Below are 114,764 nucleotides of genomic sequence, written 5' to 3' on the forward strand. Positions count from 1 at the left end.
GGCGCGACAACGGCGCGTCGCGACCTGCCGCACGCTGCGGCATACGCCATGAGGGAAGCGAAACCTCAGTCCGGGTTCGCGGCAACCGGAATGGCGTCGCCCCGCGCAACGTCGTCGCGCGCGGGAGGCTCCGCGGCTTCGAGCAATCGCAGCGGTTTGCCGTCGTAGCGGTAGTCCAGCGCATCCTGCAGCGTGCGCATCGTCGCGACCTGCGTGCACATCGTTTCCGCGCGGGCTTCGAGCGCGGCGATGCGCGCTTCCAGTTGCTGTTCGAGCTCGGCTTCCATCTTCTCGGCGCGGCGTTCGATGCGCTCCGCGCCGCCGGGGGTGAAGACCGCCCACAGCACGCTGCGGCCGATGCTCGAGGCCATGCTCTCGGCGGCGGCCTCGACGCGCGCCTCGAACTCTTCGCCGAACACGTCCTGGTCCCAGCGCCCGGTGCCGAGCGTGCGGTCGACGTGGGCCAGCGTGTCCTTGCGGAAATCGTCGAGCCTGCGGGCCTTGCGCTTGCTGCCGGTGATCGCCTCGACCGCGGCGGCCAGCGAGTCGAAGGTGACTCCGACGGTTTCGCGCGCGAGGTCGGCGACCTGCGGCATCAGCACGCGCGATTCGTCTTCCAGCTGCCGCAGGCGCTGCGCGTCCGCGGCGCTGACCGCCTGCACCTGACGGTCGATGCTCAGCTCGCCGTCGTGGAAGAAGATCTCCTTCGGCACGCCGGCCTCGCGGTACAGCCACACGCCGCCGCCGTCGACCAGCACGTTGTAGCCGGTCGCCAGGCCGCACCGGGTCGAGGACAGCTCCGGCTTCGGTGGATCGGCGCGGGCGAGCGCGGGCAGGGCGAGCAGGGCGACGAGGGCGACGATGGACAGCAGGCGCATGGCGATCAGGGAGCCGGGCGATGGTCCCCAGCATCGCCACGGAGGCTTCCGCACACATGTGTGGAAAGTCAGCATGACCATCGGGAATGCCGGGGAGGACCCAACCACGTCAGATACCGACATCCCGAGCGTTGGCGGGGGATCCGCGTTCTCCAGCCCGCCAGGGTGATCCTTCCCCCGGATCGAGCCCGGGGTCGGTCTGCCAGCCGGTGCGGAACGATCAGCCCGCGAGCGTCACCCACGCCGGGGCGTGGTCGCTCGGGCGTTCCCAAGTACGCGGTTCCCGGTCGATGCCGGCTGCGACCGCCTGCGTCCGCAACGCGTCGGAGACCAGGGTCAGGTCGATGCGCAGGCCGAGGTTGCGGCGGAACGCGGCCTGGCGGTAGTCCCACCAGCTGAAGACGCCGGCCTCGTGGTTGTGCAGGCGGAACGCGTCGTGCAGGCCCAGTGCCTGCAACCGGCGCAGCGCCTCGCGCTCGGCGACCGAGGTGAGGATGTGGCCGTCGTTCCAGACCAGCGGATCGTGCACGTCGCGGTCCTCGGGGGCGATGTTGAAATCGCCCATCACCACCAGCTTCGGGTGCCGTTGCAGCTCGTCCGCGAGCCAGCCGTGTACCGCGTCCAGCCAGCGCAGCTTGTAGGCGTACTTCTCGGTACCCACGTCCTGGCCGTTGACCACGTACAGGTTGACGATGCGCACGCCGTCGACGGTCGCGGCGATCACCCGCTTCTGGTCGTCCTCGAAACCCGGGATGCCGGCCTGCAGGTCCTCGATCGACCGCTCGCGCGCCAGGATCGCCACGCCGTTGTAGGTCTTCTGGCCGTGGAACACGCTGCGGTAGCCGAGCCCGGCCAGCGCCGTGTCCGGGAAGCGCGCGTCCTCGAGCTTGGTCTCCTGCAGGCCGACCACGTCGGGCGCGGTATCGCGCAACCATTGTTCCAGGTGCGGCAGACGCACGTTGAGCGAGTTGACGTTCCAGCTGGCAATCTTCATACAGCATTTAACCTATTGAATTTGCTTGCTTTTAATTTTTCGGTTCGCTGCGATACCCCCAGCGATACCCCCAAATTTCGACAGTAGCTGGCGGGCAAGAAGCGCCGGCCACACACGCGGCCAGCCAGTTGCAGAGCCCATTTCACCACACCGCCTTGTTCAGCCGCGGTTGCCCGAAAAAGGTCGAATGACGAGTCCGAGGTCAGCGGGTCTCGATGCGGGCCCTATTCCTACCCGGCGCAGCGCGGCGTATATTCGCCATTGGCTGCCGTCGCCTGCCGCACGCACCCTCCGGGGCAAGACGAAGACGGAACACACCGCAGACCCAACCCTGAAACCATTGTTTCCATGGGCGGCCCGCAATGCGTGCACCGGACTTAGCGCCCAGGAGAACAAACAATGGATATCCCGCAGTTGAAGCTGCTGGCAGGCCATATCCGTGGCCTGCTTCAGCAATCGTCATGCTTGGTGGGACACAGCCAAGCGCTGGATCTGATCGCCGCATTGCCGGGGCTGCGTAACTGGCCGGAAGTGATGGCCTTCCCGGAACGTGTGGCCGCCTGCGAACTCGACACGACGTCCGCCTCGCGACTCGCTTACCGGATCAACAAGAGATTCTCGGTGGAGGTCGAGCCGAAGCAATTGCTGGCCTCGCTCGCTCACGATGGGGTCACAGCTTCGCGCAGCGTGCTGCAAGTATGGCCGGGCGGCCCCTTGCCGGGCGTCTACGTGACGACATCGGAACAGGCGATCGATGCCTTGCTCGCACGCTACGAGGACGCTACCGACGGTGGCCTGGTCTACGCCGAGCAGGCTGCCAACGGATGGCAAGGCAGCATCGATCTTGGCGAGTACGGCTTATGGTCGTCGGGGATCGACCGGTTGCCGAGTGGAACCTTGTTGGTCGTCGGCCCTCTCAAGCTGGACCAGTCCACGTGGAAGGATTCCGCGGAGCGGCTGGAGATGGCATGCCTGCACGCGCTCAATTCGGAACACCGCGTGGCTGTTCTGGTGGATACGCCAACGCCGGATCGGCTCTGCGAAGACCTCGACTTGATGGTCCGGACGGTGCGGGAAGAAGAATCCGATACCCCCACGGCATTGCAGGGTGTCGTCACCGACGAGGGCGAGCTTCAGGATCGTCGGCCGTTTGCGAGAGGGTATCCCAAGCCTGTGCTGATCAAGGCGCAAGCGGATACAGGCGCGATTCCGAGAGCAGCACTGGAGCCGTTGCGTCGCGAACTTGCGTCGCGCACGCATGGCATGGTGCTATTCGGAGCGTCGAGAATCACCGACCACACCGCATACGAGCAGCTGTCTGCTGCGCTGGCGCTGACGGAACATGCCGGTCCCGCAGCTCGGATCATGCCGAGGCACCGGGGCACGCCAGCCAAGGACTGGATGGTGCCAGAGCCGATCAAACAGTTACCGTTCCTGCCGTCCATCGATAGCGCGTATGCGCAAGGTTATCGGCGCATGCTGGTCGATGCGCACTACACGGAAGGGGACGCCTGGCTGGACTATGACGACGTCCTGTTCATGGGGGCAACCTACGGCCATGACGTAAAGGAAGTGGCATTGCACCTGGTCGCCAGGAGCGGTCGAAGGGAGACCAAGGCTCTGCAGGACATCGTTGCTGTGCTCGGTCTATTGCATGTTCAAGGCAAGAAAGGCACGGCCGTCGCAACTGATTTGTTCCTACGGGGAGACGCGGTGGGTCCGATGGGGACAGAGTGGGACGAATTCGAGGAATTCCTGAAATCTCACCGGGTCGTTCGCTGGGAAGACGAGTTGTCCGGTCTGCTGGACGCCGGTACGGTTACCGCGGCCAGCGTGAAGAAGTCGAATCCGCGGAACAACTATTTGGCGGATTTCCTCGCGCTGCGCAGGGGAATGAAGAAGGCGTCTTAATCGTCCATGCCGGCCCTGCTGCGCTGCGGGGCCGGTTCCTTTCATTGCTGCCACTTCGTAGCACAAGTTTGAATCGGGGCTTGGTCAGATGGGAATGTCCTTTGTGGAGTACTGCATAGCAGCAGTCGGTTGCTACTCCGCCTTGCCACATGATGAGCGTGAACGCCTGCACGCATGGGAAGCGGAACACTTGGATGGATCTGGGGCCTACGGCACGATCGATTGGCCTGGTTGGGAAAAGTATCTCGGTAAGTTCGAGCTGCCACCGCCGAGGGTGAGGGACACATTCGGTTACGTCTACCTGATCCAGTCGACTACCGGCTATTGCAAGATCGGATCGTCTCGCTCCGTTCCTAACAGGGTGCGCCAGCTACAGTGCGCGAATCCAGAGCCCCTTACCCTCCTCCATCAATTCCCTTCCGCCGACGCGCAGCAGGACGAGTCCTCACTGCATGCCAGGTTCGCCCCGAGGTGTGTCCGCAATGAATGGTTCGCATTGACTGAAGCGGATATAGCGAGCATACGTGCCTTGGGCCAACCTGATGGCCAGCGGTAGATTCACGTAGATCAGCGGCGAGCGTTTGTACTAGTGCTGGATTGGGGGAATCATCAATGCGTTTGAAGACCGTCAAGCTTACGAACTTTCGAGGATATCGAGGGACGACTGTCATTCCGATCGACGAGGCGATAACCGGTATCGTCGGCCGCAATGACTACGGCAAGTCGACCATCCTCGAAGCATTGGCCATCTTCTTTGAGACCGATGGAGCCAAGGCAGACAAGAGCGACATGAATTGCTTCGGCCTCGCAGATGGTGGCGACAAGTTCGAGATCGCCTGCGAGTTCGAGGATCTGCCGGCATCCTTGGTGCTGGACGAAAACATCGAGACCACCTTGGCGCGGGAGCTTCTTCTCAATGCCAGCGGCGCCTTGGAGGTGGTCAAAACCTTTAAAGCGAGCACGGGCAAGGTCGAACAAACGGCCATTCGGTGCGAGCACCCCGTCGACCAGGAGCTTGGTACGCTCCTTAGTTTGAAGATTGCCGACCTCAAGCGACTTGGTGAGCAGAGGGGCGTCGGTAATGCTGTTGCGGACAAACGCGTGGCGTCCCTGTGGCGAGAGGCGATTCGTGATTCGGCTGCGCCGATTGCGTGTCAGGAAACCCTGCTCGATGTGGACAAGGGGCTATCGACCGAGGGCAAGTCAATCTGGACCAAGATCCAGGATCAGTTGCCGACTTTCGCCCTGTTCAAGTCGGATAGGGAAAGCAGCGACGGGGATGCGGAAGCGAAGAACCCTCTGCAGCAAGCCGTCAAGGAAGCGCAGGCGGCACTGCGGGAGCAGATCAGCGCGTTGGAGCAGCAGATCGAGGCCAGCGTGTTGGACGTGGCTGCCCGGACCTTGGACAAGTTGAAGGAGATGGCTCCCGAGCTTGCCAACGAGCTGACGCCCAGGTTCAAGGAGAAGCCCAAGTGGACCTTCAGTTTCACTCTGGATGGCGAGAACGGTATCCCTATCAACAAGAGAGGAAGCGGAGTACGCCGGCTGATTCTCCTGAACTTCTTCCGCGCCGAGGCGGAAAAGGCAGTGGTTGGAACGCAACGCAACGTGATCTACGCGATCGAGGAGCCGGAGACGTCGCAGCATCCCAACTACCAGATGATGCTCATGAAGGCCCTGTTGGCGCTGTCGAGCCAACCGAACCGCCAGATCGTCATTACCACGCATGTGCCTGCGCTGGCCGGCTTGATCCCCATCGAGGGCATTCGGTACGTCACCAGAGATGGAGCAGGCGTGCCTGTCGTCAAGATGCCGGAAACGGATGTGCTCAGGGAGGCTGCTGAGAGTCTCGGCGTGCTACCCGAGACCGGGATGGAACGGGCGAGGGGCGTGGTGCTTGTGGAAGGCAGGGCGGATGTCATGTTCCTGCGCCACACATCGCTTGTTTTGAGGGACGCCGGGCATTGCCGATCCAGCCTGGAAGATGTCGGGATCGTTCCGATCCCAATCGGCGGATGCGGCAGTGTGAAGCACTGGGTGACTCTCAATCTCGCCGACGATCTCGGTGTTCCTTGGTGCGTGTTCCTCGACTCTGACATCGGCGGCGACGCTGTCGCCGTGAGATCCATCCAAAGGCGGAGGCAGGAGGTCGAAGGACGTGGACGAGCCTTTTATGCCACCCGGAAACGGGAGATCGAGAACTACCTGTGCGCGGACATGATCCGGGACGAAACCGGAGCTGTGGTCGTGTTCACCGACACCTGCGATGCCAAGAGGATCATCGGCGCGGCGTTGGGAATCAAAGCCGATGATGTCATCGACAGGCTATGGCCAAGCATGACCGCGGAGAAGATGATTCAGCGATCGCGCTACCTGGATAACGGCGATGAAAGGTCTGAATTGAAAGAACTAATCGAAGGGATACTTGGTTTGGTCGCCTGAGCGAAAGCCAGGACCCGTGGTCCGAAGGCTGAAATGGTTGTTCAGATCTCCTTGAACTCGATAATGTCTCCATCCGTGAGCGTCGGCATCTGCGGCTCCACCGGTGAACGGAGCGATAGAGCGATCGCGAGCTGAACAAATCGGTCGAACGTCGTGGCTAAGTACTCCAACGCATCCGGTTCATGAGAGCGGTTCGGTTCTGTCGGTTCAATGGGGATGGTCGGTGTACGCGCGGCGGAACCTGAAGAGCGCTGTCGAACCAGCAGCTCCGGGTCACGCGGGAGCGGGTAATAAAGTTGCGGCACCGAACGCGCATAGAGAGTGCGCGTGTCCTGGTACGTGTGGTGAACGCCTTGGACGCTTCGAAGTGAAGCGGCGTGGGTGAACAGGTTGCGATAGCTCGTGAACACAGAAATCCAGCCTCCGGCATCGCCCGCGGCGCGAAGCTTGGCTGTGAGATCGGGATCAGGCGTGGAGTCGCGTTTGAGCTTGTCCAGCAATCCCTTGTAGGTTGCGATGCCGTCATGTCCAAAAATGTGCTCTGCGGCGAACTCGGCGAGCAAGTCGCGTAGCACGGCCAGTTGCCAGAAGAAACTGTGGATGGCCGGATACACTGCTTGCGAATGGCTGTCGGAGAAGCAGCGGGATGGAAGCTCCCAGGTTTCCGCGTCCTGCGCACCCAATTGGACGGCATAAGCTTTGCAAAGGTTTTGCAGGTGGGTCTGACATTCATCGACAGCGCAGGCGATGCGGTCTGCAAGATCGGCCAAGCGCGTCTGGCTTGCGACTTCAGCACCGTGGCTCACCATGTTCCAGCGGTCGTGAGCCTGCTTGGCTCCCCACCAGTACTCTGCGTCCTGCCATGCCATGAAAAGCGGAACACGTCGACCAGTCAATTCGTCCGTGAGCTGGTAGGCAGTGATGCCCAGGATTGGCAGGCCGCATGTAGATAGGCAGGAGAACAGCTTGTCCAACTGCAGCGATTGCAGCGAAGCGAACACCAGCTCGTTTAGTCCGTGAGTGTGGTCGAGCTGGCACTTGCTCGCGCTGTAGAGCGCGACTTGGCCGCCGCCAAACCATACCTGGTATGCCAGTGCCGGCGGAGATCGGTAGTTCATGTCAGGGAAACGGAAGGTGGCGGCGTCGACCATGGCGCGGAGGATGTCTGTGCGTTGCAAGAAGTATTCATCATGGCGCACTTCGCCGAGATCCTGTCAGGAGCTTGGCTGCCCATGAGGTCGAGCCACGTTCGTGCGTCGGCGATCCGATCACTGCAGCTCAATCTGGTTTAGGAGCGCTGCTGGGCGAAAAGCCGCAGTACAACCGGCATCAGCCGCGCCTCCAGCTCGGCGACCACCACGTCCAACGTCGGTGCCTCCTGTTCGACGTTGCGCGTGAACGCACGCCATTGGCTCTTGTGCGTGACGTCTTCTGCGAAGGTCGCGGTCAGCGCATCCGGCGTCGCGGCCGGCAGGGCAGTGCCCCGGCGCTCGAACGTGGCGCCAATCGCGCTGGCGAGCCGTTCGTGGTCGAGCTCCCGCGTCGTCAACAGCGCCCACACGTCGTAGTAATCCTTGACCCGCGAGTTGGCCAGGCCGAGCTTGACCATGGCCTCGAACTTCTCGGCGATCACCGTTTCGGGTGGATAGGCGAGCAGGTGCGGTGCCGGCATGTCCAGCAGCACGGGCAGGTCGATCTCCTGCAGGCCCGGCTCGGTCGCGTCGCCGAACCCGACGTCGATGACGATGGGGATGCGTGCGCCGGCCAGCGCCGCGGTCGTTCGCAGCCGCACGCCGCCGTAGTGCTGGTCGTCGCGGATCAGCTCCGCCTTCAGGGCATCGATGTCGTAGGCCAGGCCGTCGTCGACCGGGATCGCGGCAATCTCGCGGAACCGCGCCAGCAGGACATCCATCGACGGGTCGCCGAAGCCGAGGAAGTCGACGTCGCGGGTGGGTCGGTGCGGGCTGTCGAACCAGGTCGTGACCAGAAGCGCGCCCTTGAGCGCGTAGCGGTCGCGGTACGCCGACAGGCTCAAGCGATACAGCAGGCGTTCCAACGCGTAGCGGGTCAGCAGCTGGTCCAGCGGACGCTGCGTCTGGCGGGCGAGATTCAGCAATCGCGCGCGCACCGAGGCCGCGATGTTGGTCGGGGGCTTAGCCATCGGAAGTCAGCGTGGTCAGGTAGGGCTGCATGGCCTTCCAGACGCCCGCCTGCTGGGCGAACGTGGCGATGTCGGCGGGCGTGGCCTTGCGCTGGCGCAGCGTTTCCCGAAGCGCCTCGATCACCACGGCCTCGCCGACCGTGCGGCGATAGCGGAACAGATCGGCGATGGTCTTGGCGGCGCCGAAGATCGACACCGGGATGTCTTCGATGAGGTGGCGCTCGACGCCGACCGACAGCTGCTGGGCAGGGAAGCGGACGATCCGGACCGGGGGATAGGCGATGCGGGGGCGCCAGTCCTTCCTGTCCAGCGCCACCCACACCCGGGCGGGCAGCTGGTCGGTCAGGCCGTGGAAAGCCAGCGCCGAGGTCAGGCAGACGACGCCTTTCGGGATCAGCTTGGCCACTTCCGCCAGCGTGTGCTGCTGGTCGAGGGCCGCGTCGGCGAGCTGGTACAGGCCTCGCGCCAGCCGCACGATGGCGCCGTCCCGTTCGAGCCGGGAGACGGTCGTGGCCATGACCCCGGCTTCGTCGAACTCGCGCAGACGCATCATTCCGCGGCGTTGCAGCAGCGACAGGGCGTGCTCGCGTTGGGTACTGGTCGGGGGGATGGGCATTGTTACAAAACCTTGGCTGAAATCAATATCAGCCGAGGTTTTATAACACGTTTCAGCCCGGGGGACCGCTGCCGCTGGCTTCAGGGACAGGAAGCGTCAGCGGAATCCGAACTTCGGGCTGCCCCGGGGCGTGGTATCGGCCCCGCACAGCGCCATGACCCGCGCCAGGCATTGCCAGAATTCCTCGTAGTCGCGGTTTTGCATCCGATCGTCGGCCACCCAGAAGAACGGGACCGGGCGGTTCGCGTCGCCATGGGTATTGGCCACGACGATCTCGGGGGTGTGCAGCAACCGCATGCGGAGGAAATCGGAATAGAGCAGCTTCGTCGTCGCGTCCATGATCTCGGGCGACAGGTAGCTCGCGTAGATCTGCAGCGTCGTCGTGATCTCCGCCGACCCTTCCCTGGCGGCGCGCTCCAGCATGCTGAACCAGCGGATCTCCGCGAACGAGCCGTCGCCGTAGGGCGAGGCCGAGTTCAAGTCGAGCGCGGCAAGGATCCTGCGGCGTTCCGGATTGAGTAGGTCCAGGGGTGATTCCGGCGCATCGCATTGCCGGCGCCAGATCGAGTCGTTGATGATCGGATGGACTGCGTGCTGAACTCCTCTGAGCAGTTGGCCAGCGCCGATCGCGGCGATCTGTTCCCGGGTCTTCCTCTGCCTGGCTTGCTCACGCCTGTTGCGCGAAGTCACCAGCAGTGACGTGACCAGGGCCAGGAATCCGATCGCCAGCACGCTCCAGCCGAATGGCGTGATCTTCGAAAGCCCGGACCCATCTGGCGCCCATTTGGGCGAACCGATGACCGCGGCAACGGCGGCGAGGAAGGCCACGATGGGCGGCACGTAGTCGAGGAACCGATGGCGTTGCTTTTCTCGCATGGGTGTTTGGGTGTCGATGCCTGCCATCTTGGATGCGATTGCGCCGGGCGACCAGGTCAGGAAAACACGGCGAAGGCGGCTAGAGCTTCCGCCAGCCCGTCGTCAGTAGTTCGTTCAACGATGTTCCGGAGAACTCATGGACCTCGGCGCCCTGGAAATGCTGCTTGAGTGTCGCACCGGCATTCTCGCCAGAGAACACGAAGACGAGAAACAGCAGGACGGACCGGGCGCGATAGACCACGAGCCAGTCCGTGGCGCTGAGTGGCTTGCGCCAGACGTGCACGCCGGGATCGAACGACTTGGTGTCTCCGAGAATGCCGCCGAAATCAACCGCATCCGTGGCCCCGGAGAAGGGAGCGGCATAGATTCGCCATGCCGGTGGTACCGCATGAAGGTCGCGCTTGATCAACAGCGCTGCCGCGCTCTTGGCAAGCACCGAGAACGCGACGTGCAACGCGTCTCGCATCGGATTGGTCTTCTGCTTTCCATTGAAGAACTCCGGCTTGCTCCAGGCGTCGTAGTCCTCCTCCCGGACATCCATGAACTTGAAGAACTCGATGTCCCGCTGGGTGAAGTTGGGGAGCTTGGAGGCGTCCAGGGCCTTGATCGTGATGTGCGGATGATCCCGGTGCTGGAACTCGCCGTGGCCGTCTGCACCGACGAGGAACTCCAGAAGGTCGAGCGCCTTGGTGACATACGTCTCCGGGCCGAAACGGTTGTTGCAATCTGCATGCGTCGGCAGCTTGCCGCCGTAGTCGAACCCCTTCGCCTTCGGCTGGTCCCGGGTGATCAGCGAGACGGGAATGACATGGTCGCCGCTTGCCGGCTCGCTATCGATGGGCCGACCGCACAAGTAGCAGACTTCAGCCATTGCGCCTCCCGGGAAAGAACAGATCGCGGCCCGGCAGCTGGATCCTGTCGAGGACGTCCACCCACCAGGGCACGAGGTCGGCCAGCATGGTGTCGACAGCGCCCCGGCCTTCGATGCCCTCACCGTTCTGTACGACATGGGTGACGACGCCCAGCTTCGTGGTTCCATCGGGTTGCTCCATCACGAGATCCCCGACAAGGATCTTGAAGTCACTTTGCGGCTCGATCAGGTGAAAGTGCTTGTTGGCATTGCATATCTGGTGGCACATGTTGATCGACTTGTTGATGCCACGGATCGAACGCAGGAAATCCTTGTCGGTATCGGTGCGGAGTCCCGGGAAGACCTCCCGGGATCGCTCGATGAGCGCGCTGTCGTTCCGGATCGAGTGATAGAGCCAATCAACCAGGGCGATATTGGTCGAGGCAGCATTGACCGCGGCGTAGAGCTTCGCATCCTGCACGTGCAACACGTCGACGGGCCGAGTGCCCGATTGGATGTGGGCCGGGATCGCCTTGAGAAGCTCAACCTCCCAGCACAGCTTCCGCAGCACCTGCCAGATGTTGGTCAAGCCTAGCGTGCGGTCGCTGGCATCCCTGGGCGTCTTGCGCCCCGCACCCTTGGGCTGCGCCTTCGGTCCGCTGGATCCGCCCTGATTGGATTCTTGATCGTGTGTCATCACGGCTACTGGAAGTAAGGCGGCCCTTCGTCCGGCTCGGGCGCCACCAGCGGGATGGCGCCTGGCGGCAGCACGGGTGCCATCTCGCGGCCGAAGATCAGCGCCGCGGAGGGGCGAACCCCGGTTTGAACCACCTCGTCGGTATCAATCTCGTCCCGGTAGAGATCGAAGGTGCGGGGATGGAAACGGACACGGTAGAACGCCAATCTTGGCGTCACGTCGCAAAGGGTCTTGACGATGGCGGTCTCGATTGCGGCTGAGCAGCGTTGTCCGAAATAGATGCCCGTCAACTCCAGCGGCGCGCCGTGCGATCCGGGGCATTTGCCGAGGATTCGCCATTCACTTTCGTAGCGCCATGCTTCGGCTTTCGACAGGAAGGCCAGCTCGAGCACCTTCTGGCGTGCACCGCGCAGGTTTTTCACTTTCCAGTCGAACAACGCGCTCAGCGCGATGGCGCGGTCGGCGTCGTAGCGGACCTGCAGCAGATTGCGTGCGGCGTGGTCGTGGGTCGAATACTCCAGGCACAGACCCTCGTGGTTGTGTGCGTAGTGACTCCACATCAAAGGGCAGTTCCACTTCTCGGCCAGGGAGAAGACGCCTCGCTGTCCGATCTCGTGCAGGAGCAGCCGTTCGATTTCGGAGTCGATCAGCCTGGTGAAACGCGCGGCGGCCTTGTCCGATTCGTTCTCTTCCCGCGCCAGATAGTCGAACTCGGCGAGGACTTGCTCCGGATCCTGCTTCGGCTTGTGTTCCTTGAGCAAGGCTGCCAGAAGCAGCTTCTTGTCGGAAAGTGACAGGTCGTCCTCAATGCTCGGCTTGGAATCCAGCGGATCGTTGAACGAGTTGGGACTGGCAAAGTAGGTCGCCGAACCACAGAGCTCCTCCAGCAGGAAATTGCTGAAGGCCTTGTACTTGTAAAGAAAAGATGGAATGGCCATCGGATCCGTCTGGTCGGGAAGAGTGCGCCCTCCGTCTCGCCGATACTAGCCGGTCTCGCATACTCGAAGCTTCCGGCGCCCCGTTCCGAGCCATGGAATGCCGCCGGCAAGGCGGGCACAGCGATTATCCTCAACGAGAATCCCGCGACCGTGTATCGAGTGCGCCGAGCAGTGAAGTCATGTCGAGTAGACGGCTGGCGATCAGGTGCTTGACCCCGTCGACCCGCTCCCACTTGTCATCCGCGGCGAGCAGGCGGGAGCCGACCAGTTCCCGGCGCTGGCGTTCGGCCAGATCGCGCCAGACCACGACGCCGATGGGGATGCCTATGCGTCTTTGGGGGTGTCGTTAGGTGACTTCCCTGCCTCAGGAACTGATGTCGACGCATCGTTGAGAACCGAAGGAGTTTTGCTCGCAAAGAGCTGATCATCCCTTCGAGATTTCCGGGTTTGACACAGCAGTGCCTTGACGGGTCACTCCGCCCAGGTCTATGCCGAGTACAGGCAGTTCATCCGTGCCACCGGTTCGGATATCCCCATCGCCCGCCGGATTTTGAAGGTCAGGGATATCAGGCTATTGTTGGGGTTTTGCTAACCCTCTGCACCGTGGCGCGACGAGTCTTCGCGGGAGACGATCATGTTGAAGTTTACCGAAGAGGAGATCGAGGAAGTCCGGGAATACTTTGAATGGCAGGCGCCCGACCTTGAAGTGATCTTCATGCAGAAAGTTCACTCGGAAGCCGTTCTGAATACCCGTCACGACGTGTGGGACATCCACACCGACAAGGATCGCTGGTGGGTAATAACAGGCGGCACAAACCTCTATTCGCAGGAGCAGTTCCCGAACGTGGATCTCGCCCTGACCTTCCACATTGGCCTGATGCTCCGCATCCCGCGTTCGGAGAAACAACAGGAAGACGATCTACGCATCCTCCCGTTCGGCCCCGTCTTCGAGAAAATGGAAGAAGCCGGCACCGCCGTGACGAATGCGCATGATCTGGCGGCCTATCAGGCCGTAGGCGTCCGCTCTCGTGAGACGCTTCTCGAGTTGATCGGCGTCGCACAGGACGCGGCAATATGGACGGACAAACCGCCACAACGGGCGAACTTCCGCGCGTGGACAGAGATCATCTGCAACGATCTTCTGCCGGGCGACACCAACAAAGAGCGTCGCGGGGCGCTCAAGGGTGCGCTTGAGTCCGCATGGACATTTTCAAACTGGCTGACGCATTCAAAGTCGGCCACCTGGATTGATGCCGAGATGGCGCACTCGTTGATCCAACACGCTATCGGCATGGCGACGTCATTGATCGTTCGCGAATTGCGCGGGGTGCCTGGCGAATGCCCCGACTGCGGTTCACCGCGTCTCGAACCCGAACATGGCGAGAACACGGAGTCGGCGGGTGTACTCTGGGAACGACCGCGCTGCGCCGACTGCGGATGGGCCGGCAGGCCTGTTCCAATCCTTGACCTCGAGAATGGACAGCCAATCATCACACGCGAAGGCGAAGAAGCCGACGAGTGCAGCATAATGGCAGTCCCGCTACGGACGATCCTGAAACCGGGAAATCCCGCGATCGAGCCGCTGAAGAACACGAGAACCGGGGTTCCGGAGCACGTCGTCTATTTTGCCTACGGGTCCAACATGTCGACCGCCCGGCTACGCAAACGCATGCCGAGCTGCAAACCCCTCGGCATCGCTACCTTGCCGGGCCATGCGCTTCGTTTTCATAAGCGCAGCGTGGACAAATCCGGGAAGTGCAACGCATTGGCCACTGGTGACGACAATAGCGTGATGGGAGTCTTGTTCAGCTTCGATCCTGTCGAACGTGCAGCACTGGACAAGGCCGAAGGTGTGGGACGCGGCTACGAGCACGCGACGGTCACGGTCATTAACGACAAAGGGCGCAGGCGAAAGGTCCTTACTTATCTCGCCACCTCCGACCACATCGACGACAGCCTCAAACCCTATGGCTGGTACAAGGACTTTGTCCTTGCAGGCGGCAGGGAACACGGCCTGTCACCTGAGTATATTGACTACATCCAGTCGGTTGAGGCGATCGAAGATCCCGACAAGACAAGGGACGATAAGCAGAGGGCTACGCTCGGAAGTCTCGAGCGGTAAGACGACGATGTCGGCGCGAGTTCTCGGTCCAGACGGCAGATCCGATGCGCGTTGCTGGCCGAAAGCCGACTTCGCCAGTTGCGCCCGCAGGTGCCTTCGAGCAGGTGGGTGAGTACAGTCAGAACCGAGCGCGGCGAAGTGTTGGGTCCTATGGGTCCCGGCGTGCCGCCTTCGGGCTCGCGGGCGGCACCCCGTGCCTCCGAGGAGTCACGGCCATTCGGCTTTGATCCCTTGACGTCTGCGGTCCTGCGGACCTGCGCGCTCCGCTTGCGGGTCGGTGGGTTGAGGGGGGCGGTCTTGCGGTCCGGCCAGGGTGTCATGCCGGTCTTCGCCCTCAAGGGCGGCGCGTGCTGTGCACGCTTGCGGCCTGCGGCCGTCTGCGACCCTTGACCGCTGTGCTGCGGCATGCGGGCCGGGGCCGGGCAATCCCGCCCGGTACCGGAGCAGGCTCATGTCGTTTTCTTCCTTCGATTCTCCGCTGTTTGTTCGCGACAGTAAGCGTCGCTATCAGCTCGCGAATGCGGACCAGATCCTCGAGGCCGCGCGACGCATGGTCGACCAACGCATGCAACGTGGGACGTCGTTTCTGGATCCGTCGATTGCGCGAGGATTCTTCCGCGATAAGCTCGCAGGACTTGAACGAGAAGTGTTCGTCGCGGCGTTCCTCGACACGAGACATAGACTTGTTCACTACGCCGAACTGTTCCAAGGCACCATCGACGGCGCGGAGGTGCATCCGCGCGTCATCGTACGCGAGGCGCTCATGTGCAATTCGGCCGCCATTCTGGCATCACACAATCATCCCAGTGGCAATCCCGAACCCAGCGCGGCGGATCGTGCGGTCACCGCGCGACTCAAGCAGGCGTTGGCGTTGGTCGACATTCGATTGCTGGACCACATCATTGTCGGTGGGAACGCGACCCTGTCCCTGGCCGAGCGCGGCTGGGTTTGATGAGTTCGGCGACGACGGGAGGGCGGAAGCTCTCCCGTTTTCCTGCGCTTCGGCGGCACGGCACGCCCCGTCTTGCGCGGAAGCGTTCGCTGTCCGTACCGAGGCGTGACGTGCCGCTGACCCGTCCGTGGGAAAATCGGCAAATGGCATGGATAGGGGAAGAAAGACAAGTGATTCACCACTACACAAGCGTCGCCGCGCTCGCGGCCATCCTCCATTCCGGTCGTTTGCGCTTTACCAGACTCGACAGGTTCGACGACGTACTGGAGGCCCAGACAGTGGCCGGGATCGACTTCGGAGCGCAGTTGTTCGCCAGTTGCTGGGTCAAGCAGGACGCGGAAGACATCGCGCAATGGAGCATGTACGGCGATACCAAGCAGGGTGTCCGCATCTCTCTCCCAGACGATCCGTTTGCGTGGCAACTGCTGAATGCATTTCACCAAGTGCCCGGCACCAACGCAAAATGGCACTTCGACAACGCCGAAGCGCCATTCCCACTGGATGAAGTGTTCGGCGACGGCTACTTGCTTCTTCCCGTCATTGACCGCAGCCGTTTTCTCAAAGAAGTGTTGTACGTAGATGACGTCGTCCAGGCGTATCGACGGCATGTCCGCCACGACGGGGAAACGATCGTGATCGACGGCTATCCGACGGAGCTTGCGCGATACAAGTGGAACAGATGGGCGTTCCAGCGGGAGCATCGTTTCGTGCTGACCACTGTGCGCGGTCCACGCAGAACCGAAGACCCAGCTGAGTACGGAGAGTGCTACCACGAGCTGGTGCGCGATCCACTGTGGCACCGGCAGGGCGCATTGTCGCCATACATCGACTTGAAGTTCGCGCCCAGTGCGTTGCAAGACATGATTGTTACCATCGGCCCGCTGTGTTCGGATGCCGGTCGTGAGGAAGTTGGTCGGTTATGCGCCCGCTATGCCCCATGTGCGCGGATCAGGATGAGCGAACTCCAGGGCAAGATTCGCCCGAAGGCGTAGGCGCTTGCCGTCGAGCGGGGAACGCGCGGTAGGCTGCATTACCACGTCGCAAGCGCGCGCGAGAAGTTGGTGCGCCAGAACATGAAGTGCCGCTCAGGCCACGTTCTCGGTCGACGATTGCTGCTTATACCGCAGCCAGTTGTGTACCAGAGTCAGCACCATCGATCGAGCTTCGGACAGGGGCATGGGGGCGGCGGGCGGCTCCGTGGGTTCTGTGCCGTGTCGCGAAAGGTCGCCGATTGTCTTCGGGCTGTTGGCGGTATGCTTGAAACGGCCCATTGCTCGCTCGGTGGCCCAGGCGGCTTGAGAGATGCAAGCCGGCCCCTTCATATCGTCGACGATGACTTCGTAGACCTTATACAGCGTCGCCCACGACGCCGGTGGTGGTGCGAGCAACCGAAACACCTTTGCAACATTCGGGTCGGCCACTGCCAGCTTGAGCCATTGAGCCGCAGGATCAGCGGCATGATGATGCGTTGCCTTACCATCTGGCTGCGTCACGGAGGTGTCGAGCACATCGCGAAATCTCACGGTCTCGTGCATGGTGATCAAAGCGTCCCAGCCGCCTTCGGCGTCACGCTTGGCGACGGAAGCGACGCTGATCGTCTGCCTGCTCCCTAGCAGTAGGCAGACGATGCCGTTGAACGCCTTAAGCAGATCAGTGGCGACATCCCTCACTTCCTGATGCATCGAGAGGGATTCAAATGCCGAGTACCGCAGCATGTATCCGCGTTCAGTACTGTTAATCGATGGATCGGTTACCGCCATGGCCAAGACGAGTTGATCCAAGTCGAACGCCTCGCCGGCCAACTGCACCTCCCATTCCATCTACTGCTGGGTTCCTTCGCGGTTGGGCGTGAACCACCCCTTCGGCAGTCCCGTCTCGGTCGCCGTCATCAGTTCCGCCGCGCTGCACTCCAGCGCCACCGCGATCTTCAACACCAGCCCCAGGTTTGGCAAGTGCTCGCCACGCTCAATCTTGCCCATGTGCGAACGTTCGACGCCGACGCGCGCGGCGAGTGCTTCCTGCGCGATGCCCTGCGCGGTGCGCGCAGCGCGCACCGAAGCGCCGAACGCTTTCGCCGGCACCTCGTCATAGGTGGTGGTACCGGGCGGACGACCGCGCTGGACGGAACGCTTCTGCATGCACGGAAGCGTCGACTAGCGGGCTGTCGTTAACCACGTTATATTTAACTCATGCGCATTGCGCCCGGACAACCACTGCTTTTCACGCCGGGCAAATTCTCGGAAGATGCCTGCGCGCGGCCGGAGGCCGGCGCACGGGGATCTTGCCGTATAGATGTCATTACGGAATGTTGGAATGCCGTAGAGCCGCAGAACCGGATGTACGGCTTTGCGTGAGCGATTGGGGACGGGTGAACCCGCGAACGACGACGTGAATTCAATACCCAGCCAGTTGCGCGCCCGATTACTCGATAACGGCACGCGCACAGCCAATGGAGAGGACCACGACCCGTACCCGGTGGTGCGGCTGTTCGTCGCCGACGGACCGGCGTCGTGGCTGCTGACCGAGCTCGATCCCGATGATCCGGATCTGGCCTACGGCCTGTGCGATCTCGGCCTGGGCGCACCGGTGCTGGACTATGTGCGCCTGTCGGACCTTGCCACCGTCGCCAGTGATCACATCCGCTGCGATGCCGACTTCGCGGCGCGCCAGACGCTCAGCGCCTATCTACGCGAGGCGCGCGAGGCCTGCGCTATCCGGCCGTAACCACGACACGACGTACTGCCGCAGTTACGTCAATACGCTTTTCAGCAAGTAATGCATTTCGCAGACGTGCCGAAATCGGCACGTCTGCGACTTGAACTTTCCGCCCGATTCGCGTTCGATTCATCGTGCACGCTGCGCGTGCCACGATACTTGCCGAGTTTAACCGCGGGAATCGAGCCATGACGGACAACGCCGACTGGCAGCCCTCGGCTGCTTACCTATACGTGCTGCATCTCAAGGGACCAAGCTTGGCGTGGGAATTCCTGCGTCGCAATCCCCATTACCGCGCCGACTGGTCGCGTGCCGTACACGGCACGGGCGAGGTCGCGCACTGGGGGTTGTCCTTTCCCGGAAGACCCGACCCTTGATGCACGCGACGCGCAACCGGTCTGGCATCGCAGGCACGGACGATGGACGCGGCTGGTGCCCGACGACGATCCGGCCGCCGAGCGGTTCGACCTCTGGGCGATTCCCGGCGGCAAGGCGCTGACGGTCGATGGCGCCGATTTGCGCCTGCACGTCCGCGCCGGCAGCGAACTGGTCGGCTTGGTGCTGTCCGAGACGCTGCACGACGGCGACCGCTTCGCCTGCGCGGTGCCGGTCAGCGCCAAGGTCCAGCCGGCGCGCGCCATGCTCGACCTCGCGTTCGGCCTGTTGCGCAGACCGCGCGTCGGCACGCGCACGTCGGTGTCGCGCCCGTCACGCAGCGCCGTCGTCTACGCCCGCGCACTACAGGCGCTGGATGGCGCGCTCGCCGGCGCCTCGCAACGCGAGATCGCCATCGCCGTGTTCGGCGAGGCGCGCGTCACCGCGGACTGGACCGCCGACAGTGAACTGCGCGCGCAGGTGCGCTATCTGATCCAGCGCGGTCGTGTGTTGATGGAAGGACAATACCGCACCCTGTTGGACTGACTACGCGGAGAGCCGCGCGCACGCGCCGATTCTCCCTTCGCTGCGCTGCTGCGCGCGGCCATCGTGCCCTGTACCGGCAGCGCTGCGCCTGCCGCCGACGGAGCACGCCGCGATGGCATCGACCGCACCCGAGAGCGCACCGCGTTATCTGACCAACGCCGAAGCGGCCGCCTGGCTGAAACTCTCGCCGCGTACGCTGGAGAAGCAGCGTGTGATCGGCGGCGGGCCGCCGTTCCGCAAGTTCGGCCGCCGCGTGCTCTACGCCGTGGCCGACTTGGAGACATGGTCGGCTGCACGCACCTGCGAATCCACGTCCGACCCCAACTACCCGGTGCGCTGAGCGTGCGCCGTGTCCGCCGATCGCGACCGCACGCCGCTGACGCGGTTCCGCGCCTTGCCCGGCGACTTCGCGCCGCGCGACGCGCAGGATCTGATGGCGTGGCCGTTCTTCTCGCTGGCGAAGTCGCGGCGCATCCGGCCGATCGACTTTCGCAGCGGCGGCGTGACGGTGCGGGTGGAGGGCACGGCCGAACACGGCATCGCCACGATCTGGGATGCCGACGTGCTGATCTGGGCGGCCTCGCAGTGGATGCAGGCGCACGATGCCGAGCTGCCCACCTCGCGCAGGATTCTGACCACGCCCTACGAAATCCTGCGCTTCATCGGGCGCGGTACGTCGCTGCGCGACTACCAGCGGCTACGCGCCGCATTCGACCGCCTGCAATCGACCAGCGTGGCAACCTCGATCCGGGAGAGCACGGGGCGGCGCTTGCACCGCTTCTCCTGGCTCAACGAGTGGAAGGAGCGTGTCGACCGCAGCGGTCGGCCGCTCGGCGTCGAACTGATCCTGCCGGACTGGTTCTACGCCGGCATCGTCGAGCACACGCTGGTGCTGACGATCGACCCGACGTACTTCCGGCTCACCGGCGGCATCGAGCGCTGGCTGTACCGGCTGGTGCGCAAGCACGGCGGCTCGCAACGCGCCGGCTGGCGCTTCGACTTCCGCCACCTGCACGCCAAGTCCGGCAGCCAGATGGCTTATGCCGACTTCGCGCTCTGGTTGCGGCGGATAGAGAAGCGACAACCGTTGCCCGGCTACATGCTCCACGTGAAGCGCGATCGCATGGCGAACGAAACGCTCCTGTTCCGTCGCGTGCCGTTCGCAGCACGCGTGCCGCCGCGGCACTGTGGGCAACGCCGGGAAAGCTTGTGAATAGCGTCGTGCCATCACACGTGCCGACACTCGTGCTATCACATGTGGAATCCTCGTGCTATCACACGTGCGAACCCGCGAAAAATTCAACACGCACGCGCACTTGCGCACACCGTAACGCTCTAACGCTTAAAAGCATAACGGTGGTAGGCGTCCGCCGCTGCGGTGGACAACTGTGCCCACACGAAGAATCGACCGCGCATCAAACCCGCTTCCACCGCCACATCGGAGGAAGACGCCGATGATCGTCGCGCTGCTCAACCAGAAGGGCGGGGTGGGCAAGACCACGCTCGCCACCCACCTCGCCGGCGAACTCAGCACGGGCGGCAAGCAGGTCGTCGTCATCGATGCCGACCCGCAGGGCTCCGCGCTGGACTGGGCGCAGAAGCGCAGCCACGGCGGCTGGCGCCGACGCTTCGGCGTCGTCGGCCTTGCGCGCGAGACGCTGCACGAGGAAGTGCCGGAGCTCGCGCGTCGCGCCGACCACGTCGTCATTGACGGCCCGCCGCGCGTCACCGCGCTGGCGCGCTCGGCGATCCTCGCCGCGGACCTGGTGCTCGTCCCGGTGCAGCCCTCACCCTACGACGTATGGGCGTCCAGCGAGATCGTCGCCCTGGTCAACGAGGCCCGGCTGTTCAAGCCGCGGCTGAAGGCGGCCTTCATCGTCAACCGCTGCGTCGTGCGCACGCTGATCGGACGCGAGGTACGCCAGGCGCTCGAACAGGACACCACGCCGCAGGCGATGCCGGTGCTGGCCTCGACCGTCAGCCAGCGCGTCGTGTTCGCCGAAGCCGCCGCGCTCGGACAGCTTGTCGACGAGATCGACGACGCCTGTCCGGCGGGGCAGGAGATCGCGCGCTTCGGCGACGAAGTGCGCGGATGGCTGCGGTGAACACGCGTCGCATCGGCCTGGGGCCGCGACCGACGCGCGAGGCCAACGCGGACGTCTGGGTGCGCGGCGGCAGTCGCAGCGACGGCTTCACCGCGCGCATGACCGTCGACGTCACGCCCGCACTGCGCAGCCGGATCAAGGTCATCGCCTTCCAGCGCGAGCTCACTGTTGCCGAAATGCTGCGCACGCTGCTCGAACGCGAGTTCGGCGAGGGCAGGGACGCGCCATGACGCCCCTGACCCGCGTCGCCCTGACCTGCGTGCCGGACTACCTGTCGGTCTGGCTGCGCTTCGGCCGGCCGCTCTGGGAGGACGTACCGGAGGACCGATCCCGCTGCGTCTACTTCCCGCCCGGCGCGATCTTCGCCCGCGTCGAACACCGGGCCGATGGCCGGCAGCGGCTTGCGGTGTTGCGCGCCGCCGGCCCCGGCGAGCGCGTGGTGTGTCTGGAAGGCATCGCGCCGGGCGCGCAGCTACTGCTGCACGCCACGACGACGGCCAAGACCGCGCAGGCGCTGAACGCGATCGCGGCGATCGAGGCGCAGCGCATCCCGCCGGAGGACGTGAGCGAGGACTACTGGTGCGTGCTGCACCAGCGCCTCGTCGCCGGTGTCGCGCTGCCCGTCTACGCCGCGGCCGAACATGCGGCGATGCTCCGCCGTAAGGCGCTGCAGCCATGACGCGCGTGCGGCGCAAGTGCCTGCTCGCCGTCACGGCCGCTGCAGTGGCGCTGATCGCCGCCACGCTGCTGTCGTGGCCAACCTGGCTGGTCTACAACCCCAGCGACAGCGCGCCGCGCGGCTGGTACCTGCAGCGGCCCGCGCGCGAGCTGCGGCCAGGCACGTCGGTCTTCGCCCGGCTGCCGTCCGACGCCGCCCAACTCGCGCATGCGCGCGGCTACCTGCCGCAGCACCTGCTGATCCTCAAGCGCATCGGCGCCGCCGGCGGGCAGCACGTGTGCGTCCGCGACGGACTCGTACGCATCGACGGGCGCGTGGTCGCCGTGCTGCGCACGCGCGACGGCCGCGGCCGGTCGCTTGCGGCCTGGCCGGGTTGCCGCCCGCTCGTCGCCGACGAAGTGTTCCTGTTCGCGTCGGAATCCCCGGCCTCGTTCGACAGCCGCTACTTCGGCCCGGTGCGGCGTGAGGCGATCCTCGGCGAGGCGGTGCCGCTGTGGACGCGATGAGCCGCATCGCGGTCGCGCTGTTGCTCGCGGCCTGCACGGCTGGGCCGGCGCACGCCTGCGGCATCGCGCAGTGGCAGCCGCACATCGCCGAGGCCTCCCGCAAATACGCAGTTCCGGAAGCGTGGATCCGCGCGGTCATGCGCGCCGAGAGCGCCGGCTGCACGCATCTCGACGGACGGCCGACGACGTCCCATGCCGGTGCGATGGGGCTGATGCAGCTCATGCCGGCGACCTGGGCCGAGCTGCGCGCGAAGCACAGCCTCGGCGACGACCCCCACGACCCGCGCGAGAACATCCTCGCCGGCACTGCGTACCTGCGTGAGATGCACGACCGCTTCGGCGTACCCAGCGCGTTCGCCGCCTACCACGCTGGCCCTGGCCGCTATGCAGTGCACCTCACACACGGCACGCCGCTGCCGGCGGAAACGCATCGCTATGTCGCGCAGGTGTCGGCCGGCATTGGCCTTACCGATGCGACCATCGTGGCGGAGCAGGGCGGCGAATCGCACGATCCACTATTCGCGTTGACCGCGCGTCGTCGCAATGACGAAGCTTTGGAGCACGATGCCCGCTTGTTCGTACGGCTCCGGCATGCGCAGGCATCGCGCACGGAACCGAATCGCTAGATCAGCCGGCGCATGGTCACTCCGGGGACGGCCCCACCGGAGATCACTTCGAACCCGAAGCGCTTCAAGAACTGCTGTCCCGCAAGGTTGTCTCGCGTGCAACTGGCGCGCAGTTGGCGGATGCCGGTGTCCGCTGTGCAGTATTCCGTAACCGCATCCATCAGCAGGCGAGAGGTTGGCGTGCCGCGATAGCGCAGCAGCACGAACACGCCCCACAGCAGGCCAATGTTGCCGTAACCGCTGAAGGATCGTCGAGACAAGCCAACGGCACCGGCGAGCGTCTCGCCGTCGAATGCGCCCCAGACTTGGACATCCTCGGCCATGTAGCTCGCAAGCAGCGAACTCATTCCTCCGGCACCTGCTTCGAGCTCGCGGAACACCTGCGGCTCGACTGGATGCGCGAGTTCCTCCAGCGACCGCGCGCGCAGCAACTGGTAAGCCGCCGCATCATCTCCCGACAAAAGCCTAACCTGCAATGGCGACTGCATTTCCTGTTCCCTGTCCTGTGGTTCCGTGTTCTATTCGCATCGCGTCGGCAGTCGCACGATCCGAAAAAAAGCCCGGCGACGGGGAGGCCGCCGGGGAATGGGGCATTGCATTTGGATGTCGGCAGCGGAGAGAGAGAAGCCCGTGCTGCCTCCTATAAGACGCATGGAAGGGCGAATCCCCCACATGACCTTTGTCCACACTGCGGCGCACGGTGAGTTAGCGGATGAGCGTCCGGAGATCGGCGGGAAGGAGCAGGACAGGGGCAGGCAAGATAGAAGGAGGCGGCACGGCCGCGGGGACAAGTGCTTGTCCGGTCTGGGTCTGTCACGGCACGCAGGGAATGGCTCACGTGCCGTCGCATCCTGCAAGTGGTTGTCTGCACTGGCGTTCGTGCGTGCCGTCCGCGCCGGCGCACGCCCCACTTCGCCAAGCTCCGCGATCGCGTGGCGAAGCCTTCCGTTCGGCTGTAGGGTGGATGGCACCAGACATGGAAGGGATGTCGATGTCACTAAAAGACACTGCGCTTCAGCGTCTCTACCTTGCTCGCGACATGTTTCACTGCAGCGCGGCGTCGTATGCGCTGCTGACCTCGCCACTCACCGGGCTGGCACTAACGGAGTAGCAGGTCGTCTTTCACGAGTCGGGATTCCAGGTCATCCCGCGAGATGCGTCAAATCCGCACCGCCTCAGCCTGACCATCCAGTTCGGGGATGCCATCCAGGACGGGCCGGCGACGGCGATGATGGATGTCGTCTACGAGAAGATGATCTGCGACAGCGTCGAGGCAATGCGGGCCTACGCGCGGTGGAAAGGCGAGTTGGAGGAGTTGTCACAGCAAGAGTGGTTCGCGGTCGCGTAACACCTGCGCAATGCGTTCAGCCACAGCGGAAAGTGGAGTTTTCGGCGCGACCGCCATCCTCCCTTGCCGGCGACATGGAATCGCAAGTTCACTGTCACGCGGGAGATGGCGGGAAAATTTGCCCGCGACTTCCTTCCCTGGTTCTGGGGCACGCGGCTATGCGCGCAGATGATCCTCTACGTCAGCGGTGTAGTGGACTACCGGCAGGAAATGGTCAAGAGGGCGGCTTCGGATCAGACCTGACCGCAGTCGGTCATCGCCGCCGGCAGGATGCCGGCCATGGCTAACCGCGACGACGAGTACTTCCGTGCGCGCCCGGCGCCGCCGCGCGACCACGGTTCGGCACGCACACCGCGATTCATCAGCCAGGTCCTGAAGGCCACGTCGAAGGCGGGGCGCTCGCCGAAGCGGCTGCTGGCGTCCGTCGGCGCGCGCGCAGGCGCGGGTCGCGGCCGCGGCCACGTCGCCGCGCGCCTAGCCGGACAGTCGCTCGGTCCGCGCTCGCGCCGCGCCATCGTCAAGGCGCGGCTGGTGGTGCTCAAGCACGCCGGCGAGCGCTCCACGCAGAAGCACCTGCGCTACATCGAACGCGACGGCGTGACCCGCGACGGCGGTCGTGGTCAGCTCTACGGCCCGGAGACGGATCGTGCCGACGGTGACGCCTTCGAGCAGCGCGGGCGTGGCGACCGCCACCAGTTCCGCTTCATCCTCTCGCCGGATGACGGCAACGAGATCGGCGACCTGACCGCGTTCACCCGCGCCCACATGGCGCAAGTCGAACGCGACCTCGGCACCAAGCTGGACTGGGTGGCGGTGAACCACTGGGACACCGACGACCCGCATACGCACCTAGTCCTGCGCGGCAAGGACGACCTCGGTGCCGACCTCATCATCGCCCGCGAGTACATCAGCCACGGGATGCGCCAGCGTGCCGCGGAACTGGCGACCGACTGGCTCGGTCCGCGCACCCAACGCGAGATCGAACGGCAGCTTGGCCGCGAGGTGGAGCAGAATCGTTGGACCGCGCTGGATCGCGCGCTCACCGGCAGCGCACAGGACGGCATCGTCAATCTGCGCGATGTGCCCGGCGACCTCGGCAAGCGCCGGCATCGGGCCAAGCTGATCGGCCGCCTGGATCATCTGTCGAAACTGGGTCTCGCCGAGCGCCAGCGCGGCGCCGCCTGGTCGCTGCACCCTGATGCCGAACGCATCCTGCGGACGATGGGTGAACGCGGTGACATCATCCGCACCATGCAGCGCAAGCTCGGTGGTCATCAGCAAGAGCACGCCATCTGGGATCCGGCGAGCGGGCGTACCCTGCAGGGGAAGATTCTCGCCAGCGGCCTCAGCGACGAACTGCACGAGCGCGGCTATCTCATCGTCGCCGGCGCGGATGGCCGCGCGCACTACGTCGACCTCGGCAATCGCGTGGACCTATCGCGCTATCCGCGCGGGGCACAGGTATCGGTTCGCCAGATGCCGCGGGCGCCTCACCGCGTCCTCGCCGTGATCCAGCGCACACCGCAGCTCGGCCGCTAGTGCCCACGGATAGGGAAAAACGATGCGCGCACCGTCTTATGGGGGAACCCGGAGGAGGCGGGACAGGTGGCGGTTTCTCCATCCACAGCAACGGCGCTGGCCGCAAGGATGCCAAGGCTCGCGGATCGGGAGCCGAGGTATGCAATGTCGGGCAGCAGGCGATGGGTTCACGGACTACTGGTCGTCGCGATCGTGCTGGCGAGCCTGTGGCTGGCGACACAATGGGTGGCGCATACGCTTCGCTACGCCCAGCGCCTCGGGTCACCGTGGTTCGTGGTGAACGGCATGCCGGTCTACCCGCCCTGGCAGTTGTTCCCGTGGTGGCTGGCCTTCGACGCGCTGGCGCCGCGCACCTTCAACCTCGGCGGACTGATCGCGGCCGGTGGCGGCCTGCTCGCCACCGCGGTTGCGATGGCCGGTCGCGCCTGGAGCGGCCGGCAGGCACCGCCGACCACCTACGGCACTGCGCGTTGGGCGATGAAGGCCGATGCGAAAGAGGCCGGACTGCTCGCGCGCTCGGGCATCTTCCTCGGCAAGCTGGGCAACGAATACCTGCGCCACGACGGCCCGGAGCACGTCGCGGCCATCGCTCCGACGCGGTCGGGGAAGGGCGCCGGGCTGGTGGTGCCGACGCTGCTGAGCTGGCCGCGCTCGACGGTCATCCACGACATCAAGGGCGAGCACTGGCAGCTAACCTCCGGTTGGCGCTCGCGCTTTTCCCACTGCCTCTACTTCAATCCCACGGACCCGCGCTCGGCGGCGTACAACCCGCTGCTGGAAGTCCGCCGCGGCGCGCAGGAGGTGCGCGACGTGCAGAACATCGCCGACCTGCTGGTGGACCCGGAGGGTGCGCTGGAGCGGCGCAACCATTGGGAGAAGACCTCGCACGCGTTGCTGGTCGGCGCCATCCTGCATGTCCTCTACGCCGAGCCGGACAAGAGCCTGCGCGGCGTCGCCGATTTCCTGTCCGATCCCGCACGCCCGATCGAGCGCACCTTCGCCGCGATGATGCGCACGCCACACCTGGGCGACCGGCCGCATCCGGTCGTCGCCTCGGCGGCGCGCGAGATGCTCAACCGCAGCGCCAACGAGCGTTCCGGTGTGCTGTCCACGGCGACGAGCTTCCTCGGCCTGTACCACGACCCGACCGTCGCCGCCGTCACCTCCCGCTGCGATTGGCGCATCGCCGACCTGATGACGGCCGAGCTGCCGGTCTCGCTGTACTTGGTGGTGCCGCCGTCGGACATCTCGCGCACGCGGCCGCTGGTACGTCTGCTGCTCAACCAGATCGGCCGGCGTCTGACCGAAACCCTGCCGCCGGTAGACGCGGCGCCGCGGCGCTGGTGGCCGTGGCGCGCTCCGTCCGCCAATGCTGACGGGCAAGACCGACTGCTGTGGGTGCTGGACGAGTTCCCTGCGCTCGGCCGGCTGGACTTCTTCGAGGAGGCCCTGGCGTTCATGGCCGGCTACAGGATGCGGGCGCTGCTGATCGCGCAGTCGCTCAACCAGCTCGAGCAGGCCTATGGCCAGAACAATTCCATCCTCGACAACTGCCACGTCCGCGTCGCGTTCGCGCCCAACGACGAGCGCACGGCGAAGCGGCTGTCGGAATCGCTGGGCACGGCGACCGAGGTCCGCGCCAGCCGCAGCTACGGCGGCGACCGCATGTCGCCGTGGCTGGAGCACGTGAACGTGTCCCAGCAGGCGGCCCCGCGGCCGCTGCTGACGCCCGGCGAGGTGATGCAACTGCCGCCGGACGAGGAACTGGTGCTGGTCGCCGGCCATCCGCCGCTGCGCGCCCGGAAGCTGCGGTACTTCACCGATCACAACCTGGCCGAACGCGTGCTGGCGCCCGTCGCACTGTCGGGCGGCGACTACGCCGACGCGCCCGCGCCGCGTCCGCACGACTGGGCGGGATGCATCATCGACCGTGGCGCAGTACCGGACGACGATCCGGGCGAAGCGACGGAAGCGGAGCTTCCAGGCGACGGCGCCGACGATGTCCGCTACGAGCGGCTGCCGCTGTGAGCCGCAGCCGCCTCAACATCTTCCTCGAGCGCGAACACGCCCGGCGCCTCGACGAGCTGGCCGCCACCCGTGGCGTCTCCAAATCCAGCATCGTCGCGGCGGCGCTGGCCTCGTTCCTGTCGCCGGACAACGCCGATCGCCGCGAGGCGGCGGTCGCCCGCCGCCTGGACCGGCTCACGCGCCAGTTCGAGCGGCTGGAGCGCGACCAGACCATCCTCACCGAAACCCTGGCGCTGCACATCCGCCACTACCTCTCGATCACCACGCCGCTGCCGGAGGCACACGTTGCGGCTGCGCGGGCGCAGGGCAGGGCGCGCTTCGAGCAGTTCATCGAACAGCTTGCGCGGCACCTGCAGCGCGGTACGCGGGTCCGCCAGGCGATCGAGGAGCGCGTGCCGGACGAATCGGTGTTCGCCGAACCCGGGCAGGAGGACGACACGTGTGCGGATCCGAGCTAGCCGGACCGACTGACAGGGCCATCGCCGTCGGCCGCCAGATCCGCATGCTGCGCACCGCGATGGGGCCGGTCATCGCCGCGGCGCTGGAGGATCCGCAGGTGGTCGAGGTCATGGTCAACCCGGACGGCGCGCTGTGGCTGGACAGGTTGCGCAGCGGGCGCGAGCCGACCGGCGTCATCGTCTCGCCGCAGGACACCGAGCGCATCATCCGCCTGGTGGCCGCCCACGTACGCATGGAAGTCCACGCCGGCGATCCGGTGCTGTCGGCCGAACTGCCAGAGACCGGCGAACGCTTCGAGGGCGTGCTGCCGCCGGTGACGCGGGCGCCGATGTTCGCCATCCGCAAGCACGCCCGCAGCGTGATCCCGCTGACGCAGTATGTGACCGACGGCGTGATGACGCAGGCGCAGATGGAGGTGCTTCGTGGCGCGGTGCTGGAACGCAGGAACATCGTCATCGTCGGCGGCACGTCCACCGGCAAGACGACGCTGATCAATGCGCTTCTGGAGGTGATCGCCGGGACCCGAGACCGCGTGATCGTGCTGGAAGACACCGTCGAGCTGCGCTGCCTGTCCGACGACCACGTGGCGCTGCGCACCAAGCCGGGCGTGGCGACGATGGCGCGGCTGGTGCGTTCGATCCTGCGGCTCCGGCCGGACCGCATCATCGTCGGCGAGGTGCGCGGCCCCGAGGCACTGGATCTGCTGAAGGCGTGGGGCACCGGGCATCCGGGCGGCATCGCCTCGATCCACGGCGACTCCGTGCGCGGCGGCTTGTTCCGCTTCGAGCAACTGATCCAGGAAGCCGTGGTCACCGTGCCACGCCCGCTGATCGCCGAGGCGATCGATCTCGTGGTCTGCCTGGAGGGGCGGGGCGGCGCACGACGTGTGCGGGAGATCGCGTGGGTCACCGGGTTGGACGGGCAGGACTACCGATTGAAGTCTGCGTAGCAGCCATCGGTAGCACCGTGGAAGAGTAGGGGCTCTCTCTTCGCAACGCGTCCATATGGGTCTAAACACACGTACGGGTGGATGCATGAGCTGCAAGCTGTGCGATGTCGAAGCCGTGAGTTGTCTCGATCACTACATCAGGATCCTCGCGCGCGACATCGAGCGTCGTGCGTCGGCACATGGCTTGGCTGCGAGCGAGTGGTTCGTACTCGAAGAACTCGAGCGCCATGCATCCATAAGCCTGCGCGAACTCGCGCGAGCGTCCGCGGTGTCCGTACCGGCCGCATCCAGGGCGATCACCCGTCTGGTCGCCGCCGGCTTGGCCGACATGCGCCGGATGTCGGACAACAAGCGGCTGAGCGCCATTTCCATTACCGATGCCGGTGTGCGGTTCCTGGAGAAGGCGCGTGGCCGCGAGGAAGGGGCGTCGAGCTACCGCGAAGTCATGACTGCGGACGATCTGCACGTCTTGGGGAGAAGCCTGGGCGCGCTGGCCACCAACGTGCAGAAATTCTCTCGCCCAGTTTCATAAGACGTAAGAAGGTCGGGCTTTCCCTACCTTTCTTCGGAAAGGTGGGCCAAGTTCGCCTGAAGCCCCGCAAATGCTTGATTTGCATCGGGGCTCACTCGATGATCGGGCCTCAGGTCCATGTTTCCAACGCAACGATTGACTGCGTTGCTTGGTGCGGGGACAAGGCAGATCGGAACAGATGACCAACGGCATCCAACCAGCCTGGATCAGCGCGGTGGCGGAGGCCGCCGCGTCGCCGTTGAATGAGCGCTTCGAGGCGTTCCTGCGCGACGAGCGCGAGGCGCTGCTGAAATTCCTGCTCACCCGCCTGCCCACCGACGAGGACGCGCAGGATGCGGTGCAGGAAAGCCTGATCCGGATGATCCGCTATCGCGACAGCGAGCCGCCGGAGGCCTGGAAGCGGCTGCTGTACCGCATCGCGGTCAACGTCGCCAACGACCAGCATCGCTACGCCCGCAGCCGGCACGCGGCCGAACACGTCACCGACGACTCGCTGGACGCCGTGCCGACGGACGCGCCGGGGCACGACGAGCAACTGGTGCAACAGCAGGAACTGGACGCGGTGATCGAGGTCATCCTGACGCTGTCGCCGCGCTGCCAGGAGATCTTCCTGCTCAACCGGGTGCAGGGCATGACCTACGTGCAGGTGGCCGAGACCTGCGGCATCTCGACCAAGGCGGTGGAGAAGCACATGGCGAACGCGCTGGCGGCGCTGCGCCGGCAGTTGGGTAGGCCGGGCCCAATTACGTCATAAGGACATGCACATGACTTCGGAGCCACGGCAGCAGGTCGAGCACGGTGAGGCGGAACGCTGGTTCATGCGCCTGCAGATGGGCGACTGCACCCGTGCCGACCGCGCCGCGTTCGCACGCTGGCGGCTGGCGGATCCGGCACACGCTGCCGCCTACGCCGAGGTGGAGCGGATGTTCTCGTTGGCCGGGCAGGCCGGCGCCGACCCACGCCTGCGGGCGGCTGCACGGGCGGCGCGCGAGCGCATCGAGCGCCGGCGCCGGCGGCAGGGCCTCCTGCAGCGGTTTGCAGGGTTGGCCGCCGTCGCCAGCCTAGTCCTGGCGCTGGGCATCGGCTGGCGCACCTGGAACCCGGCGCAGCCCGAGCAGCACTACGCCACCGCCGTTGGCGAGAGCCGCACGCTGATGCTGGAAGACGGCTCCACCGTGCTGCTGGACACCGATTCGGTGCTGCGTGTGCAGTACCGCCGCCTGCAGCGCGACGTGATGCTGGAACGCGGCCAGGCGCAGTTCTCGGTGGCACCGCAGCCGCGGCGGCCGTTCGTCGTCCGGACCGATATCGGCGCGATCCGCGCGCTCGGCACCCGCTTCCAGGTCCGCAGGCATGCCGATTACGTCGAGGTGGCCCTGATGGAAGGCGTGGTGGAGGTGACCGCACCGGCCGCGGACGGCCCGGCGCGGACGGCCCGGCTGGCGCCAGGTGAACAACTGGATTTCAACGCCGGCGAGCGCTGGGCCAGAGGCGCGTTCGATCCGGAGGTGGCGCTGGGCTGGACCGACGGCCAGTTGGTTTTCCGCGCCCGCCCGCTGGATGAGGTGGTGCAGGAGATGAACCGCTACAACCCCACCCAGATCCGACTCGGCCAGCCGGCGCTAAACGAGTTGCAGATCAGCGGCCAGTTCTACGGCAACGACCCGGACTCCCTGATCCTGGCCTTGGAGCGCGGCTGGTCGCTGCGGGCCGAACGTCCTTCGGCCGATGAAATCGTCCTATACCGGCGCGATTAGCATGAACCACGCGCGACGATTGGGTGGGGGTAGGGAAAAATTTCTGCGGTTCCGTCTTATGGGCGTCGACGTCATCGTGCTGTCTTGAGAACGTCGCTCCACTGACACAATCGGGGAAACGGCATGGGGAAGAACACACTGCGGGTCGCCATTCTCAACGCGATCCTGCTGGCGGGCGGTACGTTGGCGTATCCGGAAACGGCATTCGCGCAAAGCCAGGCGCAGACCTACAGTATCGCGGCGGGTGATCTGGAGAGCGTGCTCTCCAGGTTTGGCACTGAAAGTCGCATCCAGCTGATCTATCCGCCTGAGCTACTGAAGGGCAAGCGCAGTAGTGGATTGACAGGCAATTTTGCGCCAATGGAGGCCTTACGGCAGCTACTGCAGGGCAGTGGACTGGAAGCGGAGCGTGTCAACGACAGGACAGTGGTGATCAAGAAGGCTGCCGCGCCAGCGGTGGAGCCGCAGGCCGCGCCGAAAAATATCCCCAAAACCACGCAAGCGAAGGAACCCGAGGTCAAGGAACTGGACACAATGACCATAACCGGGACTCGCATCCGGGGTGGTATTAGTGCTTCTCCCACGATCGTGATCGGCGAGCAGCGGTTTCAAGAAGAAGGCTTCACCGATTTGGGCGAGGTGATCCGCAGCCTGCCGCAGAATTTCAAAGGCGGCCAGAACCCGGGCGCGCTCGCCACGTCTGCCTCGCTGGGGAACGTCGCCAATGACAACCAGACTGGTGGCTCCGGCCTGAATCTACGCGGCTTGGGGCCGGACGCCACATTGACCTTACTCAATGGCAGGCGCATGGCCTATGGCGGCAGTGCACAGTCGGTAGACATCAGTGCGATCCCGATAGAAGCCGTAGACCGTATTGAGATCGTGCCTGACGGTGCGTCGGCCATTTACGGCTCCGATGCGGTGGCGGGTGTCGGCAACGTGATTCTTAAGCGCGACTTCGATGGGGTGACCGTGGGCACGCGGTACGGTGACACGGCTAAGGGCGGGATGACCACGCGCGAGTACACCGTAACTGCGGGCGCGGCTTGGTCCAGCGGCGGTGTCATCGCGACCTACAAGGATGCTTCGGTCGACCCCATCTATGCCGACCAGCGCGACTATGCAGCGAACCTTCCCAATCCGTACTCGATCTATCCGGGCAGCGACGCGCGTAGCGGATTGGTCAGCGTGCACCAATCGTTCGGTGATTTCTTTGAGTTTCGGCTGGACGCGCTGCGTACAGAACGCGATCAGGTGTACGACGCCGGCTATACCACAATGTACTACCACTACACACCTAGGACCACGACTTCGCTGGTGTCGCCGACCGTCGACTTTATGATGCCAAACGGGTGGCTGTTCTCGCTTGGCGCGACTTGGGGCAAGGATGAGACCCAGAACAATGCCGACATGGTAACCATTCCTGAAGGTGTGTCGACACCTATGATCAGGACGGGCTATGGCAACGAGAGCCGTAGCTACGAGTTCGGAGCTGAAGGCCCGCTGTTCGCGCTGGGAGGGGGGGATGCGCGATTGGCCCTAGGTGCTGGTTACAGAACCAACAGGCTCCTTATCAACATCCAGCAGACAGGCATGATTGCTGCCGATGGTGACGAAAGTAGCCGCTTTGCCTACGCCGAAATGAACCTGCCGTTGATCGGGTCCGATACTGGAACCTCTGCGGGACAGCGCTTGACTATGACGGCTGCGGTGCGCGGCGAGGATTACGACAGCTTCGGTAGCGTGATCACGCCCAAGCTCGGATTGGTCTATGGCCCAAGTATGGATGTCACGCTGAAAGCATCGTGGGGGCGCTCGTTCAAGGCGCCGACCCTAAACCAGCGCTATTCCCTGCAGGCGGCCTATCTCGATCTTCCAGAATATTACGGTGGTACGGGCTACCCGGCCGATGCCACAGTGTTGTCAACCGGTGGCGGCAATCCTGATCTCGGTCCGGAGCGCGCACGAACCCTAACTGCGTCACTGGCATTCCATCCCGAAGCTTTGCCCGGACTGGAAACCGAACTGACTTGGTTCGAAATCGACTATACCGATCGCGTGGTTATGCCGATTGGCAATAGTGCCGAGGCCCTGAGCAACCCGATCTACTCTGAGTTCGTGATCTATTCGCCGACGCCCGACCAACTGGCCGAAGCCATTTCCAGATCTGTCTTCTATAACTATGTCGAGGCACCTTACGATCCTGAAAAGGTCGTGGCGATGTTCTTCAACACGTATGTCAATGCGTCGCGGCAGCGGATCCGTGGCATCGACCTATCCGCCTCCTACCGACAGGATCTCGGTGACGGCCGCCTGACACTGAGCGGTTCGGCCAGTTGGCTGGACAGCTCGCAAAAGACCACCTCGTCGCAAAGCAGCCATGACCTGTCAGGTTCGATCTACAACCCGGCCGAGATAAACGCCCGCATCGGTGCGGTCTGGAGCCAGGGCGGATTCACCGTATCCACGTTCGCTAACTATACCGACGGCGTGCGCGAAAATTTTTGGTCGGCTGGGACAGTGGAGAAGACGGCTTCGTTCACTACCTTCGATGCAAACTTGCAATACCAAATCGGTGAGCAGGCGGGAATATGGTCGAATCTTGAATTCTCGCTGTCAGCACAGAACCTGTTCGACCGTGATCCGTCGCTATTCTCATACACCTCGGAATTTGTGCCGCGCTATGACGCGACAAATACGTCAGTCATGGGCCGCTATCTGAGCGTGTCGGTATCCAAGCACTGGTAGTGGACCCGGCACGCCATCAGCAGAGACATTCCTTGTGAAGCCATCTTTCATTCAATGTCGCCTCATGAGGTCACGCGCCATCAACTCGATTGAAGATCTGATCGAAGACGAATCGGTGCAGCGCATGCCCTCTAATGGCGTTCTCTCAGCTTGCCCAGCGCTGTGCTGCCTACGCTGGGCTGCGGTTGTTGGATTGATCTTGCTGAGCGCGGCGGCGAATGCTGCCGAGGCTGTCCTGCCCATCCGTGGAGAGCAGTTGCTCACGGCTATGAGATCCACGCCGCTGCCACCACTGCCGCAGGAAGTCTTCTTGTCGCCGGCAGGTGAAAAAGTGCTATATATTGAGGCACTGCATCTCCCCCCTTACGGGGTCGGCTACTCGGATCGCCTAAGTGCCAATCCGACGTGGACGCTGTGGCTGCAGGATATTGCGAAAGCCACCAGAATCCCGTTGCCGCTGACTGGCGATCTCGCGTCCAGCGCCGATCTCGATGTGTTCCGGATCGGGCGCCGACTCGCGCCGCGCTGGTCGGCCGACGGCAGTCAAGTCGCCTTGCTTGAGCAGCGGAACGGTAACCTTGCGTTGCTGGTGTTTGCGACAGAACACACTGCGCTAGCGACACGCATTACATTGCCTGCACTTTCCGCGACCGACGACGCAAAGGAATCAGTGACCGACTGGCATTGGGATGCCGCGATGGGTCAGGTCTTGCTCGGACTGGAAGCCATCCCCGCCGGCTATCAGCGCGACGGGAAGCCCAAACGCGAAAAGATCGCCTGGACCTGGATCCTCAGTCGCGACCAGGTGGCTGTCGATGGTCAGGCCGATACCGTTCCCGCTAGACCGAACCGGATTGTTGCGATTGATCTCCGGAATGGCCAGGTCGAGCAGGTGTATCCGCGTCGCGCTGCCGATATCGGTGCTGTAGCGCTCGAGCGTGAGCGCGGCGAGGATCCATGGACGCCGGGTCAGCTCAACTGGCGGTTCGAAAAAGACGGCGCGGCATGGGTACGCCTGCGTGATCCGATCGTGGCCGGACTGAACGATGCCAAGCTCCGCTGGCAGTTGCGCGAAGGCGACCCGGAGGTGGCGCGCTATCGCGATGCCCGCAGCAGCGTCTACGTGGTGGGCCGCGACGGCAGCCCGGCCGTGTTGCTGCCCGCTACCGGCGTGGGAAGAATCGCAAGCGTGACGGCGGACAGCGGCGGTAAATCTCAGGTGATCGTCCAAGGCACCGCGGCCACCTCCAATTGGCCGATGCACGGAGATTGGGGGGAACTATCGTGGCATGACAGGGACGATGGGGAAGGCGACTCTGCTGGTAACTCTTCAGTCAAGCCGGCCTCAGCGGTCATGCCCTTGGATTCGTGGATATTTGCAGCCGACCGCCCAGGAGTGGTCTACCAGTACGATCCGCTCCTGCTGACGCTTTCGGAAATCCCACGATCCACGATGCAGCCGGTCGCTCTTGGATTACCTGGGCTCGCTATCACACACTGCGACGTTTCTGTGGACGGAACCCACATCGCGGCAATCTTCGAAGGTGCGAACACGCCGCCTCAAGTTCATGTTTGGGATTCTAGGACCAGGCGCTGGGCACTGATATCTGCGCCGGGCGTGGAGTGGAGGAATCCAGCCGGGATCACGGTGGAGCACCTCAACTGGCGCAGCCGCGATGATGTACATGAAGTCGATGGCTTCCTAATCAAGCCGCCGCATTTTGATCCCGAGAAACGCTACCCGATGCTGGTTATGCTGGCGGGCGGGAACGCCTTGAGCACCGCTCGCTTCTCCGACCGGTTCGATCCGATGTACGGCGGCGGACGCGCGGTGGGGGGGCCGCCGGGCGCCATCTACGCATCCGCCGGTTACCTTGTTCTCTTGGCCAACCACCGCGGCACTGAAGGCGCAGGCGTGGCTGCGAACCGTGCCTTCGTCGGGCAGTATGGTCGTCACCTAGATCTCGATGTCTTTGCTGGGATTGACATGCTTGTCGCACGGGGATGGGTCGATCCCGATCGGCTCGGTGTCATTGGCCACAGTCACGGCGGCGACGAAGCCTACTACAGCATCTCGCATAGCGCACGCTTCAAGGCGGCCCTCATCAACGACAGCGACATCCTGATGCCGGAACTATTCGTTCCGTACCATGAGGGAAACGTAGATGTGCTCAGGCCTTGGTATGGCGCAGACATCATGACGCGCATGATCGGCAACGATCCGGTACTCAGGCCTTGGGCTGATCCAGATGCGATCCGCACGCCACTTTTGCTGCGTTGGGCGGCACGCAATGGGCCGAACGCATTGAAGCGGATCGATCTTGGATCCGGCTGGGACCAGTACGGAGTGAGCAGTGCTACGACCTACAGGTTGCTTTATTCTCTGAGGAAGAACGGCGTGCCGATCGAAGTGCTGATCGACCAAGACGAGCATCAGGTGGAAAACCCAAAGTACATGCTCGAACTGCAAAGTCGGTTGTTGCAATGGTTTGATTTCTTTGTGCTGGGAAAGGGCGCGGATCCCATTCCTGCAATGGTCAGTCCATTCGATTATGCCGAGGACATGCGGATCATCGAAGCCAAGGCCGATGAAGCGCAGAATTGATTTTTCGACGCCACCTAATGCCGCTGCTTCCGACTCAAACGTCTCGTATTTTGCCCTGGCCTGTCAGGTAATGTCCTCTTCATGAATTGGAGAGAAGGCTGACAGCTTGGCGCTCCGGATAAAATTTCGAAACGTTGGCTTGCTGCTCTCGCCAGCGCTAAATATGGACAAAGTCTAGGAACCTACCCGATGAGGATCTCGGAGCGGGAATGAATTCAAACGCTGGGCCACGGTAATTCTGATCAACTGCCAGCGCACTGATCTCTACATCTTCCTCGACGCTGACTACAGAAAATTCCGGTCCCGGTACAACCTCGTCGTATACGAGCGTAAACAACTGGTTCCGCTTCCGGTTGCAAGGCTTCGGTGACCCAAGCCGGCTAGACGCTAGAAGTACGCCCACCGACTTGGAATGAGAGGCGCTAGGCGTAAGAGCCGATAGGGGAGATATGACGGCGAGTCAGATTCTCCCTTTCAGGCAAGGGAGCGTTCCGGAAACATCGAGATAGATGGTGACGATAGGTGGCAACGCCAGCGGTTGGCGAAGCATCACTTGTCATCCCGGAGCCTGTGATGGAGCGGAGTTTGGTATCCACCCCCGTGAATCTTTCCGGTTGGCAGGAAAGAGGAGTGCTGTTGCTGCTGGCCTTGATGGCAAACACGGCCTACGCCGCCGGTTCCAACATGCCGTGGGAAGGGCCGCTTCAGTTGGTCCTGGAATCCATCGAAGGCCCGGTCGCGCGGATCGTGGCGGTGATCATCATCATCGTCACGGGGCTGACGCTGGCCTTCGGCGATACCTCGGGCGGGTTCCGGCGGCTGATCCAGATCGTGTTCGGGCTGTCGATCGCGTTCGCGGCCTCGTCGTTCTTCCTGTCGTTCTTCTCGTTCGCCGGTGGCGCGGTGGTGGCATGAGCGGCGATCCGGCCGGCTTCGAGGCGCCGCTGCACCGCTCGCTGGCGGTGCCGATCCTGCTGGGCGGCGCGCCGCGCTCGCTGGCGATCCTCAACGGCACGCTGGCGGCAGCGGTCGGCATCGGCCTGCAGCAGTGGCTGCCGGGACTGGTGCTGTGGGTCGTCGGGCACGCGCTGGCGGTTTGGGGGGCGAAGGCGGATCCCCGGTTCGTCGAGGTGTTTGCGCGGCACGTGAAGCACCGGGCCTATCTGGACACGGCGCCATGATGTCGCTGGCCGAATACCGCCGCGGCAACGCGCCGCTCGCCGACTACCTGCCTTGGGCGGCACTGGTGGCGCCCGGCATCGTGCTGAACAAGGATGGCTCGTTCCAGCGCACGGCGCGCTACCGCGGGCCGGACCTCGACAGCGCGACGGAGGGCGAGCTGGTCGCCACGGCCGCGCGCGTGAACAACGCACTGCGCCGGCTCGGCAGCGGCTGGGCGCTGTTCGACGAGGCCGACCGCCGCCCGGCCGGCGACTATCCGGCGTCCACGTTTCCCGAGCCGCTGTCCTGGCTGGTGGATGCCGAACGGCGCGGTGCGTTCGAGGAGGCCGGTTCGCATTTCGAGAGCGAATACTTCCTGACGCTGGTGTGGCTGCCGCCGCCGGAGGCGCAGGCGCGGATGGGCCGGCTGCTGTACGAGGCCGTCGGCCGCGAGGGCGTGGACTGGCGCCAGCAGCGCGACGTGTTCGTGACCGAGACCGATCGGTTCCTGGCGCTGCTGGAGGGCGCACTGCCGGAGGTCGCGTGGCTGGACGATGCGGCGACGCTGACCTACCTGCACGCGACCATCTCGAACGTGCGACATGCGGTTGCGGTGCCCGCGGTGCCCATGCACTTGGATGCGTGGCTGGCCGACACGCCGCTGTCGGGCGGCATCGCGCCGAAGCTGGGCGATGCGCACCTGCGCGCGGTGACGGTGCGCGGCTTCCCGGGCGCGACCTGGCCGGGGATGCTCGACGAGCTCAACCGGCTCGGCTTTGGCTACCGCTGGGTGACGCGCTTCCTCTGCCTCGACAAGGTGGACGCCGAGCGAGAGCTGACGCGGCTGCGCCGGCAGTGGTTCGCCAAGCGCAAGGGCGTGGTGACGCTGCTGCGCGAGACGATCTTCCAGCAGGAGAGCCCGCTGGTGGACAACGACGCGGCGAACCAGGCGGCCGACGCCGATGCGGCGCTGCAGGAGCTGGGCAGCGACGCGGTCGCCTTCGGCTACGTCACCATGACGGTGGTGGTGCGCGACGCCGACGCCGAGACGGTCGAGCAGCAGCGCAAGGCGGTGGAGCGGGTGGTGCAGGGGCGCGGCTTCGTGGCCGTGTCGGAGACGCTCAACGCGGTCGAGGCCTGGCTGTCGTCGGTGCCGGGGCACTGCTACGCGAACGTGCGGCAGGCGCTGGTGTCCACGCTCAACCTCGCGCACCTGATGGCGGTGTCGGCGGTGTGGGCGGGGCAGCCGCGCAATACGCACCTGGACGGGCCGCCGCTGATCGTGACCCGCACTGACGGGAGCACGCCGTTCCGGCTGGTGACGCACGTCGGCGACGTCGGGCATTCGGCGGTGGTCGGACCGACCGGCGCCGGCAAGTCGGTGCTGCTGGCCGCGATGGCGCTGCAGTTCCGGCGCTATGCGGGCTCGCGGGTGTTCGCGTTCGATACCGGGCGCTCGATCCGGGCGACGGTACTGGGCCTGGGTGGCGAGCACTTCGATCTCGGCGGCGACGGTGGCGTGGCGTTCCAGCCCTTGGCCGGCATCGGCGATCCCACCACGCGCAGCTGGGCGGCCGAGTGGCTGGCCGGCCTGCTGGCGCACGAAGGCATCGATCCCGATCCCGGCGTGAAGGATGCGGTGTGGTCGGCGCTCAGCAGTCTGGCCTCGGCGCCAGTAGGCGAACGCACGCTGACCGGCCTGTGCGCGCTGCTGCAGGAAAATCGGCTACGACAGACGCTGGCGCCGTATGTGCTGGGTGGTCCGCACGGCCGCCTGCTGGATGCCGAGGGCGAGCAGCTGGGCGAGGCCGACGTGCAGGCGTTCGAGATGGAACAGCTGATGCACACGCGCAGCGCGGTGTTGCCGGTGCTGACCTATCTGTTCCATCGGTTGGAGCGGCGTTTCGATGGTGCGCCCACCTTGTTGATCCTCGACGAGGCGTGGACCTTCCTCGACGATCCGGCGTTTTCCGGCCGCATCCGCGAGTGGCTGAAGACCTTGCGCAAGAAGAACGTGTCGGTGGTGTTCGCAACCCAGTCGCTGGCCGACATCCAGCGTTCGGCGATCGCGCCGGCGCTGATCGAGAGCTGTCCGAATCGGATATTCCTGCCCAACCCGCAGGCGGGCGAGCCGCAGCTGCGGGCGGTGTACGAGAGCTTCGGGCTCAATGCGCGGCAGATCGAACTGATTTCCCGTGCACAACCCAAGCGCGACTACTACTACCAGTCGCGGCTGGGCAACCGGCTGTTCGACCTGGACCTGGGGTCGGTCGCGCTGGCGTTTGCCGGGGCATCGACGCCGGAGCACCAGCGCGACATCGACCGCGTGCTGGCAAGTGCCGGCGTGCGGGGTTTCGCGGACGCCTGGCTGCGCCACTGCCGGCTCGATTGGGCAGCGGATCTGTTGGGGGAGTTTCCCGGGCGCGACGCTGTCGCGTCAGCCCCTCGTCTGGAGATCGTGTCATGAAGAAGAGGCTGTTGTCGCTGTGCATCGGGGGGCTGCTGGCCGCGGGTTCCGCGCAGGCGCAGGTGGCCGTGTTCGATCCGGCCAACTTCCAGCAGAATCTGCTGACCGCGGTGCGGACGCTGGATCAGATCAACAACCAGGTGCGGCAGCTGCAGAACGAAGCGCAGATGCTGATGAACGATGCGCGCAACCTGACCGGGCTGGATTTCAGCGCGCTGGCGCAGCTGCGGGCGACGCTGGCCGAGACGCAGGGCCTGATCGACGAGGCGCGCGGGTTGGCGTTCGACGTCGAGCGGGCGCAGCGCGAGTTCGCGCGGCTGTATCCGGAGCGCTACGACGCGGCCAGATCGCGGGACCAGCTTGGCGCGGATGCGCTGGAGCGCTGGCAGGGCTCGCTCGAGGCGTTGCGCACGGCGATCGCGCTACAGGCGCAGGTGGTGGAGCACGTCGCGGACGATGAGACGGTGCTGTCCGATCTTGTGGGGCAGAGCCAGTCGGCCGTCGGCGCGCTGCAGGCGGCGCAGGCGACGAACCAGTTGCTGGCGCTGCAGTCGCGACAGCTGATGCAGACGCAGCAGTTGCAGGCGGCGCAGGGCCGCGCCACGGCCCTGGAGCAGGCGCGCGCCGTGGCCGGCGAGGAGCGCGCGCGAGAACAGCGCCGACGCTTCATGACCGATCGTACGCCGTACACCGGCGAGCCCGTACGTCTGTTCGGAGGTGAACCATGAAGACCGTGTCTTCGACGATGGTGGTCCTGGCCGTGCTGTTGACCGTGCTGCTGGCCGGATGCAGTCGCGATGCGCCGCAGATGCAAGAAGTGCCGCTGCCGGCACCGACGCCCGCGGCGGATCTCGTGATCGAATTGGCGAGCAACCCGGAACGGCTGAAGGAGGTGCGTCGGCTGTGCCGCGAGGACCGGGAGCAGGTGAGCGAGGAGTTGTGCATCGCCTCGGCGATGGCAACGCGCCAGCGGTTCATGGGCGATGGCAAGGCCAAGTACACACCCGAACCGGTGGGGCTGCCCGACGCGCGGTTGCCCGAGGCAAAGGACGAGTGAGCCGCCGTGGACGACCTGGGCGTCATCGACCGATTCCTCAATGTCTACGCGCAGTACATCGACTCGGGCTTCGGGTTGCTGGGCGGCGAGGTGGCGTTCCTGGCATCGGTGCTGATCGTCATCGACGTCACGCTCGCGGGCCTGTTCTGGGCGATGGGCGGCAGCGACGACGTGATCGCGCGGCTGATCAAGAAGATCCTCTACGTCGGCGCCTTCGCGTTCATCATCGGCAACTTCAACGCGCTCGCCGGCATCGTGTTCCGCTCGTTCGCCGGGCTCGGACTGCTGGCCTCCGGTTCCACCGTCAGCGAAGCCGAACTGTTGCGCCCGGGACGTCTGGCCGAGATCGGCGTCGACGCCGGCCGACCGATGCTTGAACAGATCCAGGAGATGTCCGGGTTCCCGCAGGTGTTCATGAACCTCGACTCGATCACCGTGCTGTTCATCGCGTGGATCGTCGTGGTGCTGAGCTTCTTCGTGCTCGCGGTGCAACTGTTCGTGACCCTGATCGAGTTCAAGCTGACGACGCTGGCCGGCTTCGTGCTGGTGCCGTTCGCCCTTTGGAACAAGACCGCGTTCCTGGCCGAGAAGGTGCTGGGCAACGTGATGTCGTCGGGCGTGAAGGTGCTGGTGCTGGCGGTGATCGTCGGCATCGGCGCGGGTCTGTTCGACGAGTTCACCCTACCGCCCGGCACCGAGCCGTCGATCGACCACGCGCTGGCGACCATGCTCGGATCGCTGACGCTGTTTGGCCTGGGACTGTTCGGGCCGGGGATCGCCACCGGTTTGGTGTCGGGCGGACCACAACTCGGCGCGGGTGCGGCGGCGGGCGTGGCGCTGGCCGCAGCCGGTGTCACCACCGCGACCGGTGCTGCCGCAGTTGGTGCTGCCCGGATCGCCGGCAGCGCGCTCGGCGCGGGTACGCGCGGCCGCGCGCCGCAGGCCTCGCAGGCGCCGGCTGCGGCGATGGCCGGTGGCAAGTCGAGCGGCTCGTCGGGTGGGCCGTCGGGTGGCGCGCCGCGATGGGCGCAGCGGATGCAGCAGAGCCGCCAGCGCACGACGCGCGGACTGGCGACCGCGGCGATGGTGGTGCGTTCGTCCGACCGCGGCGGCGGTGGCGCCGGGCCGAAGCTGGGAGATGACTGATGCGATTCCGACGCGCGAGTCTGCGCTACTCCGAAACGCCGCAGCCAGCGACGCCGTACCAGAAGGCGGCGCAGGTCTGGGACGAGCGCATCGGATCGGCGCGAGTGCAAGCACGCAACTGGCGGCTGATGGCGTTCGGCTGCCTGGCGCTGTCGCTGCTGATCGTCGGCGGGTTGTTGTGGCAGCTCGGGCGCTCGACGGTGACGCCGTACGTGGTCGAGGTCGATACCCACGGTCAGGTGCGGGCGGTCGGGCCGGCGCTGGAGGCGTACCGGCCGGCCGATGCGCAGATCGCACGCGAGCTGGAGCGCTTCATCCGCAACGTGCGCTCGCTGCCGCTCGATCCGGTGGTGCTGCGGAGCAACTGGCTGGAGGCCTACGACTACGCCACCGATCGCGGCGCGGCGGCATTGAACACCTACGCGCGCGACAACGATCCGTTCGCGCGCGTGGGGCGCGTGACGGTGGCGGTCGAGGTTACCAGCGTGGTGCGCGCCTCGGAGTCGTCGTTCCAGTTGCGCTGGATCGAGCGCAGCACGGTCAACGGCTCGCCCGGCGGCGTCGAGCGCTGGACCGCGATCGTCACCGTCGTCCTGCAGTCGCCGCGTGATGCGGTGCGGCTGCGCAAGAACCCGCTGGGCATCTACGTCAACGGGTTGGACTGGAGCCGGGAGATGGGCTCCGCCACTACAGGAGACACCCCATGAACCGAATCGTCGCAACCGCGGCGCTATGCGCTGTGCTTGCCGGATGCGCGAGCACGCGGCCGGCGCCGGAGATCACGCTGGACGAACCCGTCGCCGAAGCCGTGCCGATGCCCGAGCCGCCCGTGCCGGTGCAGGTCGTCGAGGTGCCGACGCCGCTGCCGCTGCCCGGGCAGCTCAAGCCACTGTCGGCGAAGGCGAGGATGGTTTCCGTGGACCCCGCGGGCGATGTCACCACGGCGAACGTCTCGGCACGCATCGAGCCGGTGCAGGACGGCTTCGTCAACGCGATGCAGGTCTGGCCCTACAGTGCCGGTGCGCTGTACCAGGTCTACGCCAGTCCCGGCCGCGTCACCGACATCGCCCTGCAGCCGGGTGAAGAACTGGTCTCGGTGTCGGCCGGCGACACCGTACGCTGGATCATCGGCGACACGGTCAGCGGCCGCGGCGCGGAGGAACGCGTGCACGTGCTGGTCAAGCCGTCGCGTGCCGATCTGAAGACGAACTTGGTCATCAGCACCGACCGGCGCAGCTACCATCTCGAGCTGTCCGCCACGCCGGAGACCTGGATGGCGTCGGTGGCATGGGAGTACCCAGACGAACTGGTGCGGACGCTGCATTCGCGCAGCACCGCAGCGAACGATCCGGTCGTCGAGGGCGTCGTGCTGGAGCAGTTGCGGTTCCGCTACACGATCACTGGCGACGCGCCCGCCTGGCGGCCGCTACGCGCCTTCGACGACGGTCGGAAGGTCTACATCCAGTTCCCGCAGAACATCGGTCAGGGCGAACTGCCGCCGCTGTTCGTGATCGGCGCCGAGGGCGACACGCAGCTGGTGAACTACCGGGTGCAGGCGTCGTACCTGATCGTCGATCGCCTGTTCGGCGCGGCCGAACTGCGGCTGGGCGGCGAGCGCCAGCAGGTCGTGCGCATCGAGCGCACCGACGGGCGGACGCGCCGGCGATGAGCGTGCCGCCGAAGGAGGATCCGGCCAAGCTGGAACTGCGGGCGAAGCCCGCGCCGGTGACCCGCCTCAACCGGCGCACGCTCGCGGTGCTGGTCGGCGGCCTGGCGGCCTGCGTGCTGCTGGCGACGTTGTGGGCGTTCCGCGCGCCGAAAGAGCGGGGCGCGGCCGTGCAGGAGACACACAACGTCGAGCGCGTGACGCCGGCCGAAGGACTGCAGCAGCTCCCGAGCGACTACCAGCAGGTGCCGATGCCGGCGCCGGCGCCGCTCGAAGACGACACCGCCACACCCGCAGAACGGGTCGATGACGGGAATGCGCCCGACGCGGCCACGGACGCCGAGCAGCAGCGGTTGCAGTCCGAGGCCGATGCGGCCGCGAAGGCGCAGGTGTTCTTCCAGACGCGGCAGGCGGGGTGGGCCGGCGCGCCGCCGTTGCCTGCCGCGGAGAGCGCGAATGCGTCGGCCGTGCCTTGGCTGTCGCCGCCTGGCGCGGCACCGGTCGAGGACGACTACGCCCGCCAGAACCGGCAGGCGGACAAGCAGGCATTCGTCGACGCAGAGCAGGACAGCCGGATCTACGGTAGCGCGGAACTGCAGACGCCGCGCTCGCCCTACCAGCTGATGGCGGGCACCGTGATCCCGGCTGCGCTGGTGACCGCGGTGAACTCCGACCTGCCGGGGCAGGTGATCGCCACGGTCACAGAACACGTCTACGACAGCGCGACCGGCCGACACCTGCTGGTGCCGCAGGGCTCCCGTCTGCTCGGCCAGTACGACAGCCAGGTCGCCTACGGCCAGCGCCGCGTGCTGCTGGTGTGGACGCGGCTGATCCGCCCGGACGGCTCCTCGCTGGTGCTCGACCGCCTGCCCGCGACCGACGTAGCCGGCCGGTCCGGGCTGGAGGACCGCGTGGACTGGCACTGGCGCCGGATCTTCGCCGGCGCCGCGCTCTCGACCCTGATCGGCGTCGGCGCCGAACTAGCCGCGCCCGATCGCGTCGATGGCGATGGCGATGGCGATGGCCGCATCGTCATCGCCACGCGCGCGAGCGTGCAGGAGACCGTCAACCAGGTCGGCCAGCAGGTCACCCGCCGCAATCTGGACCTGCAGCCGACGCTGACGGTGCGGGCGGGATTCCCGGTTCGAGTGGTGGTTGCTCGCGACCTGACACTTCCGCCGTTTGTAGGAAACGACCATGTCCCAAAGCCAGATGCCTTCGGCGGGAAGTGATGGGTTGTCAGACTGCGTTGGACCTGCCTTCTATCGCATGGCTGACGTCGTGCGCATCACGGGATTGAGCAGGGCCACCATCTACCGCCGCGTTGCCGAAGGCGGATTTCCGCCACCGGTACACCTTGGCGGACGCGCATGCGGGTGGCGAACCACGGCACTACAAGCCTGGATCGACGATCCGGAGGGCTATACGGTCACGCGGTGACCCCGCCGGTGCCATCAGCCAAATTCCGGCGGCATCATTCTTCGGGACGATTCGCTTCTACAGCCGCGCCCGCCGGCTGCTCAGTCGACAAGCAGTTCAATGTTCAAGAATGTGCATGCACGTTTGGCCATCATTGCTGTGGTGCGAGTGCTTCCCTGCATGACGGGCATGTTCTCGCCTCTGCAATGAATTCCGGCCGCGCGGCCATCCTTCGTCATCCAGAGGATGCCGCTGTCCCCTCTGAATGTGCCCGGAGGCTCAACGTCGAGCACGATGTCTGCCAAGCCATCGATCGCATACTGCTCAACGCCGACTACCTTGGCGTAGCGAGCAGGATCAGGGAATCCGCTTGGCCGAAGGGCGCTGATGCCGATGAGTAGCTTGCCAACCAGTGAATACAGATCGACGACAGGACGAACGGGATACGCCGAACTGGCTCTGGTATACAAGGCATCGTCGTGGAGATCGAACAGCCCGCAATCGATGTACCCGAAGTTGCCGGGGAGGTTGGGACCCGGGGAGTAGACCGCGAACGTGCTCGGACCGGCCAGGATCCATTTGCGAACTGGAAAGTCGTAGTAGGAGATCGTCGTTGGTGTCGCTGCGTTTCCGTCGGGACCCTCCAAGCAATGGGCACAGGTAAGGCCGGATAGCCCCGCTTTGGACCTTGCAAAGCAAGTGAGCGCGCCTTGGGATTGGCCATCCTTGAGGATCGTTGGTACTGATGTGGCGCGCTGCTGCTCCATTTGAGGCCATTCGACGACATCCGTGACGATATAGCCGTGGTTCGAGCGTACCCGGGAGGGAACGCGTTGCCTTGGGGTCAGCTTGGATTTGGGGATCTTCTTGCGAACGAAGTAGCAGATACCAACTTCTCCGGTTATATGACCGGCTCGCTTCTTCAGGCCGATCATCGAACCGACAACATCAGCCCGAGCGGACACACGTGCGTCCAGTTCCGGCCGTGCTTTGGCGATCTGCTTGACGTACGCCCGCATTGATCTTCTTGTCCCATTCACCGCACATTGACTCGACGCAGTTCCTGGCTGCCATCAGTCGTGATGATCTCGTACAGTTCGAAGGTCGGTTGCGCCGGCGGCTTCGGTTGGACGGAGTCGTACAGCTCGCTCAAGCTCTTCACCCAACTGTTGACGATCTGAAAACTCTGGTCGCGATCCGTGCTCGTTGATCCCACGGGAAACTTCTCTTTGAGAATGGTGACTTGCGCCTTGACCGTGTCCAGTTGGGCCGCGGCGTTGGGTACCGTCGGGTTCGATAGGATCGCGCCCGCTCCGGAAAGCGCATGCGACACCCTCTTGAGCGTGTCGTACTCGGGCGTCGTCAGTCCTTTCAGTTGCTTCTTGTCCGCTTGCTCGAACATCTCGGCGGCAATCGTCGACACCTTCTCGCCGACATCAGTCAGGTCGACGCCACTTTGTTCACTGTCGATGCCCGCGCGAATAGCGGCTGCTTCGGCGGCTGTTTTGCCGGCGCCCGCTTGTGCCGTCAACATCCCGGCCAACGATGTGATCGTCTCCGGAATCTTTGTATCGGTTTCTTGACCGAACGATGTCAGCTGACCATTACTCAATGCCAGCGAGAGTTTTGCCGAGCCGAACCCAGAGCGGGGCCTGGCATAGATCTTGTCGTCTCGATGGGTCAGGTAGACGATGGACACCTCCACCGGCTTGTCCTTGGAACCCGTCCGGGACACCAGCAAATAGGGCTTGGAGCCATACACCGGTATGCCGGTTCGCTCCTTTAGATCGGACGTCTTGTAGAAACTGACACCTGCGCACCCCGATAGGACGAGGACGACGATCAGGGCCACCAAGCAATGCAATTGGATATTCGGCTTCATAGATCCCCCATGCGATGACGTTCGTCAGCAAGGCCGCGGAGCATGAACTGCAGATCGGACCTGGGAACCACTGGCCGGCGACATCGAACTTTCCGCAATCCCCGAAAACGTAGCCGGCGGGTCCCACGCTAGATCTGACGCAGAACCGGGACCGGCCCGGACAGGCCGACGGCGGTATGAGTACCGCCTATCCCTGAAGCAGTCGTCCGTGAAGCCCAGAGGCGGCAGCTCGGCAAGCTTGGCTAGGCGGCTTTGCGCAGCGAACGCCGGGAACGTCGCCTCTGTGTACCGCTATTGGTCTTGCGCCGCACCGTTGGAGGGACGGGTGGTAGGACCGCGTGCTTACCGTGCTTCTTGTGCAGCAGATCCAGATAGTCCGCCCATTGCTGCAGCATCGCCCGACGCTCCTTCAGGTAGGCATGGCGGTTGTAGGCGGCGCGCACCGCGTTCACCGGGACATGCGCGAGGCAACGCTCGATCACGTCGGCATTGGCGTGACGGCCGTTGAAATGGGTACTGAAGGCCGCGCGCATGCCGTGGGGCGTTCCCTTATCGCCAAAGCCAAGGCGATCCATCAGCGCGTTGAGCGTGCGGCCCGCCATCGGGCGATTCGGATCCCGGCGGTTCGGGAACAGGTACTTCTGCCCCTTGGGCACGATCGCACGCAGTTCGGTGAGCAGCGCGACCGCTTGCCGGGGCAGCGGCACCCAATGCGGGTGGCCAGCCTTCATGCGTTCGGCCGGAATCTCCCATCCGCCGCGCTTCAAGTCGAACTCCGTCCATTCCGCGCCGGTGGCTTCGACCTTCCGGCACGCGGTCAACATCACGAGCCGCATGGCGATGCGCGTGCTCAGCTCGTTGACGCCAAAATCCATCGCGCCCAGGAACTCGCCGATCTGCGACGGCGACAACGCGGCGTGGTTCTTCTGCTTGCGCTTCTTCAATACGCGCAGAGGCGGTACGGGGTTGTTCTCCAACAGACCCGAGTCGATGGCGCACTCGAAGATGCCCCAAAGATAGTTACGCAGGTTCCTGGCGATCTCGGGAGCGCGCCTCTCGACCTCCTTAAGGATCGCCGTCAATTCCAGCCGCGTGATGCTTGTGATCGCCCGATCCTTGAGCTTCGGCAACAGATCGTTCTTGATCTCCCGCCGGCGCTGTCTGATCGTGCCCGCAGCGAGGTCGACCGAGGTCGCGCTGTCCCATTGGGCATAGATGGCACCGAACGCGCCCTTGTCTCGGTTCAGGTAGTCGATCGCCAGCGCCTCGCGCTGCCGCTTGCGCTCATGGACCGGGTGAATCCCCTGCTCCACGAGCTTGCGCGACCTCGCATGCTCGGCGCGCGCTTCGGCGAGACCGACTTCCGGGAACGAGCCCAGCGCCAGCAATCCCTCGACGCGCCCGATGCGGAATTTGTAGCGCCAGAGCTTCGAGCCGGAAGGCTGGACGAGAACGAAAAGGCCTCCCGCGTCAGCGAGCTTGTAGCCCCGCGCTCGCGGCTTTGCAGATTTGATTTGCAGGGTGCAGAGCATCGCGGATACGCCCGGTTTGCGTACCCCCAAACGTACCCCCAACTAGTCGCGCTTTCAAGGAATCGCATGACATTTCTTGAAACAATCGATACGTCGAAAACAGCCAGAAACAAGTCTTTTTTGGACGTTTTGAGACACTAAGAGATACAGTGAAATGTCGCTTCTTACTTCAGCTGGCGATGCGCATTCGAAACTTGCAAGCGACGGGCGACAGGCCCCAGCCCGACGATGTTACACGCCCGGGAACGCCTTGCCGCCGCGCAGCAGGTGATCGACGGCGGACTCTTCCAGCGGCCGGCCGAGCAGGAAGCCCTGGCCGTCGTCGCAGGCCAGGGCGCTGAGTTCGGCGAGTTGCTCGGCGTCCTCGATCCCGCCCGCGACCACGCTCATGCCCAGTCCGTGGGCGGTGGCGATCACGGCCGCGACCACGTCGCGTTGTCGCAGGTCGGCGAAGCGTCCGAGCTTGACCACGCTGACCAGGACCCGTGGCAACCGGGCCAGTGAGGTCACCGAGGCGCCGAAATCGTCCACCGCCAGTTGCACGCCCAGTTCGCCCAGCTCGGCCAGCGCGGATTCGACCCGCGGGTCGCCGTGGATCAGTTCGCGTTCGCTGATCTCCAGCCGCAGCGACGATGGCGCGATGTCGTGGGTGGCGAGCGCGCTGCGGACCTGGTCGACGAGGCCCACCGCCCGCAACTGGCTGCCGGACACGTTGACCGCCATGCTCAGCGGCTCCGCGCCGGACGCCTCGGCGCGGCCGGCGGACCAGGTGGCGAGGCGACTGCATGCGGTGTCGAGCACCCATGCCCCGATCAGGCCCATCAGGCCCATGCGCTCGGCGAGCGGCAGGAAATCGCCGGGCAGCAGGGTGCCCCGGGTCGGATGCTGCCAGCGCAGCAGGGCCTCGAACCCGAGCAGGCGCCGGTCTCCGAGCGAGAGCAGGGGCTGGTAGACCAGGGCGAGCTCGCCGCGGCCGAGCGCATGCTGCAGGTCCGCCTCGAGACGCAGCTGGTCGTCGGTCGCCACGTCCACCGCGGGGTCGAAGACGTGGAAGCCGTTGCGCCCCTGCTGCTTGACCCGGTACATCGCAGTATCGGCGTTGCGCAGCAGGTCCGGGGCGCGCGCCGTCGCGTCCCCGGTCACGGCGACGCCGACGCTGGCGGACAGGCGCACCTGCAGCCCGGCGCTCACGTCGAACGGCTCGGCCAGCGCGCGCACGATCCTTCCGGCGATCTCGCGCACGTTGCCGTCGGTACGGACGTTCTCGCACAGCATGACGAACTCGTCTCCGCCCAGCCGGGCCACGGTGTCCTCGCGGCGGCCCAGGGCGGTCAGCCGGCGCGCCAGTTCGATCAGGACCTCGTCGCCGACCTCGTGCCCGTAGGAATCGTTGACCGCCTTGAAGTGGTCGAGGTCGACGAAGATCAGCACGACCCGCCCCGGCGTGCGCTCGATCCGCAGCAGCGCCTGGCCCAGCCGGTCCATCAGCAGGTAGCGGTTGGCCAGGCCCGTCACCGGATCGTGCATCGCCTGGTGGGCGAGCGCCCGTTCGGCCATCTTGCTCACGGTGACGTCGCGGGTGGAGGTGAGGACGCCGACGACGGCGCCGCTCGCATCCGTTTCGGGAGACAAGGTGGTGTGGAACCAGCCCTCCTTGTCGCCGGGGACGATCATGGAAAACTCGTGCTCGCGCGGCTTTCCCGTCGTCAGCACCTGTCGCAGCGCGGCTTCCCAGGACTCGGCCGCTTCCGCGTCGGGCCCGATCTCGCGGTCGGTGCGGCCGACCAGTTCCGCCAGCGACATGCCCCGCAGGCGCTCGCCGGCGGGGTTGATGTAGCGGTAGCGCAGGTCGGGCGCGTACTGCGCGATCGCGTCGGCGGAGCCGTTGAGGACAGAGCGCAGCTGGGCCTCGACCCGCGCGAGACCGGCGCTGGCCAGCGCCGACGCTTCCGCGAGCCGGACCATCTCCTGCTCCGCCAGCACCCGCCGGGTGATGTCGTGGGACACGCCGAAGGTGCCGATGATCGTGCCGTCGAGGTCGCGCAGCGGGAACTTGCTGGTGGCCACCCAGCGCGTCGGCCGGTCGGCGAAGCTCTCGCATTCTTCCTTGTTCAGGATCGGCACGCCGGTGCGGATGATCTGCTGCTCGTCGGCCAGCGCGTCGGCCGCGTGCGCCTCGGCGAACAGGTCGAAGTCGGTCAGCCCGCACATGCGGTCCTGGGTGAGCCCGTGCAGGTTGGCCATGCCCAGGCTGACCCGGATGAAGCGGCTCTGCAGGTCCTTGAAGTAGATGGCTTCGTCGGATGCGTCGAGCAGGTTGCGGATCCAGACCTGGTCCATCGTCTGCTCGCCGCGCGCGGACAGCGCGGGTGGCTTCGACGTTCCGGAGGTCGCGTGCGGACTCATCGTGGTGCCAGCGGTAGTGCGTCCCACGAGGGGACGGACAGCCCCTCTTTCCCGGCAGGGTACTCCAGCCATTCTGAAGCGAATGTCCCGGCCGGCAAGGCCCGGCCGATGAAATAGCCCTGCAGCTGCTGGCAGCCCGCGTGCCGGAAGAAATCCCGCTGCTCGGCGGTCTCGACGCCCTCGGCCACGACGCTCAGGCCGAATGCCCGCGCCATCGCGAGGATCGCGGTGGCGATGGCTTCGCCTTCCCCCGGAACGGCCTGCACGAAGGCCATGTCGATCTTCAGCTTGTCGATGGGCAGGCGCCGGAGATACGCCATCGAGGAATAGCCGGTGCCGAAATCGTCGATCGCCAGCTGCAGCCCGCGCGCGCGCAGGCGCGCCAGTTGCGACACGGCCAGGTCGGTGTCCTCCATCAGCACGCTCTCGGTCACCTCCAGTTCCAGGCAGCGCGCCGGCACGCCGGTGGCATCGAGCACTTCGTCGATGAAGCCCGGCAACGCCTCGTCGCGGGTCTGGCGCATCGACAGGTTGACCGCCAGCCGCACGTGTCCCAGTCCCTGGCCGTGCCAGGCGGCGATCTGGCGGCAGGCCTCGGCGATGACCCAGCGGCCGAGTTCGATGATCAACGACCCCTCTTCCGCGATCGGGATGAAGGTGGACGGCGGCACGGTGCCGAGCTCGGGATGGGTCCAGCGCAACAGCGCCTCGGCCCCCTGCAGGCGCCCGGTCCGGGCGCACACCTGGGGCTGGTAGTGGAGTTCGAGCTGGCCGGCGGCGATCGCCTGGCCGAGCGCATCGCGGATGCCGATCCGCGCCAGCTGGGCCTCGCGCAGCCGCGGCTCGAACACCGCGACGCGGTTGCGACCCTCGCGCTTGGCGCAGTACATGGCGATGTCGGCGTTGGCCGCCAGTTCCTCCAGGCGCTCGGCATCGTCGGGCCAGCGGCTGATGCCGGCGCTGGCGGTGACGCCCAGGCTGAGGCCGCCGACCAGGAAGGGCGCCGAGAATCGGCCGAGGATCGATTCGGCGGTGTCGTGGACCCGGGCGATGGCATCGGCGCCCACCAGCACCAGCGCGAACTCGTCCCCGCCCAGCCGGAACAGGTACTGCTCGCTTCCCAGCGCGCCGGAGATCCGCCTGCCCACCTGCAGCAGCAACTCGTCGCCGCCCTGGTGGCCGAGCTTGTCGTTGACCTCCTTGAAGCGGTCCAGGTCCAGCTGGATCAACGCCATTCGCTCGCCCCGGGCGCGGCAGCTCTCCAGTTGCGCATTGAAGGCATTGCGGTTGTGCAGCCGCGTCACCGGATCGTAGTGCGCGAGATAGCGCAGCTGCGCCTCGGCGCCGTGCACGCGCTCGCGCATGCGCTTCATCAGCGGATACGCCAGCGCGTAGGCCACCAGCGAGGCGATGCAGAAGGCGATCCCCAGGCCCAGCAGACGCGCGTGCGCGCGGGTCATGTCGATCTGCAATTGCACCACGCCCACCTGGCGGTCGCGCAGCAGCACCGGCGCGCTGACCCAGGCGCAATCGAATCCGCACGGACTCCCCATGGCCGCCGGACCGCCAGCGACGGATTCGGGATAACTTGCGATCGGGTTCGAATCGTTGTCGTGCAGGATGGCCCGGCGTACCGCGGGCACCGACGCCAGCGGGGCCAGTGTTTCGCGCGCGCCCTCGGCATCGCCGAACATCACGGCCGCGGCGCTGCTGGAGGCGATGACCCGCGCCTGCGCTTGGGCATCGGCGGTGTACTCGCGCCGGATATCGACCCACTGGATCAGCATCAGGACGGTCCCGGCGAGCAGCAGGACCAGGGCGGCGCCGATGGTGTTCATCCGCAGGCTGGATGAGGCCGGCCTGAGCGCGAGGATGCTCACAGCACACGCCTGGCCAGTCGCAGCAACTGGCTGCTGAGGGTGATGCCGCCAGCCCGGGCGCGCGTGGCGTCGATGTCGAAGCGGATCCTGTTGCCCTCCCGCACCAAGGCAACCGCGGTCGAGCCGTCGGGCAGCTGGCAGGCGTCGCAGATCACCAGGGTGTCCGATGCCGCGGCCACCGGCGTATCCGCATCATGGACCAGCACGTCGCAGCCGGCGACCGGGTTCGCCCAGCGCACGCGCACCGGGCGCCCGGCGAGCGAACGGCCGGACAGTGCGGCGATCGCCGCCTCCAGCCGCGCATCGACCTGCAGGCAGATGGTGAGCGCCTCCGCCGTCGCTTCGTCCCATTGCGCGAACGCCGCGATGTTGTAGACGAACGCGGCCTTGAGCGAGTGCTCGTCGACCTGGGCATGGCACACGCTGCCGGCCGACACCGCGAGCAGCAAGCCGCCGATGCCGATCCTGGCCCCGCGCCGCGTGGCTCGCTGGCGGGCTAGAAGCGCCATGTCGTCTCGAGACGGAGTTCGCGGCCCCGACGTTCCACCGCATCCGGGGCGAATTCCGGTCCGACCGGATCGGCATAGCGTGCGTCCAGCAGGTTCCTCACCCCCAGCGACAGCGCCAGCGGCAGGTGGCGCGGCTGCCACAGCAGGTGGGCGTTGACCACCGAGTAGGCCGGGACCGTTCCCGACCTGCTCGCCCGGCGCCCGACGTGCTGGGCGCTGAGCGTCATGCCCAGGTCCGTCGCCAGCGGCCACGAGGCCGAGACGCGCGCATTGCCCCGGGGCGCGTTCAGCGGTCGCGGCTCCAGCGCGTCGGCGACCTCGGCGTAGGCATAGCTGGCGCGCAGCAGCAGTCCGCCCGGACTGCGATGGACGTAGGCCAGTTCCGCGCCGCGCGAGGACGCGCGGCCGGCGTTGGTCAGGGTGAGGACGCCTTCGTCGACCTCGACCAGGGTGATCAGGTCGCGCAGCCGGTAGCGGTAGACGCTCAGTTCCGCGCGGCTGCGCGGGGAGAAGGCGACGCCGTAGAACAGTTCGGCGGTCTGCACGTGCTCGGCGCCGAGCCCGGGATTGGCGAGCTGTGCGCCTTCGTCGGAATCGACTTCGTAGTAGCGCTCGTAGGCGTTGGGCGAGCGATACGACTGGCCCACGATCAGCTTGAAGACCGTGTCGTCGGGTCGCGCGGAGATCAGCGCCATGCGCGGACTCAGGCGCAGCGTACCCAGGTCGCTGCGGTCCGCACGAAGCCCGCCGCTGAAGCGCCAGGCGTCCGACAGCCGGATCTCGTTGTCCACGAACACGCCCCAGCTCGCCGTGTTCTCGCGCGAGTCCAGGTAGCTGGCGTAGGGCCGCACGTCGAAGTTGCGTTGCACGACCGAACGGTCGAACTGGACTTCGGCGCCCGCGACCAGGGTATGGCGCTCGCTCGCCCGGGTGACGAGCTGCCCGCCCAGTACCACGGACAGGCCCGAGGCCACGTCGCGGTTGAGGTATGGCGCGTCCTCGCCGTAGACGTAGTCGCCGAGGTAGCGGTAGTCGATCACGTCCAGTCGCGCGCTCGCATCCGTGGCCCCGCCGAGCCGGCGCTGGTAGTGCGCCCCGAAATCGATCCACCGGTCCTGGACCTCGGCGCCGGGCGCGGCGAACGTCTGCTCGTAGGGCGCCACCGGGTCCTCCTTGCGGCGATCCCCGGCGACCAGCTGTAGCGCCAGGCCTCCCTGGCGGTGGCTGATGAACAGCTGTCGCACGCGTTCGTCGTCCTGGCCGCGCACGTGCCCCCCGGACGGCGTGTCGGCGAACTCGGGAAAATGCAGGTCGCGCCCACGGGTGTGGAACTGCCGCGCCGACAGCAGTGTCGTCGCGCCGCCCGCCGCCACGGGCACGCTGACCTGCAGGTCCGTGGTTCCGAAGCTGGCGACGCCTGCACGCAACTCGCCCTCGCCGAAGGTCGACGCATCCCGGGTCAGCACGTTGATCACGCCGAAGAACGCATTCGAACCGTAGACCGCCGAACCGGGGCCTGGCACGTACTCGATGCGTTCGACCAGCGACATGTCCAGCGGGAACTCGCCGCCCACCGGGCTCTGGCTGTACACCGGGTCGTTGACCCGGTGGCCGTTGATCAACAGCAGGAAGCGGGTGTTGTAGTCGCCGGCGCGCAGCTGCCCGCGTGCGCCCAGGTAGGTGTACAGCCCGGTGTCGCTCAGATACAGGCCGGGCAGGCTGGCGAGCGCTTCGGCAAGCGTGCGCCAGCCGCGCGTGCGGATGTCGTCGGCGCTGATGACCTGGACCGCGGAGGGTGCGTGGGAGATGCTCTGTTCGAAGCGCGACGCGGTCACGATCTCCACGTCGAGCAGATCCTCCAGCGACATCGTCGACAGGTCCGGTGCGTCCTGTGCATGCAGGCCCGCTGCCGCCACGCACAGCAGCAACGCGGCGACGAGCCGGGACCGGGGCGGCGACGGGCGCGTGCGGGACGCGCGGACGCATCGGCGGCGGAGCATGGGAAGGGACATGGCGGTCGGTGGTGGCGGACGTGATTCCTCGGGGTCCATATCGGCCGCCGACGCCTGCTTCTAAAGGCGTTTTCCCTGAACGCCGGCCGTCGGAAGGCAGGCCTGTCGATGGCGGGTGGGCCATCCGGAGCGGCGCCGTGCTGTCCGCGAAGTCGGTGCCCGGTCGCTGCGTTGCGAGTGCCGTGGCTGTGCGGATCCACGGCCGGATGCTGCCTGCTTTCGCCGGGCGACGGGCTGCTCGCGTCCTGCCTGCGTCGCAAGCCAGGACGGGTTGCGGCGGGCGGCGGGTTCGACCGCCCGAGGCGTGCTGGTCGTCCGGGACACCGTTCGGCGGCTCGGTTCAGCTTCAGCGCACGAGAAAACCGATGATCTTCGAGATTTTCGCGTACGGCGGCTTCAGCAGATCGCTGCCGGCACGCCGCGGCTGCCACAGGATCGGCAACTGCTTGCTCATCGCGTCGAACCCGGCGCGCCCGTGGTAGGCGCCCATGCCACTGGCACCGACGCCGCCGAAGGGCAGGGCATTGATGCCGAAGTGGATCAGGGTGTCGTTGACGGTGACGCCGCCGGCGAGGGTGCGTTGCAGGATCCGCTCGACGCTGGCGCGGTCGTCGCTGAAGGGATACAGCGCCAGCGGCCGCTCGCGCGCATTGACCTCGGCGATCGCGTGGTCGAGCGAGGCGACGCTGCGGATCGGCAGGATCGGGCCGAAGATCTCTTCCTGCATCACGGTGGCGTCGTCGCCCGGTTCCAGCACCAGGGTCGGCGCGAACAGGCGCCCGCCGGGATCGTGCGTCGGCGCAAGCGCCACCACCTGCAGGCCGCGCGCGCGGGCGTCGTCGAGATGGGCCTGCAAGCGCGCGAACTGGGCGTCGTTGACGATGCGGGTGTAGTCGCCGGCCTCGCGCAGGTCGCCGTAGCGCGCGGTCGCCTCGGCCTGCAGCGCCGCGACCAGCGCGTCGCGGCGCGCGGCATCGCCCACCAGCAGCACGTAGTCGGGCGCGATGCAGGTCTGTCCGGCGTTGAACCATTTGCCGGTCGCCAGCCGCGCCGCGACGCGTTCGAGCGGCGCGTCGGCGCAGACGATCGCCGGCGACTTGCCGCCGAGCTCGAGCGTGAGCGGGGTGAGGTGGGCCGCGGCCGCGGCCATCACCTTGCGGCCGACGGCGGTCGAGCCGGTGAACACGAGATGGTCGAACGCCAGCGCGGCGAACGCGGCGGCGACCCGGGCGTCGCCGGTCGCCACCGCGACCCGGTCGTCGGGAAACACCTCGGCCAGCAGCGAACGCAGGAACGCGGCGCTGCGCGGCGTGTGTTCGGACGGCTTGAGGTAGACGTGGTTGCCGGCGGCGATCGCGGTCGCAAGCGGGATCAGGGCGAGGTTGACCGGGTAGTTCCAGGGCGCGATCACGCCGACCACGCCCAGCGGTTCGTGGCGCAGTTCCGCGCGCGCCGGCCAGAAGCGCCAGCCGCTGCCGATCCGGCGCGGCTTCATCCAGCCGCGCAGGCGGCGGCGCAGGTGGTCGATCTCGGTCAGCACGGTCATGCCGTCGGCCACCAGCGACTCGTGGTGAGAGCGATGACCGAAGTCGGCGGCGATCGCCTCGGCCATTTCCGGCAGCCGGCGCTTCAGGGCCTCGCGCAGGCGCAACAGGTCGTCGTGGCGCTGTGCGTGACCGGGTTTCGCCGCCTGCCAGGCATGGCGCAGGCGCGCCAGCGTGGGCGCGAGGTCGTCGGCCGGGGGGTCCGCGGCGGGCTGCATGCAACGCAGTGTAGACGGGGCCGGTCGAGCGCAGGCACTACAATGCGCGCCATGACAGCCATGGCCACCCGACTGCGCGCCTTTCGCGGCAAGCTGCCCGAACTGGGGCAGCGCGTGTACATCGATCCCTCCGCCGAGGTGATCGGCGACGTGGTGCTGGGCGACGACGTCTCGATCTGGCCGATGACCGTGGTCCGCGGCGACGTCAACTACATCCGCATCGGCGCGCGCAGCAACGTCCAGGACGGGGTGGTGATCCACGTCAGCCACGACGGCCCGCACCTGAAGGCGGGCGGCTTCGCGACCGTGATCGGCGAGGACGTCACCATCGGCCACAAGGCGATCATCCACGCCTGCCGGATCGAGGATGCCTGCCTGGTCGGCATGGGCGCGGTGGTGATGGACGGCGCGGTGGTGCGCAAGCACGGTTTCGTCGGCGCCGGCGCGCTGGTCTCGCCCGGCAAGGTGGTCGGCGAGGGCGAACTGTGGCTCGGCAACCCGGCGCGTTTCGTGCGCCGGCTCGACGACGCGCAGATCGAGGCGCTGTACTACAGCGCGCGGCACTACGTGCGGCTCAAGGACGACTACCTGGGCGAGACGCCGGCCTGATGTTCCGTTGCGTCCGGGCGCACGGCGGCTCGTAGGAGCGCCTTCAGGCGCGATGCGTTTCGTTACGCCGCCGGAGGTTCCACGGAAAGCCCGCGCCTGAAGGCGCTCCTACGGCGGGTGTCGCCGGCGAGGCGTGTGCGGCGGTGCCCCGCGCTACAGTAGGGCGGTGTGCGAGGATCGATGCGGCGGGCGCTTGGACGGACGGGGGGAGAGGGACGTGGCAGTCGGAAGCTGCGTGCGCAAGGTCGCCACGCCGGACGCGATGGCGGATTGATGCTCGATACGGTTCGCGAGATCCACACGCCCGAGGGCGTCGCGCTGCGGCTGCCTGCGGCCGGTCCGGTGCCGCGCGCGTTCGCGTGGCTGATCGACCTGGGGATCCGCTTAGGGCTGGTGCTGCTGGCCTCGATGTTCCTCTCCCTGCTCGGCCGTTTCGGCACCGGCGTGTACCTGGTGTTCCTGTTCCTGGTGATCTGGGCGTACCCGGTGGCGTTCGAGGCGCTGTGGGACGGACAGACCCCGGGCAAGCGCGCGCTGGGCCTGCGCGTGGTCTCCGCCGACGGCGCGCCGGTGGGCTGGATGGCCTCGTTCGTGCGCAACCTGATGCGGACCGTCGACATGCTGCCGTTCGGCTACGCCTTCGGCCTGGCCTCGAGCCTGGTCGATCCGTGGGGGCGGCGGCTCGGCGACATGGTCGCGCGGACGATGGTGGTGCACGTGCCGCGCGTGCGTGGCGCGGTGGCGCTGCCGAGCGGCCCGGCGACGGTACCGCCGGTGCCGCTGCTGCCCGGCGAACAGGCGGCGGTGGTCGCCTTCGCCGAGCGCGCGTACGCGCTCACGCCGCAGCGCCGGCAGGAACTGGCCGACATCGCCGCGCCGCTCACCGGGGCCCGTGGCGAGTCCGGCATGCAGCGCCTGTTCGGCATCGCCCACTGGCTGCTGGGGCGGGCATCGTGAGGCAGGAGGCGTTCGTCGCGCGATACGAAGCCGAGTGGCGCGAGTTCGAGACGTGGCTCGAGCGACGCGGCGGCAGGACCGACCGCGCGCGCGCGGCCCAGGGCACGGACGGCCTGCGCGACGAGGACATGCCCGCGCGCTACCGGCGCCTGTGCCAGCAGCTGGCGCTCGCGCGCCGGCGCGGCTACAGCCCCCAGGTGTCCGAGCGCCTGCAGGCGTTGATGCAGCGCGGCCACGACGTGCTCTACCGCGCACCGCCGCCGCCGTGGCGGCGCGCGCTGCGTTTTCTGGTCGCCGACTTCCCGACCCTGGTACGCGCGCAGCGCGGCTGCCTGTGGCTGTCGGTGGCGCTGTTCGCGTTGCCGACGCTGGCGTTGTTCCTGGCCGTGCAGCAGTGGCCGGAGCTCGCGCACAGCGTGTTCGAGCCGCAGGAGCTGGCGCGCTTCGAGGCGATGTACGACCCGGCCGACCCGACCCACACGCTCGGCCGCGAAAGCGGCACCGACATGGCGATGTTCGGCCACTACATCCTCAACAACGTCAGCATCGGCTTCCGCACCTTCGCCGCCGGGCTGCTGGCGGGCGTGGGCACGGCGTTCGTACTGGTGTTCAACGGCGTGGTGTTCGGGGTGGTCGCCGGGCACCTGCAGGCGATCGGCCATGGCGATCCGTTCTGGCGCTTCGTGGCCGGGCATTCGGCGCCGGAGCTGGTCGCGATCGTGATCGCGGGCGCCGCGGGATTGCGGCTGGGCCTGGCGCTGCTGGCGCCGGGGCGGCTGCGGCGGGTGGACGCGCTGGTCGAGGCCGGCCGCGTCGGCGCCAGGCTGTGCCTGGGGATCCTGGCGATGCTGCTGTTCGCCGCATTCGTCGAGGCGTTCTGGTCTTCGACCGGTTCGATCCCGGCCGCGGTGAAGTTCGGCGTCGGCGGCGTGCTGTGGGCGTTGGTGCTGGGCTGGCTGGCGCTGGGTGGGCGAGGCGACGACGTGCTTTCGCGGCAGCGCCGCGTCGGACTGCCGGGCGAGCGGCCGGCAACGGCAGGTCCGCCCGCGCTGGCGTCCCGCCCTGGACGGCAGCGAACCGGGGCATCGCCGCATGCGCCTTGACCAGGTCCGGGTCGAACTGCGCCCGCGCCTGCCCTGGGAGGCGGTGGAGCTTGGGATGGCCCTGGTGCGCCGCCATGCCGGCGCCATCTGGCGCCCGTGGGCGGCGGCCACGCTGCCGGTATTCGCGCTGTTCAACGCCGCCGCATGGGCGATCGATGCCCTGTGGCTGGCGGCGCTGGCGACGTGGTGGCTGCTGCCGCTGTTCGATCGCATCGTGCTGTTCGTGCTTTCGCGCGCGGTGTTCGACGACCCGCCCACGCCGCGGCAGACGCTGGCCGCGCAGCGCGGCTGGGGCTGGCGGGGGCTGGGCGCGCGACTGTCGTGGGCGCGTTTCAGTCCGTGGCGCTGCATCGGCATGCCGGTGGAACTGCTCGAAGGCGTCGAGGGCGAGGCGCTGCGGCTCCGGCGCCGGGTCGTGGTCGACGGCATCCAGGGCCATGCCTTCCTGCTCACCTTGGTGTGCCAGTTGTTCGTGCTGTCGCTGCTGGCCTCGCTGCTGTCGCTGGTGCTGATGTTCGTGCCGGCCGAGCTGCTGTCGGAGTCGGCGCGGGCGATGTGGGCGCTGGTGGTCGACGAGCCGCCGCGCGGCGCGCAGCTCGCGTTCAACGCCGCGCTGTGGCTGGCGCTGTCGATCATCGAGCCGTTCCTGGTCGGCGCCGGCTTCGGCCTGTACCTCAGCCGCCGGGTGCGGATCGAAGCCTGGGACATCGAGCTCGCGCTGCGACGGATGCGTGCGCGCCTAGCCCAGGCGGCGGGCCTGGCGCTTGCCGCCTGCGCGCTGGCGCTGGGGCTGCTGGCGCCGGCGCCAGCAGCCGCGCAGGCGACGCAGCGCATCCAGGACGAACGCGAGCGCGCCGCGCACCTGCCACCGAAGCCGCACCCCGGAGCCTCGGCGGCCGAAGGGGAAGCGTCCACTCTGGCGCGGGTGTTCGGCGAGGAAGCGGTGGTCGACGCCCGCCCGTTCCGCCAGGCGGTCAAGCGCGCCTACGAGGACCCGCTGCTCGACCGTAGCCGCATCGAGCGCAGCTGGGAGCGGCGCGACCGCAGCGAACCCGAGCCACCGGCGAAGGCGCCGCCCTGGCTGCTGGCGCTGGGACGGGTGATCGCGGTGGTGGGCGAGTACGGCCTGTGGCTGCTGCTCGGCCTGCTGCTGCTGGCGCTGGCGCTCACCGCGAAGCGCTGGTGGCCGTGGATGCGCGGACTGCGCGACACGCCCGTGCCCGAAAGCGGGATCGTGCAGGTGGCGGCGCCCGATGCCGAGGCCTTGCCCGCCGACCTCGCTGCGGCAGCGCGCCGGCTGTGGCGCGAGGGCCGGCCGCGGCGTGCGCTGGCGTTGCTGTACCGCGGCAGCGTCGAGGCGATGGTCGCGCGTGCCGGCGTCACCCTCGTGCCGGGGGCGACCGAAGCGCAGTGCCTGCGCGCCTCGCGCGGCCTGCCCGACGCCGACGACCGCAATGCGTTCGCGCGCATGGTCCGCGTCTGGCAATACGCCGCCTACGCGCGCCATCTGCCGGCGGAAGAGGAATTCGAATCGCTGCTCGGCGAGCTGTCACAACGCTTCGGGTGGGCGCGATGAAGGGGCGCGTGCCGCGGGCCGCCCTGGCGCTGCTCGGACTGGTGTGCCTGGGCGTGCTGGTGGCGTGGTGGCTGCACCACTACGAGCGGGTCGAACGCACGGTGCCGTTGCCGCCGGCCGGCGAGGCCGCCTACAACCCGCTGTATGCGCTGCGGCGCGCGCTGCAGGCCGACGGCGTGGCGGTGGATTCGCGACAGCGGCTCGATCTGGCCGCGCACCCGCCTGACGCGCGCGACACGGTGCTGCTGCTCGGCGACCCGCGCACCCTCGCAGAACGCGAAGTCGACGCGTTGCTGACGTGGATGGATGCGGGCGGACACCTGATCGTGTCGACACCGCGCGGGCGCCGCCTGTCCGCGCCGCGGCCGTCCGACCTGCTGGCGCGGCTCGGCCTGGCGTTGCTGCCCGGCGCCGGCGGCTGCGAGGCCTTCCAGGTTCCGGGGCAGGAGCGGCACGTGGAATTCTGCGGCGGTACGCGCTTCACCCTGCAGGGCATCGATCCGCTGCTCTCGTGGGGCGACTTCGCCGACGGCTTCGTGTTCGCACGGCAGGCGTACGGGGCAGGCAGGGCCGACGTGCTGGCCTCGCTCGACTTCCTCGAGAACGACAAGCTGTCGGAAGCGCCGCACGCGGCGCTGGCGCGGCAACTGCTCGAACCCAACTACGGCCGCGGCACCATCCACCTCGTCTACGCCGCGAACGTGCCGCCCCTGTGGCGCCTGCTGCTGGAGCATGCGTGGATGGCATGGGCGCCGCTGCTGCTGGCGCTGCTGGCCTGGCTGTGGATGCGCCTGCAGCGGGTCGGTCCGGCGATGCCGCCGCCGGCACAGGCGCGGCGCTCGCTGCTCGAGCACGTGCAGGCCAGCGGCGAGCACCTGCGTCGCTACGGTCGTGCGTCGCTGCTGCACGCGGCGATGCGCGATGCCTTCCTCGACCGCCTGCGCCGACGCGACCCGTTCGCCGCGGCGCTGGACGGCGTCGCCCGCGCCGAGGCGATCGCCGCGCGCACCGGCCTGTCCGCACCCGACATCGAACACGCGCTGCGTTCCCCGCGCCCGCGCGACGGCAACGACTTCCGCCTGCGGGTGGCCCGACTCATCGAAATGAGAAGACGACTATGACCGAGAGCATCCCCGCCCCGACACCCATCACCGGCGACGCCCTCGCCGAACAGGTCGCGCGCGTGCGCGACGAGGTGGCGAAGGCCTTCATCGGCCAGGCCGACGTGCTCGACCAGATCCTGGTCGCGTTGCTGGCCGGCGGCCACGTGCTGGTCGAGGGCGTGCCCGGCCTCGGCAAGACCCTGCTGGTGCGGGCATTGGCGAGCGCGCTGGGATGCGGCTACGCGCGGGTGCAGTTCACGCCCGACCTGATGCCCAGCGACGTCAGCGGCCACGCAGTGTGGGACGTGCGCAGCGAGACCTTCACCGTGCGCCGTGGCCCGATCTTCACCAACCTGCTGCTGGCCGACGAGATCAACCGCGCGCCGGCCAAGACCCAGTCGGCGCTGCTCGAGGCGATGCAGGAGCAGCAGGTGACGATCGAAGGGCAGGGCTTCGCGCTGCCGCCGCCGTTCATGACCCTGGCGACCCAGAACCCCGTCGAGCAGGAAGGCACCTATCCGCTGCCGGAGGCGCAGCTCGACCGCTTCCTGCTCAAGGTGCTGATCGACTATCCCGCGCACGCCGACGAGGTGGCGATGGTGACCGCGGTCAGCGACGGCAGCGTCGCCGCCGGCTTCGACCTGTCCCAGGTGGCGCAGGTGCTCGACGCCGGCGCGATCGTGGCGCTGCAGCTGGGCACCGCGGCGACCACGCTCGATGCCGCGGTGATCGACTACGCGGTGCGCATCGCCGCCGCCACCCGCACCTGGCCGGGCATCGCGCTCGGCGCCGGGCCGCGCGGCAGCCTCGCGCTGGTGCGCGCGGCGCGTGCGCAGGCGGTGCTGTCGGGTCGCGGGTTCGTGACGCCCGACGACGTGCGCGAAGTCGCCAAGCCGGCATTGCGCCACCGCATCGCGCTGGCGCCGGAGCTGCAGATCGAGGGCCAGGATGCGGACCAGGTGCTGCAGGCGCTGCTGGCCAAGGTGGACGCGCCGCGCAAGTGAGCCCCACGCCCGTCCGCCGCCGTTTCCTGCCGCGCCCGGCGCCCGCGCTGGTCGCCTGCGCCGTGGTCTGGGGGTTGCTCGGCGCGGCGACCAGCATCGGCTGGCTGCCGGCGTGGGCGTGGACGATCGCGGGCGCTGCGCTGGCGACGCTGGCGCTCGCCGACCTCGTCGTGCTGTGGCGCAGCGGCGTGCCGGATGTCTCGCGCAGCGTGCCCGAGGCGTTGGCGCTGGGGATCGAGCGCGAGGTGCGGCTGCACCTGGAGCCGGGCGCGCGCGGCGTGCGCGTGGACGTGCACGACCTGCATCCCGGCGGCTGGGACGTGAGCGGCCTGCCGCGGCGCCTGGCGCTGGACCCAGGCCTGGTGTCGAGCGTCGGCTACCGGCTGCGGCCCAACGCGCGCGGCGCCTTCATGTTCGACGGCGTGCACCTGGTGCTGCATTCGCCGCTGCGGCTGTGGCGACGGCTGTGCCTGGCGGGCGCAGCACAGCGCGTGCGCGTGTTCCCGGACTTCGCGCCGCTGGCGAAGTTCGCGCTGGTCAGCGCCGAGCAGGCCTCGCGGATGATGGGCGCGCACGTGCGGCGCCGGCGCGGCGAGGGCACCGACTTCCACCAGATGCGCGAATACCGGGTCGGCGACAGCCTGCGCCAGATCGACTGGAAGGCGACCTCGCGCGCGCGCAAGCTCATCTCGCGCGAGTACCAGGACGAGAAGAACCAGCAGCTGGTGGTGGTGCTCGACACCGGCCGCCGCATGCTGGCGCGCGACCCGGCGCCCGCGAAGGCAGGCGACGCGCTGGCGCATTTCGACCACGCGCTCGACGCCTCGCTGCTGGTGGCCTACCTGGCGTTGCGCCAGGGCGACGCCGTCGGCCTGTTCGCGACCGGCGGCGAGCGTCGCTGGGTGCCGCCGCGACGCGGCATGGCCGCGATCGACACCCTGCTGCGCGCCAGCTACGACCTGCAGCCGCAGCCGGTGGCGACCGACTACCTCGCCGCCGCCACCGAACTGTCGCTGCGCCAGCGCCGTCGCGGCCTGCTGATGCTGGTGACCAACCTGCGCGACGAGGACATCGAAGACGTGCTGGCCGCGGTGCGCATGCTGCAGAAGCGGCACCTGGTAGTGGTGGCCTCGCTGCGCGAGCGCGCGCTCGACGAGGTGCTCGAGCAGGAGGTGCACGACATCTCCGCCGCCGTGCGCGCCGGCGCCACCGCGCGCTACCTCGCCCAGCGCGCCGCCGCGCACGACGCCCTGCGCCGCCATCGCGTGACGGTGCTGGACGTGACCGCGGCGCAGCTGCCCGCGGCGCTTGTCGAACGCTACCTGGCGATCAAGCGCGAAGGGTTGCTGTAGACGGGATCGACAGGCCGGTGGTGCGTGAAGCAGATTTCTCCCTTCGGTCGAAATGACAGGTATGGTTGCGAGGACAGGTGGGTCTAACGGAAGGGGTAGGTCGACGGACAGGTACGTCGACGGACTGGTCGAAAGGACAGGTCGGGGTTCAACGGTCAGGTTCGGTCGAAATGGCGGGATCAGGCGTTCCCCCTGTGTCATTTCGACCGGAGGGAGAAATCCCGCCCGCAGCCTGCTAGCGTCCGGATCGACGGAAAGGTTCAAGGAGGAACCGCATGCCCGGAGAGCACCGCTATTTCGTCTATATCCTCACCAACCGCACCCGCAAGGTCATGTACATCGGCATGACCAGCGATCTCGTCCGGCGGCTGCATGAACACCGCACGCACGCGGTCCCGGGATTCACGGCCAGGTATCGCGTGGACACGCTGGTCTACTTCGAGGAGACCAGCGACGTGCTCGCGGCGCTCGGGCGCGAGAAGCAGATCAAGAAGTGGCGACGCGAGAAGAAGGACGCGCTGGTGGCGTCGATGAATCCGGATTGGCGCAACCTGGGGCTGGATTTCTCCCTACGGTCGAAATGACAGTACCTACGGTCGAAATGACAGCGCCGGGCATTCCCGTCCCGTTTGTCATTTCGACCGAAGGGAGAAATCTCCTGTCAGCAGCCAGCAGCCAGCAGCGTCCGGCTCCGCATTATCAGCGCGATCGCCCCCGAACCGCCTTCAGTCCGCCGTCACCAGCGCCGCATGGCGTGCGTGCAGCTCTTCGTAGACCGCATCGGTGTGCGGGCGCACGCCGTGCCACAGGGCGAAGCTCTCCGCAGCCTGTTCGACCAGCATGCCGAGGCCGTCGATCGCCTCGTGCGCGCCGTTGGCGCGGGCCCAGGCCAGGAACGGGATCGCAGCCTCGCCGTAGCTCAGGTCGACCGCCGCGCTGCGCGAGCCCAGCAGCGACATCGGCAGGCGCGGGGTGCGCCCGTCGCGGCCGGCCGAAGTGGCGTTGATCAGCAGGCCGAACTCGCCGAGCGACGGCAGGTCGGCGAGGTAACGCGCATGCACGCGCCCGGGTTGGCCCAGGGTATCGGCCAGCGCGTCGGCGCGTTCGGGCGTGCGGTTGACGATGAACAGGTCGCCGATGCCGGCATCGAGCAGCGACGGCGCGATCCCGCGTGCGGCGCCGCCGGCACCGATCAGCAGGGTGCGGCGCTGGCGCAGGTCCAGGCCCCGGCGCTCGGTGAGGTCGCGCACCAGCCCGGCACCGTCGGTGTTGTCGCCGTGCCACTGGCCTTCGATGCGGGCCAGGGTGTTCACCGCGCCGGCGCGGCGCGCGCGTTCGGTGGTGGTCGCGCTCAGCGCGAAGGCCGATTCCTTCAGCGGCAGGGTCACGTTGGCGCCGACCCCGCCGGCCGCGGCGAAGGCCTCCAGCGCGTCGAAGAAGGTGTCGTGGGTCGCGTCGATCGCCTCGTAGCGCAGCGCGATCCCGGTCTGGCGGCCGAACGCGGCATGGATGTGCGGCGAAAGCGTGTGCGCGACGGGATGGCCGAAGACCGCGTACTGGCTGCTCATGACGCACCGATTCCCTTGCGTGGACCCCGGTCGGAGTCTACCCGGACCGCGGCCGCTTCAGCGCACCGTCCTGGTGTAGACGTGCTGGGTCTTGGCCCGTTCGTACCCGAGCGCGGGGTAGAACGCATGCGCCCCCTCGCGCGCGAGGCTCGCGCGGACCAGCACGCGGTCCACGCCGCGGCGCCGGGCCCAGGCCTCGACCGCGGCGACCAGCTGGGTGCCCATGCCGTGGCGGCGCGCGTCGGCATCGACCACCAGCGAAGTCAGCTCGACCCATTCGCCGAACGGCAGCAGGCGATGCTCGGCGGCGGCGAACCCGCAGGGCCCGGCGTCGCCTTCGGCGACGAACACCGCGTGGGTGGCGAGTTCGAGGATCCGCGCCATCCGCGACGGGAACGTCTCCGGATCGACCGTGCTGCCGAGCTGGGCGGCCAGCCCGGCGATGGCGGGGATGTCGGCGATGGCGGCGCGGCGGATCATGCGTCGGCCCGCAGCCAGCGCGCCGCGTCGAGTGCGTGGTAGCTCAGCACGCCGTCGGCGCCGGCGCGCTTGATCGACAGCAGCGCTTCCAGCGCGCAGGCGCGTTCGTCGAGCCAGCCGTTGCCGGCGGCGGCCTTGAGCATCGCGTACTCGCCGCTCACCTGGTAGGCGAACGTCGGCACGCCGAACGCCTCCTTCACCCGACGCACGATGTCGAGGTAGGGCAGCGCGGGCTTGACCATCACCATGTCCGCGCCCTCGTCGAGGTCGAGCGCGACCTCGCGCAGCGCCTCCTCGGCATTGGCCGGGTCCATCTGGTAGGTGGTCTTGTCGGCCTTGCCGAGCGCGGCGGCAGAGCCCACCGCGTCGCGGAACGGGCCGTAGAACGCGGAGGCGTACTTGGCCGCGTAGGCGAGGATGCGGGTGTGGACGTGGCCGTCGGCTTCCAGCGCGAGCCGGATCGCGCCGATGCGGCCGTCCATCATGTCGCTGGGCGCGACCACGTCGGCGCCGGCGCGCGCGTGCGACAGCGCCTGCTTCACCAGTGCGTCGACGGTGGCGTCGTTCATCACGTAGCCGTCGTCGTCGACCAGGCCGTCCTGGCCGTGCGAGGTGTAGGGATCGAGCGCGACGTCGGTGATCACGCCCAGCTGCGGGAAGCGCGCCTTGAGCGCGCGCACCGCGTGCTGGCACAGGCCCTCGTCGTCCCAGGCCGCGGCCGCGTCGAGCGACTTGGCCTCGGACGCGGTCACCGGGAACAGCGCCAGCGCCGGGATCCGCAGCTCGCTGGCGGACTCGGCCACCCGCAGCAGTTCGTCGATCGACAGCCGCTCGACGCCCGGCATCGACGGCACCGCGGCACGTCCGGTCGCGCCATGCACGAACACCGGGTAGATCAGGTCGTCGGCGCTGAGCGTGGTCTCGCGCATCAGCCGGCGCGAGAACGCGTCGCGGCGCATCCGCCGCAGGCGGGTATCGGGGTAGGCCATGGCGCGCATTCTACGCGCCGCCTCCGTTCGCCGCGGTGGACCGGAAGTCCCCGTCCAGGCGCACCCCCGGCCCATCAACCGGGGTCCTGCGCGCGAGGTCCTGCGCGGCGACCGCACGCGCCCCTTCCGCGCAAGCCGATGCGCCGGACCTTCGGCCTGTCGCACGCGATGGCGACGGTCGGACGTCGCCGGCCGGCAACGGCGCGCACGGCCGCGGGTGCGGGTGACGGTGCCCCGGCAGTGGTCCGCCGCTCGATTCGGCGGCTAGATCAGGCCGCCGCCCAGGCCCAGCCGCCAGATCGCCACGAAGATGACGATGCCGTTGATCACCAGCCCGGCCTTGGCCCGGCCGCGTCGCCCGGTGCGGGTGAACAGCAGGCCGATCGCAGCGAGGATCGCGCCCACCGCGGCGAAGGGAATCAGCAACCAGTTGGTGATGCCGACCAGCGGGATCAGCGCGAGGATCATCCAGATCATCGTCAAGATGCCCCAGACCAGGCTGATCATTCCCATGGTGTCCTCCTGTACCGGGCCGGATGGCCCACGCGTCGTAGACGGACCATGCGGCGCGGACGTGACCGTTGCAAGCGGCCGCGCCAGCGGCGGTGCCGGGCTGGCGCGACGCATCAGCCGGCGTCGTGCACGCCGTCGATCTCGATCGCCAGTTCGCGGCGGCAGATCGCGGCATGCAGGAGGATCCGCGGCACGCGGTCGCCGAAGCGGGCATCGAGCGCGGCGGCGACCAGCGGCAGGTCGTCGAGGTCGCGCACGTACACCTTCAGCCGGGTTCCGGCGCCGAACTGCGCGGGCATCGCGGGTTGGCGCGCGCGGGCTGCGCTGAGCAGGGCGTCGAAGTTGGCGAAGGTCTCGTCGAGCTGGGCCAGCAGTGCGCCCGCATGCTGCGAGGCGTGCCCGACCACGGCCGCGGTCCCCGACAGCAGCAGCGGCATCGCGCCGCCGGGCGGTGGCAGCATCGCGCGGGCGAAGCTCGGCGGCTGTGGCCCGTATTCGCGCGGATAGCGATAGGCGCTGACCTGGCGCGGATTCTCCACCGGCGTGCCCGGTTCGCGCGACGCAAGCCAGTAGATCTGGACGGTGCGGGCATCGTCGCAGCGCCCGATCGCGGTGGCCGCGGGCAGGGCGCTGGCGTCGAAGTCGCCCAGGCCGCGCGCGCGGCCGATGCAGAAGCGGCGGTAGCGCTCGGTATCGCCGTCGCCCAGGGTGATCGCGTCGAGGTAGTTCCAGACCCGCAGCAGGTGCGGGTAGTCGCTGCCGCCGACGAATCGCGTCAGCGTGCGGTACGCGTGTTCCGCGGCCAGCAGGATGCCGCTGTTGTCGCCGTCGCCGGTGTGGCCGGCCGGCTCGTCGACCTCGATCGCGCCGAACAGCAGCTGGCCGTCGCACGACCACGCGATCTCGCCGTCGCGCCCGCTGTCCACCGGCGCCAGCGCATGCCAGACCTCCACTTTCGCCTCGCCGTGCGGCTGCAGCGGCACCCGCAGGTAGCGCGGGTCGTCCAGGCGGGGCGCCTGCTCGCCGAAGCCGAGCACCGCCAGCACGTCGGCGCGTGACAGCAGTTCCGACACGCCGGCGGCGTCGACGTACTCCACGCGCAGGCGCGGCGGCAGGCGCGGCGGCAGCGGCGCGGGACGGCTCACGGGCTCCCCTCGTGCAGGGTGTCGCCGGCGAACGAGGCCCGGACCTGGCGGCGGCGGTCGCGCCAGCCGCGCAGCGCCCGTGGCGCGATCGCGACCGCGTTGAGCGCATACACCAGCCGGAACAGGTACAGCCGCCAGTGCACCCGGCGGTTGTCGAACACGTCGCCGGCCAGCATCGAGATCACCGCCTGCTCCAGCTGCCAGTCGTTGCGCGGCGCGGCGAACAGGCGCCGCATCACCGGCGTGTTGAAGCGATGGATGAACCAGCTGAAGTGGCGCAGGCCGCGTTCGAGCCGTGCCTGCATCGCCCGCTGCAGGGCGGCCTCGCGCGCGGGCTCGCGCAGCGCGCCGTCGACCACCGCGGCCGCCTGGCGCGCGCCGTCCATCGCCAGGTACACACCGGAGGAGAAGATCGGGTCGACGAAGGCGTAGGCATCGCCGACCAGGATCCAGCCGGGGCCGGCCATGCGCGTGGCGCCGTAGGAATAGTTGCCGGTGGCATGCACCGGCGCCACGCGCTGCGCGCCCTGCATCCGCGCCCACACCCCCGGATTGGACTGCAGGGTGCGCATCAGCAGGGTCTCGTTGTCGATGCGCCCGCCGCCGTCGTTGCGCTGCCGCAGGTATTCGGGGAAGCACACCGCGCCCACGCTCATGACGTCGTCGGGCAGCGGGATCAGCCAGAACCAGCCCTGGTCGAAGCGCGCGACGGTGATGTTGCCCGCGTCCGCGCCCGGGTGGCGGGCGACCCCGCGGAAATGGCTGAACAGCGCCGCCGACTGGTGCTTCGGATCCCTGCGCTTGAGCTTGCGGCTGTTGGCCAGGAAGGTGTCGCGGCCGCTGGCGTCGACCACGTAGCGCGGACGCCACTGCCGGCGCGCGCCGTCGGCAAGCACGGCCTCGACCCGGTCCGGGCGCCCGTGGTGGCCGAACGCCACCTCGACCACCCGCGCGCGTTCGCGTGCGTCGACCCCGCTGGCGCGCGCATGGTCGAACAGCAGCGCGTCGAACCGGTCGCGGCGCACGTGCACGGCGTAGTCGTGACCCGGCTCCAGCGCCCGGGTGAAATGGATGACGTGGTGCCCACCGTCCGCCTCCTGCAGCGGGAAGTCGGCGCCCGGCTTGTGCACCCCGATCGCGCGCACCTGCTCGAGCACCCCGAGCTCGGCGAGAATCGGCATGTTCATCGGCAACAGCGACTCGCCGATGTGGAAGCGCGGATGCGCGTCCTTTTCCAGCAGCACCACCCGCCAGCCGCGACGCGCCAGCAGGGTGGCCGCCGTGCTGCCGGCCGGGCCGCCGCCGACGACCACGACGTCGCAGTCCTCGGGTCCGGTCGGGATGCTGGCGGGCGGGTCGGGGCTGGCCATCCGGTTGCGTCTGGGCGGGCATGAACGGGTGCGCATGATAGCGGACGCCCGGCACCGGTCCGGCGGCGGGCGGAGCGGAGGCCGCACTTTCCTGAACGGACCGGCGCGCTTGCGAACGGCGACGCGATGCACGATGGTTGCGGGTCCTGTCCGAAGCCGCCGCTGCCATGCCCGAGCAAACCGATGCCGAACGCGAACTCGCCGAACTGCTGGTCGAGAGCCTGAACCTGGACGGGGTGGCCGCGGCCGACATCGATCCGGAGGCGCCGCTGTTCAATGCCGGGCTGGGGCTGGACTCGATCGACGCGCTGGAACTGGCGTTGGCGGTCAGCAAGCGCTATGGATTCCAGCTGCGTTCGGACAACGACGAGAACCGGCGCATCTTCGCTTCGCTGCGGGCGCTGTCCGGGCACGTCCAGCAGCACCGGACGACCTGACGACTTGATCCTCGCCCTGCAGATCGCGCTGGCGGTGGCCTACGCGTTGCTCGCGCACGGCGCCAGCGCGGGCGGCGACGCGCGCCTGGCGCTGGCGGCATTGCTGGTGCTGGTGGCGCTGGTGCTGGCGCCGCCGCTGCTGCGGCTGCGGCCGTGGGCGTTCGCGCTGGCGGCGGTGTCGTCCGCGGCGGCGTGGTGGCTGTACCGGCAGGGGCTGGCCACGCTGCCGCTGCTGGTGGTGCCGGTGGTGTTCGTGGCGCTGGTGGCCTGGGTGTTCGGGCGCAGCCTGCAGCGGGGGCGGGTGCCGCTGATCACCCGGATCGTGTCCGGGCTCGACGGCGTGCCGCCCGAGCGGTTACCGGCCGACGTGGCCGCCTATGCGCGCGGGCTGACCGCACTCTGGGCCGGGGTGCTGGTGCTGCTGGGGGTGGCCAACCTGGTCCTGGCGCTGATTGCCAGCCCCGGCGGGCTGCTGGCCCAGGTCGGCATCGCCTCGCCGTGGCCGATTACCCCCGAGCAATGGTCCTGGCTGGCGAACGTGCTGGGCTACGGCGTGGTCGGCGGGTTCTTCGTGCTCGAATTCCAGTGGCGGCGCTACCGGTTTCCCGAGCGCCACCATGGCTTCGTCGGTTTCCTGCGCCGTCTCGGCGGGCTGGGACCGGCGTTCTGGCGCGATTTCCTGCGATGAGCCCGCCGGATGCCCGGGCCGGGGCGGCTTCAGGCGGGCGTGCGCAGCCCGACGGTATCCTGTGCGACGAACAACCGGGGTCGATGTCCCGAAGGGACGCGGGACGTGCGGGGGCAGGACGCGTGATGTGGCGGCTGTACAACACCATCCAGTTCGCGTTCACGCTGGCCTGGACGGCGGGCTGGATCACGCTGGCGCTGCTGATGCGGCCGTTTTCGGGCCCGCAGGCGCGGCTGCCGCTGCGCATGGCCGCGCGCTGCTGGGCGCCGGGCCTGCTGTGGGGCGCCGGCGCGCGACTGCAGGTGGACGGGCAGGAGCGCGTCGACTGGTCCAGGCCCTGCCTGTTCGTCGCCAACCACCAGTCGGTGATCGACATCTGCGCGCTGTTCCGCGCGATTCCGGTGCCGCTGCGCTTCCTGCTCAAGGAGGAGATGAAGCAGGTGCCGTTCGTGGGCTGGTACGCCCGCGCCACCGGGATGCTGTTCATCGTCCGCGACAACGCGCGTGCCGGCGCGCTGTTCCGGCGCGAGGCGGCGGCGCTGCTGGCGCGGGGGCAGAGCCTGTGCCTGTTCCCCGAGGGCACCCGCAGCCGCAGCGGCGAGGTGGCGCCGTTCAAGGCCGGCTCGCTGCAGGCAGCGATCGACGCCGGGGTCGCCGTGGTGCCGGTGGCGCTGCACGGCGCCGGCCGGGTACTGCCGGTGGACGGCTTCTTCCGGGTGCGGCCGGGCACGATCCGGGTCCGCTTCGGCACCCCGCTGCCGGTGCGCGACGAGGGTCGGCCGGTGGCGCGCCAGGCGCTCGCCGACCGCGCGCAGGCGCAGGTGACGGCGATGCTGCGGGACCTGGAGTGAGCGGCATGGAATTCGTGATCGATCCCGGCCATCCCGCGCTGCCCGGGCATTTCCCCGGTCGCCCGGTGGTGCCGGGGGTGGTCGTGCTCGACCGCGTGATCGCAGCGATCGAACGCGCGGCCGGTCCGCTGCCGCCGCTGCGGCTGCCGCAGGTCAAGTTCCTGCAGCCGCTGCTACCGGGCGAGCGGGCGCGGATCGAGTTCGAACCCTCGGCACCGGCCCCGGCCGCGCGCTGGCGGTTCCGGGTGCTGCGCGGGGAGGCGACCATCGCCAGCGGCGAGATCGTCGCCGAGGCGGCGCCGGCGTGAGCGTGGACTGGAAACAGCGCCCCGAGGGCGGCGGCCGGGTCGCGCTGTGGCTGATCCGCGCGGTCGCCTGCCACGGCGGGCGCACGCTCGCGCGCCTGCTGCTGTACCCGACGACGCTGTATTTCCTGCTGCGGCGCGGCCCGGAACGCCGCGCCTCGATCGCCTTCCTCGACCGCGCGCTGGGCCGGCCGGCGCGGCTGCTCGACGGCGCCCGCCACGTGCACACCTTCGCCTCGACCATCCTCGATCGATTGTTCCTGCTCGATGGCAGGGAAAACCGCTTCCGCATCGACGTGCGCGGGATCGACGCGCTGGCGACGAAGGTCGATGAGGGCCGCGGCGTGTTGCTGTTCGGATCGCACCTGGGCAGCTTCGAAGCGATGCGCGCGCTCTCGCGCCATCGTCCCGGCCTGAAGCTGCGGGTGGTGCTGGACAAGGCGCACAGCAAGGCACTGACGCAGATGCTCGACGCGCTGGCCCCGGAGATCGCCGCCGGCGTGATCGACGCCAGCCAGGACGGCCCGGCGCTGATGCTGCAGATCCAGCAGGCCGCGGCGGAGGGCGCGCTGGTCGCGCTGCTGGTCGACCGCAGCCTGCCGGGGCAGCCGACGGTACAGGCGTCGTTCTTCGGCGAGCCGGCGCCGTTCCCGCTGGCGCCGTGGCAGATGGCGGCGGTGCTCAAGCTGCCGATCGTGCTCGGTTTCGGCCTGTATCGCGGCGGCAATCGCTACGAGCTGGTGTTCGAGCCCTGCAGCGACGGCATCGACCTGCCGCGTGGGCGCCGCAACGGGGCGCTCGGGGCGCTTATCCGCGGTTACGCCGCGCGGCTGGAACATCATGCCCGGCAGGCACCCTACAACTGGTTCAACTTCTACGACTTCTGGCATGTCGACCCATCCGCTCAACAACCCGAACCCGCCGCCTCCGGCGATCCGCAAGCGCTGGCGCTGGCTGCCGGCGTGCCTGCTCGCGATCGCGCCGTCGGCGTGGGCGCAGGCCGGCCCCGATAGCGATGCGATCCTGCGTGCGCTGGCGCGACCGGTGCCGGCGGCCACGCCGTTCGTCGAGGTGCGCGATTCGCCGATGCTGAAGAGCCCGCTGCGGCTGGAAGGCGAGTACCGCCGTCCCGATGCCGGCACCCTGGTGCGCGAAGTGCGCACGCCCTACGCCGAGACCACCACCCTCCGCGGCGACGAGGCGACGCTCGCCCGTGCCGGCAAGCCCGAACGCCGCTTCTCGCTGTCGCGCGCGCCCGAACTGGCGGCGCTGCAGAGCAGCTTCGGCGCGCTGCTGGCCGGCGATGCCACTGCCTTGCGCGAGCACTACACGCTCGACGCGCAGGGCACGCGCGAACGCTGGGCGCTGCGCCTGGTGCCGCGCGATCCGAAGCTCGCCGCGCGCCTGCGCGACCTGGTCCTGCACGGACGCGGCGACGAACTGCGCTGCATCGTGACCACGCCGGCGAAGGGCGATCCGCAGCGCACGCTGATGGCCTCGGCCGCGCAGGCCGCGACCCGCGCCGGCGACGCCGCCGACATCGCGGCGCTGTGCCGGAACGGCGATATCGCAGGATGAGCGCACGCGCGCGCCTGGGCTGGGCGCTGGCGTGGCTGGGCCTGTTGCTGGCCGCGGGTGCGTGGCTGTCGCAGTCGCTGACGTTCAGCGGCGACCTGCGCCGCTTCCTGCCCGACGCGCGCACGCCCGAACAGAAGCTGCTGATCGACGAACTCGGCGAAGGCCCGGGTTCGCGCCTGCTGCTGCTCGCCCTGTCCGGCGCCGACGTGGAAACCCTGGCCGCGCAGTCGCTGGCGATGCGCGACGCGCTCGCCATGGATGCGCGCTTCGTGTTCGTCGCCAACGGCGCCAGCGTCGGGCTCGAGGCGATCCCCGAGCGGCTGCGCCCGTATCGCTACCTGCTTTCGCCCACCCTCGACACCCAGCCGCTGGATGAGGAATTCCTGCGCGGCGAACTCGACGCGCGCGTGCAGGACCTGGGGTCGCCCGCCGCCGACCTGGTCGAGCCGCTGCTGGCCTCCGATCCGACGCTCGAGATGCTCAAGCTCGCCGAAGCCTGGCTGCCGGCGCACGCGCCGCAGATCCTGCACGAGGCGTGGTTCGATCGCGCCGGGGAGCAGGCCCTGCTGCTGGTCGAGACGCGCGCGGCCGGCTTCGATCCCGACGGCCAGCGCGAGGCCGTCGATGCGGTCGGGGCCGCGTTCGCCGCCGCGCGTGGCGACGCCTCGTCGGTGCTCGAAATCAGCGGCCCTGGCGCATTCGCCGACGAGATCGGCACGCGCACCGCGCGCGAGGCGCGCTGGATCGGCACAGTGGACAGCATCGGCCTGATTCTCCTGCTGCTGGTCGCCTACCGCAGCTGGAAGATCCCGCTGCTGGGCGTGCTGCCGCTGGCCAGCGCCGGCCTCGCCGGCCTGATCACGCTGGTGCTGCTGTTTGGCGACCGCGTGCACGGCATCACCATCGCCTTCGGTTTCACCCTGATCGGCGTGGTCCAGGACTATCCGATCCACTTCTTCAGCCACCAGCGCGCCGGCCTCTCGCCGTGGCGCAGCGTGCGCGCGCTGTGGCCGGCGCTGGCGACCGGCGTGGTCGCGACCTGTATCGCCTACCTGACCTTCCTGTTCTCGGGCGTCGATGGTCTGCGCCAGCTCGCGGTGTTCACCATCGTCGCGCTCGCCACCGCGGCGCTGTGCACGCGCTATGCGCTGCCCGGGCTGATCGATCCGGGACGGCGCGACATCGCGCACTCGCCGCGGCTGCAGGCCCTTTGGCAGTGGATCGAACGGCTGCCGCGCCCGCGCGGGTCGCTGCTGCTGGTCGCACTGGCGTCGCTGGCGGTGGTCGCATTCAGCCCGAGTGCGTTCTGGCAGAACGACCTGTCCAGGCTCACCCCCGTACCGGAACCGCTGCTGCAGCGCGACGCGCAACTGCGCGAGGAGCTCGGCGCGCCGGACGTGCGCTACGTGCTCACCCTGCAGGCGGCCGACGCGCAGGCCGCGCTGGCCGGCAGCGAGCGGCTGCGCCCCGCGCTCGATGAACTGGTGGCGCAGGGCGCGATCGACGGCTACGACCTGGCCGCGCGCTACCTGCCGAGCGCGGCGGTGCAGCGCGCGCGCCAACAGGCGCTGCCGGCGCCGGACGCGCTGCGCGAAGCGCTCGATGCCGCACTCGCCGATTCGCCGTTCCGCGGCGATGTCTTCGAGGACTTCGTCGCCGACGTCGCGGCCGCCCGCACCGCGCCGCCGCTGCAGCCGCGCGACCTCGACGGCTCGCCGCTCGCGACCAGCGTCGCCGGCCTGCTGATCGAGGGCGAGCGGCACGCGACCGCGCTGGTCTCGCTCAGCGGCCTGCAGGACGTCGCCGCGGTGGCGCGGGTCGCCGAGGCCCACGACGCGCGCCTGCTCGACATGAAGCAGGCGTCCGAGTCGCTGGTCGCCGACTACCGCACGCGCGTGCTGGGCGCGCTCGCCCTGGCCGCGCTGGCGCTGGTGGCGACGGTCTGGATCGCGCTGCGCGCGCCGGGACGCGTGGCGCGCGTGCTGCTGCCGATGGCGCTGACCACGCTGCTGGTGCTCGCGGTGCTGCGCGGGTCGGGGGTCGAGCTCAACCTGTTCCACCTGGTGTCGCTGATCCTCGCCGCCGGCCTCGGCCTCGACTACGCGCTGTTCTTCGAACATGCCGGCGAGGACCGCGACGACCAGCTGCGCACGCTGCACGCGGTGATCGTCTGCAGCCTGATGACCCTGCTGGTGTTCAGCCTGCTGGCGCTGTCGTCGATCCCGGTGCTGCGCGCGATCGGCAGCACGGTCGCGCTCGGGGTGCTGTTCAACTTCGTGCTGGCGCTGCTGGTCGCGCGTGCTCCCGTCGGCGCGGTTCCGGCGGAGATCCCCCCGCCTGGCGGCGAGTCCGCGGCTTCGGGGCGCGATCGCGGCTGAAGCCGCTCCTACAATCTGCAAGGGCGTCGGGGAGGATCGAAGGGCATGATCGGACGCGGGGAGATCGAGGCGCTGGTCCCGCACAAGCATGCGATGTGCCTGTGGGACGAAGTGCTGCACTGGGACGCGCAGCGCATCCGCCTGCGCGCGGCGAACCATCGCGATCGCACGCACCCGCTGCGCAGCGACGGCATGCTGCGCGCGCTGCACCTGGGCGAGTACGGCGCCCAGGCGATGGCGGTGCACGGCGGCCTGCTGGCGCGCGCCTCGGGCGGTGCGGCGCGGCCGGGCATGCTGGTGGCGCTGCGCGACCTGCGCCTGCATGTCGTGCGCATCGACGCGCTGCCCGGTGCGATCGAATGCGACGCCGAACAGCTCGCCGCGGGCGAGGCCAGCCAGCAGTACGCGTTCCGCATCCGCCACGACGACGTTGTGCTCGCCACGGGCCGCGCCACGGTGATGCTCGGCGCGTAGGCGCGCCGGGCAGCACGAGACTGCGCCGCTTGCGGATGACCGACACGCCGGGTTGACCGCAACGCCGCATAATCGGGCTTTCTCCCACTGGACATGAAATGAGACGAGCACTCGTCACCGGCGGCAGCGGCGACCTGGGCGGAGCGATCTGCCGGCGGCTCGCGGCCGGCCACTGGCACGTGATCGTGCACGCCAACGCCAACCGCGCCCGCGCCGAGGCGGTGGTGGCGCAGATCCGCGACTGCGGCGGCAGCGCCGAACCGATCGCGTTCGACGTCGCCGACGCCGAGGTCGCGGGCGCGGCCGTCGAGGGGCTGCTGGCCGGCGGCGCGATCCAGGCCGTGGTCAACAATGCCGGCATCCACGACGACGCGCCGATGGCGGGCATGTCCACGGAGCAGTGGCGGCGCGTGATCGATGTCTCGCTGCACGGGTTCTTCCACGTCACCCAGCCGCTGCTGTTGCCGATGGCGCGGATGCGCTGGGGTCGCATCGTCAGCGTATCGAGCGTGGCGGCCGTGCTCGGCAATCGCGGTCAGAGCAACTACGCCGCGGCGAAGGCCGCGCTGCACGGTGCGACCAAGTCGCTCGCGCGCGAGATGGGCTCGCGCGGCATCACCGCCAACGTGGTCGCCCCCGGGGTGATCGCCGGCGGCATGGCCGATGCCGCGTTTCCCGAGGAGCGGGTCAAGCAGGTGGTGCCCGCCGGGCGCGCCGGCACGCCGGACGAGGTCGCGGCCCTCGTCGCGTTCCTGTGCTCGGACGACGCCGGATACATCAACGGCCAGGTCGTCGGCATCGACGGTGGCATGAGCTGACCGCGCACCGCGCGGCGGGAGGCGATCCATGGCGAAGACGGCCAAGACCCGGCCGGAAGCGGCGAGCGTGGCCGGGTTCCTCGCCTCGTTGCCCGATGCGCAGCGCCGCGGCGATGCCGAAGCCGTGCTGCGGTTGATGCAGGCCGCCACCGGCTGCGAAGCGGTGATGTGGGGGGCGGGCATCGTCGGTTTCGACCGCTACCGCTACCGGTACGACAGCGGCCACGAAGGCGAAGCGCCGATCGTCGTTCTCGCCGCGCAGGCAGGCGCTGGTGCTGTACGTCATGTCCGGCTTCGCCGGGTACGACGCGCGCTGGCCAGGTTGGGCCGGCACTCGACCGGCAAGTCCTGCCTGTACCTCAAGCGGCTGTCCGATGTGGATGTGGGTGTGCTGGAGGAACTGGTGCGGGCCTCGGTGGCGGAGATGCGCCGTCGCCACCCCGGGTGAGGCGCCGCGACGCCGGATCGCGCGCCGTTCACGAAGACGGGCGGATCATGGCCCGATTCCAACGGGAGTCGCCGCCATGCGCCGCTTCGCCATCCCAGGCCTGCTCGCCGCCATCGTGCTGCTGGCCGCCTGCTCCACCTCGCACGTGCTCACCGGGACCCCGCGTCCGCCGATCGACCCGGCGCAGGTGCGCCTGTACTACGGCCCGCCGGCCGGCGGCTTCGAGGAGATCGCGCGTCTGGAAGTCCAGAGCGGCGCGTTCACCTACGGCGAACAGAACAAGACCGAATCGGTGCTGCGCAAGCTCCGCGAACAGGCCGCGCGCCTCGGCGCCAACGGCATCCTGTTCCAGGGCACGGCCGACGGCCACGGCGGTGGCGGCGTCAGCGTCGGCGGCGGCGGTGGCCGCGTCGGCGGCAGCAGCTTCTCGGGCGTCGGGGTCGGCGTGAACATCTCGCCGCAGCAGAAGTACGCCAACGGCATCGCGATTTGGGTGCCGAACCCGCCGCCGGTCGAAGCGGCCCCCGAGGCGCCTGCCACGCCCGCGACGCCGTAGGTCCTTGCGCGCGCGCCGCGTGCGCGGCACGCCCGTCAAGCGCCTGCGAGGCGGGATATCAGGCGGCCTCGCCCTGTTGCGCGTACCAGTCGAGCGACAGTGAGGCGGCTCCGGCCGGGCGGCCGGCGAGCAGCGCGTCGAGGCCGAAGTCGTCGATGGCCGGGTGGTCGGCGCGCGCGCGCTGCAGCAGTTCCGCTGCAAGGGCATGCATGCGCGCGACGTTGTCGCCGATGCGGGCGAGGAACGCCGGGGTGTCGAGCGTGTCGGACAGGGCCCGGTTCATGTCGCGGAACCAGTCGATGCGGAACTGGTCGAGCAGGCGCGGGGACGGGGTCTCGCGGCCCTCGTTGCGCCGCCCCCATTCGCGCAGCAGCGGCTGCATCGCCAGGTTCAGCGCGCTGGCCTGCTCGAACAGCGGGCGCAGGCGGCCCAGAGTGGCGAGGTCGGTCAGCCGGCCGGCGAAGAACAGCGGCGCCAGCAGCGACCAGTAGTAGGTGTAGTCCCAGATCACCTTCAGCGGCATGACCCGCTCGTCGCCGAACAGCGGGTACTGGTCCTGGTACAGGGGCAGGGTGTTCTCGTAGAAGGACAGGTACAGCTGCTCGTAGAGCGCGACGTAGGGCTCGAACGCGTTGCCGGCCGCGTCCTTCGCGATCAGGTCGCAGAGATAGGTGTTGCAGATCGCGATGAAGTCGCTGCCGGGCGAGTAGAACGGATCCAGGAACACGCCGGCCTCGCCCGTCGTGGCCCAGCGCCGGGTGGAGAACACCTGCCTGGCGCCGTAGGAGAAGTGCCGCAGGAACAGGAAATCCTGCAGGGCGTGTTCGCCCTGGTCGAGGCCGGCGGCCACCTGTGGCTGGTGCCGGCGCAGCCAGTCCATCGCCTTGGCGTGGGTGTTCATCGTCTCCAGCGGATGCATCTTCGCGTCGCAGACGATGCCCAGCGAATGCGCGCCGCAGGCCAGCGGGATCAGCCAGAACCAGTAGCCGGGCCCGCACATGTGGTTGGTCGAGCGCCAGCGGTCGGGCGGATCGCAGCGCTGCAGCCAGGCCGGGTCGCAGGACCACGTGTTCGGGTCGACGAAGCCGTCGACCCGCCACCACACCGCGTTGGCATCGTGGTCGTTGGGCATCGCCAGGTCGAGCTTGCGCTTGAGCAGGCCGGCGCGGCCGCTGGCGTCCACCACCCAGCGGCAGTGCAGCGCTTGCGTCGCGTCTTCCTGCTCGATCGTCACCACGTGTGCTTCGTCGCCTTCCGCAAGCTCGAGCCCGCGCACCACCGCGCCGTCGCGGAAATCGACGCCGAGTGCGCGGACGCGCTCGCCGAGGAAGTTCTCGAAACGGCCGCGGTCGATCTGCCACGAGGGCGTCGGCAGCAGCTGGCTCACGCCCAGTTCGGTGCAGTCGTCGATCGCATGGCTGCCCTCGGAGAAGAAGAAGCGGAAGCCGAACTTGCGGATCTGCTCGGTTTCCAGGTGTTCGCGCAGTCCGAGCACGTCGGCGAAGTAATGCGCGCCGATCTCGACCGTGGACTCGCCGACCTTGAACGCGCCCTCGCGCACCGGGTGCCCGCGGCGCTCGACGACGGTCACCGACAGCGACGGCACGGATTGGCGCAGCTGCAGCGCCAGGGTCAGGCCGGCCAGACCGCCACCGAGGATGGCGACGTCGGTGCGGAGCGCGGGGAGTCGGGACATGGCGCCTCGTGGGCGGCGGGCGGGGACTGCGAGACTACCGCACGCGACCGGCGAGGGCGTTCACGGCCGCACCGGTCGCATCGACCGATGCGTCCGGGTCGAAGATCACCGGCGGCCGCGCGCGCGCGCGCCGGTACTGGCGCAGCAGGTGGCCCTGCGCGACCACCTGGCCGACCACGTGGGCGGTGATGCGGTAGAGGTCGCGGAACAGGCGGAAGTGGCTGTGGCGGAACTGCTCGTCCGATCCCGCGACCGCGTAGCGCGTTTCCACCGGCACCGAGACCACGCCGTAGCCGAGCCGGCGCGCCGCCGAGATCAGGATCTGCGCCTCGAACACGAAGCCCTCGCCGGGCACGTCGCCGAGCGCGACCACCGGAGCCGGATACAGCCGCTGCCCGCTCTGGCTGTCGAGCAGGCGGAAGCCGCAGGCCCAGGCGATGCCCCAGTCGCCGAAGTCGTTGCCCAGACGGCGGTACCAGGGCTGGGTGTCGCGCTTGCGCAGGCGCGCGCCGTTGACGACGTTGCGCGGACGCGCGTTCGCCGCGGCGATCAGGCGCGGGATGTCCGCGGCACGGTGCTGGCCGTCGCCGTCCATCGTGACCACTGCGGCCATGCCGCGCCGCAACGCCTCGGCAAAGCCGGTGCGCAGCGCCTGGCCCTTGCCCGAGCGGTGCGGATGGCGCAGCAGGGTCGCCGGCAGCGCGGACACGATCGCGGCGGTGTCGTCGTCGGAGCCGTCGTCGACCACGATCACCAAGTCGGCATGCGCCAGCGCTTCCTCGACCACGCCGCGGATGCGCAGCGCCTCGTCGAGCGCCGGGATCACCACCGCCACGTTGCCGCGATGCAGGGTCGGTTGCTCAGCCATGCGCGATGTCCAGCGCCAGCGAGCGGCCCGGTCCGGCGGGCAGCATCGCGTGGAGCCCGCCGCCCGCCAATGCGTCGAACAGCGGCAGCATCGGCGCCATCGCATTGGCCTGCGCGCGCATGGCCAGCGGGCCGCTGCCCGTGGCCGCGTCGCCGTCGCGCAGGGCCGCCGACAGGCGCGGCCCGGCGCCGTCGCGCGTGAGTACCAGGGCCGCACCGAGCAGGCCTTCGCTGCGGGTCATCGTCGACAGCAGGCCGGACGCGGACGTGTCGTAGCCGACCAGCAGCACCGCCTCGGCGTCGGTCGCCAGCTGCACCATCGCCTCGAGCAGCCCCTGCGCGAAGGTGGCGCGATACGCGCTGATCGCGGTGGTCGTGCGCATGCAGCCGCTGCCGATGGTCCAGTAGCCGGCGGCGGCGTTGTGCACCGAGTTATGGAACTTCGTCGGCGAGATCTCGGTGGGCGCGCGCGCCAGCGTTTCGCACATGTAATCCATGATCCCCAGGTCGCCGTGGGTCGAGGCGAACACCGAGGGCAGCGTCGCGGGATCGCGCGCGGCGTCGCGGCAGGCGGCCAGCGCGACCTCGAGCGCGACCAGCACCGACGGCGGCGCGCGACGGCGCTCGTTCGGTGCGAGCAGCTGCGGTGCCGGCCGCGTCGCCGGCTCCTGCGGCAGCGCACGGCCGGTCGTGAAAGCGCGCGCGGCCGCCCAGTCGGGCAGGCCATCGCTCCAGTAGCCGATGCCGGCGATGCTCGCGGACAGCACGCTCACGCGTCGCCGCCTCTGCCGAACACCAGCGAGCAGTTGTTGCCGCCGAAGCCGAACGAATTGTTCATCGCGAACGCGATCGCGCGCTGCGCATTGTCGAAGCGGATCTGCGGACCGCAGCCGGGATCGGGCGCGGCGCTGTTGAGGATGCCCGGCAACAGCCCGTCGCGCAGCGCGAGCAGCGCGAACACCGACTCGACGATGCCCGCGGCGCCGAGCGTGTGCCCGGTCCAGCCCTTGGTCGAACTCGCGTGCAGCGTGTCCGGGAACATGTCGGCCACCGCACGCGCCTCGATCGCATCGTTGGCCGGCGTCGAGGTGCCGTGCAGGTTGAGGTAGCCGACCTGCGCGGCGTCGATGCCTGCGCGCGCCAGCGCATCGCGCATCGCCAGGCTCGCACCCAGGCCCTGCGGATGCGGAGCGGACATGTGGTGCGCATCGCTGGATTCGCCGTAGCCGCGCAGTTGCAGCGGCGCGTCCTCGCCGGACGCCAGCCGTTCGAGCACGGCAAAGCCGCCGGCCTCGCCCAGCGACAGTCCGTCGCGTTCCGCGTCGAACGGCCGGCACGGCTGCGCCGATACCAGGCCGAGCGCGTTGAAGCCGAACAGCACGCTGCCGCACAGCGTGTCCACGCCGCCGACCAGCGCCGCGTCGACGACGCCGGTGTGGATCAGCCGCGCCGCCTGCGCGAACACCTTGGCGCTCGACGAGCATGCGGTGGCCACCGTCACGCACGGCCCGCGCAGGCCGGTGGCGTGCTGCAGGAAGTCGCCCAGCGAATGCGGGGTGTGCACGATCGACCGCTGCAGGTCGGCGGGCATGCACGGCGAGCCGCCGGCGTCGGTGCCGGCGCGGGCGTAGCCTTCCTCGCTGGCACCGATGCTGGAGGTCGAGGTGCCGACGACCAGCGCGATCCGCTCCGCGCCATGGCGCTTCTCCAGCGCCGCCAGCGCCGCCAGCACGCCGTCGTGCTGCAGCGCCAGCCAGGCGAGGCGGTTGTTGCGGCACTCCCACTTCGCCAGGGCGGAGGGCAGGGGGCTGTCCTCGAGGCCGTCGACGCGTCCGATCCAGGTCGGCAGTGGCGATGCGCCGAAATCGTTGCGACGCAGTCCGCCGCGCCGGGCAGCCAGCGCCGCGGCCTGCGCCGCAGTCCCCCGGCCCACCGCCGTGGTGGCGGTGAACGCACGCAGGGCGACTGGGGGCATCGGGGGCGGCGGGGACGGCTGGGGCACGCAAGGGGTCCGGGTCGGGGGCGCCGAGTATAGCGAGGCGCCGGTGAGGCTAGACTTCGCATTCCCGACCGTGTCGACGGAAGCTGCCGCGTGTCCCGTTCGCGCCTTGCGCACCAGGTCGGCCTGCTGGCCGACCGCGACATCCTGCATTCGCTCGCGGTCGCGGCGGCGGCCTGCGCGGCCAGTGGTGGCCTGCTCTACCTGGGCTACCTGGCGCATGTGCTGCGCGTCGCGCGGTCGGCGCCCTGCGAACCGGCGGACGGGCACAGCGTGCTGCTGTTCGGCAAGCACGCACCCCGAGGCAGGCCGGATGCGGATTTCAGCGCACGCCTGGCGCGTGCGGCCGCGCTGTGGTCGGCGCGACCCCCGCAGCGGATGCTGCTGCTGGGCGGCGGACCGGACGGGGGGCCGAGCGAGGCCGCGCTCGCGTGCAGCGCGCTGGTGCGCATGGGCGTTCCCGCCGATGCGCCGCTGGTGCTGGAAGACCGCTCCCGGGATACCCTGCAGAACCTGCGCAACGCCCGGGCCCTGCTCGAACGCGATCGCGACAGCGTCGACCCGCCGCGCCCCGTCACCCTGCTGAGCAGCCGCTACCACCTGGCGCGCTGCGCGCTGTTCGCGCGCAACCTTGGCCTGCGCTGGGAGCTGTGCGCGGCGGAGCCGACGTTCTCGTGGCGACCCGCGACGCTGTGGCGCCTCGCTGGCGAGGCGGCCTACGTGTGCTGGGTGGACGTCGGGACGCGCTGGGCGCGCCTGATCGGCCACCAGCGGATGCTCGCGCGGATCAGCTGACGGCGTCCGTCCGGCAACGGGCGATCCTCAGCGCCGCAGGCAGCGGGCGAGGAAGGCCTCCGCAAGCCGATAGCGATGCAACGCATCCTGGCCGCGCAGCCCGTGCTTGGCACCCGGGTAGGTCATCAGTTCGAACGGAGTGCCGCGCTGCTGCAGGTCGCTCATCAGCGCGGTGGAGTGGGTGAACAGGACGTTGTCGTCGGCCATGCCGTGGATCAGCAGCAGCGCGCCCGGGCGGATGTCCTTCGAATGCGCCAGCACCCGCGCTGCGTCGTAGCCCTCCGGGTTGGCGTCGGGCAGGTCCATGTAGCGCTCGGTGTAGTGGGTGTCGTACAGCGCCCAGTCGGTGACCGGTGCCCCGGCGACGCCGCAGGCGTAGTCGCCGGGCGCGCGCCCGAGCAGCATCAGGCTCATGTAACCGCCGTTCGACCAGCCGTGCACGCCGATGCGTTCGCCGTCCACCCACGGCTGCGCGCGCAGCCAGGCCACGCCACGGCGCTGGTCGTCCACTTCCACCGTGCCCTGCACGCCGTACAGCGCGCCGCCGAACTCGCGGCCGCGCCGCGGCGTGCCGCGATTGTCGAGCGAGAACACCACGTAGCCCGATTGCGCGAGGTACTGGTTGAAGAAGGCGTCGGTGCGCCCCGGCCAGGCGTCGAGCACGGTCTGCGCGGCGGGCCCGCCGTAGACGTAGACGACGACGGGGTAGCGCTTCGACGGATCGAAGCCGTCGGGCTTGATCACGCTGTAATGCAACAGCGTGCGACCGTCCGCGGCGACCAGCGTGCCGAACTCGGTCGGCCTGTGCGCGGCGCGGTAGGACGCGTAGGGGTGCTGCGGATCGTCGAGGTCGTTGGGCAGCAGGGTGGCGAGCTTCGCGCCGTCGGCCTGGTGCAGGTCGACCTGCGGCGGGGTCGCGGTATTCGACCAGTTGTCCACGTACACGCTGGCGTTGCGGGCGAAGCTGGCGTTGTGGATGCCGCGCTCCTGCGACAGCGTCGAGATCGCGCCGCCGTCCAGCGGCACCACGTGGACGTGGCGTTCGGTCGGCGCGGCGGCGGGCCCGGGCAACAGGTTGTCGGTGCGCACGCCGGGCAGGGTGGTACGCATGCCGGCGCTGAAGTAGACGAGCCCGCGGGCCTGGTCCACCGCCAGCAGCGCGTCCACCGGCCAGTCGCCTTCGGTGAGCTGCACGAGGGTGGAACCGTCCTCCGACGCGACGTACAGGTGCTCGAAGCCGTCGCGTTCGGATTGCCAGAGGAAGCGGCCATCGTCGAGGAAGCGCAGGCCGTGGTGCAGCGGCACCCAGGTCTGCGAGGTTTCGCTGACCAGCGTGCGCTGGGCGCCGGTGGCGAGCGTGGTTTCGACCAGGTCGAGACGCTTCTGGTCGCGCGACTGGCGCTGGAAGGTCAGCCGTCGCGGGTCGCGCCAGTCGACGCGGGCGAGGTAGATGTCCTGCTCGGGTCCGAGGTCGATCCAGCGCGGCGTGGCGCCGTGCCGCGGCGCGATCACGCCCAGCTTCACCCGCACGTTGGCCTCGCCGGCCGCGGGATAGCGCTGTTCCACCATCTCGGTGCGGTCGGGGTACAGCTCGTAGCGGCGCACCAGCGGCACCGGCGATTCGTCGATGCGCGCGAACGCGATCGCCGAGTCGTCCGGCGCCCACCAGTAGCCGGTATGGCGATCCATCTCCTCGTCCGCGACGAACTCGGCGACGCCGTTGGCCACGGTGTCGCTGGCGTCGTGCGTCAGCCGAACCTGGCGACCGGAGGCGAGGTCGATCACCCACAGCTCGCGCTCGCGGACGAAGCTGACGTACCCGCCCTTCGGCGAGAGCTTGGGATCGGTGGCGAACCCCTCGCCGTCGGTGAGCTTGCGTACCGCATCGGGACCGGACTTCGCCAGGTCGTACAGGTACAGCTCGCCGCCGAGCGGGAACAGCAGGCGCTGCGAATCCGGCGCCCACTGGTAGTCGACGATCCCCGAGAGCCCGGCGATGCGCTGGCGCTCGCGCCGCGCCTTTTCCTCGTCGCTGAGCGTTTCCGTGCCGGGCAGCACCACGCGCGAATCCACCAGCATCCGCGTCTGCCCGCTGGCGACGTCGTACTCCCACAGGTCGAGCTGGTTGCGGTCGGCGTCCTTGCCGCGCAGGAAGGTGACCCGCGAACCGTCGGGCGCGACCTGCGGTTTCATCAGGGTCGGCCCCGACAGCGGGGCGTCGCCGGTGATGGCTTCGAGGGTGAGCCTGCCACCGGCGGGGGTCGGCGCCGGCGCGGCGTGTGTGGAGGTCGCGATCAGGGTCATGGCAAGCAGGGCGGTCAGGCGCATGGACGACATCCGTCGGGCTTCTCGCCCATTGTAGAAGCCCCGTGCATTCCATGTAGCCCGGATAAGCGAAGCGCATCCGGGGAACCGCTTCCCCTACGACGTTTGCCCCGGATGCGCTTCGCTTATCCGGGCTACGCGATTCGTCAGCGTTTCGGCTCGATGCCGAACAGCAGCCTCTTCTCTTCGTCGCCCATCGGCTTGCCGGCCTCCGGATTCACCTGCTTCGCCAGCGCATACGCGCGCTGCGTGGCCGGTCGTACCGCGATCGCGGCATGCCAGCGCCGAATCTCGGGATAGGGCGCCATGTCGATGGGGGCCTTGTCGTACGCGTTGACCCACGGGTAGATGGCCATGTCGGCGATCGTGTACCCGTCGCCGGCGACGAAGGCGCGTCCGGAAAGACGCCTGTCGAGCACGCCCAGCAGCCGGTTCGCCTCGTTGGCGTAGCGCGTCTTGGCGTAGGCGATGTCTTCCGGCGCGTAGACGTGGAAGTGGCCGTACTGCCCGGTCATCGGGCCGAGGCCGCCCATCTGCCACATCAGCCATTGGTTGACCTCGACCTTGCGGCGCACGTCGTCGCCGAAGAAGCGCCCGGTCCGGTTGGCGAGATAGAGCAGGATCGCGCCGGATTCGAACACGCTGATCGGCGCGCCGCCGTCGACCGGCGCGTGGTCGACGATCGCGGGCATCTTGTTGTTGGGCGAGATCGCGAGGAAATCCGCCTCGAACTGGTCGCCCTTGCCGATGTCGACAGGCCGGATCGCGTACTCGAGCTTCGCCCCGGCCTCGGCGAGCTCCTCAAGCAGCAGCGTGACCTTGTGCCCGTTGGGCGTCGGCCAGTAGTACAGATCGATCATGGCGGCGTTCCTGGTGCGGGGAGCCGCCAGTCTATGCGTCGGCGACACGACGGACCGCACCGGTGGCGGTCCGCTGTGTTGCGTATCGTCGGGGCTCAGAGCGCGTAGCGGAACCCGACCATGTACTGGCGTCCGTACTCGGTGTACTCCTCGGGGAAGAACAGGCCCGTCCCGGTGCTCTCGCTGACCTCGGTGCGGAAGGGCTCGTTGGTGAGGTTGTTGACCTGGAGCAGCAGCGACAGGCCCGTCAGCGGGCTGCGCTCCGGAAAGTCGTAGCCCAGTTGCAGGTCCAGGGTGCGTTCGCTGAGGGTGAAGCGGTACTGGCGCTGGCCGAACAGCGAGCTGTACTCTCCGCGGTAGCCGTCGCGGTAGCGCTGGCTCAGACGTGCGGAAAAGCCGTGCTTCTCGTAGTACACGGTGGCGTTGGCGACGATCTTCGACAGCCCCGGGATGGTGTCGGTGCCGGCGGAGTCGTCGTTGGGGTCGGGATCGATCGAGGATTCGGTGTAGGACACGTTGAGCAGCGCGCCGAAACCGTCCAGCGCGGAATGGAGGGCATCGCCGGAGATCGCCCCGCTCAGCTCCACGCCGCGCATGTAGCCGCCGGTGCCGTTGGCCCAGGTGCTGTAGTTGCCGTAGTCCGAGATCGGGGTCTGCCCGTCAGGGTCGTAAGCGCTGAAATCCCAGTCCGGAAAGTTCTGGCGGTAGATGTAGGTTTCCAGGTCCTTGTAGAAGAGCGCCAGGCCCACGTAGCTGCCCTCGCCGAAGTAGCGTTCGAGCGACAGGTCGTAGGCGGACGCGCGATACGGCTCGAGCGTGGGGTTGCCGCCGCTGCCCGACCAGACGAACGGCGCGGTGGTGCTGACCGCGGCGCTGCTGTCGGCGCTGAGGTAGTTGATCGGCGGGCGCATCAGCGTCTTCGCCGCGCCGAAGCGGACCGCCCAGCCGCCGCCGAACTCGGTCACCAGGTTCATGCTCGGCAGGATGTCGCCGTAGCTGGTGCCCAGCGTCTGCGAGCCGACCACGGTCTCGTTGTTGGCATTGAAGCCGGTGGACTGCTGCTCGGTACGGATGTACTGCACGCCGACGTTTCCGCGCACGCGCACCTTGTCGCTCACGTCGATATCGAGGTTGGCCTTGGCGTAGAAGGTCTTCACCGTTTCCTCGACGACGAAATCCTTGCGCAGGTCGTCGTTGCTCTCGCTGACGTAGACGTCGTAATAGCGACCGAGCAGTTGGCGCGGGTCGAAGCTCAGCAGGCTGCCCATGCCGACGAAGCCCAGCGATGCGGGCGAATGGAGCAGCGACGGATCGACCAGCGTCGGCGCTCGCTCGTCGGGCAGGTCGGCGAAGTAGACCGTCGCCACCTTCTCCTTGGTGCGGCGGTTGTAGTTGAAGCCGACATCGTAGCTACGCAGGAAGTCGGAGGATTCGACCAGCCGGTTCAGCTCGACCCGCCCGGCCTTGATCGTGTCCTTCTGGAACGAATCCTCCATGCGTCCGTCGTGACCCCAGTTCTGCGGATCGCTCAGGTAGACCGCGGCGGGATCCGACATGTCCGGCAGCGCGTAACGGTTGAACCCGGATTCCGGCCGGATATCGAAGCCGATGCTCTGGCCGCCCAGCCGGCCCGCGTACAGTTCCAGCACCGACTGCTCGCGCTCGGCGCGGGAGTAGCTCAGGTCGGTGCTGAGGGTGTAGACCTCGCCGAAGCGGAGGGTGTTCGCCCACCCGACCGAGAGCAGCGTGTCTTCGCGCCGGTTGTCGTCGTTGCGCACGACCGGCTGCACGCCTTCGAGCGTGCCGCTGGTCACCACCGGGTAGCCTTCGAACGGCGTGGTCTGCGCGCCGGAGTACGACACGCCGCCGCCCGGCGCCCACGGGTCGTTGCTCCACATCGTGCCGTGCATCACCTCGTCCTGCTCGAAGCGGGAGTAGTAGGCATCGAGGATGCTGTGAAAGGCGTCGCTGGGCTTGAACTCGAGCACGCCCATCACGCCGTCGCGCTGCAGGTCGCGCGATTTCACCCAGCCTTCCGATCCCTGCAGCGCGATCGCGTTGGCGGGGCGTCCGGGCTGCTCCGGGTCGCCCCAGTCCACCGCATCCATGTCCGCCCACCACCAGGCCTTGTAGTGCTCCTCCTGGAATGGCGAGTTGATGCGCGCCACACCCAGCGCGAGGCCGACGGTATCGTCGGCGAACTGGTCGACGTACGAAGCGCTGGCGCGGTAGCCCTTGTCGCTGCCGTCGTCGCTGAGGCCGCCCAGCGAATTCGCCTCGTACTGGCCGCCGAACACGATGCGGCGCTCGCCGAGGCTCAGCGGCCGGATCGTCTGCAGGTCGACTGTGCCCGACAGGCCCTGGCCGATCAACGAGGCGTCGGGCGTCTTGTAGACGGTCACCGCGTTGATCAGCTCCGCCGGATACTGGTCGAACTCGACGCCGCGGCTGTCGCCGGTGCTGACCTGTTCGCGGCCGTTGAGCAGGGTGCCGGCGAACTGCTCGGACATGCCACGGATGTTGATGACCTGCGAGCGGCCGTCGACGCGCTGCGTCGCCAGGCCCGGCAGCCGCGAGATCGAATCGGCGATGCTGACGTCGGGCAGCTTGCCGATGTCCTCGGCGCTGATCGCCTCGACGATCGAGGTCGACTCGGCCTTGGTTTCCACCGAGGTCGCGATGCTGCGGCGGATGCCGGTGACGCGGACCGCGTCGAGCTGGGTCGGCTGCTGCGCGGCCGGCGTCGGCGGTGGCTCTTCCTGCTGCTGCGCGTCCTGCGCGTACGCGACGGCCGAACAGGCGATGGCCGCGAGGCAGCCGAGGACGAGTCGGTGGCGTCGCGGTGCGCGCGGGTTCGGCGACGACACGGCATAAACGAAAAGGCCGGATGATGAAACGTGCATTAGCATTCCCTCTCCAAGGAACTGACAGCGTTGTCGTAGCGATGTGCCGCTGCGTTGTCAACGCAATTCGATGGAGCCATCAGCATGTCGCCTTTCGACAAATCGTTACATCGCGTTACATGGTTCCGTTCAGCAGCAGGCATTGCGATGCAGCATGCAGGTTGCGCGCCGGCGGAGCGCATTGCGATGCTGTTGCGAAGCGCGGTTCTGGCATGTTACGCGTGCCTGCCCGTCGCATGCGCGACGCCGTCCGGTGGGCCGACGCCGGATGCCGGCCTCGTCGAGGTCTGGACCACGACCGCCGACCGCCGGCTGGCCCTGTCTCCTTCGACGCTGGCGACCACGGCTGCCGATGGCGCCGGCGTGGACATCGAGGTCGACGCCCGGACCCGCCACCAGCGCATGCTCGGATTCGGGGCCTCGATCACGGACTCGTCCGCATGGCTGATCCGCCATCGCATGGGTGAAGCGCAGCGCGAGGCCCTTCTGCGCGAGCTGTTCGGCCGCGACGGCGATGGCGTCGGCTTCGAATTCGTGCGGTTGACGATCGGCGCCTCGGACTTCTCGCGCAGCCACTACAGCCTCGACGATCCGCCGGACGGCGCTCCGGACCTGGAGCTGCGCCATTTCAGCATCGCGCCGAATCTCGAAGACGTGGTGCCGGTAACGCGCCAGGCGCTGGCGATCAACCCGGAACTCAGGGTCATGGCCTCGCCGTGGAGCGCGCCGGCGTGGATGAAGGACAGCGGCTCGCTGGTCAAGGGCCGCCTGTTGCCGCGGTACTACGATGCGTTCGCGCGCTACCTGCTGCGCTATGTCGACGCCTACGCCGACGAAGGCATCCCGATCTTCGCACTGACGGTGCAGAACGAACCGGACCACGAGCCGGAAGACTATCCCGGCATGCGCTTCAACGCGCCCGAGCGCGCGCGCTTCATCGGCGACCACCTCGGCCCGCTGCGCGACCGCCGTCGCCCGCACCTGCAGATCTTCGACTGGGATCACAACTGGGACAAGCCGCAGGAGCCGCTCGCGGTGCTGGCCGATCCCGCCGCGTCGAAACACGTGTCCGCCGTCGCCTGGCACTGCTACGGCGGACACGTGTCGGCGCAGGCGCCGGTGCGCGACGCGTTCCCGGACAAGGACGTCTACATGACCGAGTGCTCCGGCGGCGACTGGGAGCCGGTGCGCAGCGGCGGGCTGACGCTGCAGGCGCGCACGCTGGTCATCGGCACAACGCGCCACTGGGCGCGCGGCGTACTGTTCTGGAACCTCGCACTCGACGAGAACGGCGAGCCGCACGCCGGCGGCTGCGACACCTGCCGCGGCATCGTCACCATCGACTCCATGACCGGCGCGGTGACGCGGACCGACGACTACTACGCACTGGCCCACGCCAGCCGCTTCGTGCGCCGCGACGCCTGGCGGATCGCCTCCACGGACACCGACGACGGGATCGACAACGTCGCCTTCGAGAACGTCGACGACGGCTCGCGCGTGCTGGTCGCCAGCAATTCAGGCGATGCACCGCGGACGATCACGGTCGGCGACGGGGGACGGACCTTCGCGTACACGATGCCGGCCAAGAGCGTGGCGACGTTCCGCTGGCATCCGGGGGGCCACTAGCATGATGTCCCGCAGGCCCGCTCGCTCCCGCCTGTCGTCATCTCGAGCGTGGCGAGCGATCCCCGTTCGCGGATTGATCCGCTCTCACCAGCGCCCGCGGGAGATGGTGAAAGCTCTCGGCTTTGTCGGGGGAACAGTCATCCATTGATTCGGCCCTCATCCCGTAGCGGCTTCAGCCGCGAACGCACGTTCGACGGGGCCGTGCAGCGATCGCGTCCGGAGGCGCTCCTGCAATCTGCGGGCCGGAGCAGTAGGGCGAGCGGCACGGGCAGATCCCTCGCTGCGCTCGGGACGACACACTCGGGCACCCGGGTTGGCTGAACAATCCCTTCGTGCAGCCCGCATGCCAAAGCAGTGGCCCGGAACAAAAGACCGGGACGGCCGATCAACCGATCGGCACGTCCCGGCGGAGGAAGCCTTCAGTTCGTCGGGCAGTCGAGCTTGTGGTCGAAGTCGGTGCTGGCGGTGACGCGGGTCAGTGCAATCCGGCTGCCGGCGCCCGCGGTCAGCTCGAACGGCACGTCGAGCCTGCCCGTGTCCGCGCCATGCAGGCGCAGGCACTTCAGCGGCACGGCCACGCGCGTCCATTCGCCGCGCGGCAGGTTCGCCAGCGTTTGGCCGATCTCCACCTCGCCGCGGCAGCCTTCGCCGCAGCCGGCCGACAGCGTCGTCTTGCCGTCTGCGGGCGGCGCATCGACACGCAGCGTCGCGACCACCAGCACGTCGCCGTTGGTCTCGCGGGTCAGGTCCAGCGCCTCGTTGGACAGCAGTTGCACGGTGGCGTTGCCGGTCCACGCGAACAGGCGCGCGCCTTCCTGCACCTCGTGATTGACGGCGCTCATCTCCAGCGAACCGTCGCCGGTCTTCGCCGCCGGGTGCACGACGTCCATGGCGGTGCCGTCCGCGCCGACCAGGCGCAGGGTGAAGCCCGTGGTCGGCACGCCGCGTTCGAACCAGGTATTGCCGGAGGCTGCGTCAGCGTCGATGCCTGCGTCCTCCGGCAGCGCGGCGAGATCGCCGTTGTCGGCATAGGTCAGGCCGTGGCCGAAGGCGAACAGCGGGTCGTAGCCGGCCTGGCCGTGGTTGTTGGCGTACTGGTCCGCGCGCCGCGGCCAGGAGAAGCTCAGCTTGCCCTTGAAATCGTGTTGCGGCTTGCCGTCGGCGCCCTGCAGCAGCACGTCGGCGACGCCGCCGCCCTCCGAACCGGGCAGCCATGCGGCGACGAAGGCGTCGGCGGCGTTGATTTCGCGGTTGAGCCACAACGGACGGCCGCTGAGGAACACCGCGACCACCGGGATGCCGTCGGCCTTGAGCTTGCGGATCAGCTCGAGGTCGCCGGACTTGCCCGACTTGAACATCAGGTTCGACAGGTCGCCCTGGAACTCGGCGTAGGGCTCCTCACCGAACGCCACGATCGCGACATCCGGCTTGCGCGTATACGCGCCGTCGACCGCCAGTTCGGCGCGACCGCCGGCCGCGTCGACCTGGGCCTTCACACCTTCCCAGATCGAATCGGCGTTGGGATAGTCCGCGCGGGTGGTGCCATCGCCCTGCCAGGTCAGCGTCCAGCCGCCGGACTGCTTGCTGAGGTTGTCGGCGCCGTCGCCCGCGACCAGCACGCTCGACTTCGGCGACAGCGGCAGGATCCCGCCCTGGTTCTTCAGCAGCACCAGCGATTCGCGCACCGCGCGGCGCGCGACCTCGCGGTGTTCCGGCGCGCCGAGCAGTTCGAACCTGCCGCCGAGCGCTCGTTCGGAGGGCTTGGGCTTCTCGAACAGGTTGGCGCGGAACTTCACCCGCAGGATGCGGCGCACCGCGTCGTCGAGGCGCTCCGTCGGCAGCGTGCCCGACTTCACGTGCGCGAGCGTGGACTCGTACATCCCCTTCCAGCTGTCGGGTGCCATCGCCATGTCGAGGCCGGCGTTGAAGGTCTGGGCGCAGTCGGTGTTGCTGCAGCCGCGCACCTGACCGTGGCCGTTCCAGTCGCCGACGATGAAGCCGCCGAAGTTCATCCGCCCCTTCAGCACGTCGGTGAGCAGCGGCTTGTGGCCGTGCATCTTCTCGCCGTGGAAGCTGTTGTAGGACGCCATCACCGCCTGTGCGCCGGCCGCGATCGACGGCACGTAACCGGCGGCGTGGATGTCGCGCAGTTGCGCCTCGCTCACCACGGTGTCGCCCTGGTCCTTGCCGTTGCCGGTGCCGCCGTCGCCCAGGTAGTGCTTGACCGAGCTCATCACGTGGTGGTCGTCGAGGAACTCGGGGGTGCCGGGCTTGCCCTGCAGGCCCTCGACGAACACGCCGGCGTAGCTGGCGACCAGTTCCGGATTCTCCGAATAGCCTTCGTAGGCGCGGCCCCAGCGGTCGTCCTGCGGCACCGCGACGGTGGGCGCGAAGGTCCATTCCATGCCGGTGGTGCGGGTCTCGATCGCGGTGATGCGCGCGATCTCCCTCAGCAGTTCCGGGTTGCGGGTCGCACCGAGGCCGATGTTGTGCGGGAACAGCGTGGCGCCGACGATGTTGCTCTGGCCGTGCATGGCGTCGATGCCCCAGATCACCGGGATCGCCTTGCCACCGCCGCTGGTGTCCATCGAGGCTTCCCAGAACGCGTCCGCCAGGGCCAGCCATTCCTCCGGACTGGCGTTGTACTTGCCGCCGGGATCGGAACCGCCGCCCGCCAGGATCGAGCCGAGCCGGTACTTGCGCACGTCGTCGGGGGTGATGCTGCCGATGTCGCCCTGGATGATCTGCCCGACCTTTTCCTCCACCGTCATCGAGGCGAGCAGCGCATCGACCTTCCGTTCCAGGTCCGCGTCGTCGGCGAACGGCCACGCAGGTTGCGGCCAGTTCGCCGGGTCGACGGAAGCCGTCGCCGCATCTGCGGCCGAGGCGTCGGCGGGACTCGCAGCACCGGTTCCGGCGGCCGGGCGGTCGCCGCTGCATGCGCCCAGCAGCAGCGCGGCGGCGAGGCCGGCGCCCAGGCGCGAGAAGGTCGGGAAGGCGCGGGGTGTGCTCATGGAGGCGGTTCCGTGGGTTCGAAGTATCGGCGGTCGAGCAGCACGCAATGGCGCGTCGCCGCATGACAGCGTTGTCAGAATGTGCACCATACCCGGTCTGCGCCGACGAAGCTTGTTGCACAGCACAAGCGGGATCGCGCGTCCGGGAGGCTGGCGAATGGCACCGCAAGGCAAGGCGGCGGGCGACCCGTGCATGTCTATTCCAGGCCCCGGGACCGGGAACGACGGCGCTCTGGCAGAATCCGCAGGCTTCGCGGACAGGACCGGCAGACCCATGGCGCGTGTGCGGATCGAGGATGTGGCGGCGGAAGCGGGCGTGTCGATGAAGACCGTCTCGCGCGTGCTCAACGAGGAGCCCAACGTCTCCGAGGCGACCCGCGAGCGCGTGCGCGCGGTGGTCGAGCGCCTGCAGTACCGCCCGCATCCATCGGCGCGCGTGCTCGCCGGACGCAAGTCGTACCTGGTGGCGATGCTGTACGACAACCCGTCGAGCAACTACCTGATGGAGGTCGAGCTCGGCGTGCTCGACGCCTGCCAGGCGCAGCACTACAACCTGATGCTGGCGCCGCTGGTCTACGACGCCAAGGACATCGTCTCCAAGGTCGAGTCGCTGGTGCTGCAGTCGCGTCTGGATGGCGTGGTGCTGACCCCGCCGATCACCGACGACGCCGCGCTGCTCGCGCGCCTGGACGAGCTCGACATCCCCTGGTCGAGCATCTCGCCGACCGAGTCCAACCGCCGTATCGGCGTGGTAGTCGACGAGCGCAGCGCGGTCAGTGAGATGATCGCGCACCTGGTCTCGCTCGGGCACACGCGCATCGCCCACATCAAGGGCCATGCCGCGCATGGCGCGAGCGCATGGCGACTGGCCGGCTACCGCGACGGACTGGCGCAGGCCGGCCTCGACCCCGACGAATCGCTGGTGGTGCAGGGCGAGTTCTCCTACGACTCCGGCTTCGCCGCCGCCAACCGCCTGCTCGACCTGCCCGATCCGCCGACCGCGATCTTCGCCGCCAACGACGACATGGCGGCCGGCGCAATCGGCGCGATCTGCGAACGCGGGCTGTCGGTACCCAGGCACGTGTCGGTGTGCGGCTTCGACGACACCCCGATCGCCCGCCACATCTATCCGACCCTGACCACCGTGCGCCAGCCGACCCGCGAGATGGGGCGTCTGGCCGGGCTGGAACTGCTCAAGGCGATCCGCGATCGCGACGAGGGCGGACTGGTGACGGTGCCCTACACGCTGCAACTGCGGCGTTCCACTGGTCCCAGGCGGAACTGAGAGCCGCCTCGCCGCCGGGCAGGGCGCCCATTGCCGGGTTCGATCCGCTCGACCGCATCGCGCGGCTTCGGCAGAGGCGACTGGCCAGCACGCGGCAGAGGCGCGTACGCGCGCCGACCGCGACGACACGACCAACGCGATGAACTCTAAGGAATGCAACGCGCCGACCTGACGCTTTTTGTCTGTCGCATCGATCCGGCCTGACGAGCGCAGCCTGCGGTCGCGCCGGAATGCTCCCGTCCTCATCGCCCCCGTCTGCAGCGTGCCGTGCAAGCGTGCAGGCGCCGTGCGCGAGCCTGTACGCGGTCACACGCGACATCACACGACACGCAAGCGCCATGAATTGACCCGCGCATGACGTACTTGGGCTGCGCAAATGCAGTGCTCGAAAAGGTTAGCGGTACCACTCCAATTGGCGGTTGACAACGCTGTCAGCTTCAATCCTAATGCCCGCGCCCGACGCTTGTTCGCGGCATCACAACTCGACTCGCTTTCGTGACGACCTTGGGAGAGGGAAGGTTCATGAAATACACGCACGCAGCGCCCAAGCGGCGCCTGTTGACGTCCGCGCTGCTTCTCGCGCTGGCTCCGCCGCTCGCGGCACAAACCGTCGAAGACACGCCCCCGTCTGCGTCCGCCGCGCAAGCGGAGGATCCAAACACGCTCGACGCGATCGTCGTCACCGGCATCCGCGCGAGCCTGGAATCGTCGATGAACCTCAAGCGCGATTCGCAGGGCGTGGTCGACGGCATCGTCGCCGAGGACATCGGCAAGTTCCCCGACACCAACCTGGCCGAATCGCTGCAGCGCATCAGCGGCGTCTCGATCGACCGCACCTCGAGCGGTGAGGGGTCCAAGGTGACCGTCCGCGGCCTCGGTCCCGACTACAACCTGGTCCTGCTCAATGGCCGGCAGATGCCGGCATCGAACCTCGGTCCGGGCGGTGCCGGCGCGTCCACCTCGCGCTCGTTCGACTTCGCCAACCTCGCCTCCGAGTCGATCTCGGCGGTTGAGGTGTACAAGACGGGCCGCGCCGACCACCCGACCGGTGGCATCGGCGCGACCATCAACGTGCGCACGGCGCGCCCGCTGGAAGCCGAGCCGGTCGTCAGCGTCGGTTTGAAATCGGTCTACGACGAATCCAACCAGCGTCTGCCGCGGACCTTGCAGGGCAGCGACTTCAGCGGCGAGATGTCCGGCATCTTCAGCCAGACCTACGCCGACGGCCGCTTCGGCATCGCGCTAGCCGGCAGCATCCAGGAGCGCAACTCGGGTTTCAACCAGGCCTCGGTGGCGGATGGCTGGCTGACGTTCCTGGGCGACGACGCCAACAGCTGGCAGCGCCTGCCGCTGCCGGGCGAGTCGTACTACGACCGGGTCGAGAACCGGCCCGGACTGGACGATCTCTACGCACGGCCGCAGAACACCGGCTACAGCGTCAACGGCGTCCAGCGCCAGCGCACCAACGGCATGGTCACCCTGCAGTGGGCACCGACCGACAACGTCACCACGACGCTGGACTACAACTACATCGAGAACAAGGTGCAGCAACAGCGCAGCGAGCTCTCGGTGTGGTTCAACTACGGGCCCGGCGACAGTTCCTGGACCGATGGCCCGGTCGCGGCACCGATCGTCTACTCCGAGGACATGACCGGCTCGGACCTGTCGATGGGCGGCATGCAGCTCGCCACGCGCACCAAGGGCGACTCGCTCGGCTTCAACGTCGAGTGGGAGGTCAATGACGCGCTCGCCCTCGACTTCGACTACCATCGCTCGGACTCCGAATCGAAGCCTGACAGCCCGCTGGGCTCGGCCGGCGTGCTCGGCGTCGCGGCCTTCATCCGTGGAACGACGACCGTCGACTACAGCGGCGAGATCCCGATCGTCAACGTGCAACTGCCCGACGGCATCAGCCAGGTCGAGGCCTCGCAGGCCGTCGTGACCGGGTCGGTATTCCAGAACAGCTACAACAAATCCGAGGTCGAGCAGTTCCAGGGCAGCGGCCGCTTCGAGTTCGGCGATTACTCCGGGCTCGACTTCGGCGTGTCGCTGACCGAGGTGCGCAACCGCTCGGCAGCCGCCGTGATGCAGCAGGACAGCTGGGGCGGCGCCGGTACCCCGGCGGACTACGACGACAGCATCTGGTACGCGGACAACATGTCGCGCTACTTCGAGGCCTTCGGCAACAGCGGCAACCCGATGTGGACCGACCGCTTCCTTGTGTTCGATTTCGAGCGTCTGCGCCAGGCCGCGATCGCCACCACCGGCTGCACCGGCTGCTACGAGATGCCGCAGGAATTCACGGACGACATGCGCACGACCGAGAAGTCGAAGAGCGCCTACCTGCAGTGGAGTTCGACCTTCGGCGACGCGATGCCGCTGCACGTGGCGCTGGGCGTGCGCTACGAAGAGACGGAAGTGGAATCGGACGCGCTGGTTCGCGTCGGCGAAACCATCACCTGGGTCGCGGCCAACGAGCTGTACGTCGACTACGCGGCCGAGCGCGAGTTCTCGCGCGCGACAGGCAAGTACGACTACCTCCTGCCCAATCTCGACCTGAAGCTCGACATCAGCGAGGACATGGTGCTGCGCGGCAGCTACAGCCAGACCATCGGCCGGCCGGGCTGGGGCGCGATCCGCGGCGGCCAGCAGCTGGCGAACGTGGTCCGCATCAACGGCGGCGACGGCAGCCGCGGCGATCCGTCACTGGAACCGCTGAAGTCGGACAACTACGATCTGTCCTTCGAGTGGTACTACGGTGGAGGCAGCTACTTCTCCGTCGGTTACTTCCGCAAGGACATCAAGAACTTCATCAGCGACACCATCGTCCGCGAGGAACCGTTCGCGCTGCGCACACCTGTGGGCGGCGCGTACTGGAACAATGCCCTCGCAGCAGGCTGCCTGGCGACGGACGGCGACTGCATCCGCAACTACATCTTCGCCAACCACGCGGGCGATCCCGGCGTCGACGTCGCGGCCGGTACGATCACCGGCCAGCCGGGCGATCCGATCGCGGGGTTCAACATCTCCGTGCCCGCCAACCAGCGTTCCGACAAGGTGGACGGTTGGGAGTTCAACGTCCAGCACCTGTTCGGCGACAGCGGTTTCGGCGTGGCGGCGAACTACACCATGGTGGACTCGGGGTTGACGTTCGACGACACCAGCCTCGGCGAACAGTACCCGATGGTGGGCCTGAGCGACTCGGCGAACCTGGTGGCGTTCTACGACGCGAATAACTGGCAGGTGCGTGCGGCCTACAACTGGCGCGACGAGTTCTTCAGCGGCGTCGGAGGGCAGGGGCCCAACCCGAACTACGTCGAGGAATACGGCCAGCTGGACGTCAACGTCAGCTACCAGGTGTCGGAGAACCTGATCCTGAGCCTGGAAGGGATCAACCTCACCGACGAGACGATGCGCACCCACGCCCGTCACGAAAACATGGTGCGGTTCGCTACCCAGACCGGCCCTCGCTACATGTTCGGGGTGCGCTACAAGTTCTGACCACGGGTCCGTGCGGCGCGAGCGGTACGTCGCGGGAAAAGGGCCGGTGGATCGCCACTGGCCCGTTCCTTTCCCCGCGCCGCCCGATCGGGCACGATGGCCGCACGCCGGATCCGGAGCGCGAGGCGCGCCAGCCGATGAGTCAACACGTCCTGCTCAACAATGTCGACCACCGCGGGCTGCGGGTGCGTACCGGACATGGCGCGCACCTCGGCGACGCGGTGATGTGCGCGCTGACGTTCCCCGACGAGTTCCGCAACGTCCAGGCGCACTACCCGATCGTATTCCGCCGCGATGCGGCCGGCGGCTTCCAGCCGCTGGCGCTGTTCGGGCTGCGCGAGGGCAGCAACCTGTTCCTGGACGGCGATCGCTGGGATGCGGCATACATCCCCCTGTCGATGCAGCGTCATCCCTTCCTGATCGGCATCTCGGGTGGGGAGCGGCTGGTCCACGTCGATCTCGCGCACCCGCGCGTCTGCCAGGCCAGCGAGGACGACGGGGAAGCACTGTTCGTCGCGCACGGCGGCACCACCGCATTGCTGGATCGGGCGAGTGCGGTCCTGCTCGCGTTGCACGATGGCATCGTCGCGACGCCGGCCTTCTTCGATTCGCTGGAGCAACATGCCTTGCTGGAGCCGTTCGTACTGGACGTGCGCCTCGACGATGGCACGGAACACCGCCTGGCCGGGTTCCACACCCTCGACGAGGACCGCCTGCAGGCGCTGGACGGCGCGGCGCTGGAGCAGCTCTCGCGGGACGGACACCTGCTGCCGATCTACATGGTGATCGCCTCGGTGTCGCGCTTGCGCGACCTCATCGATCGCACCAACCGGCGCCATGCTGACGGCCGCTGAGCCCATCGCCGAGGTCGCGGGCGCGGATCCAGGCGCGCTTTCCGACGATTTGCTGCATGGCCATCGCCCCGCGGTCCTGCGTGGCCTGGCCCGCGATTGGCCACTGGTGCGCGCCGGTCGCGCGTCGCCGGGTGCGGCGATCGACTACCTCAAGCGCTTCGACCACGGCACGATGCCGGTCGCGGCCACGGTGGCGCCACCGGAGGCCGGCGGGCGCGTGTTCTACAACGCCGACATGACGGACTTCAATTTCCGTCGCGAGCAGGTGCCGCTTGCGGTCGCGCTGGATACGCTGCGCAAGTACGCCGACGTCGCGGCGCCGCCGGCGATCTACGTCGCCTCGACCACGATCGATACCTTCCTGCCCGGCTTCCGCGCCGAGAACGATATCGCCCTGCACGGACGCGACCCGCTGGCCAGCATCTGGATCGGCAATCGCACCCGCATCGCCGCGCACCAGGACCTGCCGCACAACCTCGCCTGCGTCGCGGTCGGGCGCCGGCGGGTGACGCTGTTCCCGCCCGACCAGCTCGCCAACCTCTATGTCGGTCCGCTCGATTTCACGCCCGCCGGTCAGCCGGTGAGCCTGGTCGATTTCGCCGCGCCAGACCTCGCACGCTTCCCGCGCTTCGCCGAAGCGATGCGGCACGCGCAGGTCGCCGAACTCGGACCCGGCGACGCGGTCTTCATCCCGAGCATGTGGTGGCACCACATGGAGGCGCTTGAGTCGTTCAACGTGCTGGTCAACTACTGGTGGCGCGACGTGCCGGCTTGGATGGACACGCCGATGAACACGCTGATGTACGCGATCATGACCCTGCGCGAGCTGCCGCCGGAGCAGCGCGAGACCTGGCAGGAAGTGTTCCGTCATTACGTATTCGAACCGGGCGAAGCGACCGCCGGGCACATTCCCGAACATGCGCGGCGCGTGCTGGACCCGCTCGACGAATCCCGCGCCCGCGACCTGCGCGCGCGCCTGTTGCAACGACTGAACCGCTGAGGAGCACACCGTGGGCGGCGAGACGAACGATTTTCCCGCAAGCCAGGTCCGCCGCGTGGTGATCGCCGGCGGCGGCACCGCCGGCTGGATGGCGGCGGCGGCGCTGTCGCGCACCCTGGGCAAGGTGCTCGACATCACCCTGGTCGAGTCCGAGGAAATCGGCACCGTCGGCGTGGGCGAGGCGACGATCCCGACCCTGGTCACCTTCCACCGCCTGCTCGACATCAAGGAGCCCGAGTACATGGCCGCGGTGCAGGGCACGGTCAAGCTCGGCATCTCGTTCGAGAACTGGCTCGACATCGGCCACCGCTACATCCATTCGTTCGGCACCAGCGGCAAGGACCACTGGTCGGCCGGGTTCCAGCACTTCTGGCTGCGCGGTCGCGAGCTGGGCATCGCCAGCGGATACGAGGACTACTGCGTCGAACTGCAGGCCGGCCTGCACGACAGGTTCGCGCACCTGCCCAACAACGGCATCAACTACGCCTACCACATGGACGCGGCGCTGTATGCGCGCTACCTGCGCCGTTTCAGCGAGGGATTCGGCGTGCGCCGCGTCGAGGGCAGGATCGTCGAGGTCGAGACGGATCCGGGCTCCGGCTTCATCACCGCGCTGAAGCTCGAGAAAGGATCGACGATCGAGGGCGACCTGTTCATCGACTGCACCGGCTTCCGCGCGCTGCTGATCGGGCAGGCGCTGGGCGTGGGCTACGAGGACTGGTCGCACTGGCTGTTCAACGACAGCGCGCTGGCTACGCAGACCACCGCGGTGCGCGATGCGGTGCCCTACACGCGCGCGATCGCGGGCGACGCCGGCTGGCAGTGGCGGATCCCGCTGCAGCACCGGGTCGGCAACGGCATCGTCTATTCCAGCCGCCATCTCGACGATGAAGAGGCGAAGGCACAGTTCCTGTCCAGCGTCGAGGGCGAGATCATCAAGCAGCCGTGGCCGGTGCGGTTCCGGCCCGGCCAGCGCCACCGCTGCTGGGAACGCAACTGCATCGCCCTGGGCCTAGCCGGCAGCTTCATCGAGCCGCTGGAATCGACCACGATCCACCTGATCCAGCGCGGCATCGTGCGCCTGTTGCAGTCGTTTCCGCAGCAGGTGACCCGGGTCGCGATCGACGAGTACAACGCGCGCCTGGACGAGGAGATCCAGCACGTGCGCGATTTTGTTGTCCTGCATTACCACCTGAGCAACCGGCGCGACACGCCGTACTGGCGCGAGATCGCGGAGATGGAGATCCCGGCGACGCTGCGCCACCGGATCGAGCTGTTCCGCGAGACCGGCATCGTCTTCCACGTGCCGGGCGAACTGTTCTGGGAGAACTCCTGGGTACAGGTGATGCTCGGGCAGGGCGTCGTGCCACGTCGCCACCATCCCACCGCGGACGTCATGCAGCCCGAAGACCTCAGGCGCTTCCTCGACGACATCCGCACCCGGGTCCTGGGCACCGCCCGGCAGTTGCCCGCGCACATGGACTACATGCGCAGCTACGCCCCGGCGCAGCGTCCGTCGACCGGGCCAGCCTAGGCCGAGCCGCGACGCAGGCCGCTTCCCCGGTCCCCCGTGGACACCTGCATCAGCGCCCGCAGCTTCGGCGTCACCATGGGAAGCGTCAGCATCGTGCTCGCGACCGCCATCAGCAGCAGCGCGGTGAAGGTTTCGCTGGTGATGATCCGCTTGTCGAGCAGGATGTTGGCGAAGATGATCATGATCAGGGCCTTGGTCTGCAGTAGCCAGCCGATGATCGAGGCTTCGCCCGGATTCCAGCCGAGCATGCGCCCGGCCATGCGCACGCCGGCCAGCTTGCCGGCGACCGAGGCGAACAGCAGGGCGCCAGCGGCCAGGAAGACCGCGCTGCCACCGACGTCCCATGACGTGCGCAATCCGGTGCTGAGGAAGAACACCGGCATCACCACCAGCAGCACGTGGTGGCGCAGCAGGTCCATCGCTTCCTGCTCGAACCATTCCGCGTCCATCACCACGCCGGCGAGGAACGCGCCGACCATGAAGTGCAGGCCGGCCCAGTCGGCGCCGAAAGCGCAGATCGCGAGCCAGACCAGCATCACGTACCAGCGGTCGCGCGCCGGGATGGCGCGCATGAGCCTGCGGAACGCGATGCAGGCCAGGCCGAACGCGAGGAGGAACGCCGCCTGCCGACCGATGCGTTCCCAGTCCATCAGCACCAGGGCCAGCACGCCCCAGATCGCGATGTCGTCCAGGCTGGCGTAGCGCAGGATGCGCTGGCCCATCGGCGCGCGCAGGATGTCGAGCTTCTCCATGAGCAGGATCAGGATCGGCAGCGCGGTCACCGCGCAGGCCATGCCGACGCCGACGACGAACTGCCAGGGCAGGCCCTCGCTGCCGATCCAGCCGTCGAAACCAAGCATGCCCATCGCCACCGCGGCGCCTGCCGCCAGGGGAACGCCGAGTGCGAGTCCCGCGGTCACGCCGGTTTCGCGGCGGTTCTCCCAGGCCTTGCGCACGTCCAGCTCGACGCCCGCGATCATCACGAACAGCATCACGGCCCACCACGCCACGCCGTTGAGCGCGGTGATCACGTCGGGGTTGAACACCGTCGCGTGCAGCTCCGGCAACGCCTTGCCGAGCACGCCGGGCCCCAGCAGGATGCCGGCGATGATCTGCACCACCACCAGTGGTGCCCAGTAGTCGGTGCGGCACAGGCGCCACACCAGGTAGGGCACGGCGAAGATGATCGCCATCGCGATCAGGAACAGTTCGGTGGTCGTGATCGCGTGCTGCATCGTGCGGCGGGTGGGACAGGGGGCGTCAGTGTCCTGCCTGCGCCGTCAGCCTGTCGAGGTCGATGCCCTGCCGGCGCAGGATCCCGGGCGCGCGCGCGGCGTAGAGCGCGAGGTAGGCGAAGCACACCACACCGACCACGAAGCTCATGTGGATGCTGGTCACGTCGGCCAGCCAGCCCTGCAGCCAGCTGACGACGCCGCCGCCCATGATCATCATGATCAGCAGGCTACTGCCCTGGTTGGTGTTGCGCCCCAGGCCGGTGATCGCCAGGGCGAAGATGCAGGGCCACATCGTGCTGCAGAACAGGCCGACGCTGATGAAGGCGACGATGCTGGCCTTGCCGCTGGTGAACATGCCGATCAGCAGCGCGGCGATGCCGCACAGCGAGAAGATCAGCAGCATGCGCGCCGGGTTGCCGCGGCTGGCGAAGGTCGCGCCGATCATCAGCACGATCACCAGCGAGTAGCCCAGGAACTGGGTGATCTCGTGCCGGGCGATCGCATTCACCGCCAGGAACACGCCGAATGCGACATAGGGCAGCAGGACCGTGAGCATCCGCCGGGCGTTCATGCCGACCTCGAACGCACCGGCCGCGCCGGCCCAGCGCCCGATCATCAGGCTCGCCCAGTACAGTGACACGTAGGGCGCGAGCTGGGACGTCGGGATGCCGAGGTCTTCCTCGAGGTAGGCGGGAAGGTTGGCGATGGTCGAGACCTCGACGCCCACATAGAGGAAGATCGCCACCATGCCCAGCACCAGTTGCGGATAGGCGAATGCGGACTTCTTGTGGACCAGCTTGTTCGCGTCCTCGGCCTCGTCCTCGGCCAGCGCGTCGAGGTCGATATGGTTGGGCACCGGCGAGAACTTCAGGAACACCGCCACCAGCACGAACGCCGCGCCCAGCACCAGGTAGGGCGTCTTGACGCTCTCGATGCTGGCCTCGGTGCCGCCCGCCATCACGCTGCCGAAGATCGCGAAGCTGACCAGCAGCGGGCCGATGGTAGTGCCGAAGTTGTTGACGCCGCCGGCCAGCGTCAGTCGCTGCGCGCCGGTGGCCGGATTGCCCATCACGATCGCCAGCGGGTTGGCTGCGATCTGCTGCAGCGAAAAGCCCAGTCCGACGATGAACAGCCCCGACAGCATCAGCCCGAACGATCCTGCGTTCGCGGCCGGGTAGAACAGCAGCGAGCCCATCGCCGAGATCAGCAACCCCAGGCAGATGCCGTTCTTGTAGCCGATTCGGTTGAGCACATCGGCGCCGATCAGGCGCGAGGTGAAGAAGTAGACCAGCGAGCCGACGGTATAGGCGACGTAGAAGGCCAGCGCCACGTACATGCTCTGCTGCTGCGACAGGTGGAACGCGTTCTTGAAGACCGGGATCAGGATGTCGTTGCTGGCGGCGACGAAGCCCCAGAAGAAGAACACGGTGACCAGCACAGCGAACTGGGACCAACGGGTCTGGTGGGTGGTCATGGGCCTGCCGTATGCGAAGTGGGGATCCGGTGAACAAGTGGCGGCGGCCGGGAAGTCCCGACCGCCGCCGGCCCCGCGCGGACGGCGGCCTGCGACCCGCCTCTCCTCGCGTCGCGGCGCCGAACCCCGGTGCAGGGACGCTTGTACAGGGGTCGTGACAACGTTGTCAAATTTCCCCTGCGGCGCGGTCATCCGCGTGTGCAACCCGATCAATCTCCGGCGTTTTGTTTGCGACGCAGCATCGGTCCTGCGCTGCCCCGGGACGGCGCCCGTACTCGCGCCGACGCGGTCCGCTTGGCAGCCCGGCGACGCCTCGCTAACCTCCGCGCTCCGCCAGCCGCAGCGATCCCGATGCCCCCGACCGCCAATCCCGCCCCGCGCCTGCCGCCGCTCGCCTACGTGATCTTCGGGTCGCGCTGGCTGCAGTTGCCGCTCTATCTCGGCCTGATCGTGGCGCAGGGCGTCTACGTGTTCCTGTTCGTCAAGGAACTGTGGCATCTGGTGCACGGTGCCAACAGCCTCACCGAACAGGGCATCATGCTGCTGGTGCTGGGCCTGATCGACGTGGTGATGATCTCCAACCTGCTGGTGATGGTGATCGTCGGCGGCTACGAAACCTTCGTCTCGCGCCTGGGCCTGCAGAACCACCCCGACCAGCCGGAATGGCTGAGCCACGTCAACGCCAGCGTGCTCAAGGTGAAGCTGGCGATGGCGATCATCGGCATCTCCTCGATCCACCTGCTCAAGACCTTCATCGCCGCCGGCGAGGTGGGATTGCCGGTATGCGGCAGCACGGAGTACATCGCGGCCATGGTCACCCATGCCGGGGCCGTCGCCGAGGGACTGGCACTGGCCGAACCGATCTGCACCAAGGTCACTTCCGCCGGGGTGATGTGGCAGTCGATCATCCATGGCGCCTTCATCCTGTCGGCGATCGGTATCGCTTACACCGACAAGCTGATGACCGGCAGCAGCGCCAAACGCGAGCACGCGGGCGCGCACTGAGTCGCGGGTTTCGGGGCAGGGGCCCGGCAGCGCCGACCGACGGGCGGACGGGCAGCCCGACGCGGAGCCTCCGTTGCCCGCGCGACGGACCGGTGACCTGAGGGCGGACGTTCAACGCGCCAAGCGTCGGCATTCGATGCGCGCGGGCGCGACCCGTTCCGGGGTTTCTGCCGCGCACTCCGCGTGGCGAGACAGCGGTTTCCGGGGCAACGATCCCGCTATCAGGCGCTTGCGGGCCCGTTGCTGCACCGCAAAGTGACACCCCGCATAACGACATGTTATCAATTCGGCGCGCTGATGTTAGCGCTAACAAAAACTATAAGGGCAGGGAAGCGTGCCGGTCTCGTGAAACACAGCGGGTCGAAAGTCCGACGGAGTGGCTCAATGCCGCGTCCGGTACGGGTGATGGCCCGATGGATGAGAGCGTCGGTTGACGGTTGTTGATTCGCGGGGCCGATCCGGCACCGCGGTCGCCTGGAGGAAGGCGGCATCGAAGTGATTCCTACTGAAGTCATGAATAACGGGGAGGGCAGTCGGATGAAATTGTGCAGATTTTTGAAGTCCCGCACTGGCGCGGATGGCGGGCGAAGCTCGCCGCCAGACGCTAGCGACATGCTTTTCTTCGCTCACATCCAGTGCTGAGGACATAATTCCATGAACCACAAGTTGAAAGGTTTGAAGTCGAAGGCGATGTTCACCTTCGTCGGGGGCATGCTGGTCATCAACCCCGCATTCGCGCAGGATCCTGCGCCGCAGCAACCCGCAACGCAGCAGACGCAGGCCGCCACGGACGATGCGTCCACGCTCGACACGGTCGTCGTCACCGGCCTGCGCAACAGCCTCGAGAACTCGATGGGGATCAAGCGCGACACCTCCGGTGTCGTCGATGCGATCAGCGCCGAGGACATCGGCAAGTTCCCGGACACCAACCTGGCCGAGTCGCTGCAGCGCATCACCGGCATCTCGATCGAACGCCGCAACGGCGAAGGCGCGCAGATCACCGCGCGTGGCTTCGGCCCCGGCTACAACATGGTCACGCTCAACGGCCGCCAGATCCCGGGCGCGGACGCGTTCGGCAACGGCGACTCCGTCATCGGCGGTACCGGCGCCGGCACCCGCGGCTTCAACTTCGCCCAACTCGCATCGGAAGCAGTGAGCGGAATCACGGTCTACAAGACCGGCCGCGCCGACGTTCCGAGTGGCGGCATCGGCGCCACGGTCGACATCCTGACCAACCGGCCGCTGAACCTCCCCGCGGGCCTGACGCTCAACGCTGGCCTCAAGGCCGGTTCCGACCAGTCGCAGGTCATCGGCGACAGCATCACACCGGAAATGTCGTCGATCATCAGCTTCGCCAGCGACGACAAGCGCTGGGGCGCCAGCCTGAGCACCAGCTTCCAGCAGCGCAAGGGCGGCGACATCCAGGCGACCGAGAACGAATGGCGCGTGCAGCGCTGGAACGGCGCGCCGTCGGGTTGGGGCAACCGGGTCGAGGTCGTGAACGCGCCGACGGCAGGCTCGCTGTACGCGATGCCCGCGGACCTGCGTTACGCGTTCTCGAACTTCGAGCGCCAGCGCGTCAATGCCCAGGGCGTGCTGCAGTTCGCACCGACCGATGCGGTCACCCTGACCCTCGACTACACCCATTCGTCCAATGAGATCTCCGAGGACCGCGGCGAGATGACGCAGTGGCTCCAGCAGGGACCGTTCACGCGCATCGAGTTCGACACCAACGGCCCGGTCGCTACGCCGACTTACATCCGCGAGATCGTGGAAACCAAGGACTTCGGCTACGAGCAGCAACGCAACGAGCAGAAGTACAAGCTCGACTCGATCGGCTTCAACGCCACCTGGCAGGTGACCGACCGCTTCAGTCTGGAATTCGACGGCCACAGCACCAAGAACAAGAGCCTGCCCAACGACCCGATCACGGGCGCCAGCTCGACGGCGTTCTCGTTCGCCGGCACCAGCGCCTGCCAGTCGGCCGGTGGCCCGTACTGCGGCGGCAACTGGGCGCAGGAATACTGGTTCAACACCGGCCTTCCGATCATGGCCCGGACCTGGTATCCGGAATCGCCGAATTCGGACGACGCGTTCAACAACGTCAACGGTGTGGTGAATCCGGCGTTCCCGCCGGAGCAGGTGGGCACACAGATCCAGCGCATCTGGTACTCGCGCCAGGACAGCAAGATCGAGCAGGGCCGGATCGACGGTGCGTTCGACTTCGACAATGGGCGCTTGTCGTTCGGCGTCGATTCGTCGAAGGTGTCGATGCGTCGTCTGACCTCGAACGACAATCAGCAGGTGCTCGGCAACTGGAGCGTCGACAACGTCGGCGAGGAGCCCGGGTTCCAGAACCTGATCCGCCCGATCAACATCGCGGGCCTGTTCGACGACTTCAGCACCAATGGCGCCCCGCAGAATGCGTGGTGGGGGAACGCCAGTCAGCTGGCGGCGTGGGCCACCGGCTTCTATGGCACCCCGTCGAACTTCAACGGCCAGTACAACAACGACAACCTGATCGAGGAGAAGACCAGCGCCGCCTATGTGCAGTACGAGTTCGACGGCGAACTGGGCTCCATGCCGTTCAACCTCGTGCTGGGTGCACGGTACGAGCAGACCGATCTGACGTCCGTGTCGTCCCTGCAGGTACCGCAGTCGATCAACTGGAACGGCGACAATGACTTTGCCATCACCCCGTCCGCCGAGCAGCAGCCGTTCGCGGAGGAGGCCGAATACAATTACTGGCTGCCGAACCTCGATTTCAGCATGGACTTCACCAACAGCCTGAAGGGCCGCGTTTCGCTCAGCCGGACGATCGCGCGCGCGCCTTATGGCAACCTCTACTCCGGCCCGACCGCCAACGCGCCCAACGGCTCGGTTCTGCTTGGCTTCCGTGCAACCGGCAACGCGCAGAATCCGCGCCTGCTGCCACTGGAATCCGACAACCTCGACGTGGCGCTGGAGTGGTACTTCGCCCCGGCCAGCTACATCTCGCTCACGTACTTCGACAAGCGCGTGAACAACTTCATCGGCAACAGCCAGGTGCAGGAGAACCTGTACGGCCTGCGTGACCCCACCGGCGGGCCGGACGCCCAGGCCGCGCTCGCGTTCCTCAACAGCCCCGAGTGCGACGCGCAGGTCGCCGCAAACGGCGGTGGTGGCGTGAACGCTTGCCTTGACAATCCGGTGGCTCTGTTCACCGCGATTGCCCTCCTGCGTAACGCCGATGCAACCGGCGGTCTCGCGGCCTACACCGGCACCCAGACCCAGTTCGAGCAGATGGAACAGCTCGTGCGCCAGCCGGGTCGCGCGATCATCGGCGAGCCCGACGACCCGCTGTACATGTTCAACGTCAACCGCCCGCTCAACCAGCAGAAGGCCAAGATCGACGGCTTCGAGCTGGGCAGCCAGTACTTCTTCGGCGACAGCGGCTTCGGCATCCAGGTCAACTACACCAAGGTCAACGGGGATGTCGGGATCGATGATGGAGCGGCACCTGGCGTCAACCAGTTCGCGCTGACCGGGCTGAGCGACACCGCCAACGCCGTCTTCATGTACGAGAAGTACGGCTGGACCGCGCGACTGGCCTGGAACTGGCGTGACGAGTACCTGTTCGCGGCCAACCAGCAGGCGGCGACCAACCCGTTCTACGTCGAGGAATACCAGCAGTGGGATCTGAGCATCACCAAGCAGCTGGACGACAACTGGGCGGTGGGCTTCGAGGCGATCAACCTGACGGGCGAGGATGTCCGCTGGCGTTCGCGCAACGAACTCCAGATGGTGCGGCTGGTTGACCAGAGCCCGCGCTACATGGCAGCGATCCGCTACACCTTCTGACGCCGAACCTCTCCAAGGCCCAGATGGTGTGAAGGGTGGGGCCGCTGCGCGCGCAGCGGCCCTTTTTTATGAGTCTCACGTGCCTCGATTTCCGCATGCGGGACGGGCATGATGGGCGTGAGCCGCGGCTTGCACGGCGCGATGCCACTTCAATTCACGGGCGCGCCGGAACACCCGCTGCGACCGCTGCCGGGACCGACATGGCGCGATACGAACTGCTCGACAACGTAGCCCACAAGGACCTGCGCGTGGTCACGCGCTTCGGCGCAGGGGTGGCCGATCCCGCCGGCCTGGTCCCCGCCTGGCCGACCGAATTCGCCGAACTGCAGCGCGAATACCCGATCTTCCTGCGCAAGGAGGAGGGCGGTGACGGCTTTCACGCCGTCGCCCTGCTGGGCTTCGACGCCGGCGAGAACCTGTACCTGGACGGCGAGCGCTGGAACGCCACCTACCTGCCCGGCGCCATCGCGCGCGGCCCGTTCCTGATCGGTTTTCAGGAGCAGATGCAGGACGGGGCGCTGCGGCACGAACCGGTGATCCATGTCGACCTCGATCACCCGCGCGTCTCGCGCGACGGGCAAGGAGTGGCCGTGTTCCTGCCCAAGGGCGGCCACAGCCCCTACCTCGAACACGTGATCACGGTGCTCAAGGGCATCCACGACGGCACCGAAGCGGGCCGCGCGATGTACGCATCGCTCGACGCGCTCGGGCTGATCCAGCCGCTGGAGCTGGACCTGCGCTTCGACGACGCCCATGGCGCGCGCCTCACCGGCCTGCATGGCGTCGATCGCGAGCGCCTGGCCGCGCTGGATGCGGAGCAGTTGCACGGCCTGCACCGCGCCGGGCTGCTCGAGGGCGTGTACCTGATGCTGTCCTCGCTCTACAACATGCGCCACCTGATCGCGGAGAAGCAGCGGCGGCTGCGGGCGCAGGCCGAGGCGGAACGGGCCGGCTGACCGCGATGGCCGGATCGCCCGCCCCGGTGCGCGAACTCGACGGCTGCCGTGCCGACGCGCTGCCGCTGCAGGCGCTGCTGGAGGGCGGCGAACCGGTGCTGCTGAAGGGCATCGCCGCCGACTGGAGCCTGGTCGAGGCCGGCCGGGAATCGCCGCAGGCGGCGATGGCGCACCTGCTAGCGCATTACAACGGCCGGCCGCTGCCCTACTCGTGGGGCCCGCCGGAGACGGCCGGGCGTCCGTTCTACACCGCCGATTTCACCCGGCTCAACACGCAGGCGCTGCGCGGCACGCTGGACGCGGTGCTGGACGAGATCGCCGCGCACCTGGACGATCCGCAGCCACCGACCCATTACGTGGCCTCGGTGCCGGTCGACAGCGTGCTGCCGGGCCTGCGCGCGCGCAACGATTTGGATTTCGCCGCGCACGGTGTCGACGCCCCGCCGGCGATCTGGATCGGCAACCGTATCACCGCCTCCTGCCACTACGACGCGCCGGACAATATCGCCTGCTGCGCGGTCGGCCGGCGCCGCTTCACCCTGTTCCCGCCGGGGCAGATCCACAGCCTCTATCCGGGACCGCTGGATCCCACGCCGGGCGGCCAGGCGGTGAGCGTGGTCGACTTCGACGCGCCGGACTTCGAGCGTTATCCGCGCTTCCGCGAGGCGCTCGGGCACGCGCGCAGCGTGCTGCTGGAACCCGGGGATGCGATCTTCATCCCCAGCATGTGGTGGCACCACGTGCAGGGGCTGGAACCGTTCAACGTGCTGGTCAATTACTGGTGGAGCAGCATGCCGGCGTGGATCCCCACCCCGATGCACGCGCTCTACCACGCCATGTGGTCGATCCGCGACCGGCCCGAGCGCGAGAAACAGGCCTGGCGCGAGGTGTTCGACCATTATGTCTTCGGCCCCGCGGAGCGCGCGGGCGAACACCTGCCGGAGCCGGCGCGCAAGGCGCTGGCGCCGATCGACGAGAGCATGGCGCGCCAGCTGCGCGCCTGGCTGATCGCCAGGCTCAATCGCTGAGCTGCGCGCCGGGAGGGCACATGGGGACATCGAGGGTGCGCAAGGTGGTCATCGTCGGGGGTGGGACCGCCGGCTGGCTGGCCGCCGCCGTGTTGGCCCACCAGTTCCGCGACCTGCTGGAGATCACCCTGGTCGAGTCCGAGCAGATCGGCACGATCGGCGTCGGCGAATCCACGATTCCGCCGATCCGGCGCCTGCACCAGCTGCTGCAGATCGACGAACGCGAGTTCATGCGCGCCACGTCGGCCAGCTTCAAGCTGTCGATTTCGTTCGAGGACTGGCTGCGGCCGGGCCGGCAGTTCTTCCATCCCTTCGGATTCACCGGGATGGGGACCTGGGCATGCGAGTTCCACCATTTCTGGCTGGCCGCGCAGAGCCGGGGCATTCAGACCGCGCTCGCCGAATTCAGCCTGGAGGCGGTGGCTTCGCGCGAACGGCGCTTCCTGCTGTCCGGACAGCGCGAAGCCGGCGCGGGCGAATGGACGACACGCTTGGCGCGCTCGTCGGGCCAGGCCGAGCTGACCTATGCCTACCACCTGGACGCCGGCCTGTATGCGCGTTTCCTGCGGCGCTTCGCGGAAGGTTTCGGGCTGCGGCGTGTCGAGGGTCGGATCGCCGAGGTGGCGTTGCACCCGGAGTCGGGCTTCGTCGAATCGCTGCGGCTCGACGATGGACGCAGCATCGATGGCGACCTGTTCATCGATTGCAGCGGTTTCAGGGGGCTACTGATCGAGCAGGCGCTCCAGACCGGCTACGAGGACTGGACCCACTGGCTTCCCTGCGACCGCGCGGTGGCGCTGCAGACCCGGCTC

The 114,764-nt window shown here is 67.8% G+C and carries 104 protein-coding genes (1 of these 104 only partly in view); 67 read left to right on the forward strand and 37 right to left on the reverse strand.

Annotation, left to right across the window (positions count from 1 at the left end; genetic code table 11):
* Window positions 1-65: 65 nt before the first annotated feature.
* Together JMO03_RS06145 and xth are read right to left on the reverse strand one after the other, a co-directional pair.
* Window positions 66-878 carry a DUF2884 family protein gene (locus JMO03_RS06145; protein ID WP_202841476.1) on the reverse strand — a complete coding sequence of 271 codons (813 nt, stop codon included), beginning with the start codon at window positions 876-878 and terminating at the stop codon, window positions 66-68.
* 220 nt (window positions 879-1,098) lie between these two features.
* Window positions 1,099-1,872, reverse strand: a complete 774-nt coding sequence (gene xth, locus JMO03_RS06150; protein ID WP_202841479.1) for an exodeoxyribonuclease III — start codon at window positions 1,870-1,872, stop codon at window positions 1,099-1,101.
* A gap of 399 nt (window positions 1,873-2,271) precedes the next feature.
* On the opposite strand from xth, the gene JMO03_RS06155 reads away from it, so the two are divergent.
* The 3 genes from JMO03_RS06155 to JMO03_RS06165 all read left to right on the forward strand — a co-directional run bounded on the left by JMO03_RS06155 (window position 2,272) and on the right by JMO03_RS06165 (window position 6,225).
* The gene (locus JMO03_RS06155) at window positions 2,272-3,783 is read left to right on the forward strand and encodes a hypothetical protein (RefSeq protein ID WP_202841481.1); all 1,512 of its coding nucleotides are present in this window, start codon (window positions 2,272-2,274) and stop codon (window positions 3,781-3,783) included.
* 94 nt (window positions 3,784-3,877) lie between these two features.
* Window positions 3,878-4,339: a GIY-YIG nuclease family protein gene (locus JMO03_RS21620; RefSeq protein WP_202841483.1), complete on the forward strand. Its 462-nt coding sequence runs from the start codon at window positions 3,878-3,880 to the stop codon at window positions 4,337-4,339.
* 56 nt (window positions 4,340-4,395) lie between these two features.
* Window positions 4,396-6,225, forward strand: a complete 1,830-nt coding sequence (locus tag JMO03_RS06165) for an AAA family ATPase (RefSeq protein WP_202841485.1) — start codon at window positions 4,396-4,398, stop codon at window positions 6,223-6,225.
* A 41-nt stretch (window positions 6,226-6,266) separates the two neighbouring features.
* Here the strand turns inward: JMO03_RS06165 and JMO03_RS06170 are convergent, their stop codons facing one another.
* The 8 genes from JMO03_RS06170 to JMO03_RS06205 form a co-directional block, all read right to left on the reverse strand.
* On the reverse strand, window positions 6,267-7,424 hold the full coding sequence (locus JMO03_RS06170) for a hypothetical protein (protein ID WP_202841487.1): 1,158 nt from the start codon (window positions 7,422-7,424) through the stop codon (window positions 6,267-6,269).
* A gap of 89 nt (window positions 7,425-7,513) precedes the next feature.
* Window positions 7,514-8,386 (reverse strand): nucleotidyl transferase AbiEii/AbiGii toxin family protein, encoded by an 873-nt coding sequence (locus JMO03_RS06175; protein ID WP_202841489.1) that lies wholly within the window; start codon window positions 8,384-8,386, stop codon window positions 7,514-7,516.
* Complete coding sequence (locus JMO03_RS06180) at window positions 8,379-9,002, reverse strand: type IV toxin-antitoxin system AbiEi family antitoxin domain-containing protein (protein WP_202841491.1); 624 nt, start codon at window positions 9,000-9,002, stop codon at window positions 8,379-8,381. Before JMO03_RS06180 ends, JMO03_RS06175 begins: the two co-directional genes overlap by 8 nt.
* A 96-nt stretch (window positions 9,003-9,098) precedes the next feature.
* Complete coding sequence (locus JMO03_RS06185; RefSeq protein ID WP_202841493.1) at window positions 9,099-9,905, reverse strand: hypothetical protein; 807 nt, start codon at window positions 9,903-9,905, stop codon at window positions 9,099-9,101.
* Between the two features lie 52 nt (window positions 9,906-9,957).
* The gene (locus JMO03_RS06190; protein ID WP_202841495.1) at window positions 9,958-10,749 is read right to left on the reverse strand and encodes a hypothetical protein; all 792 of its coding nucleotides are present in this window, start codon (window positions 10,747-10,749) and stop codon (window positions 9,958-9,960) included.
* Window positions 10,742-11,425, reverse strand: coding sequence for a hypothetical protein (locus JMO03_RS06195; protein WP_202841502.1), 684 nt, complete (start codon window positions 11,423-11,425; stop codon window positions 10,742-10,744). The genes JMO03_RS06190 and JMO03_RS06195 overlap by 8 nt, the downstream gene beginning before the upstream one ends.
* 5 nt (window positions 11,426-11,430) lie before the next feature.
* Window positions 11,431-12,363, reverse strand: coding sequence for a DUF2971 domain-containing protein (locus tag JMO03_RS06200; RefSeq protein WP_202841504.1), 933 nt, complete (start codon window positions 12,361-12,363; stop codon window positions 11,431-11,433).
* Between the two features lie 130 nt (window positions 12,364-12,493).
* Entirely contained in the window at window positions 12,494-12,670 is a 177-nt protein-coding gene (locus JMO03_RS06205) for a hypothetical protein (RefSeq protein ID WP_202841506.1), read from the reverse strand.
* A gap of 327 nt (window positions 12,671-12,997) precedes the next feature.
* Between JMO03_RS06205 and JMO03_RS06210 the strand changes: the two genes are divergently transcribed.
* The 3 genes from JMO03_RS06210 to JMO03_RS06220 all read left to right on the forward strand — a co-directional run bounded on the left by JMO03_RS06210 (window position 12,998) and on the right by JMO03_RS06220 (window position 16,429).
* Entirely contained in the window at window positions 12,998-14,485 is a 1,488-nt protein-coding gene (locus JMO03_RS06210) for a gamma-glutamylcyclotransferase (protein ID WP_202841508.1), read from the forward strand.
* 451 nt (window positions 14,486-14,936) lie between these two features.
* On the forward strand, window positions 14,937-15,437 hold the full coding sequence (radC, locus tag JMO03_RS06215) for a RadC family protein (protein ID WP_202841510.1): 501 nt from the start codon (window positions 14,937-14,939) through the stop codon (window positions 15,435-15,437).
* A gap of 110 nt (window positions 15,438-15,547) precedes the next feature.
* Window positions 15,548-16,429 (forward strand): hypothetical protein, encoded by an 882-nt coding sequence (locus tag JMO03_RS06220; protein ID WP_202841512.1) that lies wholly within the window; start codon window positions 15,548-15,550, stop codon window positions 16,427-16,429.
* Between the two features lie 93 nt (window positions 16,430-16,522).
* Here JMO03_RS06220 and JMO03_RS06225 read toward each other — a convergent pair whose 3' ends face one another.
* Window positions 16,523-17,257, reverse strand: coding sequence for a hypothetical protein (locus tag JMO03_RS06225; protein ID WP_202841514.1), 735 nt, complete (start codon window positions 17,255-17,257; stop codon window positions 16,523-16,525).
* Window positions 17,258-17,575, reverse strand: coding sequence for a helix-turn-helix domain-containing protein (locus JMO03_RS06230; protein ID WP_202841516.1), 318 nt, complete (start codon window positions 17,573-17,575; stop codon window positions 17,258-17,260).
* Window positions 17,576-17,783: 208 nt separating this feature from the next.
* Here JMO03_RS06230 and JMO03_RS06235 point away from each other — a divergent pair, with 208 nt between their 5' ends.
* From JMO03_RS06235 to JMO03_RS06275, 10 genes are all read left to right on the forward strand, one after another.
* Complete coding sequence (locus JMO03_RS06235) at window positions 17,784-18,161, forward strand: DUF2958 domain-containing protein (RefSeq protein ID WP_238345938.1); 378 nt, start codon at window positions 17,784-17,786, stop codon at window positions 18,159-18,161.
* A gap of 179 nt (window positions 18,162-18,340) precedes the next feature.
* On the forward strand, window positions 18,341-18,529 hold the full coding sequence (locus JMO03_RS21625; RefSeq protein WP_425491796.1) for a transcriptional regulator domain-containing protein: 189 nt from the start codon (window positions 18,341-18,343) through the stop codon (window positions 18,527-18,529).
* Window positions 18,530-18,584: 55 nt separating this feature from the next.
* Window positions 18,585-19,073 (forward strand): DNA -binding domain-containing protein, encoded by a 489-nt coding sequence (locus JMO03_RS21475; RefSeq protein ID WP_202841518.1) that lies wholly within the window; start codon window positions 18,585-18,587, stop codon window positions 19,071-19,073.
* Between the two features lie 112 nt (window positions 19,074-19,185).
* A complete protein-coding gene (locus tag JMO03_RS06245) occupies window positions 19,186-19,413 on the forward strand; it encodes a helix-turn-helix transcriptional regulator (protein ID WP_202841520.1) in 228 nt (75 codons plus the stop codon).
* 9 nt (window positions 19,414-19,422) lie between these two features.
* Entirely contained in the window at window positions 19,423-20,286 is an 864-nt protein-coding gene (locus JMO03_RS06250; protein WP_202841522.1) for a replication initiator protein A, read from the forward strand.
* A gap of 241 nt (window positions 20,287-20,527) precedes the next feature.
* Entirely contained in the window at window positions 20,528-21,178 is a 651-nt protein-coding gene (gene parA, locus JMO03_RS06255; RefSeq protein ID WP_202841523.1) for a ParA family partition ATPase, read from the forward strand.
* On the forward strand, window positions 21,166-21,408 hold the full coding sequence (locus tag JMO03_RS06260; protein ID WP_202841525.1) for a chromosome partitioning protein ParB: 243 nt from the start codon (window positions 21,166-21,168) through the stop codon (window positions 21,406-21,408). The genes parA and JMO03_RS06260 overlap by 13 nt, the downstream gene beginning before the upstream one ends.
* Complete coding sequence (locus tag JMO03_RS06265; RefSeq protein ID WP_202841527.1) at window positions 21,405-21,857, forward strand: DUF2840 domain-containing protein; 453 nt, start codon at window positions 21,405-21,407, stop codon at window positions 21,855-21,857. The genes JMO03_RS06260 and JMO03_RS06265 overlap by 4 nt, the downstream gene beginning before the upstream one ends.
* Window positions 21,854-22,363 carry a S26 family signal peptidase gene (locus JMO03_RS06270; protein WP_202841529.1) on the forward strand — a complete coding sequence of 170 codons (510 nt, stop codon included), beginning with the start codon at window positions 21,854-21,856 and terminating at the stop codon, window positions 22,361-22,363. Before JMO03_RS06265 ends, JMO03_RS06270 begins: the two co-directional genes overlap by 4 nt.
* Window positions 22,360-22,989, forward strand: coding sequence for a lytic transglycosylase domain-containing protein (locus tag JMO03_RS06275; protein WP_202841531.1), 630 nt, complete (start codon window positions 22,360-22,362; stop codon window positions 22,987-22,989). Before JMO03_RS06270 ends, JMO03_RS06275 begins: the two co-directional genes overlap by 4 nt.
* Here the strand turns inward: JMO03_RS06275 and JMO03_RS06280 are convergent.
* Window positions 22,986-23,477, reverse strand: coding sequence for a GNAT family N-acetyltransferase (locus tag JMO03_RS06280; RefSeq protein WP_202841533.1), 492 nt, complete (start codon window positions 23,475-23,477; stop codon window positions 22,986-22,988). The two genes, JMO03_RS06275 and JMO03_RS06280, sit on opposite strands and share 4 nt — an antisense overlap.
* A 923-nt stretch (window positions 23,478-24,400) precedes the next feature.
* On the opposite strand from JMO03_RS06280, the gene JMO03_RS21040 reads away from it, so the two are divergent.
* From JMO03_RS21040 to JMO03_RS06375, 20 genes are all read left to right on the forward strand, one after another.
* Window positions 24,401-24,580 carry a hypothetical protein gene (locus tag JMO03_RS21040; protein WP_238345939.1) on the forward strand — a complete coding sequence of 60 codons (180 nt, stop codon included), beginning with the start codon at window positions 24,401-24,403 and terminating at the stop codon, window positions 24,578-24,580.
* 288 nt (window positions 24,581-24,868) lie between these two features.
* Window positions 24,869-25,876: a DUF3363 domain-containing protein gene (locus JMO03_RS21480; protein WP_202841534.1), complete on the forward strand. Its 1,008-nt coding sequence runs from the start codon at window positions 24,869-24,871 to the stop codon at window positions 25,874-25,876.
* Window positions 25,877-26,020: 144 nt separating this feature from the next.
* A complete protein-coding gene (gene traG, locus JMO03_RS06290) occupies window positions 26,021-27,904 on the forward strand; it encodes an IncP-type conjugal transfer protein TraG (protein ID WP_202841536.1) in 1,884 nt (627 codons plus the stop codon).
* Window positions 27,901-28,362: a ribbon-helix-helix protein, CopG family gene (locus JMO03_RS06295; RefSeq protein ID WP_202841543.1), complete on the forward strand. Its 462-nt coding sequence runs from the start codon at window positions 27,901-27,903 to the stop codon at window positions 28,360-28,362. The genes traG and JMO03_RS06295 overlap by 4 nt, the downstream gene beginning before the upstream one ends.
* 44 nt (window positions 28,363-28,406) lie before the next feature.
* On the forward strand, window positions 28,407-29,312 hold the full coding sequence (gene trbB / locus JMO03_RS06300) for a P-type conjugative transfer ATPase TrbB (protein ID WP_202841550.1): 906 nt from the start codon (window positions 28,407-28,409) through the stop codon (window positions 29,310-29,312).
* A gap of 85 nt (window positions 29,313-29,397) precedes the next feature.
* Complete coding sequence (locus tag JMO03_RS06305) at window positions 29,398-29,844, forward strand: MarR family winged helix-turn-helix transcriptional regulator (protein WP_202841561.1); 447 nt, start codon at window positions 29,398-29,400, stop codon at window positions 29,842-29,844.
* 178 nt (window positions 29,845-30,022) lie between these two features.
* Entirely contained in the window at window positions 30,023-30,598 is a 576-nt protein-coding gene (locus tag JMO03_RS06310) for an RNA polymerase sigma factor (protein ID WP_202841563.1), read from the forward strand.
* Between the two features lie 10 nt (window positions 30,599-30,608).
* Window positions 30,609-31,601, forward strand: a complete 993-nt coding sequence (locus JMO03_RS06315) for a FecR family protein (RefSeq protein ID WP_202841565.1) — start codon at window positions 30,609-30,611, stop codon at window positions 31,599-31,601.
* Window positions 31,602-31,724: 123 nt separating this feature from the next.
* Entirely contained in the window at window positions 31,725-34,349 is a 2,625-nt protein-coding gene (locus JMO03_RS06320; RefSeq protein WP_202841567.1) for a TonB-dependent receptor, read from the forward strand.
* Between the two features lie 34 nt (window positions 34,350-34,383).
* Complete coding sequence (locus tag JMO03_RS21485) at window positions 34,384-36,954, forward strand: prolyl oligopeptidase family serine peptidase (protein ID WP_202841569.1); 2,571 nt, start codon at window positions 34,384-34,386, stop codon at window positions 36,952-36,954.
* A 573-nt stretch (window positions 36,955-37,527) separates the two neighbouring features.
* Complete coding sequence (locus tag JMO03_RS06330) at window positions 37,528-37,869, forward strand: TrbC/VirB2 family type IV secretion system protein (RefSeq protein WP_202841570.1); 342 nt, start codon at window positions 37,528-37,530, stop codon at window positions 37,867-37,869.
* Window positions 37,866-38,135, forward strand: a complete 270-nt coding sequence (locus tag JMO03_RS06335) for a VirB3 family type IV secretion system protein (protein ID WP_202841577.1) — start codon at window positions 37,866-37,868, stop codon at window positions 38,133-38,135. The genes JMO03_RS06330 and JMO03_RS06335 overlap by 4 nt, the downstream gene beginning before the upstream one ends.
* A complete protein-coding gene (trbE, locus tag JMO03_RS06340) occupies window positions 38,132-40,582 on the forward strand; it encodes a conjugal transfer protein TrbE (RefSeq protein WP_202841579.1) in 2,451 nt (816 codons plus the stop codon). Before JMO03_RS06335 ends, trbE begins: the two co-directional genes overlap by 4 nt.
* The gene (gene trbJ / locus JMO03_RS06345) at window positions 40,579-41,310 is read left to right on the forward strand and encodes a P-type conjugative transfer protein TrbJ (protein WP_202841585.1); all 732 of its coding nucleotides are present in this window, start codon (window positions 40,579-40,581) and stop codon (window positions 41,308-41,310) included. The genes trbE and trbJ overlap by 4 nt, the downstream gene beginning before the upstream one ends.
* A complete protein-coding gene (locus JMO03_RS06350; protein ID WP_238345940.1) occupies window positions 41,307-41,639 on the forward strand; it encodes an entry exclusion lipoprotein TrbK in 333 nt (110 codons plus the stop codon). Before trbJ ends, JMO03_RS06350 begins: the two co-directional genes overlap by 4 nt.
* A gap of 6 nt (window positions 41,640-41,645) precedes the next feature.
* Complete coding sequence (gene trbL, locus JMO03_RS06355; RefSeq protein WP_202841593.1) at window positions 41,646-42,785, forward strand: P-type conjugative transfer protein TrbL; 1,140 nt, start codon at window positions 41,646-41,648, stop codon at window positions 42,783-42,785.
* On the forward strand, window positions 42,785-43,492 hold the full coding sequence (trbF, locus tag JMO03_RS06360) for a conjugal transfer protein TrbF (protein ID WP_202841595.1): 708 nt from the start codon (window positions 42,785-42,787) through the stop codon (window positions 43,490-43,492). The genes trbL and trbF overlap by 1 nt, the downstream gene beginning before the upstream one ends.
* A complete protein-coding gene (trbG, locus tag JMO03_RS06365) occupies window positions 43,489-44,454 on the forward strand; it encodes a P-type conjugative transfer protein TrbG (RefSeq protein WP_202841603.1) in 966 nt (321 codons plus the stop codon). Before trbF ends, trbG begins: the two co-directional genes overlap by 4 nt.
* Window positions 44,451-45,683, forward strand: coding sequence for a TraB/TrbI/VirB10 family type IV secretion system protein (locus JMO03_RS06370; RefSeq protein ID WP_202841606.1), 1,233 nt, complete (start codon window positions 44,451-44,453; stop codon window positions 45,681-45,683). The genes trbG and JMO03_RS06370 overlap by 4 nt, the downstream gene beginning before the upstream one ends.
* Before the next feature lie 37 nt (window positions 45,684-45,720).
* Window positions 45,721-45,891, forward strand: a complete 171-nt coding sequence (locus tag JMO03_RS06375) for a helix-turn-helix transcriptional regulator (protein ID WP_238345941.1) — start codon at window positions 45,721-45,723, stop codon at window positions 45,889-45,891.
* Between the two features lie 80 nt (window positions 45,892-45,971).
* Here JMO03_RS06375 and JMO03_RS06380 read toward each other — a convergent pair whose 3' ends face one another.
* The 8 genes from JMO03_RS06380 to JMO03_RS06415 all read right to left on the reverse strand — a co-directional run bounded on the left by JMO03_RS06380 (window position 45,972) and on the right by JMO03_RS06415 (window position 57,853).
* Window positions 45,972-46,889 carry a hypothetical protein gene (locus JMO03_RS06380; RefSeq protein WP_202841608.1) on the reverse strand — a complete coding sequence of 306 codons (918 nt, stop codon included), beginning with the start codon at window positions 46,887-46,889 and terminating at the stop codon, window positions 45,972-45,974.
* Between the two features lie 17 nt (window positions 46,890-46,906).
* The gene (locus JMO03_RS06385; RefSeq protein WP_202841610.1) at window positions 46,907-47,722 is read right to left on the reverse strand and encodes a hypothetical protein; all 816 of its coding nucleotides are present in this window, start codon (window positions 47,720-47,722) and stop codon (window positions 46,907-46,909) included.
* A 272-nt stretch (window positions 47,723-47,994) separates the two neighbouring features.
* The gene (locus JMO03_RS06390; RefSeq protein WP_202841617.1) at window positions 47,995-49,284 is read right to left on the reverse strand and encodes a tyrosine-type recombinase/integrase; all 1,290 of its coding nucleotides are present in this window, start codon (window positions 49,282-49,284) and stop codon (window positions 47,995-47,997) included.
* Between the two features lie 231 nt (window positions 49,285-49,515).
* Window positions 49,516-51,690, reverse strand: a complete 2,175-nt coding sequence (locus JMO03_RS06395) for a sensor domain-containing protein (RefSeq protein WP_202841626.1) — start codon at window positions 51,688-51,690, stop codon at window positions 49,516-49,518.
* Window positions 51,687-53,528, reverse strand: a complete 1,842-nt coding sequence (locus tag JMO03_RS06400; protein WP_238345942.1) for a putative bifunctional diguanylate cyclase/phosphodiesterase — start codon at window positions 53,526-53,528, stop codon at window positions 51,687-51,689. The genes JMO03_RS06395 and JMO03_RS06400 overlap by 4 nt, the downstream gene beginning before the upstream one ends.
* 38 nt (window positions 53,529-53,566) lie before the next feature.
* Window positions 53,567-54,079: a YfiR family protein gene (locus tag JMO03_RS06405; RefSeq protein ID WP_202841636.1), complete on the reverse strand. Its 513-nt coding sequence runs from the start codon at window positions 54,077-54,079 to the stop codon at window positions 53,567-53,569.
* Window positions 54,067-56,079: a TonB-dependent receptor plug domain-containing protein gene (locus JMO03_RS06410; protein WP_202841644.1), complete on the reverse strand. Its 2,013-nt coding sequence runs from the start codon at window positions 56,077-56,079 to the stop codon at window positions 54,067-54,069. The genes JMO03_RS06405 and JMO03_RS06410 overlap by 13 nt, the downstream gene beginning before the upstream one ends.
* A 358-nt stretch (window positions 56,080-56,437) precedes the next feature.
* Window positions 56,438-57,853 carry a coniferyl aldehyde dehydrogenase gene (locus tag JMO03_RS06415; protein ID WP_202841646.1) on the reverse strand — a complete coding sequence of 472 codons (1,416 nt, stop codon included), beginning with the start codon at window positions 57,851-57,853 and terminating at the stop codon, window positions 56,438-56,440.
* Between the two features lie 60 nt (window positions 57,854-57,913).
* Between JMO03_RS06415 and JMO03_RS06420 the strand changes: the two genes are divergently transcribed.
* From JMO03_RS06420 to JMO03_RS06455, 8 genes are all read left to right on the forward strand, one after another.
* Window positions 57,914-58,462, forward strand: a complete 549-nt coding sequence (locus JMO03_RS06420) for a gamma carbonic anhydrase family protein (protein WP_202841797.1) — start codon at window positions 57,914-57,916, stop codon at window positions 58,460-58,462.
* Between the two features lie 273 nt (window positions 58,463-58,735).
* The gene (locus JMO03_RS06425) at window positions 58,736-59,419 is read left to right on the forward strand and encodes an RDD family protein (RefSeq protein WP_202841648.1); all 684 of its coding nucleotides are present in this window, start codon (window positions 58,736-58,738) and stop codon (window positions 59,417-59,419) included.
* The gene (locus tag JMO03_RS06430; protein WP_202841650.1) at window positions 59,416-60,522 is read left to right on the forward strand and encodes a stage II sporulation protein M; all 1,107 of its coding nucleotides are present in this window, start codon (window positions 59,416-59,418) and stop codon (window positions 60,520-60,522) included. The genes JMO03_RS06425 and JMO03_RS06430 overlap by 4 nt, the downstream gene beginning before the upstream one ends.
* Window positions 60,512-62,098 (forward strand): DUF4129 domain-containing protein, encoded by a 1,587-nt coding sequence (locus JMO03_RS06435; RefSeq protein WP_202841651.1) that lies wholly within the window; start codon window positions 60,512-60,514, stop codon window positions 62,096-62,098. Before JMO03_RS06430 ends, JMO03_RS06435 begins: the two co-directional genes overlap by 11 nt.
* 8 nt (window positions 62,099-62,106) lie before the next feature.
* The gene (locus tag JMO03_RS06440; RefSeq protein WP_337926371.1) at window positions 62,107-63,219 is read left to right on the forward strand and encodes a DUF4350 domain-containing protein; all 1,113 of its coding nucleotides are present in this window, start codon (window positions 62,107-62,109) and stop codon (window positions 63,217-63,219) included.
* Window positions 63,216-64,205 (forward strand): AAA family ATPase, encoded by a 990-nt coding sequence (locus JMO03_RS06445; protein WP_202841655.1) that lies wholly within the window; start codon window positions 63,216-63,218, stop codon window positions 64,203-64,205. Before JMO03_RS06440 ends, JMO03_RS06445 begins: the two co-directional genes overlap by 4 nt.
* On the forward strand, window positions 64,202-65,557 hold the full coding sequence (locus JMO03_RS06450) for a DUF58 domain-containing protein (protein ID WP_337926372.1): 1,356 nt from the start codon (window positions 64,202-64,204) through the stop codon (window positions 65,555-65,557). The genes JMO03_RS06445 and JMO03_RS06450 overlap by 4 nt, the downstream gene beginning before the upstream one ends.
* 275 nt (window positions 65,558-65,832) lie before the next feature.
* Window positions 65,833-66,141, forward strand: a complete 309-nt coding sequence (locus JMO03_RS06455; RefSeq protein ID WP_202841656.1) for a GIY-YIG nuclease family protein — start codon at window positions 65,833-65,835, stop codon at window positions 66,139-66,141.
* Window positions 66,142-66,282: 141 nt separating this feature from the next.
* Here JMO03_RS06455 and aroE read toward each other — a convergent pair whose 3' ends face one another.
* From aroE to JMO03_RS06485, 6 genes are all read right to left on the reverse strand, one after another.
* A complete protein-coding gene (gene aroE, locus JMO03_RS06460; RefSeq protein ID WP_202841658.1) occupies window positions 66,283-67,125 on the reverse strand; it encodes a shikimate dehydrogenase in 843 nt (280 codons plus the stop codon).
* 57 nt (window positions 67,126-67,182) lie between these two features.
* On the reverse strand, window positions 67,183-67,605 hold the full coding sequence (locus JMO03_RS06465; RefSeq protein ID WP_202841660.1) for a GNAT family N-acetyltransferase: 423 nt from the start codon (window positions 67,603-67,605) through the stop codon (window positions 67,183-67,185).
* On the reverse strand, window positions 67,602-68,594 hold the full coding sequence (gene hemB, locus JMO03_RS06470; protein ID WP_202841662.1) for a porphobilinogen synthase: 993 nt from the start codon (window positions 68,592-68,594) through the stop codon (window positions 67,602-67,604). Before hemB ends, JMO03_RS06465 begins: the two co-directional genes overlap by 4 nt.
* A gap of 264 nt (window positions 68,595-68,858) precedes the next feature.
* The gene (locus tag JMO03_RS06475; protein ID WP_425491799.1) at window positions 68,859-69,107 is read right to left on the reverse strand and encodes a hypothetical protein; all 249 of its coding nucleotides are present in this window, start codon (window positions 69,105-69,107) and stop codon (window positions 68,859-68,861) included.
* 113 nt (window positions 69,108-69,220) lie between these two features.
* Window positions 69,221-70,252, reverse strand: a complete 1,032-nt coding sequence (locus JMO03_RS06480; RefSeq protein ID WP_202841664.1) for a chorismate transformation FkbO/Hyg5 family protein — start codon at window positions 70,250-70,252, stop codon at window positions 69,221-69,223.
* A complete protein-coding gene (locus JMO03_RS06485; RefSeq protein WP_202841671.1) occupies window positions 70,249-71,622 on the reverse strand; it encodes an NAD(P)/FAD-dependent oxidoreductase in 1,374 nt (457 codons plus the stop codon). Before JMO03_RS06485 ends, JMO03_RS06480 begins: the two co-directional genes overlap by 4 nt.
* Window positions 71,623-71,789: 167 nt before the next feature.
* On the opposite strand from JMO03_RS06485, the gene JMO03_RS06490 reads away from it, so the two are divergent.
* From JMO03_RS06490 to JMO03_RS06540, 11 genes are all read left to right on the forward strand, one after another.
* On the forward strand, window positions 71,790-72,059 hold the full coding sequence (locus JMO03_RS06490; protein WP_202841673.1) for a phosphopantetheine-binding protein: 270 nt from the start codon (window positions 71,790-71,792) through the stop codon (window positions 72,057-72,059).
* A 4-nt stretch (window positions 72,060-72,063) separates the two neighbouring features.
* Window positions 72,064-72,747: a ketosynthase gene (locus tag JMO03_RS06495; protein ID WP_238345943.1), complete on the forward strand. Its 684-nt coding sequence runs from the start codon at window positions 72,064-72,066 to the stop codon at window positions 72,745-72,747.
* Window positions 72,748-72,830: 83 nt separating this feature from the next.
* Window positions 72,831-73,598: a lysophospholipid acyltransferase family protein gene (locus JMO03_RS06500; RefSeq protein WP_202841675.1), complete on the forward strand. Its 768-nt coding sequence runs from the start codon at window positions 72,831-72,833 to the stop codon at window positions 73,596-73,598.
* 5 nt (window positions 73,599-73,603) lie between these two features.
* On the forward strand, window positions 73,604-73,906 hold the full coding sequence (locus JMO03_RS06505; protein ID WP_202841677.1) for an ApeI family dehydratase: 303 nt from the start codon (window positions 73,604-73,606) through the stop codon (window positions 73,904-73,906).
* Window positions 73,903-74,916: an LpxL/LpxP family acyltransferase gene (locus JMO03_RS06510; RefSeq protein WP_202841679.1), complete on the forward strand. Its 1,014-nt coding sequence runs from the start codon at window positions 73,903-73,905 to the stop codon at window positions 74,914-74,916. Before JMO03_RS06505 ends, JMO03_RS06510 begins: the two co-directional genes overlap by 4 nt.
* Complete coding sequence (locus tag JMO03_RS06515) at window positions 74,837-75,481, forward strand: LolA-related protein (RefSeq protein ID WP_202841814.1); 645 nt, start codon at window positions 74,837-74,839, stop codon at window positions 75,479-75,481. The genes JMO03_RS06510 and JMO03_RS06515 overlap by 80 nt, the downstream gene beginning before the upstream one ends.
* Window positions 75,478-77,859, forward strand: coding sequence for an MMPL family transporter (locus JMO03_RS06520; protein WP_202841687.1), 2,382 nt, complete (start codon window positions 75,478-75,480; stop codon window positions 77,857-77,859). The genes JMO03_RS06515 and JMO03_RS06520 overlap by 4 nt, the downstream gene beginning before the upstream one ends.
* A gap of 45 nt (window positions 77,860-77,904) precedes the next feature.
* Entirely contained in the window at window positions 77,905-78,333 is a 429-nt protein-coding gene (locus tag JMO03_RS06525; RefSeq protein WP_202841689.1) for a hotdog family protein, read from the forward strand.
* 98 nt (window positions 78,334-78,431) lie between these two features.
* Complete coding sequence (fabG, locus tag JMO03_RS06530) at window positions 78,432-79,151, forward strand: 3-oxoacyl-ACP reductase FabG (RefSeq protein WP_202841691.1); 720 nt, start codon at window positions 78,432-78,434, stop codon at window positions 79,149-79,151.
* A 28-nt stretch (window positions 79,152-79,179) separates the two neighbouring features.
* A complete protein-coding gene (locus tag JMO03_RS06535; RefSeq protein WP_202841693.1) occupies window positions 79,180-79,599 on the forward strand; it encodes a DUF1801 domain-containing protein in 420 nt (139 codons plus the stop codon).
* Window positions 79,600-79,675: 76 nt separating this feature from the next.
* The gene (locus tag JMO03_RS06540; protein WP_202841695.1) at window positions 79,676-80,155 is read left to right on the forward strand and encodes a hypothetical protein; all 480 of its coding nucleotides are present in this window, start codon (window positions 79,676-79,678) and stop codon (window positions 80,153-80,155) included.
* A 58-nt stretch (window positions 80,156-80,213) separates the two neighbouring features.
* Here JMO03_RS06540 and JMO03_RS06545 read toward each other — a convergent pair whose 3' ends face one another.
* From JMO03_RS06545 to JMO03_RS06560, 4 genes are read right to left on the reverse strand one after another with little or no spacing between them, the layout of a single operon-like run.
* Window positions 80,214-81,851 (reverse strand): NAD(P)/FAD-dependent oxidoreductase, encoded by a 1,638-nt coding sequence (locus JMO03_RS06545; protein ID WP_202841703.1) that lies wholly within the window; start codon window positions 81,849-81,851, stop codon window positions 80,214-80,216.
* A 34-nt stretch (window positions 81,852-81,885) separates the two neighbouring features.
* Window positions 81,886-82,719, reverse strand: a complete 834-nt coding sequence (locus tag JMO03_RS06550; RefSeq protein WP_202841705.1) for a glycosyltransferase family 2 protein — start codon at window positions 82,717-82,719, stop codon at window positions 81,886-81,888.
* Window positions 82,712-83,485: a beta-ketoacyl synthase chain length factor gene (locus tag JMO03_RS06555; protein WP_202841816.1), complete on the reverse strand. Its 774-nt coding sequence runs from the start codon at window positions 83,483-83,485 to the stop codon at window positions 82,712-82,714. Before JMO03_RS06555 ends, JMO03_RS06550 begins: the two co-directional genes overlap by 8 nt.
* Window positions 83,486-83,487: 2 nt before the next feature.
* Window positions 83,488-84,693: a beta-ketoacyl-[acyl-carrier-protein] synthase family protein gene (locus JMO03_RS06560; protein WP_202841707.1), complete on the reverse strand. Its 1,206-nt coding sequence runs from the start codon at window positions 84,691-84,693 to the stop codon at window positions 83,488-83,490.
* A gap of 117 nt (window positions 84,694-84,810) precedes the next feature.
* Between JMO03_RS06560 and JMO03_RS21055 the strand changes: the two genes are divergently transcribed.
* Window positions 84,811-85,512, forward strand: coding sequence for an ElyC/SanA/YdcF family protein (locus JMO03_RS21055; RefSeq protein ID WP_202841709.1), 702 nt, complete (start codon window positions 84,811-84,813; stop codon window positions 85,510-85,512).
* Window positions 85,513-85,539: 27 nt separating this feature from the next.
* Here JMO03_RS21055 and JMO03_RS06570 read toward each other — a convergent pair whose 3' ends face one another.
* The 3 genes from JMO03_RS06570 to JMO03_RS06580 form a co-directional block, all read right to left on the reverse strand.
* Window positions 85,540-87,816 (reverse strand): S9 family peptidase, encoded by a 2,277-nt coding sequence (locus tag JMO03_RS06570; protein ID WP_238345967.1) that lies wholly within the window; start codon window positions 87,814-87,816, stop codon window positions 85,540-85,542.
* Window positions 87,817-87,983: 167 nt separating this feature from the next.
* Window positions 87,984-88,697: a glutathione binding-like protein gene (locus tag JMO03_RS06575; RefSeq protein WP_202841713.1), complete on the reverse strand. Its 714-nt coding sequence runs from the start codon at window positions 88,695-88,697 to the stop codon at window positions 87,984-87,986.
* 95 nt (window positions 88,698-88,792) lie between these two features.
* A complete protein-coding gene (locus JMO03_RS06580) occupies window positions 88,793-91,564 on the reverse strand; it encodes a TonB-dependent receptor (protein ID WP_202841715.1) in 2,772 nt (923 codons plus the stop codon).
* A gap of 222 nt (window positions 91,565-91,786) precedes the next feature.
* Between JMO03_RS06580 and JMO03_RS06585 the strand changes: the two genes are divergently transcribed.
* Window positions 91,787-93,226 (forward strand): glycoside hydrolase family 30 protein, encoded by a 1,440-nt coding sequence (locus JMO03_RS06585; RefSeq protein ID WP_202841717.1) that lies wholly within the window; start codon window positions 91,787-91,789, stop codon window positions 93,224-93,226.
* Window positions 93,227-93,645: 419 nt separating this feature from the next.
* Here JMO03_RS06585 and JMO03_RS06590 read toward each other — a convergent pair whose 3' ends face one another.
* A complete protein-coding gene (locus JMO03_RS06590) occupies window positions 93,646-96,240 on the reverse strand; it encodes a glycoside hydrolase family 3 protein (RefSeq protein WP_202841719.1) in 2,595 nt (864 codons plus the stop codon).
* Window positions 96,241-96,514: 274 nt separating this feature from the next.
* On the opposite strand from JMO03_RS06590, the gene JMO03_RS06595 reads away from it, so the two are divergent.
* The 5 genes from JMO03_RS06595 (at window position 96,515) to JMO03_RS06615 (ending at window position 104,414) form a co-directional block, all read left to right on the forward strand.
* Window positions 96,515-97,525: a LacI family DNA-binding transcriptional regulator gene (locus JMO03_RS06595; protein ID WP_238345945.1), complete on the forward strand. Its 1,011-nt coding sequence runs from the start codon at window positions 96,515-96,517 to the stop codon at window positions 97,523-97,525.
* A gap of 522 nt (window positions 97,526-98,047) precedes the next feature.
* Entirely contained in the window at window positions 98,048-101,026 is a 2,979-nt protein-coding gene (locus tag JMO03_RS06600) for a TonB-dependent receptor (RefSeq protein WP_202841723.1), read from the forward strand.
* 137 nt (window positions 101,027-101,163) lie between these two features.
* On the forward strand, window positions 101,164-101,880 hold the full coding sequence (locus JMO03_RS06605; protein WP_202841726.1) for a SapC family protein: 717 nt from the start codon (window positions 101,164-101,166) through the stop codon (window positions 101,878-101,880).
* Entirely contained in the window at window positions 101,864-102,880 is a 1,017-nt protein-coding gene (locus tag JMO03_RS06610) for a cupin-like domain-containing protein (RefSeq protein WP_202841729.1), read from the forward strand. The genes JMO03_RS06605 and JMO03_RS06610 overlap by 17 nt, the downstream gene beginning before the upstream one ends.
* A 10-nt stretch (window positions 102,881-102,890) precedes the next feature.
* Window positions 102,891-104,414: a tryptophan halogenase family protein gene (locus tag JMO03_RS06615; RefSeq protein WP_337926373.1), complete on the forward strand. Its 1,524-nt coding sequence runs from the start codon at window positions 102,891-102,893 to the stop codon at window positions 104,412-104,414.
* Here the strand turns inward: JMO03_RS06615 and JMO03_RS06620 are convergent.
* Window positions 104,411-105,649 (reverse strand): cation:proton antiporter, encoded by a 1,239-nt coding sequence (locus JMO03_RS06620; RefSeq protein ID WP_202841731.1) that lies wholly within the window; start codon window positions 105,647-105,649, stop codon window positions 104,411-104,413. The genes JMO03_RS06615 and JMO03_RS06620 overlap by 4 nt on opposite strands.
* A 25-nt stretch (window positions 105,650-105,674) precedes the next feature.
* Complete coding sequence (locus JMO03_RS06625; protein ID WP_202841734.1) at window positions 105,675-107,123, reverse strand: MFS transporter; 1,449 nt, start codon at window positions 107,121-107,123, stop codon at window positions 105,675-105,677.
* A 351-nt stretch (window positions 107,124-107,474) separates the two neighbouring features.
* Between JMO03_RS06625 and JMO03_RS06630 the strand changes: the two genes are divergently transcribed.
* From JMO03_RS06630 to JMO03_RS06650, 5 genes are all read left to right on the forward strand, one after another.
* The gene (locus tag JMO03_RS06630) at window positions 107,475-108,128 is read left to right on the forward strand and encodes a TIGR00645 family protein (RefSeq protein WP_202841736.1); all 654 of its coding nucleotides are present in this window, start codon (window positions 107,475-107,477) and stop codon (window positions 108,126-108,128) included.
* Between the two features lie 654 nt (window positions 108,129-108,782).
* Window positions 108,783-111,968: a TonB-dependent receptor gene (locus tag JMO03_RS06635; RefSeq protein ID WP_202841738.1), complete on the forward strand. Its 3,186-nt coding sequence runs from the start codon at window positions 108,783-108,785 to the stop codon at window positions 111,966-111,968.
* 200 nt (window positions 111,969-112,168) lie between these two features.
* Window positions 112,169-112,924 (forward strand): SapC family protein, encoded by a 756-nt coding sequence (locus JMO03_RS06640; protein ID WP_202841740.1) that lies wholly within the window; start codon window positions 112,169-112,171, stop codon window positions 112,922-112,924.
* Window positions 112,925-112,929: 5 nt separating this feature from the next.
* Window positions 112,930-113,952 (forward strand): cupin-like domain-containing protein, encoded by a 1,023-nt coding sequence (locus tag JMO03_RS06645; protein WP_202841742.1) that lies wholly within the window; start codon window positions 112,930-112,932, stop codon window positions 113,950-113,952.
* 20 nt (window positions 113,953-113,972) lie between these two features.
* Window positions 113,973-114,764 carry the 5' portion of a tryptophan halogenase family protein gene (locus JMO03_RS06650; protein ID WP_202841744.1) on the forward strand. 789 nt of this gene lie beyond the right edge of the window, so 792 of the gene's 1,581 nt are visible here — the first part of the coding sequence; it begins with the start codon at window positions 113,973-113,975; its stop codon lies beyond the right edge, outside the window.

This window comes from Luteimonas saliphila (assembly GCF_016774335.1).
Taxonomy (GTDB): Bacteria; Pseudomonadota; Gammaproteobacteria; order Xanthomonadales; family Xanthomonadaceae; genus Luteimonas; species Luteimonas saliphila.

Bases quoted from the DNA above. Each gene is read 5' to 3' on its own strand.
- JMO03_RS06395 (WP_202841626.1), bottom strand. From the start codon at position 51,690: ATGAGTCCGCACGCGACCTCCGGAACGTCGAAGCCACCCGCGCTGTCC.
- JMO03_RS06380 (WP_202841608.1), bottom strand. From the start codon at position 46,889: ATGCGGGCGTACGTCAAGCAGATCGCCAAAGCACGGCCGGAACTGGAC.
- JMO03_RS06275 (WP_202841531.1), top strand. From the start codon at position 22,360: ATGAGCCGCATCGCGGTCGCGCTGTTGCTCGCGGCCTGCACGGCTGGG.
- xth (WP_202841479.1), bottom strand. From the start codon at position 1,872: ATGAAGATTGCCAGCTGGAACGTCAACTCGCTCAACGTGCGTCTGCCG.
- JMO03_RS06435 (WP_202841651.1), top strand. From the start codon at position 60,512: ATGCGCCTTGACCAGGTCCGGGTCGAACTGCGCCCGCGCCTGCCCTGG.
- JMO03_RS06320 (WP_202841567.1), top strand. From the start codon at position 31,725: ATGGGGAAGAACACACTGCGGGTCGCCATTCTCAACGCGATCCTGCTG.
- JMO03_RS06350 (WP_238345940.1), top strand. From the start codon at position 41,307: ATGAAGACCGTGTCTTCGACGATGGTGGTCCTGGCCGTGCTGTTGACC.
- JMO03_RS06445 (WP_202841655.1), top strand. From the start codon at position 63,216: ATGACCGAGAGCATCCCCGCCCCGACACCCATCACCGGCGACGCCCTC.
- JMO03_RS06585 (WP_202841717.1), top strand. From the start codon at position 91,787: ATGCTGTTGCGAAGCGCGGTTCTGGCATGTTACGCGTGCCTGCCCGTC.
- radC (WP_202841510.1), top strand. From the start codon at position 14,937: ATGTCGTTTTCTTCCTTCGATTCTCCGCTGTTTGTTCGCGACAGTAAG.
- JMO03_RS06625 (WP_202841734.1), bottom strand. From the start codon at position 107,123: ATGACCACCCACCAGACCCGTTGGTCCCAGTTCGCTGTGCTGGTCACC.
- JMO03_RS06415 (WP_202841646.1), bottom strand. From the start codon at position 57,853: ATGCAGCCCGCCGCGGACCCCCCGGCCGACGACCTCGCGCCCACGCTG.
- JMO03_RS06520 (WP_202841687.1), top strand. From the start codon at position 75,478: ATGAGCGCACGCGCGCGCCTGGGCTGGGCGCTGGCGTGGCTGGGCCTG.
- JMO03_RS06195 (WP_202841502.1), bottom strand. From the start codon at position 11,425: ATGACACACGATCAAGAATCCAATCAGGGCGGATCCAGCGGACCGAAG.
- JMO03_RS06190 (WP_202841495.1), bottom strand. From the start codon at position 10,749: ATGGCTGAAGTCTGCTACTTGTGCGGTCGGCCCATCGATAGCGAGCCG.
- JMO03_RS06405 (WP_202841636.1), bottom strand. From the start codon at position 54,079: ATGGCGCTTCTAGCCCGCCAGCGAGCCACGCGGCGCGGGGCCAGGATC.
- JMO03_RS06260 (WP_202841525.1), top strand. From the start codon at position 21,166: ATGGCTGCGGTGAACACGCGTCGCATCGGCCTGGGGCCGCGACCGACG.
- JMO03_RS06390 (WP_202841617.1), bottom strand. From the start codon at position 49,284: ATGCTCTGCACCCTGCAAATCAAATCTGCAAAGCCGCGAGCGCGGGGC.
- trbF (WP_202841595.1), top strand. From the start codon at position 42,785: ATGCGATTCCGACGCGCGAGTCTGCGCTACTCCGAAACGCCGCAGCCA.
- JMO03_RS06180 (WP_202841491.1), bottom strand. From the start codon at position 9,002: ATGCCCATCCCCCCGACCAGTACCCAACGCGAGCACGCCCTGTCGCTG.
- JMO03_RS06525 (WP_202841689.1), top strand. From the start codon at position 77,905: ATGATCGGACGCGGGGAGATCGAGGCGCTGGTCCCGCACAAGCATGCG.
- JMO03_RS06485 (WP_202841671.1), bottom strand. From the start codon at position 71,622: ATGGCCAGCCCCGACCCGCCCGCCAGCATCCCGACCGGACCCGAGGAC.
- JMO03_RS21625 (WP_425491796.1), top strand. From the start codon at position 18,341: ATGACGGACAACGCCGACTGGCAGCCCTCGGCTGCTTACCTATACGTG.
- JMO03_RS06410 (WP_202841644.1), bottom strand. From the start codon at position 56,079: ATGCTCCGCCGCCGATGCGTCCGCGCGTCCCGCACGCGCCCGTCGCCG.
- JMO03_RS06420 (WP_202841797.1), top strand. From the start codon at position 57,914: ATGGCCACCCGACTGCGCGCCTTTCGCGGCAAGCTGCCCGAACTGGGG.
- JMO03_RS06560 (WP_202841707.1), bottom strand. From the start codon at position 84,693: ATGCCCCCAGTCGCCCTGCGTGCGTTCACCGCCACCACGGCGGTGGGC.
- JMO03_RS06155 (WP_202841481.1), top strand. From the start codon at position 2,272: ATGGATATCCCGCAGTTGAAGCTGCTGGCAGGCCATATCCGTGGCCTG.
- fabG (WP_202841691.1), top strand. From the start codon at position 78,432: ATGAGACGAGCACTCGTCACCGGCGGCAGCGGCGACCTGGGCGGAGCG.
- JMO03_RS06310 (WP_202841563.1), top strand. From the start codon at position 30,023: ATGACCAACGGCATCCAACCAGCCTGGATCAGCGCGGTGGCGGAGGCC.
- JMO03_RS06210 (WP_202841508.1), top strand. From the start codon at position 12,998: ATGTTGAAGTTTACCGAAGAGGAGATCGAGGAAGTCCGGGAATACTTT.
- trbE (WP_202841579.1), top strand. From the start codon at position 38,132: ATGATGTCGCTGGCCGAATACCGCCGCGGCAACGCGCCGCTCGCCGAC.
- JMO03_RS06635 (WP_202841738.1), top strand. From the start codon at position 108,783: ATGAACCACAAGTTGAAAGGTTTGAAGTCGAAGGCGATGTTCACCTTC.
- JMO03_RS06455 (WP_202841656.1), top strand. From the start codon at position 65,833: ATGCCCGGAGAGCACCGCTATTTCGTCTATATCCTCACCAACCGCACC.
- JMO03_RS06165 (WP_202841485.1), top strand. From the start codon at position 4,396: ATGCGTTTGAAGACCGTCAAGCTTACGAACTTTCGAGGATATCGAGGG.
- JMO03_RS06305 (WP_202841561.1), top strand. From the start codon at position 29,398: ATGAGCTGCAAGCTGTGCGATGTCGAAGCCGTGAGTTGTCTCGATCAC.
- JMO03_RS06605 (WP_202841726.1), top strand. From the start codon at position 101,164: ATGAGTCAACACGTCCTGCTCAACAATGTCGACCACCGCGGGCTGCGG.
- JMO03_RS06500 (WP_202841675.1), top strand. From the start codon at position 72,831: ATGTCCCGAAGGGACGCGGGACGTGCGGGGGCAGGACGCGTGATGTGG.
- parA (WP_202841523.1), top strand. From the start codon at position 20,528: ATGATCGTCGCGCTGCTCAACCAGAAGGGCGGGGTGGGCAAGACCACG.
- JMO03_RS06595 (WP_238345945.1), top strand. From the start codon at position 96,515: ATGGCGCGTGTGCGGATCGAGGATGTGGCGGCGGAAGCGGGCGTGTCG.
- JMO03_RS06265 (WP_202841527.1), top strand. From the start codon at position 21,405: ATGACGCCCCTGACCCGCGTCGCCCTGACCTGCGTGCCGGACTACCTG.
- JMO03_RS06375 (WP_238345941.1), top strand. From the start codon at position 45,721: ATGGCTGACGTCGTGCGCATCACGGGATTGAGCAGGGCCACCATCTAC.
- JMO03_RS06590 (WP_202841719.1), bottom strand. From the start codon at position 96,240: ATGAGCACACCCCGCGCCTTCCCGACCTTCTCGCGCCTGGGCGCCGGC.
- JMO03_RS06505 (WP_202841677.1), top strand. From the start codon at position 73,604: ATGGAATTCGTGATCGATCCCGGCCATCCCGCGCTGCCCGGGCATTTC.
- JMO03_RS06640 (WP_202841740.1), top strand. From the start codon at position 112,169: ATGGCGCGATACGAACTGCTCGACAACGTAGCCCACAAGGACCTGCGC.
- JMO03_RS06425 (WP_202841648.1), top strand. From the start codon at position 58,736: ATGCTCGATACGGTTCGCGAGATCCACACGCCCGAGGGCGTCGCGCTG.
- JMO03_RS06400 (WP_238345942.1), bottom strand. From the start codon at position 53,528: ATGAACACCATCGGCGCCGCCCTGGTCCTGCTGCTCGCCGGGACCGTC.
- JMO03_RS06315 (WP_202841565.1), top strand. From the start codon at position 30,609: ATGACTTCGGAGCCACGGCAGCAGGTCGAGCACGGTGAGGCGGAACGC.
- JMO03_RS06610 (WP_202841729.1), top strand. From the start codon at position 101,864: ATGCTGACGGCCGCTGAGCCCATCGCCGAGGTCGCGGGCGCGGATCCA.
- traG (WP_202841536.1), top strand. From the start codon at position 26,021: ATGTCGGGCAGCAGGCGATGGGTTCACGGACTACTGGTCGTCGCGATC.
- JMO03_RS06620 (WP_202841731.1), bottom strand. From the start codon at position 105,649: ATGCAGCACGCGATCACGACCACCGAACTGTTCCTGATCGCGATGGCG.
- JMO03_RS06600 (WP_202841723.1), top strand. From the start codon at position 98,048: ATGAAATACACGCACGCAGCGCCCAAGCGGCGCCTGTTGACGTCCGCG.
- JMO03_RS06550 (WP_202841705.1), bottom strand. From the start codon at position 82,719: ATGGCTGAGCAACCGACCCTGCATCGCGGCAACGTGGCGGTGGTGATC.
- JMO03_RS06575 (WP_202841713.1), bottom strand. From the start codon at position 88,697: ATGATCGATCTGTACTACTGGCCGACGCCCAACGGGCACAAGGTCACG.
- JMO03_RS06570 (WP_238345967.1), bottom strand. From the start codon at position 87,816: ATGACCCTGATCGCGACCTCCACACACGCCGCGCCGGCGCCGACCCCC.
- JMO03_RS06540 (WP_202841695.1), top strand. From the start codon at position 79,676: ATGCGCCGCTTCGCCATCCCAGGCCTGCTCGCCGCCATCGTGCTGCTG.
- JMO03_RS06230 (WP_202841516.1), bottom strand. From the start codon at position 17,575: ATGCAGAAGCGTTCCGTCCAGCGCGGTCGTCCGCCCGGTACCACCACC.
- JMO03_RS06490 (WP_202841673.1), top strand. From the start codon at position 71,790: ATGCCCGAGCAAACCGATGCCGAACGCGAACTCGCCGAACTGCTGGTC.
- JMO03_RS06370 (WP_202841606.1), top strand. From the start codon at position 44,451: ATGAGCGTGCCGCCGAAGGAGGATCCGGCCAAGCTGGAACTGCGGGCG.
- JMO03_RS06145 (WP_202841476.1), bottom strand. From the start codon at position 878: ATGCGCCTGCTGTCCATCGTCGCCCTCGTCGCCCTGCTCGCCCTGCCC.
- aroE (WP_202841658.1), bottom strand. From the start codon at position 67,125: ATGAGCAGCCAGTACGCGGTCTTCGGCCATCCCGTCGCGCACACGCTT.
- JMO03_RS06175 (WP_202841489.1), bottom strand. From the start codon at position 8,386: ATGGCTAAGCCCCCGACCAACATCGCGGCCTCGGTGCGCGCGCGATTG.
- hemB (WP_202841662.1), bottom strand. From the start codon at position 68,594: ATGGCCTACCCCGATACCCGCCTGCGGCGGATGCGCCGCGACGCGTTC.
- trbG (WP_202841603.1), top strand. From the start codon at position 43,489: ATGAACCGAATCGTCGCAACCGCGGCGCTATGCGCTGTGCTTGCCGGA.
- JMO03_RS06270 (WP_202841529.1), top strand. From the start codon at position 21,854: ATGACGCGCGTGCGGCGCAAGTGCCTGCTCGCCGTCACGGCCGCTGCA.
- JMO03_RS06645 (WP_202841742.1), top strand. From the start codon at position 112,930: ATGGCCGGATCGCCCGCCCCGGTGCGCGAACTCGACGGCTGCCGTGCC.
- trbJ (WP_202841585.1), top strand. From the start codon at position 40,579: ATGAAGAAGAGGCTGTTGTCGCTGTGCATCGGGGGGCTGCTGGCCGCG.
- JMO03_RS06280 (WP_202841533.1), bottom strand. From the start codon at position 23,477: ATGCAGTCGCCATTGCAGGTTAGGCTTTTGTCGGGAGATGATGCGGCG.
- trbB (WP_202841550.1), top strand. From the start codon at position 28,407: ATGCTGCGCACCGCGATGGGGCCGGTCATCGCCGCGGCGCTGGAGGAT.
- JMO03_RS06225 (WP_202841514.1), bottom strand. From the start codon at position 17,257: ATGGAATGGGAGGTGCAGTTGGCCGGCGAGGCGTTCGACTTGGATCAA.
- JMO03_RS06200 (WP_202841504.1), bottom strand. From the start codon at position 12,363: ATGGCCATTCCATCTTTTCTTTACAAGTACAAGGCCTTCAGCAATTTC.
- JMO03_RS21620 (WP_202841483.1), top strand. From the start codon at position 3,878: ATGTCCTTTGTGGAGTACTGCATAGCAGCAGTCGGTTGCTACTCCGCC.
- JMO03_RS06335 (WP_202841577.1), top strand. From the start codon at position 37,866: ATGAGCGGCGATCCGGCCGGCTTCGAGGCGCCGCTGCACCGCTCGCTG.
- JMO03_RS06465 (WP_202841660.1), bottom strand. From the start codon at position 67,605: ATGATCCGCCGCGCCGCCATCGCCGACATCCCCGCCATCGCCGGGCTG.
- JMO03_RS06630 (WP_202841736.1), top strand. From the start codon at position 107,475: ATGCCCCCGACCGCCAATCCCGCCCCGCGCCTGCCGCCGCTCGCCTAC.
- JMO03_RS06245 (WP_202841520.1), top strand. From the start codon at position 19,186: ATGGCATCGACCGCACCCGAGAGCGCACCGCGTTATCTGACCAACGCC.
- JMO03_RS06330 (WP_202841570.1), top strand. From the start codon at position 37,528: ATGGAGCGGAGTTTGGTATCCACCCCCGTGAATCTTTCCGGTTGGCAG.
- JMO03_RS06185 (WP_202841493.1), bottom strand. From the start codon at position 9,905: ATGGCAGGCATCGACACCCAAACACCCATGCGAGAAAAGCAACGCCAT.
- JMO03_RS06535 (WP_202841693.1), top strand. From the start codon at position 79,180: ATGGCGAAGACGGCCAAGACCCGGCCGGAAGCGGCGAGCGTGGCCGGG.
- JMO03_RS06545 (WP_202841703.1), bottom strand. From the start codon at position 81,851: ATGTCCCGACTCCCCGCGCTCCGCACCGACGTCGCCATCCTCGGTGGC.
- JMO03_RS06475 (WP_425491799.1), bottom strand. From the start codon at position 69,107: ATGGGAATGATCAGCCTGGTCTGGGGCATCTTGACGATGATCTGGATG.